The organism is Kribbella sp. NPDC051587, assembly GCF_044453945.1.
Classification (GTDB): domain Bacteria; phylum Actinomycetota; class Actinomycetes; order Propionibacteriales; family Kribbellaceae; genus Kribbella.
In genome coordinates this window covers 227,903-343,245 of sequence record NZ_JBITDE010000007.1, presented here as the reverse complement: position 1 = coordinate 343,245, position 115,343 = coordinate 227,903, and the positions used below count along the sequence as shown (strand labels likewise).

Here is a 115,343-nt window from a genome sequence, read left to right as displayed (position 1 = left end):
TGACCTGGTCGAGCGGATGCAGGGTCTGCGCGTTGTACATGCCGAGCCGGGCGGCGACCCGGGCGATCGGGCAGAGCCCGACGCGCTGCGAGAGCTGCAGGAAGTAGGTGTTGGTCGAGTAGCGGGCCGCCTCGACCATGGTCAGGTTGCCGCTGCGCGTCGAGTTCCGCGGGCGGTAGGTGGGGTCCCGGGTGAAGCCGGTACAGGTCCGGAACTTCTTGTCGCTCATGTCGATCTGCTCGGGCGAGTTGATCCGGTAGTCCAGCGGCACCCCCGCCTGGATCGCCGCCGCGACCGTGAACGCCTTCATCGTCGAGCCGTTCTGGAACCCGCCGTACCCGCCGGCGTACGACTTCTCGACGTTGTAGTTGTAGTTCGTGTGGTTGCGCCCGTTCCCGTACGGCTTGCTCTGCACCATCGCCTTCACCAGCCCGCTGCCCGGCTGGACGACGGTGATCGCCGCGACCGCGGTGTCGGTGGGCTTGGTGTGCTCGTCGATGGACGCCTGCGCGGCCGCCTGGATGCGCGGGTCCAGCGACGTCCGGATCGTCAGGCCGCCGGTCTTCAGGTAGTGCTCGCGATCCTTGACGGTCTTGCCGAGCGCCGGGTTCGCCAGCAGCTTCGCGACCGCGTAGTCGCAGTAGAACGGGTACCGCGAGCTGGCGCACCCGTTCGGCACCGGACGGATCTTGGCGCGGTCGATCACCGGGGTCTGCAGCGCCAGGTTCGCCTGGTGCACCGAGACCACCTTGAGTTCGAGCATCCGCCGGATCACCACGTCGCGGCGAGCCTTGGCCCGCTTGAGGTTGTTGGTCGGGTCGTACCCGGTCGGGTTCTTCACCAGCCCGGCGAGCAACGCGGCCTGCGGCAGCGTGAGCTTGTCCGCGGTGGTCCGGAAATAGTGCTGGGCAGCGACCTGTACGCCGTACGTCCCGTCCCCGAAGTTGACCAGGTTCAGGTACCGCTCGAGGATCTCGTTCTTGGTCAGCTGGCCCTCGAGCGCGATCGCGTAGCGCAGCTCGGTCAGCTTGCGCTCGTAGGAGACCTCGGTCGCCTTGGCCCGCTCGGCCTGCGTGCGGGCCTTCTCGATCAGGCTGAGCTTCACGTACTGCTGGGTGATACTCGAGCCGCCCTGCTGGACCTCGCCACTGCCCTGGTTCCGGATCACCGCGCGCAGCGTGCCCTTGGGATCCAGCGCGCCGTGCTCGTAGAACCGCGAGTCCTCGATCGCGATGATCGCGGTCTTCATGATCGGCGCGACCTGGTTCAGCCGGATCGGCACCCGGTTCTGCTCGAACAGGGTGGCGATCACCGAGCCGTCCGCGGCCAGCATCCGGCTGCGGACGGCAACGGGTTCGACCACCAGCTCACGCGGCAGGTCCTGGACCGTCTTCACCACTTGCTCGCTGCTGATCCCGGCGAATCCTGCCAACGGAATCGCCAGCCCAGCCGCGAGCGCACCGGACAGCACGCTGACGCCGATGAACGTGATCAACGCTCGTGCCTTGTTTGGAGCGCCTTCCCCGGTGCGCATGGCGCTCAGCTTAGACCTCTGCGGTACCACCCGACGACAGGCCGTGAGCGATTGCCTCGATGAGTCGCGGCCGCAGCTCGGCCGCGCTGATCACCGCGTCCACCGAGCCGACGTCGCGAGCCCGCTGGATGCTGTGGATCTTGTCGAAGCCGGTCGCCACCTCGGTCAGCTTCTCCGACCGTACGGCGGTTCGCACCTCCGCGAGCTCGGTCGCCAGCTCGGCCCGCTCGGCCGCACTCGCCGCGCTGACCTGCTCGGCCAGCGCCGCGACCCGCGGGTCGGCCGCCGTCCGGGCGTCGACCTCGGCGGAGAACACCACGGCCGCGGCCGGTGCCCCACCGAGCACCGAGGCGAACGAGCCCTCGACCGCGAGCACCGTCATCCGCGGGTTCAGCTGCTTGGAGAACACCACGAACGCACCGCCGTGGTACCGCGAGACCACGCAGAACACGATCGGGCCCTCGAAGTTCACGATCGCGCGGCCGATCTCGGCGCCGTACTCGAGCTGCAGGTTGCGCATCGAGTCCGGTGACCCGTCGAACCCGGACAAGTTCGCCAGTACGACGAGGGGCCGGTTGCCGCTGGCCACGTTGATCGCGCGTGCCGTCTTCTTCGACGACTTCGGGAACAGCGTGCCGGCGGTGTACGTGTCGGGTCCGTCGGCCGGCGGGAAGCCGCGCCGCGGTACCGACTTGGACTCGATCCCGACCAGGCAGACCGGGTAACCACCCAGCCGCGCGTCCTGGACCACCGACGTGTCCGCGTCGGCCATCCCGGCCCAGCGCTCCAGCACCGGGTGGTCCTGGTCGCTGACCGCCCGCATCAGCGTGCGGATGTCGAACGCCTTCTTGCGGTCCGGGTTGGTCTCGGCGGAGAAGATCTCGCCGACGGTCTTGAAGTCGCTGCCCTCGACGATATGCGGGTACGGCGTCACGTCCCGATCGATCGGGTCGGTCGTCTCCGCGCGCCGCGGCCCGGACTCCCCCGGTGCGATGTAGGTGTGGTCGTAGTGCGACATCAGGACGTCGCGCGCCGCCTTCAGGTCCGGCGCCCAGTACTGCGCCTGGCCGTTCGGGCCCATCACCCGGTCGTAACCGCCGATCCCGAAGTTGTCCTCGGCCGAGACGCTGCCGGAGAAGTCCAGGGTCTGCTTGCCGGTCAGCACCATCGCGCTATCCGGCGTCATCACCAGGATGCCCTTGGTGTGCATCAGCATCGTCGCTTCGGCGTTCCAGTACGGCTGGGCGCCGACGTTGATCCCGGCCACGACGATGTTGATCTCGCCACCGGCCTGGGTGAACTCGACGATCCGCTTCAGCGCCTTCGCGACCCAGTCCATGTTCTCGGTACCCGAGTCCATCGAGATCCGGGCCCCGGCCGACAGCGAGTACCACTCGACCGGGATCTGCATCCGCTCGGCCAGGTCGATGGCCGCGATGATCCGGGCGCACTCGGGCTCGGCGACCGCACCGAGCGCCTTGGTCGGGTCACCGCTGAGCGCGACCCGGGTGACACCCTCGGGGTAGCGGGTGGTCGGCGTGTTGACCAGACCGAGGATGATCCCGGCCTTGTTCAGGCCCTTGGGCCGCTCGACCGGTACCAGCGTGCCGGTGTCGTCCAGGTCGTGCTCGACGAACGAACCGCCCGGACCGGTGACGATGCCACTGACCTCGTACGGGTAGATCGTGTTTCGGCGCCGCGAGCGCTGCACCTTCTGCGCGTAGTCGTCGAGCGGCATCAACCGGGTGGTCGGCGGCTCCTCGATCGACGTGACGACGCCGGCGCCCGGCTGGGCGTAGAAGCGCGCCGCGACCGGGTAGGCGACACCGTCCGGAGCCTCGACCTGGCCCTGGATCAGGACCTCCTCGATCCCGGCACCGGCCGTCATCGGGGCGATCTTGCTCTTCAGCGTGGTGACCTCGTCGACCTGCGCATCGACGACCGGCCAGATGTGGATCCAGACGTGGTTCATGTCCAGCTTGGCTCCGGCCGCGCCGCGCGCGGTCCGGGCCCGGCGGATCGCCTCGAGACAGTTCGCGATCGCCCGCTCGGCGTGCGGCAGCCCGGTGACCCGGCCGTCCTCGTCGCGGACCACCGCGAACTGACGCACCTGCGCCAGCGCCACGAGCCGCTGGTCGGCCGGATTGTCCCGGGCGACGCAGTAGTACAGCAGTACGTCGTCCGGCGCCTCCAGCCGCGTGATCCGGAAGTCGCGCAGCCGCCACAGGTTCAGGCGACGGCCGACCATCGGGTGCACGCCACGGACGTTGTCGTCCTCGACGACCGACCCACCGGCCGGGCGGTAGGTGAAGTACGAGACCGGCTGGCCGTCACCCGAGGCCACGGCGACCGAGATCCGGCGGGCACGCTGAGCGATCGGCAGCTCGGCCACCATCCGCCGGTACAGATCAGAAGCATCCTGCTGTACGGCGGGCAGATCCGCGCCGTACAGGTAGAGCTCGACGACTGCCTCGTGGCCGGCCGGGCGCCCGTCCAGCTGCGCGGTCAGTGCCTGGGACAGACCACTGTCCGGGTCGGCCAGTTCGGCCGTCGTCCCGACCGTGGTGACCAGGTGCGTCGGCCGGTCGTCGATCGTGTAGTCGGCGGTCGCGAACGGCCGTCCCTCGACGGCCACCTCATGGACGTCGTGCAGCTCGTACTCGCGGTAGTGCCGGCGGATGAGCACCTCGAGCATCGGCTCGCGCTCGCTCCAGCCGCCCTCCAGCCGCTCCGCCAGGAACCGCACGATCGGCTCCGGGATCGCGGCCAGCGCGTCGATCCGGTCCTGCCGGTTCGGCGCGGCCGAGTTCGTGGCCAGGTGGGCGACCTCGTCACCGACGCCGTCGATCACCGAGGCGCGGGCCGCGTCGACGAGCGGCTGGTCGAACCAGCGGAACCGGACGCTGCGCGCCAGGTCGCCGATGATCGGGAAGCGCAGCTGCGTGGCCAGCACCAGCCGGTCCAGCAGCTCGTGCACCGCCTCGTCGAGCGGCGCCTCCGGGCGCGACTCGTCGATCCAGCGCTCCAGCACCGACGTGACCAGCAGGATGTCCGGCGTGGTCCGCTGCTGCGCGAGGAAGATCCGGAACACGGCCTCTTCGAGCTCGTTGCTGCGCTCCAGATCCGTCACGCCGTAGTGCGCGAGCACGCGGGCGAGCCGGGCCTGGAACTCGGCCGGCAGGCCGCCGCGCTCGGGGTCGAGGCTCTGCAGGTAGGTGTGGAAGTGCTCCCGCGGGCTGTGCACCCGGTTCTCGGTGCTGATCTCCTCGCCGGCCGGCCGGTTGCGGCTCAGCTCGGCGAAGTCGGCGAACACCGACATCAGGTCGATCTCGGCGACCACCGGCGGCTGCGGCAGCTGGGTCCGGGCCAGCAGGTAGCCGGCCAGCATCCCGCCTTCGTCGCGCGGGTCGATGTCGAACCCGAGCAGCATGCTGCGCAGGTCGTCCAGACCGCGCTCGACGCGCTCCTGCGGCGAGATCTCACCGGAACGACGCGGCAGCTCGAGCCGTACGCCGTTCTGCACCGGGGCGGCCGCCTCGGCGTCGGACTCGTCGGCGATCGGCTCCAGCCGGAGCAGCGGTGCGCCGGTCTCGACCTGGCTGCCGGTCGAGACCTGCAGCTCCTTCACCGTGGCCTTGAACGGCGCGTAGAGCACCGTCTCCATCTTCATGCTCTCCAGCACGAGCACCGGCGCACCGGCCTCGACCTCGGCACCGGTCTGCACCGGCGTCGCGACCACGAGAGCCGGCGCGGGCGAACGCAGTACGCCGCCTTCGTCCCGGCTGACGCGGTGCGTCACCCCGTCGACCTCGATCAGGTGCACCGGGCCGTGGGTGGCGGTGACGAGCCGGAACCGCTGCCCGCCGACCGTCAGCCGGCCGCTGTGACCGTCGAGGCGCTCGAGATCGGCGTCGACGACCTGGAAGGGATCGTTGCCGGAACCGACGCCGACCCGGAACCGCGTCCGGCCGATCCGCGTCACGGTCACCCGGTAGCTCGCGCCGCGCAGCTTCAGGTCGATCGCGCGACCGACCTCGTGCTGCACCTGCGGACGGCCACCGTGAGCGGTCTCCAGCAGGCGGCTGCGCTCGACCTTCTCGGCGTCCTGGTAGCCCTCGATCGCCGCGGCGACCAGGGCGATCCCGGAGTGCTTGTGCGAGACCAGGCGGCCCTCACCGCGGACCCGGTCGATCCAGCCGGTGTCGGCGCTGCCGTCGATCACCTCGGGCTGGTCCAGCAGTTCGAGGATGAAGCTCTTGTTGGTGGCGCCGCCCTCGATCAGGACGGTGGTCGCGGTGACCGCGCGACGCAGGCGGGCCAGCGCCTCCTCCCGGGTGCGGCCGTAGCCGATGATCTTCGCGATCATCGAGTCGAAGTCGGCCGGGATGCTGTCGCCGGCGCTCACCCCGGTGTCCACCCGGATCCCAGGCCCGGACGGCAGATCCAGTACGGCGATGCGGCCGGGTGACGGCGCGAAGTCGCGGTCCGGGTCCTCGGCGTTCAGGCGAGCCTCGACCGCGTGCCCGAGCTCGGCCGGCTTCAGGCCGTCCAGGCGACCGCCACTGGCGACGTGCAACTGGGCCTTGACCAGGTCGAACCCGGTGGTCAGCTCGGTGATCGGGTGCTCGACCTGGAGGCGGGTGTTCACCTCGAGGAAGGCGAAGGTCTTCTCCCCCGGGTGGTACAGGAACTCGACCGTGGCCGCGCCGCGGTACCCGACCGCCAGCGCCAGCCGCTCGGCCGACGCCTTGAGGTCCTCGACCTGACCGGCCGACAGCAACGGCGAGGCGGACTCCTCGATGACCTTCTGATTGCGGCGCTGGACCGAGCAGTCGCGGACGCCGAGCGCCCACGCGGTGCCCTGGCCGTCGGCGATGACCTGCACCTCGACGTGCCGGGCGCCGGTGACGAGGCGCTCCAGGAAGACGATGCCGCTGCCGAAGGCGCGGGCCGCCTCCTCGCTGGTCCGGGCATAGGCGTCCGACAGCTCATCGGCGGAGCCGACCATGCGGATACCGCGGCCACCACCACCGGCCGTTGCCTTGAGCATCAACGGGTAGCCGATCGTCTCGGCCGCGGCCAGCGCCGCCTCGAGCGACTCGACCGGTCCACGGCTCCAGGGAGCGACCGGTACGCCGACCTCCTCGGCGATCAGCTTGGAGCCGATCTTGTCGCCGAGCTTGCGCATCGCCTCGGGCGACGGGCCGATGAAGGTGACCCCGATCCGCTCGCACAGCTCGGCGAAGGCCGGGTCCTCGGCGACGAATCCCCAGCCGACCCAGGCCGCGTCCGCGCCGCTCTCGCGCAGCGCCCGCTCCAGTACGGCGAGGTCCAGGTACGGGCGCGCCGACGCGGGACCGAGCGGGTACGTCAGATCCGCCTCGCGCACGAAGGTCGCCGTACGCTCGCCGTCCGTGAACAAGGCCACCGTCTCGATCGGCTCGCCACCCTCGGCGTTGACCTCCCGGACCGCGTTGATGAGCCGCATCGCGGCCTCGCCCCGGTTCACTACTGCGATACGCTTGAACATCGACCGCCTCCCTGTCGCACCATGCGTGTAACGGCCCGGCCCTTGTGAGACACAAGATTTGGCCGGGCCGCTCGCACAGACTTTCAGGACAACGCTATTACCGTCGAGTCGGGGTCGGTTTTCAGCGTGGCGTGCCTCAGTTCGCAGGCGTCAGGACCCAGCGCTGGCACGGCCCGTTCCAGTACAGCCAGGTGATCACGTCGGCGCCGGCCTGGTCACTGCAGCCGTTCACGTCCATCGACCGCCCGGACTTGTTCTGCAGGATGCTCCAGGAACCGTCGATCGCGGGTTCGATCCGCCAGCCCTGGCATTCCACGCTGTCACTGGGTGTGATCGGCACCACCGGTGATCCCAGACCACCCGGACATCCCTGGACGTCGACGTTCTTGCGGGAGTTCGGGTCGTAGATCTGGTAGACGTCGTCACCCTTCGGCACGATCTGCCAGCGCTGGCACGGGCTGCCCGGTACCCAGTCCCACATCCGGATCTCGGTGCTCGCCGGGTTCGTGCCGCAGTCCTGGATGTCCAGCACCTTGCCGCCCCGGACCGCCGCCATCTTGTACCGCCCGGCCAGCGGCTGCCCGGTGAACACCGGCCGCAGGATCCACTGCTGGCTAGCGTCCGCCGTACAGGTCTGCTGAACCACCGGTACGGCGTTCCCCAGCGAACCGCCCTGGACCGTGGCGCACTTGCCACTGTGGGCGAACCGCAGCCGGACCACCGTGTCGTAGCTGCTCCCTTCGAGGTACTCGACCGTCATCTGCTGGTTGCTGGTTCCCGAACACGGCCACTGCAGCAACGCTGCCCCGTCGTCCTGCCGCATGTCGTCCACGTCGAAGCACCGTGGCTTGCCGTCGTTGCCGACACCGTTGCCGTGCACGGTGTGGACCTCGAACTGGTCCGTGCCGGCGATCTCGACCAGCCGGAACCGCTGCTGGATGTTGGAGTTGCACTCGTACTGATGAATCGGCGCCGCGTCGGTCTGACTCGCCCCCGGCACATCCAGACACTTGCTGCTGTGCCGGGCCACCAGCTCGTAGGCCCGGTTGTCGATGTCGAACTTCGGCCCGGTCGTCGCGCCAACGGCCGCCTCCCGCCAGCCACTCACGGGCGCGGCGAACGACGACCCGTTGGAGACCAGCGTCGACACCTCACGGCCACCGCCGTCGAGGGCATAGGTCAACGCCACATCGTCCTTGCCGTCGGCGGTGTAGTCCCCCGCGCTGAGCGCCGCCTTCGCCGGATCGAGCGCGCCGCGGTACCACTGCGCCTCGGTCAGCGCCGTCCGGCTCGAGATGAAGACCCGCAGCGCGAGATCGGTCTGGCCGTACTCGTACATCGCCACGATGTCGTCCAGCCCGTCACCGTTGACATCGGCAACGACCGGCTTGCTCTTCTCCCAGCAGTACGACGAGTTGTCCGCCAGCGTCACGGGAGTCGTGGCGAACGCCGTACCGCTGGACTTCCGGACCGTGACCTGGGTCCGGCAGTTGCCGAGGTTGGCCATGTCGACGAGATCGTCCCTGCCGTCACCGTCGATATCCGCGAGCAGCGGCGCACTCCGCGACCAGTCTCCGGAGGTCGTGACCCACTGCACCGGCGTCGCCAGGTTGCCACCGGGGAACACCAGCACCTTCCAGCTGCCGCCACCGTTGTCGAGCTGGACGGCGATGTCGTCCTTCCCGTCACCGTTGACATCACCGGACACGATCCGCGCACCGCTCAACGGCCAACCCGCCGCACCGGAGTACCAGACCGGATCCGACGGTGCGTCGTACCGGTTGCCGTCGGACTTCAGCATGTACGCCGCGATCCGGCGACCGGCCTCTTCGCGGAAGAGCACGGTGTCGACCCGGCCGTCACCGTCGAAGTCGCCCTGGACCGGCCGCGTCCGGTAGAGCGCGAACCCGCCGTTCTCGCCGGAATCCCAGGCCAGCGTGCCGGTCTGCAGGCCGCCGGACTTGGCGAACACGTTCCAGACCGTGGTCCGCCCCCACCCCTGGTCGAGGACCGCACTGATGTCGGCCCGGCCGTCTCCGTTGATGTCGCCGCGAACCCGCGGGATCGGTTGGTCATTGCTGGAGGCAACGAGATCGTAGCCACGGGTGACCCCACTCGGGTTGCCCGCGGCGTCGACCGCCCGCACGAACAGCCGGCCCTGCGGGATCCCGGTCTGCGGATCCGGCCAGACCGTCACCGGCAACCGCGCCGTACCGTCCCCGCCAGCCTTGATCCGGGACAGCACCTTATCCTGCTGGAAGCCGTACAGGTACTCCGCGACGTCGGTGTCACCGGCGGCCGGTCGCAGCGTGACGATCCCGGCCGTGCGAGCCGGCACGCCCTCCTCACCCTCCGGCGGGAAGTCCACCGACGTGAGTTGCGGCAGCGCCGGGGACTGGGCGTCCAGCACGAAGTAGCATCGCGGACTCTCGGCACCGAACTCGATCCCGTCGTCCGCGACATTGTCGTTGCTACTGGCAACGTAGTAGTACGGTACGCCGGCCGCGAGCGCACCGGCCGGCAGTTGCGGCCAGGCGAACGCCGCCCCGGAGGTCGTCGCACTCGAGGTCACCTCGTAGGCGGCCGCACCGGTGTCGGCCCGGCGGATCGACAGCTTCGTGGTGACGTTGTCGTTGTCCGGATCGCTGGCGATCGCCGAGAACGTCGGCGGGATCAGCCCGCTGACCACGGTCGGCGTCGTCGCATTCCCACAGGGCCGCGGCCGGGAGAAGTTCACCTTGTCCGGCGGCCGGGGCGCGTTGTTGTACCGCACCACGAGCGTGGCGGTCTCGGGGTGGAACTTCTTCCACTGGTACTTGTTGCCCTCGTCCGGCGCCCGCAGACCGAACGTCGCCGTCGCGCCGCGTGCGGTCGCGATCTCCTGCAGCATCGTCCGGACCTTGTCACTGGTGAAGCGCATGCCCATGTCCGGCTGATGCCCGGTCCAGGCGTTCCCGCTGGCCTGCGCCAGCTCCTCCCGCCAGTGACCGGCCGAGTTGTTCCAGGTCAGCGCCTGGTTGCCGTCGACCGCCGCGGTCTTCCACAGCGCGGCCGGCGTCGGACTGCCCGACGGCGAGTGATCGAGCACGATGTCGAACGCCGCCGACACCACCCGCGACCCCGCCAGGGGCGCCGTACCGAACTGGAAGAACGACCGGTACCGCACCGCGAGATCCCACGACAACCCGACCTTCGCGCCTTCGGCCCGGTCGTAGTTCCAATACGACTGATCCGGAGCCATCTGGTTCACATGGGTCCACAACTGGTTCCCCGCCGTCCACGACGGATCGACGTACACCGGGTACTTCGTCGATGCCGACAGCAACAACTTCCGATCCGGTACGACGCTCAGTCCGGTGCCGGTGTGTTTCGTCGGCATCGTTGCGTGCTGCGTCGCACTGTCCCAGATCACCGCGGGGTCGGCGGCGAAGACCGTCCGGCCCTTGTTGTCGACGGCAACGGTCGACCCGTCGGCCCGGGCGTTGACCCGCAGACCGGTGGTCTTCAGGCCGAAGTCCATCGTGGTCAGCCGCGCAGCCGCGGCCCGGTCCTTCACCACGAGCACCTGGGCGAAGCCGTCCGCCTCGGCCCGGATCTTCAGATCGACACCGGCGAAGACCTCCGGATAGGTCGCGGTCGCGCCGTCGAGGACCGGCTTGGGCAACGTCGCCGGCCAGGTCAGTCCCAGCCGGCTCCCGCCGTCGGCGATGGTGACCAGGTCGCGGTCACCACCGCCGGACAACGCCAGGCCGATGACTGTCGCCCCGGGCCTGACCATGCCGTCCTTGTCCTGCTTGAGAGTCGTGTCGATCGGCGCCCAGCCGGTACCGCGGCGGGCCCGGACCGGCGTGGGGTGCGCGACCAGCACGTGCGTTCCGGACGGTTCGACGTACGTCTCCGTGCTCTCGGTCCGCAGATCGGTCAGCTCGACCCGATCACCGGTGGGAGCCGCCGGGGCCGGCGGCTCCTCGGCCGCCCGGGCCACGCCGACCGCGGGGAAGGCGAGCACGAGCGCGAGGAGACCGGCCAGCACCGGCCGGGCCGGGCGGGTCACCACAAGCCCCAGTCGTGGCCCTGTTGCCAGGCCCGCCGGATCAGTTCGCCACCGAGGAAGATCTTCCAGCCCCAGCCGGACCCGGTCGCCGAGCTGAAGTCCTTGCTGTCGTAGGGCCCCTTCGTCTTCGGCGTGCCGTCGGGGTACTTGATCGGATCCCCGCCGTCGACCCGCTCCTGGGTCTCGGCCTTCCACTGCTCAGGCTTCGGGTTGCCGAGCTGCTCGTTGAGCTGCTCCTGGAACTCGTCCAGCCGCCGTTTCTGCTCGGCCGCCTGCTCCCGTTCCTGCGCGCGCCGCTGCTGGCCCTCCTGCTTGATCCGCTCGGCGGCGTTGCCCCGGTTCGGCTTGTCCGGCTTGTTGCCCGGCCGGCCAGGTCCTTCCGGCCTGGTGTTCGGTGGTTTCGGGGTCTCCGGTTTCGGCTTCGGCTTGGGCTGGTTCGGTTTCGGCTTCACCACGTCCGGTTTGCGTGGTTCCTTGCGGATCTGGTCGGCGATCCGTTTGACCGTCCACTTGATCCGCTGCACGATCCGGATCGAGACCTGCAGGATGCGTTGCTCGATCTCCTTGACCTCGGTGCGGTACCGCTCCTGGAACCGGGTGACGGCGCGGGTGATCTTCTCCCACAGCCAGCACAGGAAGTTCCAGACCTTCTCGACCACCCACTCGATCACCTGGACGATGTACTTGACGAAGATCACCAGCAGGGTGAACACCACGACGATCGCCGCGATGATCTCCGGGGTGAAGGTGATCACCGGGATCAGCACGAAGGCGAACCGGCCGTCGGAGTCCTCGAAGCTGACCGGGTTGTTGTTGGCGTAGGCGTAGGCGTTCAGCTGCGCCGGGTCCTCCGGATCGATCTCCGGGTCGACCGAGATGAACCGCCCGACGGTCGGGTCGTACTCCCGGGCGCCGAGATGGACGAACCCGGTGTCCGGATCCGTGGTTCCCTTGTGGAACCCGCGCTGCCCCGGCCAGTCGGTCGGAGCGGTACCCCGCGGATCGCCGTACGGCGCGGTCCGGCGACGCTGGACGGTCTGGCTGACGGAGTCCACGGCGATGGTCGGTGAACCGTGCAGGTCCGACAGCAGCCAGCTCAGCTTGCCGCCGGTCCGGACCGCGACCACGGAGTCCCCGAGCGTGTAGTACCGGGTGCCGTGCAACTGCCCGTCGGTACCGAGCAGGATCTCGGTCTCGCCGAGGTACAGCGTCGTACCGCTGGTGTCCCGGCGCAGGATCCGGTTGCCGTCACCGTCGTACACGAACGACGAGCCCTTGCTCGAGGCGGCCAGTTTGCCGTCGTCGGTCCAGGTCAGGTTCTCGGTGTCCGTGCCCTTGGTGCGGGACGTCAGGTTGCCGGTCTCGTCGTAGCCGAAGCCGGTGGTCGTGGTCCCGGCCGGGCCGGTCGTCGAGACGCTCTTGAGCGCGTTCGGGTGCGAGTTCGCGCCGTACGTGTAGGTGCTGGTGGTGGTCGCACCTGTCGGCGTGACCCGCTTCTCGGACAGGCGGTTGCCGGCCTGGTCGAAGGTCCAGCTCTGCCAGTACGGCGCTGGGCCGCCGAGCCCGGCCGCTGTCGGCGCAGCCGCGCAGTCACCGGCCCCAGGCGTCCAGGCCTGCGTCAGGCGGCGCAGGTAGTCGTAGTTGAAGCACTGGGTGTCGGTCGCCTCACCACTGGCCGTCGACGGGGTGTCGATGATCTTGGTGACGTTGCCGGCCGGGTCGTAGTTGTACTCGGTGTCGGAGATCCGCTTCGGCGAGAGCTCCCGGTCGGTGACCACCCGGGACAGCCGACGGCTGCCGTACTCGTACTCGTACCGCTGCTGGACGTACCGGCCGTTGACCGTCCCCAGGGTCAGGGTGTCCTTCTCCTCGAAGGGCGTGTAGGTGGTGTTGCGGACATAGGTTCCGAGGCCGCTGCGCAGTGCCGTCGGCAGGCTCTGGTCGTTGTAGTCGACCGACACCGTTTCGGCGGCCAGATCGCCCGCCGAGGGGAGTGACCGGCTCGCCACCTTCCCGTCGTCGGTGTAGGTCTGGCCCATCACGTACGTGCCGGCCAGTGCGCCTTCGGAGCCGGGCACGGTCAGCGAGGTGCCGGTCGGCCGGCCCGCGTCGTCGTACCCGGTGATCGCGGTCGTGTACGGGTTGCCGTTCAGGTAGCGGGTCGTGGACGTCGGCTGTCCCTTCGCCAGCGTGTCGTAGGTCCAGGAGATCTGCACCGGCCCGGTCACCGAGCCGCTGCGCTGAGAGGTCTTCCGACCCAGGTCGTCGTAGGTGAAGGCAGTCGTGCGACCGCGGGCATCGGTGCTCGACACGATCTGGTCGATCGCGTTGAACGTGTACGTCGTCGTACCGCGGTCCGGGTCGTTCTCCGCGATCCGGCGGCCCTGGATGTCGTACTGGTAGCTCCAGACGTTGCCTGCGGCATCGGACATGGTCTTGAGCTGCCCGAGCGGGGTGTAGGTGTACTTGGTGCTGTCGTAGGCACCGCTCCAGGTGTCGCCCTTGTACGTGCGCAGTTCGGTCAACCGGCCGCGGGCATCGGTGATACGCGCGGTCGGTGCCTCACCCTGCGGTGGGTCGATGCTCTGCCGGGTCGCGGTGACCTGGTGCGAGGTGCGGTACTTCTCCTGCCCTTCGGACAGGTAGATCTGTGCCGAGGGCCGATCCGCGCCGTCCCAGAGGCTGATCTGCTGCTTCGGCACGTTGAGATCGTTGACGTACAGGATCTCCGTCCCGGGCTGGCCGTCGTTGTAGTAGGCGCCGGAGACGATGCTCTGCCGGCCCCGGGAGTCGTAGCGGTAGTCGGTGACGAGCCGTCCACCGGCCGGAGTGCCTTCCTGCGTCTGCCGCAGTCGCTGCAGACCGTCGTACAGCTCGTAGGTGACGTCGTACTTGCCGTTGGCCAGCCGGGCCCGCGTGGTCACCGCCGAGGAGGCGTCGCCGCGCAGGAGGTACTCGTACTCCACGTCGGCCGGGCTGGTCGCCTTCGGGTGGCCGGGGTTCCAGACCTTCGCGGTCCGGCCGACCGGGTCGAGGGTCAGGTCGGTGCGCTTGCCGTCCGGACCGGTGGTGGCGATCCGCGATCCCCACGCGGGTTCGTACTCCTCCGAGGACTGCAGTCCGTTCGGCGCGGTCTGCGTCACCTTCGTGAGCGGCCCGTACGCCGGTTCGAACGAGATCCGCGAGGTCTGGTTCGCGGCGTTGCTCATCGACGTACGGCGTCCGTACTGGTCGAACGTCGCGGTGAACACGGTCTCGTACTTCGGCTCACCGTTGCTGTCGAACCCGGACAGTCGCTCACCACGGGTCGGCACACCACGGGTCGGCGCGGCGGTGACCGAGGTGTGGTCGTCGTAGTACACCCGCTCGTCGCTGACGACCTGGTCCTTCGTCCAGGGCTGGTCACAACCGACCGAGACGACCTGTTCGCGGGAGACGAGCTCCTGCAGGCCGGCATCCGGGTTCTCGAGGTACTGGTACCGCGTGCAGGTGTCGTCGGCCGTCGTACTGGCGTCGTTGGCCAACTGCTTCGACACCAACCGCCCTCGGGTGTCGTACTCGTGCCGGTTGGCGATGTCGAGCATTCCGCCGTCCACTGCCTGGTACTGCGTGACTGCCTTCTGAGCGGTCATGTACGCGTACCGCGTGCCCCACGGTCTGGTCTCGGTCGCTGTCGGCTGCGGTGAGCGCCAGTAGTCGTTGATGGTCTTGTTGACCACAGCCGCGCCGTTGTAGGTGATCTGCTCGCGCACCTGACCGGAGAACTCGTCCTGGTCGTCGACCGACGTACCGGTGGAGTCGGTGAGCTTGACCGTCCGCGGGGTGCCATCGGCCTTCTGGTCGCCGTTCATGCCGCGGTAGTACTGCGTCTCGGTGATCGACTGCGTGCCGCCCTCGGCACCCTTGTAGACGCGGACCTTCTCGTAGCCGCGCCACTGGTTCCAGGTGTGGGTGGTGGTCTCGGCCAGGCCGTCCTGCTCGTCGAAGTGCCAGGCCGGCGTACCGAGGTACTCCACCCGGCTCGTCACCGGCACCGGCGCGGCCGGCACGGACGACGTCGCGCTGCGGTCGACCTCGCTCGCCTCGCGGACGACGTACTTGTGGAACCAGTCCTGCCGCTCCCCCTGGTCCTTCGGCGTCCAGCGCTGCGGCCTGCACAGCTTGGTGTTGTTCGCCGCATCGGGCAGCGTGGTCGCGCTGCACTCCTTGTCCGAGTAGGTGACGGCGACGTCACCGCCGGTGCCGTAATGGATGGACTGGACCCGGAACCACACCATGTTCGGCAGGCTCGGGTTCTGCGGGTCCACCCGGTTGTCCAGGCCGATGCCGTCGAAGTTGGTCTCCGGCATCTGCAGGTCCCCGCCCACCTTGCCGGTCGACGACACACCCTCCAGCCACAGCGCGCGGCCGGTGCCGGCACCGTTGGTGTACTCGTGCCGCAGAGTCCACGTCTGTACGTCGGTCAGTCCGGTCGAACGCCAGACCTGCGAGGTGACCGTGCTGAGCCGCTTCTGCGTCCAGAAGGTCGGAGTGAAGTGGTTGTCGCAGTTGGTCGTGCTCGCGCAGTTCAAGTCCCAGGGCGTGTCCGGGTACGACGCCGGCTGCGCCGGTCCACAGCTCACGCCCTCACACCGCTCAGCCGTCGTGAACACCATCTTGCCGACCGGGTTCTGCGTGTAGACCTGGCCGTCGCGCTGGCCGTATTCGATCGTGTGGAGGTTGCTGCCCCGCACATACGGGCTGACCGAGGTGGCGGTCACGTTGCGGGCGTAGTTGCCGGTCTCGACGTCGTAGAACTGGCTCATCGTGTTGCCGTGCCGGTCGACGACGTAGTCCAGGTTCCACCGGTACGCCTGCTGGCACCAGGAGTCCGCGAACGCGGTCTTGTTGCACTGCTCACCGGAGTTGTTGCCGAAGACCGGCATCGTCATCGCGGACCGGGTCTCGGTCTTGCCGGCGGTCCAGCCGGGCAGGCGGTTCAGACCGAAGTAGTACTTCGTGCCGTCCTTGGTGGTAACCCGCCAGTACTCGCCCTTCTCGTTGACCGCGATCCCGTCGTCGCCGTTGGTGGCTCCCCACAGCTTCTCGACCACGGTGCCGTCGTCGCCGCGCATCCGCCAGACCTCCGACGTGGCGGACTTGGAGACCAGCAACAGGTCGCCGGACTTGCCGCCCATCGAGATGCCGGCGTTCTCGGTCGCGAAGCACAGGTCGCCGGTCAGCTTGGTGCCGTTGTTGCCGGGATCCTTCGAGCAGCTCTTCAACTTGCGCTCGATCGCGCCCCCGCCGCTGATGTCGAAGCCCTGTCCGGCGGCCGACACCTGGTTGTTCGACGCCGACGTCAGTCCGTCCAGCGACGCCGAGGAGTACTGCAGTTCGACCGCCGGTTGCGGGCCGCCCATGCCGGGTGGCGACTCGAGCGGCAGCGACCACTCGAACGCGCCGGACGGTCCGCCGATGCTCCACTTCCCGGCGCCACCGCCCATCCCCTTGCCGTAGTCGCCGCCACCGCCGCTCTCCGCGGCCGCCATCATCAGGCTCGCACCGGTCGGTACGTCGGCCTGCAGGGTGCCGTCACCTTTGTTGCTGGTGGCAAATGATTTGCCGGTCCTGGCGTCGTACAGCCGCAGCCGGTTCGCCCAGCCGCCGCCGTACGTGTCCTGGAAGGCCGCGTAGTCGAGCGTCAGTCCGACCGTTCCGGCCGCCTTGGCGCCATCGGCCCGGTGGACGTCGATCTGCAGCGCGTCGCCGCGCCGGCCACTGATCGACACCTCGACCTTGGCGGGGCCCGTGGCGACACCCTTGGTCAGCCACGACTTCCGCGCGGCGGCACCGGGACTGATCCACACCGGCAGGTTCCCGGCGCGCTGTCTGGTCTGTACCGGATCCGCCGACAGTACGGCGTTCCACCGGCTGAGCGACGTACCGTCGCCGGGTGCCGGCACGGTCGCTGTCGCGGTGGCGGCAGCGGGCCAGCTGGTCTGAAGGGGATGCGGCCGGGTCGCGTCGACCACCGCGGGATCCACTGGACGGGCTGCGGGCTTCGCAGTGACACCAGGCACCGACTTGTCCTTGCGGAGTTCGATCGCCTTGTCCGGCTTGGGTGTCGCCGCGGCCGCGGTCATGCCGTCGTGCTGGTTGCCGGCCACCAGGGCCAGCGTGACTGCAAAGGTGACACCGGCACGCAGAAACTGGCGTCCGGTGTGTCGGTGGGACGGATCCGACATGGGAAGCTCCTTGCTCGGGCGTGTGCTCAGCGTGCTGGCTGCGGAGGCGGCCCGCGACCATTTCGACCTCCCTGGAAAGCTAGGCGGGACGGTGACCTGACCGTGCGAAAGACTTCAGGTCCAAAGGGGCCCGACGATTCAGGGGGAAGGCAGTGGCAGCTGTGACCGAACTGCTCGACGCACTCAAGCAGACCGTGACCGGACCGGTACTGACCGCGAACGACGAAGAATTCGCCGCCGAACTGGCCGGATTCAAGACCAATGTCGTGCACCGGCCGGAGGTCGTCGTCGCGATCACCTCGGCCGCCGACGCCGCCGCCGTGGTTGCCACGGCCAACGAGACCGGTACGCCGGTCCGCGTGCTGGCCACCGGCCACGGCCTGCCGAAGCCGGTCACCGAAGGCATCGTCATCACGACGTCGCGCCTCAAGGGCGTGACCATCGACCCGGCCACGAAGATCGCCCACATCGAGGCCGGCTGCCGATGGGGCGACGTGATCGCCGCGGCGGCCGAGCACGGCCTGGCACCAATCGCCGGGGCCTCCGCATCGGTTGGCTGCATCGGCCTGCTGCTCGGCGGCGGGTACGGCCCGCTGGCGCGCACCTTCGGCATCGCCTCCGACTGGGCGCGTCGCTTCGAGCTCGTCACCGGCGCGGGTGAGGTGGTGACCGCGAGCGCGACCGAGCATCCCGACCTGTTCTGGGCCCTGCGCGGCGGCAAGGGCGGTTTCGGCGTCGTCACGTCGGTCGACGTCGAACTGGTGGAACTGAGCACCCTGTACGGCGGCTCGGTCTTCTTCGACGCGCCCGAGATCGACACCGTCGTCCGGACCTGGATCGACTGGACCACGACACTGCCGGAGGCCGCGACCACGTCGGCGGTGATCCTGCGGCTTCCGCCGTTGCCGTTCATCCCCGAACCGCTGCGCGGCAAGACCGTGCTCAACGTCCGGTTCGCGTACGTCAGTGACGCGGCGGAAGGCGAGCAGTTGTTCGCGCCGATCCGAGCGGCCGGAGCCGTACTGATCGACGCGCTCGGCGAGATCCCGGCCGCGAACATCGCGTCGATCCACAACGACCCGACCGATCCGGGCCCATCATTCGATCGGGGTGTCCTGCTCGACGAACTGGACGGTGACTTCGCGGACGCATTCCTCGGTGCGGTCGGCCCGGACCAGCAGGTACCGCTGATCGCAGTCGAGCTACGGCACCTCGGTGGCGCGGTACGGCGCGACGTCCCGGAGGGCAGCGCGGTCGGCGGCCGCCGCGGCGCCTACTCGTTCTTCTTCGTCGGCGTTCCCGACCCGAGCCTGTTCGAGACCGTCCTTCCCGGCGTGGCCGAGCAGGTGCTGGCCAGCGTGCAGAAGTGGACCTCGGCCGAGAGCACGGTCAACCTCGCCGACGGTTTCGCCGTACCGGGTTCGTACGAGGCCTGCTGGTCACCCGAGACCCGGGCCCGGCTGGACGAGGTGCGCTCGACCTACGACCCGGCCCAGCGCTTCCCCTACGGTCCGGTGCGTTAGCGGCGGGTTTTCTTCTCTTCCTTCAGGCGGGCGGCCTCGGCGAGGACGTCCGCCTGAATGCCCCGCTCGTGCTCGAGCCAGTCCGGGTTGTCTTCCCGGATCGCGTTGATGTCGTCGGTGGTCAGAGCGTCGGTGACGCCCGCACGGGCCAGGCCGCTGATCGACACGCCGAGCCGGGCCGCGACCACCGAGCGCGGGTGCGGCCCGCTCTTGCGGAGCTCCTGCAGCCACTCCGGCGGGTCGTTCTGCAGCGCGGTCAGCTCCTCGCGGGAGATGAACCCCTCCTGGAACTCGGCCGGAGTCGCCGGAAGGTAGATATCCAGCTTCTTCGCCGCAGTCGCGGGCTTCATGTCCTGAGAGGTCTTACGCACGGTCATTGGATCAGGGTATCCCGGCCCGACCGGTAGCCTGACCGCGTGACCTCTTCCTTCCGCCTCGGGTACGTCCCCGGCGTGACACCGGCCAAGTGGGCGCGGATCTGGGCCGAGAGGTTGCCCCGGACACCGATCGAGCTCATCCAGGTCGGCGCCGCCGACGCCGTCGGCCTCGTGCACTCCGCGGACGCGGACGCGGCCCTGGTGCGGTTGCCGATCGACCGCACCGGCCTGCACGCGATCCCCCTGTACGTCGAACAGACGGTCGTCGTGGTCCCGAAGGATCACGTCGTGACGGCGGCCGAGGAGGTCACGCTCGAGGACCTCGCCGACGAACTGATACTGCACCCGCAGGACGACGTACTGGCGTGGGAGCAGCCGTTGCCGGGCCGGGTGATCGACGACCGTCCTGCGACCACTGCGGATGCGATCGCGTTGGTTGCCATGGGCACCGGGTTGCTCGTCGTACCGATGTCGCTGGCGCGCCTGCACCATCGCAAGGACCTGACGTTTCGCCCACTGACGGACGCGCCCACGTCGCAGGTCGCGCTGACCTGGCCCGAAGACGCCGAGTCGGAGTTGATGGAGGAGTTCGTCGGCATCGTCCGCGGCCGGACCGCCAACAGCACCCGCGGCAGCCAGAAACCTCCGGAGCCGAAGAAGGCCGCGAAGAAGCAGGCCGCACCGAAGAAGCAGCAGCAGATCCGGCCGAACAAGGTCAAGGGCAAGCCCGGCCAACCGACCCCGAAGCGCAAGTACAAGCGCTGACCTGGTTCCCGGTTGAGCCTTCAACTATGATCGTCCTATGGCGATCTTCCGGCTCAACCATGCGGTGCTGTACGTGCGCGACGTGGCCACCAGCGTCGCGTTCTACCGCGATGTCCTCGGCTTCGGCTACACCGAAGGCGGCGACTCGTACCCGACCGCAGCCTTCCTGCGCGCCCCCGACTCCACCAACGACCACGACCTGGGCCTGTTCCAGCTCGGCGGTGAGGCGGGTGCCTCGGGCGCGGGCAAGACCACCGTCGGCCTCTACCACCTGGCCTGGGAGGTCGACACCCTCGGCGATCTGGCCGACCTCGCCACCAAGCTGCAGGCGGCCGGAGCCCTGGTCGGCTCGTCCAACCACGGCACCACGAAGTCCCTGTACGGCAAGGACCCGGACGGACTCGAGTTCGAGATCGTCTGGATCATCCCGGCCGATCAGCTCACCGACGCCGACCGCGAGCAGGGTGGAGTCACCCGCCTCGACCTCGACGCCGAACTGGCGAAGTACGGCCGTGACACGAAGAGCGGCGTCGGCATCTCACGCTGATCCGCGGACGATCTGGTCGCTGATCCGCAGGGAGTTGGCCAGGACGGTGAGGACCGGGTTCACTCCGCCGTTCGTCACATGGACGGAGGCGTCGGCGATCCAGACGTTGTCGTGACCCCACAGCCGTCCGTACGGGTCGGTCGCTGACCGCGTTGGGTCGTCGCCCATCCGGCAGGTGCCCGCTTGGTGCTGGCCGGTGCTCGCGCGTCCCGTCGTACCGAGTGTGTTGCGAGCGGTTCGGACCGCGCCGGCGGCTCGCAGCCACTCTTCGGCCTTCGCATTCATGAACGTCTGGGCGCGGACGTCCTCGGGGTGGATCGAGCCGCTGATCTTGGCGACCGGGTTGCCGAAGCGGTCGCGGGTCGCGGGGTCGATCCGGATGCGGGACTCGCTGGACGTGACCTCTTGGATGGGGCCGACGACCCGCAGCATGCGGCGGGCTTCGTGGCGCATCGCCTGCTTGGCGGCCAGGCCCGCGCGCGGGATCAGGCCGGCGCCGGTCAGATAGTCGTACGTCGCTGCTGGGGTCGGCACGAATTCGTTGGCCAGCATGCCGCCGCCGACGATCCCGTCGTTGCCGTGGCGGAAGTCGCAGGTCGCGATCGAGACACCGGGGCCGATCAGATCGGCCAGCTCGTCGTCGAACAGTCCGACAGCACCGGCGTACACGTGGGCCTGGAGGTAGCGGCCGACCTGGTCCTGGTTGTTGCCGAGGCCGTTCGGCTCGGCGGGGTGAGCGCTGTTGAGCAGGAGGCGCGGAGTCTCGGAGGCGCCGGCCGCGACGACGACTTCGGCGCACTCGATCGTGCGGCGCCAGAGCTGCCCGTCAACCAACGCGACCCCGACGACCCGCCCGTTGCTCACAACCAGCCGCTCGGCCGTGGTCCCGGTGACCAGCGTGCAGTTGCCGGTGGCGAGCGCGGCCGGGAGTGCCGTGTTGTGGGTACCGGCCTTTGCCTCGACCGGGCAGGCGAAGCCGACGCACTGGCCGCAGCGGACGCAGCCGGCGCGGCCTTGGTAGTCGACCGAATTGATCAGCAGCGGTACGTCGAGCGTGCCCCAACCGAGGGTTTCCGCCGCAGCCGCGAGTCGATGCGCCGGGCCGGTTCTGGGCAGTGGTGGCATCGGGAGTTCACGTGGTTCGTGCCAAGGGTCGGTTCCGCCGCCGCTGACCCCGAACCGTTGTTCGGCCAGGGTGTAGTACGGCGCCAGGTCGTCGTACGAGATCGGCCAGTCGGCCAACCCACTTCCCTCCGGTACGCCGTACGTCGTCGCCATCCGGAAGTCGCGCGGCACGAACCGCCACGCCTGGGCGCCGTACACCCGCGTGCCGCCGCCGACCGTGAACGCGTTGTTGCCCCAGTCGCCGTCGGGCGGCAGCGGGTACGACGTGACGCCGTCGACGACCGCGGTCCGGGGCCGGCCCTGCGGATCCGGATCAGTCGGTGCAGGCAGTCCCGCGACCGACCGGGGATTCCGCAGATGATCGCGAGCGAGCGACTCGGTCGGCGGATACTCCCCCGCCTCGACCACCAGCACGGTCCGGCCCGACTCGGCCAGCACCTGAGCCGCCGTACCGCCGCCGGCGCCCGACCCGATCACCACCACGTCGTACCGATCCGCCAACGCACTGCGCGGCGTGACCGTCAGCTCAGTCGTGACCGGATCCCAAGCCCCGCCAGCATCAGGTCGCCACCCGACCATCCGCCACGCGGCCTCCCCTGCGTAGTACCCCTGGGAGATCAGCCGGACCAGCCACGCCCCGTCCACATCCGTCAGCACCGCCTCCTCGGCAACCGACAGCGCGCGGACGACGCGGGGCTGCCAGTCCGGCCGGTCCACAGTCAGCACTCGCTCGATGAACGCAACCGCGCCGGCCTCCGCCGCGGACGGACTGTTGTCGGTTGGGCTGGCGTCAGCCGGTACGACGAGCTCCGCCAACCGTGTGAGCACCTGCTGCTGGGCCTCGGTCAGGACCACATCCGCCTCCGAAAGGTTTGTACTTGCCGGTCCATTTTTCCCGAGGAACGCTGGATCCATGGCACTCGACAACTATTACCTGCTCGGCCGGTCCGGCCTCCGGGTCAGCCGGCTCGCGCTCGGCACGATGAACTTCGGCACCGGCGGTTTCCACGGACCCTACGGCCGCACCGCCGACCAGGCCGGCGCGATCTTCCACACCTACATCGATGCCGGCGGCAACTTCATCGACACCGCCGACTTCTACACCGCGGGCGAGAGTGAGCAGATCCTCGGCAAGCTGATCGCAGAGAGCGCTCTCCGCGATCGCGTCGTGCTCACCAGCAAGTTCACCAACAGCGTGGACCCCGGCAACCCGAACGCCGGCGGCAACGGCCGCAAGCACATGATCCGCGCGGTCGAGGACTCGCTGCGCCGGCTGCAGACCGACTACCTCGACCTGTTCCTCCTGCACACCTGGGACCGGATCACGCCCATCGACGAGGTCCTGCGCACGTTCGACGACCTCACCCGCGCCGGAAAGATCAGGTACGCCGGACTGTCCGACGTACCGGCCTGGTATGCGGCTCGGGCGCAGAACGACGCCGTACCGATGGTCAACCTGCAACTCCCCTACTCATTGGCCGAGCGAACCATCGAGACCGAGCACGTGCCGATGGCGCAGAACCTCGGCCTCGGCATCACTGCGTGGAGCCCGCTGGCCAGTGGATTCCTCACCGGGAAGTACCGGCGCGACGAGGTCGAAGGGGTTGCCGGAGAAGGACGCCTGACCGGAGAGAGCGCTCCATCGCGTTCTTGGAGCGATCAGCACTGGGATCTGCTCAAGACTCTGCAGAGCGTCGCCGACGAGCTCGGCGTGACCATGGCTCAGGTCGCGGTGAACTGGGTCGCGACCCAGCCAGGCGTCGCCTCCGCGATCGTCGGGGCCAGCTCACCCGAGCAGCTCACCTCGACGATGGCCGCACTCGACTTCGACCTCCCCGCCCACCTTCGAGCCGACCTCGACACGGCGAGCGCCGTACCGGCTGAGTCGGTGTATCGGATGTTCACCCCGGAGTACCAGGGCTGGCTGGTCAGTGCAGGCACGAGGGTCGGCGACAAGCCTGCCGGTTATCAACCACCGGTCCTCAACTGGTCTTGACCCGCAGGTAGTCCAGACAGAGATCCAGGGCGTACTCGAGATGCTGGGCCGATCCGGACGACATCAGGATCGCGACGCCGCCCTGGATCGCCGCCATCAATGCGCCGGCCGCCCGGTGCGCATCGACGTCGGCGCGGATCTCACCGGCAGCCTGCATCTGATGGATCCCGGCCTGCAACGACTGCTGCCATTGTGCGAGCAGTTTGCCGGTCACCGCCTGCGCGGCGGGCGTGTGCCGTCCGATCTCGGTGATCAGTACGCCGAGCGGGCAGTGCACGCCTTGACGCCGATACTTCTCGACCACCGCATCGCGCCACTTCTGCCAGGCGTCCCAGCTGGTCAAGCGGCTGAGCTGGGGCTCCTGGTCCTCGATCACCCGCTCGGCCTCGCGCTCGGCGACGGCCATCAGCAGCTGCTCCTTGCCGCCGGGGAAGTAGTGGAACAGCTGACTCTTCCCGGTCCGGCTGCGCTGCCCGACGTCGTCGAGCGTCACCGCGGCGATCCCCCGCTCGCGGATCTCCCGGCCGGCCGCGGCCACGATTCGGTCCCGGGTCGCCTTCCCTTTCGCAGTCAGCACGACGTCGACTGTACCGGCTGGTCCAGAACCACGCGGGCCGCCGTACGGCGCGGGTTGTTGCGAGGGCTCGGTGATCTGACGAGACTGACCCGGTGAGACAGGCAGCCGGGCGATGGTGACGACGATCGGGGTGGTCGGGCCGTCGGACCTGGTCACCTCCACCTGCAAGATCATCGGATCCCAGCGCGGTATCGAGGTTCTGCCTCTGAAGTACCGCCGGGAGACCGATACCCCGAAGGTGATGGCCGCGGCGCCACCCAGCGTCGACGCCTGGCTGTTCACGGGTGTCGTCCCGTACCAGATCGCCGCGGCGAACGACCTGCTCGACCGCCCGGCGACCCACGTCGAGTACACGGGTGCCACGCTGCTGCGCGCGCTCGTCGAGCTGCTCGGTGACGGCCAGGACATCAAGTCGATGAGCATCGACGTACTGGACGAGGCCCAGGTGCACGAGACGCTGGCCGAGGCCGGGCTGCCGACCCGCGGCGTCAAGGTGCTGCCGTACCGGCCGGGGCTGAGCTCGGACGACGTACTGGAGTTCCACCGGGCCGCCAAGGCGACGGTCGCGATCACCTGCCTGCGGTCGGCGTACGACAAGCTTCGCACCGAGCGGCCGACCATCCGGCTCGCGCCGTCGATCCACTCCGTGCGCAGCGCGCTGAACAGCCTGCTGCTCGTCCACGACTCACTGCGCAGCGATGACGCTCAGATCGCGCTCGGCCTGGTGGAGATCGCCGCCGCCGGTGAGGTCGCGCTGCGGCGCGAGGCCGGCTCGCTCGGCGGCAGCGTCATCCCGTACGACGACAAGCGGTATCTCGTGGTGGCCACGCGCGGACCGCTTGAGCAGGCAACCGCGTCGTTCACCGAACTCGGGATGCTGAACCGGCTGAAGGAACAGTTCGGGCCGGTGCGGATCGGGTTCGGGATCGGCGGTTCCGGGATCGAGACCGAGGCGCTGGCGAAGCGTGCACTGGGACGCGCCAAGACGGCCGGGCGGACCGCGGCGGTCGTCTCGCTGCGCAACGACATCGACCTGATCCTGGTCGGCGGCGCGACGCCGCGCGCACAGCAGCGGTCGAAGCTTCAGCTCCTCGCTCAGCGCGCGGGGCTATCGAAGGCAACGCTCGAGCGGCTGCAGGAACTCGTGCACGCTGAGCCGGAGGACGGGGTGACCACGCGGTCGGTGGCCGAGCATCTGGGCATCCAGCCGCGTACGGCCCGGCGCGTACTGAACCGGCTGGAGCGGGCCGGCCTCGCGGATGCGACCGGTACCCAGATCGGGACCGGCAGCGGACGGCCGTTGGTCGTCTACCGCGTGCACCTCTGATCTAGTAGGGTCGGTGGTAATTACAGCCATGACCGTAATTACCACCAGGGGGCCCTATGCCTGAGCTGGCCGTGCACGGCGGGACCCCGGTCCGGTCGACTCCCCTCCCCTCGGTCTTCAACGCCTCCGGCCGGCGCTTCGGCGACGAAGAGGTCGCGGCGGCCGAGCGCGTGCTGCGCAGCGGCATCCTCTCCGCCACCTGGGGCTCCGAAGTGCCGGCGCTCGAGCAGGAGTTCGCGTCGTTGATGGGTGCGGGCCATGCCGTTGCCTGCAGCTCCGGTACGGCGGCCCTGCACCTGGCCGTGGCCGCGGTCAATCCGGAGCCGGGTGACGAGATCATCACCACGCCGATCAGTGACATGGGGACGGTCTTCCCGATCCTGATGCAGAACGCCGTACCGGTGTTTGCCGATGTCGATCTGGCGACGGGAAACCTGGATCCGGCCGCCGTCGAGGCTGCGATCACGCCGCGGACGAAGGCGGTGCTGGCGGTCCATCTGTTCGGCAAGCCGGCGCCGATCCGCGCGCTGCGGGCGCTGTGCGACAAGCATGGTCTGCTGCTGATCGAGGACTGCGCGCAGGCGTATCTCGCGCCAGTCGGCGACGTTTACGCCGGGCGGATCGGCGACATCGGATGCTTCAGCCTGCAGCAGAGCAAGCACATCAGCGCTGGTGACGGCGGACTCGTGGTGACCGACGATGCGGCGCTGGCGCGGCGGATGCGACTGTTCACCGACAAGGGCTGGCCGCGCGACACGGACGAGCGGACATACCTCTTCCTCGCGCTGAACTACCGGATGACCGAGCTCGCCGCCGCGGTCACGCGGGTGCAATTGACCCGACTCGCGCAGATCGTGGACGACCGTCGTACCAGCGCGGGCAAGCTGACCGCCGGCATCGGCGACCTGATCGGTCTCCTGCCGCCCCGGGACGACGACGATCACGTCTACTGGCAGTATCCGTTGATCCTGGACGGCAACATCAACCCCTGGGCGGCCGCGCTCACGGCCGAAGGCGTCCCTTGCACGCCTGGATATCTCAGGGAACCGTTGTACGCCGCTCCGGCCCTGCGCTCGAAGATCACGTACGGCGACTCCGGCTTCCCGCTCGGCGACATCGAGTACCCACCGGGCCTGTGCCCGAACGCCGAGGAGCTGATCGAGCGCCGCTTGCTCGTACTGCCCTGGAACGAGAACTACAGCGGCGCGGATGTGGACGACATCGCCACCGCGATCCGCAAGGTGCACACCGCCCTGGGAGCCTCATGACCGACGCACCACTGCTGCTCGACTGCGACATCCTGGTCGGGCATGACGTGACCACCGGCCGGTGGAGCCGTCCGGAGCGAGTTCGGGAGGTGTTCGCCGGGACCGGGATCTCCGGTGGGGTGGTGTCCTCGTTGCGGGCGGTGCATTTCGACGTACCGTCCGGAAACGACGAAGCCCGGGAGGTTGCTGAGGGCAACGGTTGGACGAACTGCCCGGTGCTCGATCTGCGCGATCCGCTGGGGGCCGAGCGGGAGCTGGAGCGGTTGCTGGCGAGCGAGCGGCCCGCCGGGATTCGGTTGGCTCCGACGGCGCAGGCGGTTGATCCGTCGTACCCGTCCTTCGGGCATGTGGCGCAGCTGGTCGTGGCGGCGGGGCTGACCCTGTTCGTCGAGGGCGACGTGCGGGTGAGCGGGCCGGCGCTGCGGGGGCTCGGGGCGCGCGTGGTGTTCCTGGACACGCATTTCTACTACCTGGGCGACTTCGTACTGCTGGCGCGCGCGGAGCCCGGGTTCCACACCTCGACCCGGATGCTGACCGGGCCGGACTCGTTGGAGATCGTCGCGGCCGAGGTCGGCGCGGACCGCCTGGTCTTCGGCACCCGGACGCCGTTCCACGAGACCTACTCCGTGCTCGGCCGCCTGCTCAGCTCGAAGCTGACCGCGGCCGAGATCGCCCAGGCGGGCAGTCAGTCCCTGACCAAGCTGCTGGAGCCGTGATGCTGATCGACGTCCACGCCCACTGGGGTCCGTGGTTCTTCTCGATGGAGGTCGGCCCGATCGAGGTCAACCTCGACCTGATGGACCGCTTCGGCATCGACCTGCAACTGGTCTCCTCGATCGAATCCATCGTGTACGACGCTCCCGCGGGCAACCGTGCGCTCGCCGAGCAGCTCCCGGCCGACGACCGCCTCCGCGGCATGCTCGTCGTCGACCCCCGCCGTCTCGACGAGGCGCGCGCCGACCTCCGCGACCTCGTCACCGGCAACGATCGCTGGGTCGGCGCCAAGATCCACACCGAGTACAGCCGCACCCCGATCACCAGCCCCGCCATGCAGGCCGCGATCGAGCTCACCACCGAGTTCGGCCTGCCCACCCTCGTCCACACCTGGGGCGACACCGTTCTCGACCTCGCCGATCTGGCGGCCCGAGTCCCCGACGCCCGCCTGATCGCCGGTCACATGGGCGCCGGCGCCTGGCGCCAGGTCCCCGAAGCCGCCCGCCGCGCCGGCAACATCTGGTTCGAGCCCTGCTGGTCCGCCCCCGACGCCGACCGCATCCGCTGGATCCTCGACCGGATCGGCCCCACCCGCCTGATGTTCGGCACCGACGCCACCCTCATCGACCCCTCGGTCGCCCTCGGCGCCCTCACCGCCGCCGCCCTCACCCCCGCCGAAGCCGAAGCCATCCACCACCAGAACGCCGAGGCCCTCTTCGCCCTGTAACCGCCCTAACGTCCGAACGCCCGCAGTACGTGGTCGGCGTGTTCTCGGACGCTAGCGACTTGGGGCGACGAAGACGATGATGTCGGTCTCCGGGCCGCGGACCTCGGGCTCGATCCAGCCGAGGCGACGGTAGAAGGCCAGGGTGTCGAAGTTCTGGTTCCACGCCAGGAGCCAGGCGCGGGGACGCTCGGCGGTGGCCGTCTCCAGGAGCTTGCGACCGAGGCCGGTACCGCGAGCGTGCGCCAGTACGCCGAGTTCGTCGATCTCGAGCGCACCGACCAGCAGTTCGTCGACCTGTTCGGGCCCCAGCCGCTTCAGCACGCTTCCGTACGACCGGTCCGTCCGGAACGGGGCAGGCGTGGTCCACCCCGTGACGAATCCGGAGATCCGCCCGTCGTCGGACCGCTCGATCCACGCCTGGAAGCCGTCGCGCAGCACGTCGCCCTCCAGCCGTTGCCGGAAGGCGGCGCGGGTCTCGGCCGGGTCCCGATGCTCGAACGGCGGTGCCGTGAACACCTCCACGTACGCCTCGGTCAGCTCGTCCGCGATCTCGAGGAGGTCCGCCTGATAGCTCTGCACCGGGACACGGTAGCCGGATCTCAGCCCGGCGTCGCGGAGATCGTCTCCAGCTCGGCCCGGAACTGCGGCAGCATCCAGCGCAGCGGCTGGTCGAGCACCCGCCCGATGGTGGACTCGTCCACCTTCAACAGGTTGGCGATCCGGGCGAGCGCGTCCGGCTCGTCGGTCGCCGCGTACAGCAGGTGCACGACCTCGTGCCGGTGCGCAAATACGGCCAGGGCCGCAGCGGCCAGGCCCGCGTCGATGGCGGGCGGCTGCGTCTGCGGCGGGTGGATCTCCGGCTGCGCGGGCGTGGTGTCGTGAACGATTTCGATTTCCCCGTTGAGTGTCACGCCCTTCTCAACCTGACGAAGCATCGATGGGTTACGACCCGGGTAGCCAGCCGACCTTCCCGATCAGGTACGTCGCCCCGACCAGCGCCACGATGTCGATCACCGTATGCGCCACGACCAGCGGCATCACCCGGCCCCACCGCCGGTACAGATAACAGAAGATCACCCCCATGATCACGTTCCCCGCGAACCCGCCGGCGCCCTGATACAGGTGGTACGACCCGCGCAGCAACGCGCTCGCCGCCGTACTGCGCCGTACCGACCACCCCAGCTGATCGAGCCGCCGGTTCAGGTACCCCAGCACGATCACTTCCTCCAGTACGGCGTTCTGCGCGGCGACCGCGATCAGAATCGGGATCCGCCACCAGTAGTCCGGCAACTGCGCCGGATCCACGCTCAAATTGGCCCCCGACGCGTAGGCCAGCAGATAGAACCCCAGCCCGGCCCCACCGATCACCGCCGCGACCGCGGTCCCCCGGCCCAGATCCCGCAGTCGCTCCCCCAGATCGAACCCGATCGTCCGCAGCGACTCCCCACCCCGCAGCAGAAAGTGCCCCACCAACGCCACCGGCACCAGCGCCGTCACCACCGCGAACACCTGCCACGCCAGATCCAGCCAAGGCCGTCCCGGTGCCCGCGACCCCACGATCACCGCCGTCTGCCCACTGATCGGCTTGGCCGACGTCAAGATCCCCGTGAACGAGATGAGCGCCGCCACCCCGGAGGCCCCGAGCGACAGCGCCAGCACCAACCAGACCTCCCGCCCCAACACCCGCCGCGAAGCCAGTTGCGCCGTACCGGCCGCTGGCTCGCCCACCGAACTCGTCATACCCCCAACTATCCCCGCCCGTTCCACCCCCTCAGAAGTCGATCCGCAGTACGGCGCGGCGACGGCCCGGGCGGCTGACCTCGGTGAAGCCGGCGTCGGCGAACATGGCGAGCGTCCCGACGGATCCGCCGTCCACGAAATCCGGGTAGCCCTCGACGGCTCGGGCGCCGCGGTCACGGGCAAAGTCCGCGGCGGCTCGGGCGAGGGCGCTGCTGATACCTCGCCGCCGATAGCCGACGCGGGTGACGAAACACGTCACCGCCCAGACGGTCGCGTCCGCCTTGTCCTCCTGACGCCCTTCCCAGGGGACGCGGTTGTCGCGCAACAACCTCGGGTGATCCGCCCGCGGCGCAACTGCACACCACGCCACCGGCTCACCGTCGAGATACGCGACCAAGCCGCTCGTCGCCGACGCCTTCCGATCACCGCAGGCCGTCTGATCGCGCAGGCGGGCAGCAAGCTCCTCCGGCCCCTCAGTCCGCCAGGTCTCCTTCGGCAACATCCGGAACCGCTGACACCAGCAGCGCGACGTGTCCCCCGTCGTACCGAAGATCGCCTGCAGGTCCTCCCACGCCGCCTCGTTGGCCGGCACGATCCTGAGCTGATCCGCCCGGACAGGCTCCCGGGACCCGCGCGGCCGGGAGCGCTCTCCCGAGGTTTCTGCGCGACCTGCGGCACCGGCTCAAACGTCAACCGAACCTCCACGGCATCACCCGCGTCCAGACCTGCAGGCTTCCGTACGGCGTCCTTCAGCGGCAGGAGGTAGCTACCGTCCTTCGGCCACAACGAGGTCTTCCAGCCGGCGCTGCCGATCCGGACTCGGACCGGCAGCATCCCCCACGCCCGATACCCCACGGCCGCGGCCCGCAGGTCGGCGCTCTCCTCGTCCGGAACCGGCACGAAGTAGTACGGCGCTGGGCCGCGCCACTCGATGACCTCGCCGCTGAACTCCAGGTCCATGAGCCGATGCTAGGGCTCGTTCCGGACATCCCACTTCCGGATTCCTAGGCGAGTTGCTGGGGAGATTCCGGTGGGAGTTGGGTGACGCGGTGGCCGGTGTCGGACTGCCAGTACAGGACCGAGCGACCGGAACGGCGTCGCTCGAGCAGACCGGCCGCTGTCAGGATCCGGAGGTGGTCGGAGATGGTTGCGAGGGACAGGCCGGTGGCGGCGACCAAGGCCGTCGTACTGATCGGGTCGATGGCGGCGGTGAGGATCCGGGCGCGGTTGCGGCCGAGGAGGTCAACCAGAGGCTCCGCCAAGGCTCGCGTTCCGGCGAAGATGCCGGTCACCGGGTAGGTCAGGGCGAACCGGTCCGGCAGTCGCCAACTGACACTGACGCGTTGGGTATGCGTGGCGATGAACATCAGCGAACGACCGCGGACGTCGGTCACCGGGTAGTCCCAGCGGTTCACCTGAATCCGCCCGTCGCCAAGCCACTGCACGTCGGGTCCCAGCCCACGCAGCACGCCGGACCAGCCCTGCTCGCTGAGGCGCGCGGTCCGCGATACGATGTCGGCCTGGAGCAGGCGGCGGCGTCGCGGCCAATCCGGCTCGACGGTGTGTGTCCAGACCCAGGTGAGGAGATCCGCGACGCTCGCAGCGAGAGCGCTCTCCGATTCCAGGATCGCGGGCAGGGGGTCACGCACGACCCGCAGATCCGCGCGGATCTCGTCGTCGGTCAGGCGTAAGAGCGCGTCGAGTTCGTCGGCCAGCTTGGCGTCGGGATCGAGCGGCAGGCTGGTCAGGAAGTCCGCGGTCCAGCTACGCCCGAAAGCGCTCTCCAGCAACGCCGCCCAGACCGGCTCGGCGGCCAGCCGCGCCTCGAACGCCGGCCGGTGCGTGTCCTTCCAGGCGCGGAACCAGGGCTCGACCGGCCGCAGCAGCAACTTGAGCGCCGACACCGTCTCGGTGAGCTCGGACGTGGCGAATCGGGCGTTCGCCAAGGTGTCGGCGTCGACGAGAAACTCGGACAAGGTTTCGCCTCCATCCGAAACTGTAGGACCCGGCAGTGTCACCACCGAAGCTTCCAACCATGACCCAGTCCCCACCGATCACCCCGTCCACCGCACCCGCCGTACCTGGTGGACCGCCTGTCGCCGCGGCTGCCGGAACGCCGACCTATCGGCAGATCTTTGCGAACGCCGAGTTCCGCAGTCTGTGGATCGGGAGCGCGCTCGGCAACGCCTCCTCGACCATGACCAGCCTGACGCTCGCCTTGCTCGTGAACGCGGCGACCGGCTCGGCCCTCCTCGCGGCGCTCGTCATGTTCGGTCCGTCGCTCGCGCAGGTACTCGGCGTCTCGACGCTGATGTCGGCGGCCGACACCGCGCGCCCGCGCCGGATCCTCGTCGTACTCGCCGTCCTCTCGACCGTGGCGGTCACCGCTCAGGCCGCCTTCCAACTTCCGGCCGCGGCCCGGCTGGGACTCGCACTCGTGGTCGCCTACGGGTTGTCGATCGGCTCCGGTGTCCGCTGGGGGCTGCTCAACGACATCGTCGCCGCGGACCAGTTCATCCTCGGCCGCTCGGCGATGAACCTGTCCGTCGGCGCCATGCAGATCGCCGGCTTCGGCATCGCGGGATTGTTGCTACAGGCAATGAGCCCGTCCACGGTCCTCTGGCTGGCGACCGCGTGCTCCGCACTCACGATCCCGGTCATCCGCTTCGGCCTCCGCGACCGCGCCCCGCGCCGCGGCGCCCGGACCAGCCTCGCCGAAACCTGGCGCGGCAACCGCCGCCTACTCAGCCAGGCGCGTACCAGGCCGCTGCTGCTCGCCCTCACCATCCCCAACGGCCTGATCGTCGGCTGCGAAGCACTTTTCGTCCCGTACGCCGGTGCGCACGCCGGCTGGCTTCTCGCAGCCGGAGCCGCCGGCATGCTGTCCGGCGACCTCGTGGTCGGACGGTTCCTCACCCGCACCCAACGTCGCCGCGCCGGTCAGTACCTCCGGTTCGTCCTGGGTGTCCCGTTCCTGGCCTTCGCCCTCGACCTCCCGCTCGTCCTCCTCGCCGCCGCCGTTGCGCTGGGCAGCTGCGGCTACGCCGCCTCGCTCGCCCAGCAAGAGGTGCTCGTCGAACTCACTCCCCCGGATCAACGCGGCCAGGTCCTCGGCATCGAGTCCGCCCTCCGGATGACGACGTTCGGCATCTGCGCCATCCTCGCCGGTACTCTCGCCGACCTCACCGCTCCGGCCCCGGCAATCGCTCTCTTCGCCGCCGCCTCGCTGGTTGCCTCGGTCGCTCTGACCGTTCCGCTCTCCCGGATCATGAACCCGACGCGGATAGGGTCTGGGCATGGAGGCTGTGCGGCTGACGAACGTCTCGAAGCGGTACGGGCGACGGGAGATCCTCAGTGAGGTCGATCTGCGGGTCGAGGCCGGTGAGCTGCTCGCGTTGGTCGGTGCGAACGGGTCGGGGAAGTCGACCGTTCTGAAGCTGATGGTCGGGTTGTCGCGACCGACCTCGGGGACGGTACGACGGTCCGCGCAGGTGGTCAGCTACGTGCCGGATGTGTTCACGTCGCACGACCGGTTGTCGGCGTCGGCGTACTTGCGGCACCTGGGCCGGATTCGCGGGCTCAGTTCGGGAACGGCGAGAGAGCGCTCTTCGGTGTTGCTCGAGCGGCTCGCGTTGACCGGTGGCGCGGATACGCCGATGCGGAAGCTGTCCAAGGGGAACGCGCAGAAGGTCGCGCTCGCGCAGGCGTTGCTGACACCGCCTGAGCTGCTCGTCCTCGACGAGCCGTGGGCCGGCCTCGACGCAACCGCTCATGCGACTCTCCGCGAGCTTCTCACCGAGACCGCTCACGCCGGCGCCGCCGTCGCGTTCACGGAGCACTCCACCGACACCGTCCGCTCCACGGCGACCAGAACCTGCGAGCTGCACGAGAGAGCGCTCCACGACGTTTCCCACCCCGGCGCACTGACGGAGATCGTGCTGGCGCCAGGTCCCGAACTCGACTGGTCCACGCGGCCCGAGGTGCTCGAGGTTCTTCACGGCGCCGCCGGTACGACGCTCGTCGTACCGACCGGGCAACACGATGCGGTACTGCTGGCGGCGCTCTCCCAAGGCTGTTCGGTGCGGAAGGTGAACGCCCGGTGAGCGCTCTCTACCGATTTCTGATGACCAGCGTGCTGCTGTCCCAGCGGTACCTGCCGCCGACCCTGATCTTCCTTGCTGCGCTCGCGGTCGGTACGACGTCGGACAACGGACCGCTCCAGTCGTCGTACGCGTTCTGTGTCCTGGCGATGCTCGTGTGCACCACCTGGCTGACCGTCTCGATCGTCAACCACGAGGACCCGACCCAACGCCGGATCACCCTCGTGATGATCGGCAGCTCGGCCAAGGTCCTCGCGATGACCGTCGCGGTGATCCTCACCTGGTGCGTCCCACTGATCGTGATCGGCCTCTGCTACCCGCTCATCACCGGCAAGCACGTCGTCACCGCCGGCATCCTCACCATCGGCGTCGTCGCCCACCTCACCGCAGCCCTGGTCGGAATCGCCATCGGCCTGCTCTGCTCCCGACTCGTCATCCCCCGCATCGGCATCGCCATGCTCACCGCAGCCGCCGCCCTCCTCGCGGTGCTACTCATCCGCTGGATCTCCCCCATCCGCGCGCTCATGAGCCTCCTCTCCAACAGCAACCGCTCCCCCGCCAACTCGGCTCTGCCGCTCACCCTGCTAGCTCTTCTGAGCGCGGCCCTCCTCGCCGCTGCCCTGCTCACCACCCGCGCCATCGCCGACCGCAGGGAATAGCTCAGCGGCTGAAGCCGGCGGTTAGGCCGCTTAGGAGCTGGCGGCGGCCTACGGCGTAGAGGATGACTATGGGGAGGGTGGTGAGGACTACGGAGGCGAGGACGGCGGGGACGTTGACGCTGTATTGGCCTTGGAAGGTCCAGAGGGCCAGGGGCAGGGTGCGTTGTTCGGGGCTTTGGGTGAGGATGAGGGGCAGCAGGAAGCCGTTCCAGACGCCGAGGCCGTTGTAGATCGCGACCGTCACCAACGCGGGCCGGGTGAGCGGTAGGGCGAGGGTGCGCAGCATGCCCCACTCGGTGGCGCCGTCGACGCGCATGGACTCGAAGAGTTCCTTGGGGACGTCGCGGATGAAGTTGGTCAGTACCAGCACGGAGAGCGGGATCGCGAACGCGATCGACGGCAGCACGATCGCGAGCAGGCTGTCGTACAGGTGCATCCGGATGATCAGCAGGTAGACCGGGATGATGGTCGCCTGCAGTGGGATCGCGAGCCCCATCAGGAACAACCCGTTGACGCCGGCGAGGAAGCGGCTGCCGGCGCCACGCACGATCGCGTACGCCGCCAGGAACGAGATCGCCACCGCCGGGATGATCGTGCCGGCCGTGACGATCACGCTGTTCACGAAGTACCGCGGGAAGTCGGACTGGATCACCAGCTGGTAGTTCGCCGTCGTCGGAGCATCCGGCAGTGCGAACGGATTCTGGCTGAAGTACGCCGACTGGTCCTTGAAACTCGTCACCACGATCCAGTACAGCGGGATCATCACGACTACCAGCCACAACCATCCGGCCGAGCCGCCGAGCCAGTTCAACCGCAGCAGTTTCCGCATCTCAGGCTCCCTCCTGCTGACTGGCCGTCGTACTGCCGCCGAGCCGGCGCAGCAGCAACGCCAGCGCGAGACCGATCAGCACCAGCAGTACGGCGATCACGCTTGCCGGGCCCATCAGGTTCGCCTGGAACCCACGCTTGTACATGTCCAACGCGAGCACCCGCGTCGCATCGCCGGGACCACCCGCGGTGAGCACGAAGATCAGGTCGAAGAAGGTCAGCGACCCGACCACCATCAGCGTCGACGACGTGATGATCGTGTACTTCAGCTGCGGCACCGTGATACTGAAGAACTGCCGGATCCGCCCGGCCCCGTCGATCTCGGCCGCCTCGTACATCGTGGTCGGGATCTGCCGGACACCGCCCTGATAGATCAGCGAGTGGAACGGGATGAACTGCCACGACACCACGAAGATCACCACCCCGACCGCGAGGCCACTGCGGCCGAGCCAGTCCTGGGTGAGGAACCCGATCTTGAGGCCGGCCCCGAGCCCGAAGTTCGGGTCCAGCAACGCCTTGTAAGTAATGGCGATCGCGGCCGAGCTCAGCAGCAACGGCACGAAGTACAGCACGGCGAGCAGCCCGCGGTACCGCTGCCGGCCGGCCAGGAAGGTTCCGATCAGCAGACTCAGCGGCGTCTGCACCGCCCAGGACAGGATCATGATCTCGAACGTCACCCAGATCGCATGCGGCAAGCCGGGATCGGACAGCACCGATCCCCAGTTCGCCAGCCCCGCTGGATGAATCGGGCCCAACCCGTCCCACTGCGCGAAGCTCAGCACCAGTACGCCGACCAGCGGCACCACCCCGAACACCACGAACATCAGCAGCGCCGGAAACACCATCCACCCGACCGCACCGGTCCCGTGCGAGGAACCAGTACGACGGGTGACCACTCGGCCCGGGCCACCCGCCGTACCAGAGCTCACTTGCCGATCACCGCGTTCATGCTGTCGGCGAACTGCTGGGGTGAGATCGACAGCTGGAAGAGTTTGGCGATGTTGTCGAGCAGCGTCTCGGCCTGGGTCGGGCTGAGCGCCTGGTCCCACGACTGCGCGAAGGTCTTCGCGTTCGCCGAGGTGTTGTAGACGAAGTTCAGCCACTCGGAGTCGCTCTTGTCGGTGATCCCGGCCAGCCGGTCCTTCGAGCTCTTCGCGACCGAGATGCTCCCCGACTTCACCCAGGCGTCGACCGACGCGTCGTCGAGCGTGTTGTTGGCCAGGAACTTCTTCGCGGTCTCCTTGTCGGCGGCACTCGCCTTCGACGAGATCGACAGGTACTGCCCGGGGTTGCCGACCGTGTCGCTCGGATCGCCCTTGCCGCCGTCGACGCCGGGGAAGTTCATGTAACCCAGGTGACCGCCGGTCACGAAGTCCCCACCAGCGGACTTCATGTTCCCGTAGGTCCACGCGCCGTGCAGCATCATCGCGGCCTTGCCGGTGAACAGCAGCGCCTGGTCGGCGTTGGAGTCCGCGGTGATCGAGGAGAAGCCCTTGATGAACCCGCCGGCCTTGATCAGCTTCTGCATCTCGTCGAGCGCCTTCAGCGCCGACGGGTCCGACCAGCCGTTCGCCTTGCCCTCGAAGATGTTCTGGAAGACCTCACTGCCGCCGATCCGGTCGAACAGGAACTCCAGCCACATCATGTTGGTCCAGCGCGACTGCCCGCCGAGCGAGAACGGCGCGATCTTGGCGGCGTTGAACTTCGGCACCAGGTCCATGATGTCGCCCCACGACTGCGGCGGCTGCGCACCGATCTTGTCGAACGCGCGCTTGTCGTAGAACAGCACGATCGGCGTCGTGGTCTCGACCGGCATCGCGTAGATCTTCCCGCCGACCGTCGCCGCCCCGAAGGCCGACGGGAAGATCGACTCCTTGAGCGCCGCATTCTGCCCGAAGAAGTCGGTCAGGTCCTCGACCTGACCCGCATCCACGTAGCTCTTCAGCCCGCCGCCACCCCAGCCCCAGATCAGCGTCGGTCCCTGCCCGGCCCCGATGGCGGTCTTGATCTTCTGCTTGAACGCGTCGTTCTGGAACTCGGTCGTCTTCAGCTGCGTGCCCGAGTTCGCGTCGTTGAACCGCTTGACCTGCGCCTCCCGGATGCCCTGCTGCGGCTGCCCGGTGAGGAACCAGTACGTCGCACCGCTTCCGGCCGCGCCGCCACCGGTGGAACCCGGCGTGGTCTTCGGGCCGGACGTGCCGCAGGCGGCCAGCATGCTGACCGCCGCCAAGCTCAGAAACGTACGACGGGCCAGACCATTCGGTTGCGGCGTCAGGGGTTCCACTGTGATCTCCGTCTCCGTGAAGGTGTTTCGTAACGTAGGTTTCGGTGATACCACTGTCAAGACGTCGGCGAATATTGCCGAATGCGTTATAGAGCTGGTCTTTCACCCGTGCGGCGACTTGCGAATCGGTTCGAAACTTTTCGATAATCGACCGTCCACGAAAAGGGGGAACACGATGCCACGACCGAAGGCCGCCGTGACGCTGGCGACCGTCGCGACCACCGCCGGTGTCTCGATCGCGACCGTCTCCAAGGTGCTCAACGGCCGCAGCGACGTCTCCTCCGCGACCCGCGCCCGGGTGCAGGAACTGCTCAACCAGCACGGGTACGTCGGCCGCCGTCCCGAGACCGTGGTCCGGGACTCGGTCGAGCTCTTCTACCAAGGGGCCTTGAACAACTACTCGGTCGAGGTCATCCAGGGCGTGGTCGAGGCCGGACAGTCCGCCGACGTCGACGTCGTACTGAATGCGCATCCGCGGCGGGAGTCCACCGTCACGGACCGCGCGAGCCGGTGGATCCGCGAGCTGATCGCCGGCGGCCGCCGGGCCGCGATCGGGATCACCAGCGAACTCACCGACGCCGACCTCGCCGCACTCTCACGAGCCCGGCTCCCCTTGGTCGTCATCGATCCCGCGAACATCCCCGAGCCGGACGTGACCAGCGTCGGGTCAACCAACTTCGCCGGCGGCATGGCCGCGACCCAGCACCTGCTCGAGCTCGGGCACCGGCAGATCGCCTACCTCGGCGGCCCGCCCACCTCAGGCTGCAACCAGGCGCGCCTGAGTGGCTTCCGCAGTGCGATGGAGGCCGCCAGCGCCTCCGTACCGCGGCACTACATCTGGCAACGCGACTTCCTGTACGACGACGGCGTGGCCGGCGGCTCCGCCCTCCTCGACCTGCCGGACCGGCCGAGCGCGATCTTCGCCGGCAGCGACGAGGTCGCCCTCGGCGTGATGGAGGCGGCCCGCTCCCGCGGCCTGCGGATCCCCGAAGACCTCAGCGTGGTCGGCTTCGACGACACCCAGGTCGCCCGCCTCGCCTCACCACCCCTGACCACGGTCAAACAGCCCCTGCGCGAAATGGGCGCCGTCGCCCTCCGCACCGCGTTACGCCTGGCGGCCGGCGACCCTGTCGACTCCCATCACGTGGAACTGGCCACCACCCTCATCATCCGCGACTCCGCCACCCAATTCACGGCGAATTGATCGCATTACTTGCGCAGTAACCCCGGGAATAGCTACCGTTGGGTGTTTGTGTCTGAAACAAAAAAAGTTGCCCTGATGGGGCAACTAAGACCAGATTATCAGACAGTCCGAGGGTTTGCAAGATCGGGGACAGCGTGACGGATCACCAGCTGGCACAGGAGATCGCCGAAGAACAAGGGCAGGTGGCGATCATGTACGAACGACTCGACGTATTGCGCGAAAGGGCACGCGGTGAACTCGGCCGCGTGCAGCTCGAGACCACCGTCGACAATCTGCAGGGCCTGAGCGAACGCGAATCATTCACCAAGCTTTTCTCCAGCCGATTCGCGCAGCTGTCGTCGGTGGAACGCGGCCTGTGTTTCGGCCGGATCGACGAGACCGACGGCGAGCGGTTCCACATCGGCCGGATCGGATTGTTCGACGAGGAGTACGACCCGCTCCTGATCGACTGGCGCACGCCGCTCGCCCAGTCCTTCTACCGCGCGACTCCGGCCGCGCCGCTCGGCGTCACCCGGCGCCGGCACATCCGGCTGCACGGGCGGACCGTGGTCGGCGTGGACGACGACGTCCTCGATCTCGACGCGCTCCAGGACAGCGACCGCAGCACGTTGATCGGCGAGGCCGCGCTGATGTCCTCGCTCGGCGCCAGCCGGACCGGCCGGATGAACGAGATCGTCGCGACCATCCAGACCGAGCAGGACGAGATCATCCGCTCCGAGCTGCCCGGCGTACTGGTGGTTCAGGGTGGTCCCGGTACCGGCAAGACGGTCGTCGCGTTGCACCGCGCGGCCTACCTGCTCTATACGCATCGCGAGCAGTTGGCGCGGACCGGCGTACTGGTGGTCGGGCCGAACACGACGTTCCTGCGCTACATCGATCAGGTACTGCCGTCGCTGGGCGAGACCGACGTCGTACTGGCGACTGTTGGCGAGCTCTATCCCGGAGTGGAGGCCACCGCTACGGAAGGAGCTGCTGCCCAGCGGGTGAAGGGCGACCTCGCGATGGTCGACGTCCTCGCCCAAGCGGTGGAGAACTTCCGGCGGGTCCCGGAGGCAGCGATGGAGTTCAAGGTCGATCAACACGAGCTGGTACTGCGGCCCGCGGCTGTCCGGAAGGCGAAGGAGAAGGCACTCGAGTCCGACGAGCCACACAACCCGGCCCGCCGGGTCTTCGTCCGACGGATTCTGAAGGTGCTCACCGATCAGGTTGTCGACAAGATCGGCCGCCAGTACGTCGGCGAGGAGGACATCGAGGACATCCACAAGGAGCTGGCCGAGGACGACCGTGTGCAAGGCGTTCTGGACCATCTCTGGCCGGAGCTCACTCCCCAACTCCTGGTCAGCGTGCTGCTCTCGTCACCCGAGCGACTGGCCGCCGCGGCGCCGCAGCTTAGCGAGGACGACCGCGCCGCGATCCTCCGGCCGATCGACGCGCCGTGGACGACGTCCGACGTACCGCTGCTCGACGAAGCCGCCGAACTGATCGGCGAACTCGACGCCGCGGTCGCAGCCCGGAGGCAACAGGCAGCTGCCGCCGAAGCCGAAGCGGCGGATGCCTGGAAGTACGCGCGCGAGGTCGTCCAGGTGCAGCTGGAGGCCGAGAACATCGTGGTGATGCCCTGGGAGATCGAGCAGTTCGAGAATCTGGTGCACAAGCGCCAGGAGCTGATCGAGAACCCGGGCACGGTTTCCGAGCGCGCGTCGTCGGACCGCAGCTGGGTCTTCGGGCATCTCATCGTCGACGAGGCGCAGGAGTTGTCGGCGATGGACTGGCGGCTGCTGATGCGCCGCTGCCCGCGCCGGTCGATGACGCTGGTCGGCGACATCGCCCAGACCGGTACGGACGCCGGGGTGAAGTCGTGGGCCGGACTGCTCGAACGCTACGCACCACGTCGCTGGCGCAGCGCCGAGCTGACCGTCAACTACCGCACGCCGACCGAGATCATGACGGTCGCGGCCGACGTACTGAAGGCCATCGATCCCACCCTCCGGCCGCCGGTCTCGGTCCGCGAGGGTGACAGCGAGCCGTGGATCCGCGCCGTACCGACCGAGGAGTTCGCCGACGCGCTCGCCACCGCGATCAAGACCGAGCGCGCGGCGATGGACGACGGCCGGCTGGTCGTGCTGGTCCCCTCACCCCGGTACGACGAACTGGCCGGCGTACTGGATGATGTTGCCCGTAGCAACGACCCTGGCGTGCTCGACGCACCGGTCGCGCTGCTCGACGTCACGCAAGCCAAAGGCCTCGAGTTCGACTCGGTCCTGATCGCCGATCCCGCCGGCATCATCGCCGAGTCCCCTCGAGGCCTCTCCGACCTGTACGTCGCCGTCACCCGCGCCACCAAACGCCTTGGTGTGCTGGCCGACGGTGACCTACCGCAGGTCTTAGCCGTACAGGGCCAGTGACTGCGTGGCCTTCGTCAGGACCGCACCCAGCAGGGTGCGGTCCTGCAGGCGACCGCCGACGGTGACCTCGGCGCTCGCGGTCTTGGCACCGTGGAAGCCGATGTAGCGCGTCGCCACCCAGCGCGTCTCCGACCCACTGCGGTAGGTGTAGACGAGTGTCGAGATCCGCAGCGGTCCCTGGTGCATCGTTGACGTGGCCGTGCCGTTCTGGAGACCGAGAATCTTCAGCCCCCGGGTGCCTTTGAGCGCCTTCTGCTTGTTCAGCGCGGCGGTCGCCGTGCCCGGGTGGCTGTCCAGATCGGCGTCGATGCGGATCATCCGCGGTACGGCGCGGTCGGCAAAACGGCCTTCACCGTTACCGAGCGCGGTATACTTCCAGGACTTCGGCAGCACCGCGGACGCATGACATCCGTACACCGGGTCGCAGTCGAAGTTCCGCTGGCCGTAGGTCAGCGCCGAGCTGTTGCTGGCAGCAACAACCTGCGCGTCGGCCTGCGCCACCCCCAGCAGCGCCACCCCGGTGGTGCCGAGGGCGGCCAGACCGATCATGAATCGCTTCATCATTTCCTCCCCAACTGTTGCTCTTGCCGATGAGACGCCGGTCACGCCCTACTGGTTGGATCACGGATTGGCAGCTTCGTTTGGTGAGCACCGCGTAAAATCCTCATCACAGCGGGTGAGATCGCGCGTCGAATGTGTTAATTCCGTGATCTCAGGCCTGCCGAAGCCCCCACACCTGCCGTACTGTGCCGGACCATGCACAGAAGTGAGCCGGCCCGCCCGAATGCCCTCCGGTCGGTGCTCCTCTTCCTCCTGGTGAGCGCGCTGTCCGGTGCGCTCGTCGCCGGTCTGGCGCTCCCGCTGGCCGGCCTGGCCGGCGTGACCACGGCGACCGCGCACAACACGGTCCAGTTCCTCCCGCAGGACCTGGAGATCCCGCCGTTGCGGCAGAAGACCGTCATCCAGGCGGCCGACGGATCGCAGATCGCCACCCTCTACCAGGAGAACCGGACCGAGGTCCCGCTGAAGGCGATCAACCCGATCATGCTGAAGGCGATCGTGGCGATCGAGGACGACCGGTTCTACGAGCACGGCGCCCTGGACGCCAAGGGCACGCTGCGCGCGCTGCTGCGCAACCAGTCGGGCAGTGGGGTGTCGCAGGGCGGCTCCAGCATCACCCAGCAGTACGTCAAGCTGAGCCTGGTCGCGAAGGCGAAGACTCCCGAGGAGCGCGCGGCCGCGACCGCGGACACCTACGAGCGCAAGTTCGCCGAGCTGCGCTACGCGATCGCGGTCGAGCAGAAGATCCCGAAGGACGAGATCCTGCACCGGTACCTGAACCTCGCCTTCTTCGGCGGCCGCTCGTACGGCGTCGAGGCCGCCGCCCGGCACTACTTCGGGATCCCCGCGTCGAAGCTCACGCTGACGCAGGCCGCGCTGCTGGCCGGCCTGGTGAAGAACCCGGTCGGCTACGACCCGACCGACAACCCCAAGAAGGCCAAGGTGCGGCGCGACACCGTGCTGGTGCGGATGCGCGACCTCGGCATGATCTCCGCCAAGCAGGCGACGGCGGCGATGAAGACCGCCGTCATCGACACCCGCAAGGTGCAGACCGTGCCGAACGGATGCGCGAACTCGAAGTACCCGTTCTACTGCGACTACGTCGTGGCCAAGCTGAAGGACAACCCGGTCTTCGGCAAGGACGAGGAGGCGCGGGAGAACTACATCGAGACCGCCGGCCTGACGATCAGGACCGCGCTCGACCCGAAGATCCAGGCCGCGGCGCAGAAGTCGATCAACCAGCACTCCAAGCCGACCGACCAGGCCGTCGCCGCGATCACCATCGTCGAGCCCGGCACCGGCCTGGTGAAGGCGATGGCACAGAGCAAGCCGTACGGGTTCAAGAAGAACCAGACGGCGTACAACTACAACGTCGAGAAGTCCTACCCCGGTGGCTTCGGCGGGTTCCAGAACGGGTCGACGATGAAGGCGTTCACCATCGCCGCCGCGATCCAGAAGGGGATCCCGCTCAACTACCGGATCAACTCGCCGCAGACCCTCGACCTGAGCGGCCGCGAGTTCAAGACCTGCAAGGGCACGGCCTCCGACCCGCACTACGTCCCGAAGAACTCGACCAAGACCGTGGCGGATCCGTCGATGATCGACGCGGCGCGGGCCTCGACCAACACCTACTTCCTGCAGCTGTCCGAGCAGGTCGGCCTGTGCCCGATCGCGACGCTCGCGGCGAAGATGGGCATGCGCGACGCCCAGAGCGAGACGCCGCTGCTGCAGGTTCCGTCGATGACGCTGGGCTCGGCGGGTCTGATCACGCCGATGATGCTGTCCAGCGCGTACGCGACGTTCGCCGCCCGGGGCACGTTCTGCAACCCGCAGGTGATCACCGCGGTCGCGAGTGTCCGCGGTAAGTCGATCGCGACCCCGGGCCGCAGCTGCAAGCCGGTGATGACGCAGCAGGTCGCGGACGGCGTCAACTACGTGCTGCACCAGGTGATGGAGCCGGGTGGTACCGGTGGCAAGCTGAAGTTCGGCCGCAGCGACCTGGCCGGCAAGACCGGAACGACCGACGAGAACCATTCGGTGTGGTTCGCCGGGTACTCCTCGAAGCTCGCGGCCGCGTCAGTCGTGGCCGACGCGACCCCGCCGTACAAGAACCTGATCCGGCAGATCTTCAACGGCAAGCAGCTGCGCGACGCCTCCGGTTCCGGTACGGCGGGTCCGATCTGGGAGACCGCGATGCGTGGCGCCCTGGCCGGGATGGCGACGACGAAGTTCGTGCAGCCGGACGAGAAGACCATCCGCGGCAATGTGAAGGATCTGCCGTCGGTCAAGGGGATGACGCCGGAGCAGGCGACCGCCGCGCTCGTGGCGCTCGGCTTCAAGGTCACGGTCGCCACCGACCTGGTCAAGTCCGACGCGGTCTCGGGCACGGTGGCCTACACCAGCCCGCGGACCGAGGACGGCGCCCTGCCCGGGGCCACGGTCACGCTCTGGTTGTCGGACGGCAGCGAGGCGCCGCCGCCCACGCCGCCGGTGACGCCCGGCATCCCGCCGCTCCCTCCGCACGGTCCGGGGATCCCGCCGCCGACGAAGCCGACCAAGCCGGCCTGCCCGCCGTGGGACCCGAAGTTCCCGAACTGCGGTCGGCGCTGACCCGTGGTATAGCTGCCTGTCAGATCCCACTAAGCTGTGCGTAACGATTGCAGCGAAGGGAAATGTCGTGGGTGGTTCAGCCTTGACGGTGGAAGAGTTGACGGCGCAGCGGGACAGCGCCCAGGCGGAGTACGACGCTCTCGCCGCGAAGGGGCTGAAGCTCGATCTGACCCGTGGTAAACCGTCGCCGCGACAGCTCGATCTCGCCGACGGAATTCTCGGGGCGGTCGAGCGTCCGGTCGGCGCGGACGGCACCGACCTGCGCAACTACGGCGGGACCAACGGGCTGCCCGAACTGCGCGCGATCTTCGCCGAGGGCCTGCAGGTCCCGGCCGACCAGCTGCTCGCCCTGGGCAACTCCAGCCTCGAGCTGATGCACGACGCGATCGTGTTCGCACTGCTCGGCCAGGTGCCGGGCGCCGAGCGCCGCTGGGCCGACGAGGACGAGATCACCTTCCTGTGCCCGGTGCCCGGCTACGACCGGCACTTCGGCATCTGCGAGCGCTACGGGATCAAGATGGTCCCGGTCGCGCTGACGGCGGACGGCCCGGACATGGACGAGGTCGAGCGGCTGGTCGCCGCCGACGCCTCGATCAAGGGCATCTGGTGCGTGCCGAAGTACAGCAACCCGACCGGCACGACGTACTCGGACGAGACGGTCCGCCGGCTCGCCACGATGACCACGGCCGCGCCGGACTTCCGGATTTTCTGGGACAACGCGTACGCCGTGCACCACCTGACCGACGAGCACGCGGAGCTGGCCGACGTACTGGCGCTGGCTGCCGAGGCCGGGAACGCCGACCGCGTCTTCGTGTTCGGGTCGAGCTCGAAGATCACCTTCGCCGGGGCCGGGGTCGCGTTCTTCGGCGCCTCGCCGGCGAACCTGAAGTGGTGGGCGAGCCACACGGTCAAGCGGAGCATCGGGCCGGACAAGGTCAACCAGCTCCGGCACGTGCGGTTCCTGCGCGACGCCGACGGTCTGGCCGAGCACATGCGCAAGCTGGCCGGGCTGATCCGGCCGAAGTTCGAGGCGGTCGACAAGATCCTCACCGCGGACCTCGGCGACACCGGGTTCGCGTCCTGGAACGCGCCGGCCGGCGGCTACTTCATCACGTTGCAGGTGCCCGACGGCTGCGCCGCGGACGTCGTCGCCAAGGCGAAGGCGGCCGGGATCGCGCTCACCCCGGCCGGCGCCACCCACCCGTACGGCGACGACCCGTCGGACAGCATCATCCGGATCGCCCCGACGTACCCGGAGCTCGACGAGCTCGAGACCGCGGTCGCCGGACTGACGGTCTGCGTCCGGCTGTCCGCGGTCGAGAAGCTACTGGCCTAGTTCGAAGATCAGGCAGGTGGACGTCGCGTGGGCCAGCAAGGTCCCGCGCTCGTCCACCAGCCTGGCTTCGGCGACGGCGGTACGACGGCCGCGGCTGATGATCTGACCGGTGCAGCGCAGCTCACCGGACTTCACCGTGACCGGCTTGATGAAGCGCGTGTTCAGATCGAGGGACGTGTAGCCGACACCGGCCGGCAGCGTCGAGTGCACCGTGCAACCCGCGGCGGTGTCGAGCAGGGTCGCGATCACGCCGCCGTGCACGGTACCGAGCGGGTTGTAGTGGAATTCCTGGGCGGGCATGATCACCGTCATCCGGCCCTCCTCGACCTCGATACCGGTCGCGCCGATCAGCTGCAGGATCGGCGGCGGCGGGATCTCCCCGTCGCGCAGCGCCTGCAGCATCTCGAGGCCGGACGTCGTCCCGACCCTGGCCGCGATCTCCGCCGGATCCGGCCAGCTGAACGTGCGGGAGCGCGGGCCGTCCTCGATCTCTGTCATGCGCCGAGCCTCACAGCTCAGAGCTGGGTCTGTCAATGAGACCTAGAGCTCTCGGGCCGAGCTCAGCCTCAGGCCCTTCAGCGCCTGACCAGCAACGGCTGGAACGCGGCTCGCACGTTCGCGTCGGAGGGCTCGACCGGCGTCGAGATCGTGCTGCCGTAGACCGGCGTGAGCCCCGAGTCGTCGGTGTAGAAGAGCGGGCAGGCCTCGCCGGTGATCGTCACCTTGCCGGTCCGCACGAGTTTGCCGGTGCGTAACGCGTAGACCTTCACCGGCACCACAACCTTGCGGAACGTGCGGTTGAAGTGAAGGCCCGGATCATCCTCGCGGGTGTAAGGGCAGGTCCGGATGGCCGGTCCGTCCTCGACCGTCTCGGTGCAGATGATCACCGACGCGTTGGTCGGCACGGCCGTCTTCCACTGCCGCGGCAGCTGATCGAGGTACTCGTCGGTCTCGCCGAGGAACAGCGCGCGGTTCACGCCGCGGCGGTAGAGCGGCGCGCCGCTGTACTTCGCCGGCTTGTCGCAGTACTCCCCCGAGGTGACCAGACCCCGGACGTCGAGCAGCTCGACCTTCACCGCCACGAGAGCCATCGCGGCGCGCGCCTTGGGCGTGATGGCAGCGTGGGGGTACTGTCCGATCAGCTCCTGGTACCGCCCCAGCGCCGCGCGCCACTTCGCCGCCTTCGCCTCGGACTGCGCACACTCGAACTGAGCGTCGGGCAGGAGGCCGTCACCGGCCGAGTTCGCCTTGTCCAGCACGTTCTGGGTCTGGTGCCGGCCACGCAGCCAGGTCGCCAACGCGACCGTCGGGCACGGACCGCCCTTCGTCACCGTGCCGAGGTACTGGTCGAGTACCTTCTCCACCGTCTTCTCCTGCCCCGGCTTCGCGAGCACCTCGCCGAGCTTCGCGAACTGCTCACCCAGGAGGTCGACATCACCCGACCAGGTCCCCTCCAACCGCAGCGCGATCTCCTGCAGTTGCTTGCAGGCCTCGACATCAACGCCGAGCCGCTCAATCCCCGGCGCGTCCGCCAGGCGATCGCCGTACCGGGCCTTCTGCTGCGCGGCCGTGACACCCATGCAGTCGCCGGCCGCGCGCGCGTCGGCGACGTCGCGCTGGATGCCGACGGCCTCGACGCGAAAGAAGACGCCGACCAAGAGGACAGGAACCGTTACACACAAGGCGATCAGCCGCTGCTCAGTCGCCGACCTCGTCCCCGGCTTACCCCCCAGGAGCCAGCCGTGGACGACGACAGCAACCCACCACACCACCAACGCGATCTCGCACCAGAGCGCCTTCTGCGCCACCACCAGCAGCATGAGCGCGACCGAGATCAACGGTGCAGCGATCGCCAGCCGCCAGCGGCACAACAGCACATAGCCGATACCCAGCAGCGAGGCGTTCCCGACAGCAGCAGCCAACCGATCGTCTTTCATGCCGCAAGTCTGGCTGCGTGTGAACCCCCGTCACCGACCGTGGCGCCAACCTGCCATCAGAGCCTGATCGATTTGTGGTTCATGAATTCCTCGATGCCGGCGGGACCGAGTTCGCGGCCGATGCCGGAGCGTTTGATGCCGCCGAACGGCAGGTCGGCCTGGGAACCTCCGGCGCGGTTGAAGTAGACCATGCCCGCGTCGATGCGATCGGCGACCCGGCGCAGCTGCTCCGGGTCGGTGCCCCAGACGCTGGCGCCGAGACCGAAGGGGGTGTCGTTGGCGATGCGGATCGCATCGTCCTCGTCGGTCGCCTTGAAGACGATGGCGACCGGGCCGAAGATCTCTTCGTAGTACGCGTCCGTGCCGGGTGTGACATCGGTCAGAACGGTCGCCTCCAGGTAGGCGCCGGGGCCGATCCGTCGCCCGCCCGCTCTGAGCGTCGCGCCCTGTTCGACCGCTCGCGCGACCTGGCCCGCGACCTCGTCCGCGGCCGCGATCGAGGCCAGCGGCGGGAGCTTGGTCTCGGGATCGGATGGGTCACCCGGCACGTAGTACTCCGCGACCCGCTTGGTCAGGCGGTCGACATACTCGTCGTACAGGTCGGCGAGCACGATGATCCGCTTCGGCGCGTTGCACGACTGGCCGCAGTTCCGCATCCGCGCCGTCGCGGTGGCGTTGACGGTCTCGTCCATGTCAGCGGTGTCGAGGATGATCAGCGGATCCGAGCCGCCGAGCTCGAGCACGGTCTTCTTCAGGTTCTTCCCGGCCTCGGCCGCGACCGAGATCCCGGCCTGCTCACTCCCGGTCAGCGAGACACCGACGATCCGGTCGTCGGCCAGGATCGCCGGGATCTGCCGGCTCGACGCGAACGTGTTCACATACACATCAGCCGGTACGCCGGCCGCGTGCAGAACCTCCTCGATCACCCGCGCCGACCCCGGGCAGATCGATGCGTGCTTGAGCAGAATCGTGTTGCCCAGCACGAGATTCGGCGCCACGAACCGCGCCACCTGGTAACACGGGAAGTTCCACGGCATGATCCCGAGCAGCGGCCCGATCGGCCCCTTCGTGATCACCGCCCGGCCGCCCTTGACCTCCAGCGGCTCGTCCTTCAGCAACGCCGGCCCGTGCTCCGCGTAGTACCGGAAGATGTCGACGACGATGCCGACCTCGCCCAGCCCCTCGTTGACCCGCTTCCCCATCTCCCGGGTCATGATCGCGGCCAGCTCCCCGGCCCGCTCCTCGAACAGCTCAGCCGCCCGCGCGACGATCGCCGCCCGCTCCTCGACGCTCCGGCTCCGCCAGCCCGGGTACGACGCATGCACCCGCCCGACCGCGTCCCGAACCTCCGCCTCGGTCGAGTTCGGCACTTCCTCCACCAGCACACCCGTCGCCGGGTCGGTGACCGTGTACATGACTCCTCCATCCGCCGCCGCCAGTGCCCGGCCAGACTAACCACTCAACGACATACTGTATACAGTCATCTCATTTGTTGTAGTCAGGGGTGTTGAGGAGGCATGCTCATGGCTGCCCGCCTGTACTTCAATGACTCCGCCCGCCCACATCGTCGATCGGATGCCCGCCCGTGTCTGAGCAACGGAAATACCGCCTTGCCCTGCGACTGGCCGCCGTACTGGCCGCTGTTTCGGTGCCGACCTTGGCGCTCGCCGCGCCGACCGCTCCCCCGGATCCTGTGAATGCCTGGCAGTACCCGCATTGGCCACAGCAACAGCCCTGGCAGGAGTCGGGGGTAGACCAGCGGGTGGCGAAGACGGCGGCCGGTGGGTTGCCGGGGGCGATCGATCCGCAGAACTGGGAGAACCCGGACCACATGACGTGGTCGGACTACAAGAAGCCGCCCGGGACCAACTGGGCCGACCCGAACGTGAAGGGATCGCAGCGGACGTTCAAGGGTGCGTTGGTGCTGCTGGACTACCCGAACCAGGACTTCGTGATCACGAAGCCGAAGGGGTCGACGGTGTTCGGCAACCCGAGTGCCGAGGCGAACGGCGTACCGCGTGATCAGGTCGCGAAGTTCTACCAGGACTTCCTGAACAAGCCAGGCACGCTGAACCGCGGTCACACGCTGCACGAGTACTGGATGGAGGACTCCGGCGGCCGGTACGGCGTCGACCTCACCGGATTCGGTCCTTATCGGCTGCCGGGGAAGTCGCACGAGTACGCGATGGAGTTCCAGAAGCCGAGCGACTGCCCGGCCGGGGACAACTGCAACCGGAACATCCGCACCGACGGCCGCGCCGCGTGGGTCGCCGACCAGGGCCCTGAGGTGCCGGCCGGGTTCGACTTCGTGTTCTTCCTCAGCGCCGGTCAGGACGAGTCGTCGACCTGGCAGGAGTTCGGGATGATGAAGTTCCCGACCAAGGAGGACGTCACCGACGACTTCGGCCCGCCGGACCCCGCGCTGCCGAACTGGTCCGACACCCGGTACGTCGACTGGACGTCGTGGGCCGCCGGGTCGTCGATCTGGCCGAACGCCGGTGGTGGTTCGTCGACGCAGGCGGAGAGCTCGGGAATGGCGGTCTTCGCCCACGAGTTCAGTCACATCCTGGGCATCGGCGACAACTACAACAACCCGTACGGCGTCCCGGCACGGCGCTCCTACACCGGCATCTGGGAGATGCTCAGCCGCGGTAGCTTCAACGGGCCCGGTGGTCCACACAGCCGGTGGATGATCCCGGCAACCGGTGGAGCCTCGATGGGGGCGCAACACATGCTGCGCAACAAGATCAAGCTCAACATGGTCGACGAGAAGAACGTCCTGCGGCTCTCGCGGGAGGCCCTCGCGACGTCCGGCGTGGTCGTCGCGGACGTCACCGCGCGCACCACGGACCCAGGCCCCAAGGGGTTGTCCGGGGTCAACATCCAGCTCGGCGGCGCGGGCGACCTCGCGCCTGCTTGTGACACGTCGAAGGATCCGTTCTGCGACGGGCGCGGCTACAACAACTACACCGTCGAGGTCGTCGACCGGCAGGGCACGGACTCGTTCACGCCGGACTCCGGCGTACTGCTGGCCAAGACCAAGAACCAGGACGCGGCGCCGTTCGAGTGGGTGGTCGACGCCAACCCGCAGGACATCAACATGACCGACTACGTGCTGCCGGACGGCACCAAGGTCCCGATCACGATCGGCGACTACCGCCAGCTCTCCGACGCGCTCTTCCACGCAGGCACCAACTCGGGCAGCGAGTACGAGTACACCGACACCGCCAACCGCCTGCACTTCTACATCACCAACGTACGGCGCGATCGCGCCGGCGTCCTCTCCTACACGGTCGCCATCCGCTCCCTCGACGGCTCCGGACCGCAGCAGCGCGGCGTCCGCGTGCTGCCGACTGTCGCCGTACCGGGTCGTGCCGGCCTGCAGACCTGCACCTTCAAACTCACCAACACCGGCAAGGCGGGCGCCGCATCACAGCACCCCGAGGACGTCTCGGCGTACCTGAAGGGTGACGTCTACCGCCTCTCCGCCAAGGTGAACGGCAAGGACTGGCAGGTCTCCCTCCCGAACGCCCTCACCACCGCCAACGCCGGCCAACAGGTCAGCGTCCCCGTCTACACCAAGGCCGGCCAAAGCCCGGTCGCCAAAGTAACGCTGACCGCCAAGTCGGAAAGCGATCCCTCCAAGACCGCCACCGCCACCTGCATAGCCATCAAGCGCTGACCTCAGTGCGGTCCCCGGCCCGCGCGGCCGGGGACCGCAGGCCGAGCCACTGCTCGGCGTTCCAGGCATGGAACCGCTCCACCTCGGTGAAGCCCAGCTTCTCCGCGAGGCGCATCGAGCCGGCGTTGGCGGTCTGGGTGTGGAGCACGACCGGCTCGCCGGGAAGGACACCGTCGAACCAGTCGAGTACAGCCGTGCACGCCTCGGCGGCGTACCCGGATCCCCACGCCCGCCGGAGGAACAGGTACCCGAGATCGATCTTCCCCACGGCGGCCGGGCGACCGTGCTCCGGCATTCTCCGGAGCAGGATCTGACCGATCATCGTCCCGTCGAGATCGACGACGAAACAGCCGGGCCCTTGCCCAGGCACCTCGGGCAGCTCGCGCTCGAGCTCGTCCCGCGCGCGGGGCCCGCCGAGGTAGGTGTGCACCTCCGGGGAGCTCAGCAGCTCGATGAACACCGCACGGTCGCGGGCCGCGGACCCCCGCAGGATCAGCCTCTCGGTCTCGATCGGGGCAGGCGGCCAGGTGACGGGTCCGAGCTCAGTCATACCGACCACCCAATCAGCAGGCTCGGCATGTGGGCTCGGCGGCTGCCCGGGTTGATCATAATGGCGCGAAACTGCGTAATGAGAACAGAAACGTTCATCTTCCATCGGTTAATCGTTCAGGTTAGGGTGCCTGCGATGCAGTGCTGGTGGTTGACACTCCATCCGCCCCACCCGTCCGACAGGAGACACGCATGCCAGACCTCAATCGCCGCAGGTTCCTGCAACTGGCCGGCGCCTCGGCCGGTTTCGCCGCGATGGCGAACAGTATCGAGCAGGCCGCCGCGATCCCGGCGCACCACCGGTACGGCGACATCAACGACGTCGAGCACATCGTCGTACTGATGCAGGAGAACCGCTCGTTCGATCACTACTTCGGGACGCTGAAGGGGGTTCGCGGCTTCGGCGATCCGCGGCCGGTGACGCAGCCGAGCGGGCGGCCCGTGTTCTATCAGCGGGACAAGAACGGCAAGGAGGTGCCGCCGTTCCATCCGGACGCCGACGATCTCGGTCTGCAGTTCCTCACCGGGCTGCCGCACAGCTGGCCGGACGGGCACGCGGCGATCAACCGCGGCAACTACGACAACTGGATCCCGGGCAAGGGCCACGTCGCCACGATGGCCTACCTGACCCGTGCGGACATGCCGTTCCACTACGCGCTCGCGGACAAGTTCACGCTCTGCGACTCGTACCACTGCTCGTTCATCGGTGCGACCGACCCGAACCGCTACTACCTGTGGAGCGGGTACGTCGGCAACGACGGCACCGGCGGCGGTCCGGTCCTGGGCAACGACGAGGCGGGCTACGGCTGGACGACGTACCCGGAGCGGCTCGAGAAGGCCGGCGTCTCCTGGAAGGTCTACCAGGACATCGGCGACGGCCTGGACGGGCCGGGCGGCTGGGGCTGGATCGACGACGCGTACCGCGGCAACTACGGCGACAACTCGTTGCTGTACTTCAACAACTACCGCAACGCGAAACCCGGGGAAGCGCTCTACGAGAAGGCCCGGACCGGCACGAACGCCAAGGCCGGCGAGGACTACTTCGGTCAGCTGCGCGCCGACGTGAAGGCCGACCGGCTCCCGAAGATCTCCTGGATCGCCGCCCCCGAGGCCTTCAGCGAGCACTCCAACTGGCCGACCAACTACGGCGCCTGGTACATCTCCCGCGTCCTGGACGCCCTCACCTCGAACCCGAAGGTGTGGAGCAAGACCGCGCTGTTCATCACCTACGACGAGAACGACGGCTTCTTCGACCACGTCGTCCCGCCGTTCCCGCCGAAGGACGCGAACCAGGGCCTGTCCACCGTTGATGTTGCCTCGGACAACTTCCCCGGTGACAGCCGGTACGCCGCCGGTCCGTACGGACTGGGTCCGCGGGTCCCGATGTTCGTGATCTCGCCCTGGAGCACCGGCGGGTACACATGTTCCGAGGTCTTCGACCACACCTCGGTGATCCGATTCATGGAGAAGCGCTTCGGCGTCCACGAGCCGAACATCTCGCCGTGGCGGCGGGCGATCTGCGGCGACCTCACCTCCGCGTTCGACTTCGACACCGCGCACAACCAGAAGATCCCGCTCCCCGACACCGCGGACTACCAGCCGCCGGACAACGAGCGGCACCCGACCTACGTGCCGGCGTCTCCCCCGCTCGGTGAGCTCCCCGCCCAGGAACGCGGCTCCCGCCGTACCAGGCCGTTGCCTTATGCATCGACCATCGACGGCGCTTCGGCCGGCGGCCGGTACACGTTGACCTTCTCGTCCGGCGCCCACGCCGGTGCGCAGTTCCTGGTCAACGCGTACAACCGCACCGACGGCCCGTGGACGTACACCACCGAAGCAGGCAAGACGATCTCGGACAGCTGGAACGCCACCGCGTACGGCGGCATCTACGACCTGACCGTCCACAGCGCGAACGGCTTCGTCCGCGCCTTCAAGGGCAAGCCCGCCACAGCCCTCGAGGTCACCGCCCGCGACACCAGCACCGGCGACGTCAAGCTCACCCTCAGCACCGACATCGCCCGCACGGTCACCATCACCAGCGCGTACGGCGGCCGCCCCAAGACGCTCAACCTCAAGCCAGGCACGACGAGCCACCTCATCACGACCACCCGCCGCTGGTACGACGTCACCGTCACCACCACGGCCGACAAGTCCTACCAACGCCGCTTCGCCGGCCACGTCGAGACCGGCCAGCCGGGCCTCAGCGACCCGGCCATCCGCACGGTCTGAATCCGGCTCAGAGGATAGGGGCTTCCGGCGCCGGGGCAGCTGCCTTGGCGTCGGCTCGCTCCTGGTCGGCGAGTTCGTCGACCGTGATGCGGTTCGTCCAGCGGTTGTCGGGGTCGGGTTGCGGGATCGAGTCGAGCAGGAGTTTGGTGTACGGGTGGGAGGGCTCGTGCATGACGGTCGAGACCGGGCCGCGTTCGACGATCTCGCCCTTGGTGATCACCATGACCTCGCCGCCGAGGTAGTAGACGGTGGACAGGTCGTGGGTGATGAAGAGGGTGGTCATGCCGTGCTCGCGTTGGAAGTCGAGCAGGATGTCCAGGAAATGCTTGCGGACCTGGGCATCCAGCATCGAGACGGGTTCGTCGGCGATGATGAACGACGGGCGCAGCATGTGCACCCGGGCCAGCATGATGCGTTGGCGCTGACCGCCGGACAGTTGGTGCGGGTAACGCCCGAGAACGTTCTCCGGCTCAAGCCGCACTGCTCTGAGCGACTCCTCGATCAGCTCCAGTCCCTTGGATCTGCTCTTGGTCAGCCCGAACTTCTTGAGCGCCTTCCACAGCACGCGATCGACCCGGTAGAACGGGTTGAAGATCGCGTACGGATCCTGGAACACGGGCTGCACATCGCGCCGGTACTCGTCGTACTCGGCGCGATTGAGCTTGAAGATGTCCTTGCCACCGTAGAGAACGCTGCCCGCGGTCGGCTTCTGCAGACCGAGTACATTGCGCGCGATCGTGCTCTTACCGCTACCACTCTGGCCGACCAGGCTGACCACCTGCGGCGGCTGAGCAGCGAGCGTGAAGCTCACGTCGTCGACGGCCGTGATGTAGCCGGAGGCGACCCCGCGGGCATGGAATCGTTGCTGTACGCCCCTAAGTTCCAGCTCGGCCAAATGCTCTCGACCAGGCTTCATGCCGGCCTCCTTCCGACGCGCGGGATCGACTCGATCAGCCGTTGGGTGTACGGATCCTGCGGATCCTTGAACACCTGCCGGACGTCGCCGACCTCGACGAGCCGGCCTTCGTACATCACCGCGACCCGGTCGACCAGCTGCGCGTGCACACCCATGTCGTGCGAGATCACCATCAGCGTGACGCCGAAGTCGGTGCGCAGATCGGCCAGCGACTGGAGGATCACCCGCTGGATCGTCACGTCGAGCGCGGTGGTCGGCTCGTCCGCGATCACCAGGTCGGGTTCGAGCGCGACCGCGATCGCCATCAGCACCCGCTGCTTCATCCCGCCGGACAGCTCGTGTGGGTACATCCGGCCGACCCGCGGCTCTAGGCCGACCTGGCTGAGCAGCCGCGGGATCAACGTGTCCAGCTCGCCTTTGCGGGCCGGCGCGTGTTCCAGGATGACGTCCTTGAACTGGTCCTGCACCCGCATCACCGGGTTCAGCGAGCTCATGGATCCCTGCGGGAGATACGAGAGAGCGCTCCATCGCAGGACCCGGAGCTCCTCGCCGTTCACCTTCAGCAGGTCGACCGGCGACCGCCCGGCCGGGTGGAACATCACCGATCCGGCGGTCACCTTGCCCGGCGGTTTGAGCAGCCGCAGCAGCGCCACGGCGAGCGTGCTCTTGCCGCTGCCCGACTCCCCCGCGATGCCCAGGATCTCGCCCCGACGGACGGCGAGATCCAGCCCCCGTACGGCCTGTACATCGCCACGGCTGGTCGAATAGGTGACGTCCAGCCCCGTGATCTCCAGCACCGTCCCGGAGTCCGTCGAGGCGCCCTTGTGCTTGGCGGATTCCTTCACCGACTCACTCACCGGCCACTCCCCTCAGCCGTGGGTTGTAGACCTCTTCGAGCCCGATGTTCACCATGTTCAGGGCGGCGAACAGCAAGGTCAGCAAGACGATCGGTACGACGAAGATCGGCCAGGCGCCGAGCGTCAGCGCGCCGGTGCTGATCGCAGTGAAGATGATCTGCCCGAGATCGATCACGCCACCCGGTCCGAGGCCGATGACCTCCAGGCCGACCAGCCCGAAGATCGCTCCCAGCGCCGACGAGGCGAACCCGACGCCGATGAACGGCAGCAGGTTCGGCAACAGCTCGGTGGCGATGATCTCGAGGTCGTGGGCCTTGGTGACCCGGGCCAGATCGACGTACGGGCGGGACCGCAGGCTGAGCACCTGCGAGCGGATCGTCTTGGCGGCGAACGGCCAGGAGAAGATCGAGATCATCACGCCGACCTGGAACAGACTCACGTTCTTCGCGTACGCCGAGAGCGCGATCAGCAGCGGGAAGGTCGGGATCACCAGCAGGATCCCGGTGAACGTCGACAGTACGGCGTCGACCCAGCCGCCCTTGTAGCCGGCGACGAAGGCGACGATCACCCCGACCACCGTCGAGATCACGCCGGCGATCGCCCCGATCTGCAGGGAGACGGCGAGAGCGCTCACCACCATCGCCAGGACGTCCCGCCCGAACTGATCGGTGCCGAGCAGATGTCCCGGTCCCGGCACCAGCCAGCGCTCGTACGCCGCCACCTCCAGCGGATCCGTCGACCCCCCGATCGCCTTCACGATCAGCGGGCTGAGCACCGCGACGAGCACCATCACGAGCAGCACCGCCAGCCCGATCGCCAACCGCCTGCTGTTCCGGATCGTTCGTAGTACAGCTGTCAGGATTCGCATCGGCGCCTACTTCCAGTACTTGACGCGTGGATCGAGCAGCGGCAGCAGGAGATCGAGCAGCAGGACGGCGGTCAGCACCGAGAAGATCGCGATGTTGGTCACCCCGAGGATCGTGTTGAAGTCGAGCTGCTGGATCGCGGTGACCAGCGTCGTTCCCAGACCTGGATAGTTGAACAACTGCTCCACCAGCACGTTGCCGTTGAAGATGAAGCCGAGCGAGATGCCGAACGCGGTGATCTGCGGCAGATAGCAGTTCCGCAGGGCGTACCGGGTCAGGATCCGCCAGCCCTTCAGGCCTTTCGCCTCGGCGTACACCAGGTAGTCCTCGCCGAGCACCGGCACCATCAGCATCCGGGTGGACAGGATCCAGCTCATCGTCCCGATGACCACGATCGACAACCCCGGCAGCAGGCCGTACTTCAGCACGCTGCCGATGAATTCAGGCGTGATCCCCGGACTGATCCGGGAGTCGTACGCCGATCTGGCCGGCAGCACGCCCATCGAGTAGGCGAAGATGTAGACCAGGATCAGCGCCACGAAGAAGTACGGGACGTGCGACAGCGCGATCGACAGGTTGGTCGCGATCCGCGATCCGAGTTTGCCGCGCCGCCAGCCGGCGATCGCGCCGATCAGGACGCCGAGGATCCACGCCAGGACGGCGGAGACACCGAGCAGACCGATTGTCCACGGCAACGACCTCAGGATGACCGTCTGCGCGGGCGTCGGGTAGTTGATCAGCGACGGCCCCATGTCGCCGTGCAGGACCAGCTTCTCCATGTACTTCAGGTACTGGGTGAAGATGTTGCCGTCCAGGCCGAACTCGTGCTGATAGCGCGCGATGATCTCGGCACTCGCCTGCTGGTTGTAGATGTAGTTCTGTTGCAGGGTCTGGATCAGCGTCTGGATCGGGTCGCCCGGGATCAGCCGGAAGAAGAAGAACGCGATGGTGAGCGCGCCCCACAGCTCGACCAGGTACAGCCCGAACCGGCGGATCGCGTACGCCGCCAGCGGGTGCCGTGACAGCCAGGCCCGCGCCCCGCTCGGGGGCGCGGTCTCCGCAGGCTTGCCGACAGCGACCACCGGCGGGGCCTCCGCCGTCACGCCGGTCCTTTCTGCCCGGTGGCCTTGATCTTGCCGAGCACCAGGATGAAATGCGGCCACCAGTTGAGCGGCACCTCGTACAGGTCGTCGTCGGTCGGCCAGCCGGTCCAGTACGTCGTGTTGAAGAACTGCGGATACCCGGTCTGGATCACCGGCAGCATCGGCAACTGCTGGAAGTAGATCTCGAGCGCCTCGTCCAGCAGCGGCTTCGCCTCCGGACTACTCGGATCGATCCCGGCGAGCTTGTTCGACACCTCGTCGAACTTCGCGTTCCGGAAGCGCATCTTGTTCTTGCCGGCGGCGTTCTTGCCGATCGGCTGGTACTTGTCACTGGTCCAGTCGGTGTACAGCTGCTCCGGGTCGATGGCGAACCCGGCCCAGCTGGAGTCGATGTCGTACTCACCCCGCTGGAACTTCTCGTCGTGCACGCTGCCGGACAAGCTGCGCAGCGTCGCGGGGACGCCGACCTTGGCGAGGTCGGCCTTGAGCACATTCGCGATCGCGTACTCCGCCTTGTCGACCAGCGCGGGCGTGATGATCTCGAGGTTGACCTCCTTGCCCTTGTACATCCGCTTGCCGGCGGCGTTCTTCGGCGCGATCTCGTCGAGCAGCTGGGCGGCCTTGTCGAGGTTGTACTCGAACTTGTACTTGTTCGCCAGCTCGTCGTTCTTCCACTTGTCGTTGGTCGGGTAGTCGGCCCACGGATAGACCGCCGGCGGCACCTTGACGTCCCACACCGACGTACCGATCTTCTCCCGGTCGAGGCAGTAGTTGATCGCCCACCGCATCTTCGGCTCCGAGATCACGCCTCGGGCCGGATCGCAGTTCAGCCACATCACCCGCGGGTTCGGGTCGTGGAACTGCGTCGTGATCATCGCCGGGTAGCCGGAGTTGCTCAGCTGCGTGGCGTGCTGGGCGTCGATCGAGCCGACGTCGAACTCCACCCGTTCGAAGGCCAGCGACGCCTGGTCGAGCTGCTTCGAGGCGCTCTGGAAGACGACGTACTGCGGTTTGACGTCGAGCTTGTCCTTGTTCCAGTAGTTCGGGTCTTTCTCCCAGACGAACATCTTCTGGTTCCGGATCGCCTGCTTCAGCTTGTACGGACCCGACCGCACCGGCGGATTGTCCTTGTACTTCGTCGGGTCCTGCGACTTCCAGATGTGCTCGGGCATCACGTTGATCGGCGCTCCCGCGATCGCGGCGATGAAGTTGTAGTGCAGTCGTGGGGTCGGCTTCAGCAGCTTGACCACCGCGGTCTGTTCATCCGGTACGTCGATGCTCTTGACGAACTCCTTGAGCTCACCGCCACCGCCGAACAGGTCGGGCCGGTCCTTCAGAAGCATCACGGTGAATTTGAAGTCGTTCGCGCCGAGCGGCTTGCCGTCGTTCCAGTGCGCCTTCGGGTCGAACTTGAGCGTCAGCTCGGTGTTGTCGTCGTTGTACTTGTACTCGGTCGCCAGCCAGGGCGTGAGTTTGCCGGTGGCGAAGCTGAGGAAGAACAACGGTTCGGTGGCCAGCTCGACGCCGGCGCCACTGGGCGAACCGTTCGGGATCATCCCGTCGAAGCTGTCGAAGACCGTGTACTCGCCCTGGCCGACGATCACCGTCTGATCCCGTGGGACCGGGATGTTGGCCTTGTTGATCTGGATCGACTTGGTCGCCGCGGGTTTGTTGTTGGCGGGTTTGTCGGAGTACGAGCCACCGCCGGAACAGGCGGCCAGCAGACCGGTCAGAGCGGTCGCGGCACCTCCCCCGACCAGGCTGCGGCGGCTGAGTTGGTAGCGGACGACCTCGGCTACGTCTTCGAACTGCGGGCGGTTTTCGTCCATGACGAAAGTCACCTCCGTTTCCGTTGCGTTGACCACGGCATAACCGACCGAGAGGTGTCACGGACTATAAGTAGCGTTGACAACGTTGGCAAGAGTTCATTGCCACGTTGCAAAACCGACGCCAAACCCGCAGATCAGTCGATATACCAACCTCTGACAACGATGTCGCTCTCAGTGATCGGTCAGCGGTTGGCGGATTCGGCCGCGTCGTAGCGCCCGCGGTTCGCGCGAATGGTCTCGTGCTGCTCGACCGACCCGAGGAAGAATGGGCCGACGTACTCAAGTGATGTCCTAGGCTCGGTCGGTAGGTGGTTGGCGACCGGCTGGAGGAGCTTGATGTACGGAGGACTCGCGCGGTTCGTGGTGCGGCCGGGCAAGCGCGACGAGTTGCTGGAGGTTGTGCTCTGGAGCGCCCGGATCGCGCGCGACGCCGAGCCCGAGACCTTGCGGCTGGATGTTTGGGAGGTGGCCGACGAGCCCGGCGTGCTGTACGTGTACGAGGCGTACACGAGCCGGGAGGCCTTCGAACTGCACATCAAGAATCCGGCCGTGCAGAGGTTCGGCGAGATCGCGGACACGCTGGTCGAGGGGTGGAGCTTCGTCATTCCGTTCACGGAAAGCCTGGGCTCCACCGCCGACTAGTCGTAGGAGGCGTCGGTCAGGAGTTCGGAGGCTCGGTCGGGCTCGTTGAGGACGGCGCGGATGACGTGGCGGCGATCCCAGCGAGAGCTGGCCCAGGCGAGGGCTTTGGCGAGGCCGTCGAAGGTGGCCGCGTGCGGTGCGCCGTCGGCGTCGACCCACCATGAGACCTCGACGCCGTCAACGGTCAACTCTTCGTGCTCCCACCAGTGTGACGGCACTTCGGGGACTAGCTCCCGCACCAGGTCCGGTACGTCGGCCGCCGTACCGACGCCGTCAATCTTGCCCTCGGCAACTTCTTGCGCGAGCGGTACGTCGAGGAGATCACTCAGCCCGTCGGCCGCAGCGCCGGAGGCGATGACGAAGCCGCCGAGATCGGAGCGCTGCAGCCACATCGGGTTGTCCGCGACGACCGCTGCCTCGGCCTCGACCACCTCGGTCCAGCCGTCCTCCCCCAGCACCCGCACGTGATCGGGTGCGTCACCGGGGAACAGCGGCAGCGTTCCGAGCTGCCGCCAGAAACGCAAGAGATCGCTCTCTGCGATCTCTTGCTCCGGGTCTGCCAGTCGCTCCAGGACCAGACTGATCCCGTCCGCGTCGAGATCGCCGACCTCGCGTACCAGCCCTACCGCGGCACGGACCTCGGGATCGAGATCGCGAGTCCACGCCGGCGCTTCGTCGAGGAAGGTGGCGAGCACCGGATCCGCGTCGGGATCGGCTCGGCCGGCGAGCGGTTCGCCGTCCTCGAGGAGAACGCGCTCTCTGATCCACCAGGCCGAGTACGACGGTACGCCGAGCGGCCGGTCGTCCGGCCCGATCACGCGAACCTGGGTGACGAGGGCGCGACGCAGGTCGGGTTCGGTACCGAGAATGCCGAGGACTCGCGGCCAGGCGTCGTCCTTGATCCAGTCGAGGTCCCGGATCGCGGTCAGCTCGCCGACCGTTGCGCCGTACCGGGAGCCGTCAGGGGCGACGTCGTACGCCCAGTCCTCGATCGCGTCGAGATCCTTGAGCGCCTCGGGCAACCGGTCCAACGCGACATCGGCGGAGGTGATGGTGCCTAGGGTCGCGAGTACGCCGACAGCCGCGAGCGCGGGCAGTCCGTAGCGTTCGAGGACTGCTGCGTCGACCGGAGCAACCTCCTCGTCGTCGAGCACCGCCTCAGCGTCGGATCCGGGAACCACGAGAGCGTTTGCTGGGACCAGTTCGCCGTCCGCATCACGCAGAACCAGGTCGGACAACCACCACAGGCCCTCGGCCTGCGCGGGGTCGGTTGCAACCAGGCTGAGTACGGCGTGCGAGACCGCTTCCGGGTCGTCTGCCTCGGCCGAGTGTTCGACCGCGGTCCGTACGGCGCTGTCTTCGAGTAGGGAGCGCGGAGAGGCCGGGATCGCGCCGAGTCGTTCGAGCGCTGGGTCGACCGCGGCCGGGTTGACGACGCGAACGCCGTACTCGCCGAACTCTTTGAGGACGTCGATAGGGAGCTCCGGGCCAGGCAGCAGCAATCCCCGTGCGCCACGGACGAGCCGGCCATCGGCGAGCGGAACCGGCAACGTGCCAAGGGATTCGCGCAGGAGTGCGTCGGTCACCATGCTCGAGAGAGATGCATAAAGAGCGCTCCACCACTCGGGACTCTCGTCGGCCGCAGCGGTCCCGAGCTGGTCCACCACCTCGGCCAGCTCCAACCGCCGTACGCCGAGCGCGTCCAACGCGAGCCGGTCCGGCCGCGCCGAACCGATCAGCCCTGGAACGATCGGCGCCAGCACCCGGTTGAACGCCTCATCGGATCCCTCGACAACCACCGCATCCCGCGGCCGAAGCAATGCACCATCCTCGACGGAACGCACGATCGGCGTCGTCGGCAGTACCGCGAGAATCGCCTCCCGCAAGGCCTGATCCAGCACCCCAGCCGCCAGCCCCGTCGGCACCAAAGCCAACACACCACCGTCCTCGGCGCGCTGGCGGAGGAGGTCGGCGTAGGCCGTGGCCGCCTCCTGCACGAGGCGGTCTGTCAGCGGGCCTTTGGCGACGTGGCGGCGGGTTGGGTCGAGCGGGAAGGTTGCCAGCAGCAACGCGGGGAGGGAGAGCGCTTCCTCGGTGGGCGTCGGTGCTTGTACGACGTTCGGGAGCGCAGTACCGGGGTCGCGCGGGAGGGCCCAGAGAACTGAGTAGAACGGGCGAGAGCGCTCTTCGACGGGGCGATCCGCGAGCAGCAACTCGCGTTCCTGGTGGTCGAAGGTGCCGGCGGTTCGGTGGATCCACCAGCGGGACTCGGCGTCTTCGAGGACGCGGGTACCGTGCTCGGTCTCGATCTCGATGCGGGAGAGCCCGGGCAGGGCGAGCAGGAGCGGGTCGCCGGCTTCGGCGAGCAGGCGAGCGACGAGGGCGGCCGCGGCGTCGTCGCGCAGCGGCAGGATCACTGCGGTGTCATAGCCGGTGGGCGGCTCGCCTTCGGCTTCAAAGGGAAGGCGCAGGACGGGGACCTTGCCGTCACGACGTCGCACCTCGGTGTCGAGCGCGGTGGTACCGAGGGCCGCGATGGCTGCGGCGGTGTCGGCCTTGGAGAACCGCACGCCGCCCGAGCGCGACAACACGACCGGCTCGTCCGAAACAGCCAGCACGGCCGAGAAGCCGACGCCGAATCGCCCGACCGCCCCCGCCTCTCCAGCTCCTGCGCCAGCTGCGGTTCCGGCCGCTCCGGCCGCTGGCCCCGACTCGACCTCGTCGCGCTTGGCGGACGCTCGCAGCGTGGCCAGGGACTCCACGCCTTCCGCGGACAACGGCGTACCGGTGTTGGCGACGACGAGCGTGTTGCCGCGGAACTCGAACAGCACGCGACCAGGGACTCCGGCCCGGAGGGCGGCGTCGGCGGCGTTCTGCGCCAGCTCGATCACCAGGCGATCGACGTATCCGCCGAGGGCGAGGTCTTCCTCCGCGTTCGCGTCCTCCCGGAACCGGACTGGTGCTGCCGACCAACCTGCCAGCACTCGTTCGCGAATCCCGGCCGTTCCGAACACATCGTCGCTCACGCGGTGCAGTATGCCGATCGGGAGGGCGAGACGGCCCGCCGGGGCCTGATGATCTGCCCCGGCGGGCGCTGGATCACTGGAACGAACAGCCCGGGTTGGCCGCGTCTTCGGACAGCGGCGCGCCCTTCGGGTTGAAGTAGTAGACCAGAAGCACGATCGGCTTGCCGGTCAGGTTGCGCCCGATGTGGACCTGGTGGTCGGGCTCGTGGAAGACGGAGCCCTTCGGGTAGTGACCGTCGGACTTGCAGTCGCTGCCGAAGTGGTCGAGAGTGCCTTCGGCCACCCGGGCGAGCAGGTTGCCGTCGTGGAAGTGCCAGCCGGTCGTCCCACCCGGCTGAATGGTGATCTTGCGGTAGACGATGTCCGTGTCGCCCACCGTCTTCTGCCACAGGATCTCGCCGGTGACGCCGGAGGGCGGCGTCGCGTCCGCGGTGGCCGGTACGACGGCGAGTGACGCCGCCGCGAGCCCGGTGAGCGAGAACGCGGTGAGCGCTCTCCGCGTGACTCCGCGCATGAGTAGTTCCCTTCAGAGAGGTGTTGGTTTCCCAGCTGGAGACCGGCGAGCTGTCTGCCTTGTGACATCGCCGTCCACACTGCGGAACTTATGGTGCCAGCTCACGGCTATGGTTGGCCGGTGATCCCACCCGGCAGCCGGTACGTCGCCCTCGGCAGTTCATTCGCAGCGGGCCCTGGTATCCGCCCGATCGTGCACAAGCAGGCGGGCCGATCGGGCAACAATTACGCGCACCTCGTCGCCGCGGAGCTCGGTCTCGAACTCACCGACGTCACGTACTCCGGCGCCACCACCGCCCATCTGCTCGACACCCGCCAGGACGACGCGCCGCCTCAGCTCGATGCCGTCGGCCCCGATACCGCACTCGTCACGATCACTGCCGGCGGCAACGATCTCGAGTACGTCGGAACGTTCATGCGCGGGAGCGCCCTGAACACGCTCGCCAAGCCGGCCACCATCCTCGGCCGCCGGGTAGCGAACCGGATCCGGGCCCGCGTCAGCTATCTGAAGGACGACGCCGATTACCAAGCCGCCGCGGATTCACTGATCACGGTCGTCGAGAACATCAGAGAGCGCTCTCCGAACGCTCGCGTGGTGCTCGTCGATTACCTGACCCTCGTCGGTCCCAGCACCCGCCCGCGACTCGACGTACCGCTGAACGAGGAACAACTGCCGAGCGTCGCGATGATGGCCGACGGGCTGGCTGCGGCGTTCGCCAAAGCAGCGGCCGCCACCGGCGCGGACCTGATCGCCGCGTCCGCGGCCAGTCGCGATCATGCCATCGGCTCCCCCGAACCCTGGACGACCGGCTTCAGCCTGCAACCGTTCCGGCTGCTCCGCGGCTTCGTCCCGTACCACCCGAACGCGGCCGGCATGCGCGCCGTCGCCGACCTGATCGTCGCCCGGCTCCGCGCCTGAAACTGTCCGAAGCCGTTGCTACGTTGCGGAGCAGGAGGAAACATGACTGAAGTGGAACTGCGAGACGTCGAGGACCACGATCTCGACGCCCTGTTCGAGATGATGCGAGACCCGGAGTCTGTCCGGATGGCCGCCTTCACCGCCAGAGACCCCAACGACCGAGCCGCCTTCGACGCCCATGTCGCGCGCCTGCGCTCGAGCTCCGACCTCACCTTTCTCGCAATCGTTCGTGATGGCGAGTTGGTCGGGACCGTCGGCAGTTGGGTGGCTGAGGGCGAGCGAGAGGTCACCTACTGGATCGACCGCCCGTTCTGGGGCCAGGGCATTGCTGGTCAGGCGCTCGCCCTGCTCATCGAACGGTTGCCCGCGGGGCCCATCCACGCACGCGCCGCCACTGATAATGCCGGCTCCCTCCGAGTCCTGGAGAAAGCCGGCTTCGTCATCATCGGCACCGACACCGGCTTCGCCAACGCGCGCGGCGCCGAGATCGAGGAGACCATCCTCCGCCGCGACTAGCGTTCGGCAACTCCCAGGGATCGACGCAGGAAGTCCAGCTCGCGGTAGAGCAGGTTGGCGATGGTGTTCTCGTCCATGAGGCGGTGGCCCTCCCCGGGGAGTGCGATCAGTTCGTGGTGCTTGCCGGCTGCGAAGAGGGCGCTGCTGAGGCGGAGGGCATGTGAACTCCAGACATTCGTGTCGGCCAGGCCCTGGATGATGAGCAGCGGCCGAGCCAGGTTGGTTGCGTAGGGCAACAGGCTGGTCCGGTCGTAGGCGTCCGGGTGGTCATCGGGATGTCCGAGGAAGCGCTCTTTCCAGTAGGTGTCGTACTGGCGCTGGTCGGTGACCGGAGCGCCGGCGATTCCGGCGTGGAAGATCTCCGGGCGATGGATCACCGCGGCCGCGGACAGGAAGCCGCTGAAACTCCAGCCGCGCATCGCGACCCGGCTCAGGTCCAGATCGCCGTACCGGTCGGCAACAGCCTGCAGAGCCTCCACCTGGTCGTCGAGCACCGGGGTCACGAAGTCGCCATGGATGGCACGCTCGTACGCCGGTCCACGGCCGGGCGTCCCGCGGCCGTCGGTGCTGATCACGACGAAACCCTGTTCGGCGAACCAGCGGGAGACGGCGTAGTACGGCGCTCCATAAGCCATCACGAGCTGGAAGCCGGGACCGGCGTACGGGTTGAGGAGGACGGGCAGGTTCGGCATGCCGGGGCGGTGCCAGGACGGGCGGAAGACAGCGGTGCGCAGTTCGTCGGGACCGGCACTCATGAACTTCACATCGAGCTCGAGGACGGGCCGCTCCGGACGTGACTGGATGACGTGGTTGTTGACCGTGATCCGGCGGCCGTGCAGTGTCCGGCAGTCCAGCGCCAAGGTGCCCTCGGCAGCGAACCCGTCGTTGACGCCGGCCGTCTCGGTGAGTTGGCGCAGCTCTCCGTCATAGAGGTACAGCTGGGTGTCGGTCGGCTCGGTCTGCGCCAGGAACGCGATCCCGGCCGAGTTGTTGGATCGGATCTCGGCCACCTGAAGACCCGGCGGCGTAACGAAGTCCGCGCCGACGAGGAGCCGGTTGGTGTCACACTCGAGGTCGCGTTCGATCCAGACCAGTTGTCCGTCGATGGTTCGTGACGGCGTACCAAGCCTTACGTCGACCCACTGCTCGTCGGTCACCTCCCGTACGACGGTCGTCTCCCCCGTCACCGGGTCAGCCTCGAGCAGGTGAACGCGGCGCTGGTCGCGAGTCTGCACCGCAAAGAGCGGTCTTTCCGTGGTCCACGCGGCCTGCACCAAGTACTCGAACTCGACGTCGTCCCACTGGACCTCGACGCGACTGCCGTCCAGTGCAATCAGGCTGAGGCTCACCTGCGCGTTGTCCGTACCGGCTCGTGGGTAGCGAATCTGCCGCGGCGGCGCATCCGGCTGGGTCGGATCCGCGAGGTAGCGCAACTCGACGCGGCTCTCGTCGACCCGGGCGACCAGAAGCTGATCGCCGCTCGGAGACCACCAGAAAGCGCTCTCTCGTTCCATCGACAACGTCGCCGCGAACTCGGGAACACCCCAGGTCACCGCGTCGCCGTCCGGCTTCGCGAGCGTACGGCGGTTGGAGCCGTCGACGCCGATCACTTCGAGCGCCCCGGATTGAGCGAACGCGATCACCGTTGCGGTGGGGTCGATTCGGGCCGCGTCCACGGCACCGACCGGGAGGTTGGTCCGCTCGCCGGTTTCGAGGTTGGTGACAGACATCCCCTCGGCGGTCGGTAGGCAGAGCCGACCGAGCGCTGTGCTGTGGCCGCCGGCCGGTCCGATGCGCTGTTCGCGGCCGTGCTCAGCATCCATGACCCAGAGCGAACCGTCGCGATTGAACGTCGCATGACGACCGGTGCTGTCGAGCGCGAGCCCGGTGACGGACCCGGCGCTGAAACGCTGGGTCCGTGCGTACTGCCGGGGCAGATCCTCCACCATTACGGCGTGTGGACGTAGGGCGTCGTGGTCGTCACGGCGAGGAAGCCGAGCCGCTGCAGGATCGGCGAACTGTCATCGGACGCGTCGACGTGGAGATATTTGTAGCCCTGGGCAACGGCTCGGGCAGCACGGACGGCGACGAGCGCCTTGTAGATTCCCTTGCCACGCCACTCGGCCAGCGTCGAACCGCCCCACAGACCGGTGAACTCGGTGTTCTCCTTGTAAACCGCCCAGGCCGCCGAGACCACCACGCCGTCAGCCTCAGCCACGTAGATATCGGTCAGGCCGGTGGCGTGCCGCCGTACCAGGTCGTCGGTCAGCCAGGACCAGTCCTCGCCCCACACCGTCGACTCCATCGCCGCGATCCGCTCGAAGTCGGCGCGGTCGGTGACGAGCCGGATCGTGACGCCGTCGACGGCATCCCGTCCGGCCAGGCGGTCGACGATGTCCGCGCTCTCCGCGATCAGCACGGTCTCCTGATCCTCCGGCTCGAACCCGGCCGCGCGCAGCCGATCCGGGAGATCCGCCGGCAGGTCATGTCCGCGCAGCTTCCACTCGACCGGCTGCCCCTTGGCCGCGAAGTAGTCCCGCTGCCGAGCGATCAGCGCGTCCACCTCAGCACCATCGAGACCCTCGAGAGAGCGGTAACTCACGAAGCCCCGCTGCGGATACTCGACCCGGATCACCGGTCCGTCGGTACTCGTCGGAACATCGGCGCTCTCACTGCCGCCGCGCAGTTGCTCGTCGTACGCCGACAGTAGTCGCGCGACCTGGCCGGCCCTCTGATCATCAGTCACGGGAGGACTCTTTCATGCCATCGGTCGCGCGCAGAAGGGTGCTGAGCAGGGTTTCGAGCTGCTCCTGGTCTGCCCCGGGGAGAGCGCGCACCAGGGACTGCTCGACGTCTTGGATGTCACCGATGCCGCGTTGCCAGATGTCGAGGCCGGCTGGGGTGAGGCGGGCCAGGACCTTGCGGCGGTCGTGGCGGTCGTGATGGCGCTCGACGTACTTGCGGCGTTCGAGAGCGTCGAGGCGGTTGGTGAGGGCGGCGGGTGACATCGAGAGATGTTTGGCGAGCTCGCCTGGGGTCGCCTGGTACGGCGTTCCGTTGCGGCGCAGGAGGTGGAGGGTCTTGAACTCCCACCACTGCATGTCGTACTTCGCGAGAACGGCGTCGCGACTGCGGTCGAGGTACTGACCGAGTGACTGCAGCCGGACCGCGATGCCCTCGACGCGGCGGTCGAAGCCCGGGATCTCGCGCTCCCACTGGTCAACGTGCCAGGTCACGAAGTCTTCGTTCACAGGTCGGATTTTTCACCGACTGAAGCTTTGTTGTCAAACATTTCGATGTCGAAGTATCTTCGCCGGACCAGTTCACGAGCGGTGAGGAGACATCGGATGGTTCAGGTCGAGGTGTCGGCGGTGGTGGCAGCGGCAGGGCAACTGGTGCTGGCTGGCCAGTGGGGCGTCGCGCGCACGCTGCTGGAGGCGGCGGAGCCGGTGGAAGCGACGGACGTCCGAGCGGTGGCCCTCGCGCTCGCCGGGGTTTCAGTGGACGAGGATTTCGCTCGGCGGACGCAGCACGGGGAGCGCTCTCTCGCGACGCTCGGGAAGGCGCTCGAACTGTTGCCAGATGCAACGGTTCGTTGGGATGCGGCGTTGCTGCAGTTGCGGTCGGACTACGCGCCGGCGTTGTTCGGCGGGCTGAGCGAGTTCGGCGATTCGCTTCACGCGCAGGCTGTGGTGTTACGCGATACCGCATCGGATGATGGTCGGGCTGGGATGGCGGCGTTCTATGCCGGCGTGATCGCCGACAACCTGCTGAGCGAGCCGGCGACGGCGTTCGCGCACTACACCGAGGCGCTGAAACGGGGAGAGAGCGCTCTCGACGATCTCCTGATCTCTCTCGCGCTCCGGCACCTTGGCGATCACGCGCACACCGCCGGCGATCTGAGGCTGGCACGAGCGCACTGGGAGCGGTCGACGGAACTACGCCAAAAGATCGGGCATCTTCTGGGAGCGCTCGCTCAGCAGGCCTTGCTGTGCGAACTGCTCAAGTCCGAAGGCGACGCCGCAGGGTCGCGGGTCTTGGCGACCGAGGTCAACCGCTGGGCCGGTCAGGCGGGAATCCCGTTCGTCGAGCAGCAGACGGCCGCAATGCTGGGTTGAGGGGCAGACCGAACTCCGCCGGTACGCCGGGACTGTGCAGCACGTGGTCGGGCGGTTCCGCCGGCTCAGGGAGCCCGACTGAAGGGAACAGACCCGGCATGTGCAGCTTGGTGACTTCTGCGGAGTGGAGTTGCCAGGTCGGATGGTAGTTCGGCAGGTACCAGGTGCGGCCGGCTCGGTGGGTGTGCAGGCCCCACCGGGCCGTGAGGAAGTCGGCCAACGGGTCGGTCGGGACGCGCGGTCCGGTCTCGACAACGATCGTGCTGCTCGCGCGCACGCCGTACCAGCGAAGGGTTGAGGTGTACGAGTGCGTGCCGCCTGTCGTGGTGTGGGTAATGTGCGCCCAGCGGTATGGGAGAGCGAAGACGGTCCGAGCGGCCGCAACCACTGCCAGCCGATTCGCGTCGAGGCTGAGGAAGATGACGCCGCGGCGGCCAGTGGTGTCGATCGAGTACAGGCGGATGTTCGTTTCGAGGAAGGTGCCGAAGTACGGGACGGACGGGCCGTGCGGGAGGCCGGTGCCGACCATGCGGAACGGGACCAGACCGATGTAGGTGCGTCCTTCGAAGACGTCCGGGCGAGTGCCGGGCGGGAACAGGTGCGCGACCGCGGCGGGATCGACTGCCCAGTGCAGGAAGGTCAGATCGAGCCATTGCTGCCGCACGATCCGGGGACGCCGGAGCGCGGGCGCGTCCGGCCAGATGGCGGCCATGCCATCGAGCGTAGCGGTCACCCCCTGGCCGGTACCGTGCCTAGGCTCGAGAACATGCGAGAGAGCGCGTTCCGGGCCGAGATCCCGGCAGCCGAGGTGGAAGAGTTGCAGCGCCGACTGGATGCGGTCCGCTGGCCCGATCAGTTGCCCGGCGTCGAGTGGTCATATGGCGTTGAGTTGGAGCGATTGCAGTCAGTGGTCGAGTACTGGCGGACGACGTACGACTGGCGTCGGTTCGAGCGGAGGCTCAACCAGGTACCGCAGTACCTGACCGAGATCGACGGGCAGCGAATCCACTTCCTGCACCGGCCGGTCGAGGGGAAGACACCACTGCTCCTCCTGCACGGCTGGCCTGGATCGGGTGCCGACTTCCTCAGCCTGATGGACCTGCTGCCGGAGTTCACCCTCGTGGTGCCGACGATGCCCGGATTCGGTTTCTCGGGACCAACCACCGCGACGGGCTGGGGTGCCGAGCGGATCGCACAGGCCTACGTCGCGTTGATGGAACAGCTCGGCTACGACCGGTACGGCGTTCATGGGTTCGACTGGGGTGCCCGGATCGGACCGGCGATCGCGCGACTGGTTCCGGAGCGGCTGATCGGACTGCATCTCGACGGGTATCTGGCCTTCCCGAAGGACGACGAGGAACTGAGTGAGAGCGAGAGAGAGCGCTTACTCGGGCTCTCTCGCTGGGAGCGCGAGCGGTCCGGATACGCCGCGATCCAGAGCACCCGCCCGCAAACACTCGCGTACGCGCTGGCCGACTCCCCCGTCGGCCAGCTGGCCTGGAACCTCGAGTGGTACGACGACTACGGTCACCGGGAAGGTGCCATCGGCAACGATCAGATCCTGGACGCGGTCACGCTGACCTGGCTGACCGGGACAGCGGGTTCGTCCGGCCGGATCTACCGCGAGGCCGCGTCGAGCTGGGGCGCAGAGAGCGCTTTCTGCCCCGTTCCCACCGGCCTCGCCGTCTTCCCCGGCGACAGCACGGTCCGTCGCCTCGTCCAGCGCGAGTTCGACGTCACCCACTACACCGAGTTCGACCGCGGCGGCCACTTCGCCGTACTGGAGGTCCCCGACCTGGTCGCCGCAGACCTCCACTCGTTCTTCACCACGCATCCCAACCCCTAACGTCCGAAGACACGCGGGCCCTGGTGTGCGGATCTTCGGACGTTAGCGGTCGCGACCGAGGCGGTTAGGAGGAGAAGGCGGCGTCGAAGGAGGCGGTGGGTGGGTCGAAGGCCAGGGTGCGCACGAACTGGAGGGCTTCGGCGGCGCCGACGAGGCGGTCCATGCCGGCGTCTTCCCACTCGACGGAGATCGGGCCGGTGTAGCCGATCGTGTTGAGCATCCGGAAGCACCCTTCCCAGGGGACGTCGCCGTGGCCGGTGGAGACGAAGTCCCAGCCGCGGCGGGGGTCACCCCAGGCGAGGTGGGAGCCCATGCGGCCGTTGCGGCCGTTGCCTACTTGGCGCTTCGCGTCCTTGCAGTCGACGTGGTAGATGCGGTCCTTGAAGTCCCACAGGAAGCCGACCGGGTCGAGGTCCTGCCAGACGAAGTGGGACGGATCCCAGTTCAGGCCGAAGGCCTCGCGGTGACCGATCGCCTCCAGAGTCGCAGTGGTCGTCCAGTAGTCGTAGGCGATCTCGGACGGGTGCACCTCGTGGGCGAAGCGCACGCCTACTGAGTCGAAGACGTCGAGGATCGGGTTCCAGCGGTCCGCGAAGTCGCGGTAGCCGGCCTCGATCATCGAGGTCGGGACCGGCGGGAACATCGCCACGGTCTTCCAGATCGACGATCCGGTGAAGCCGACCACGGTGTCGACGCCGAGGGCCCGGGCGGCGTGGGCCGTGGTCTCCATCTCCGCGGCCGCACGCTGACGGACGCCTTCGGGAGTACCGTCGCCCCAGATGTGGGCAGGCAGGATCGCCTGGTGCCGCTCGTCGATCGGGTCGTCGCAGATCGCCTGGCCGAGCAGGTGGTTCGAGATCGTCCAGACCTTCAGGTTGTGCTTCTCCAGGATGTCCAGCCGGTCGCGGACGTACGCCGCGTCCTCGGCGGCGCGGCGGACATCGAGGTGATCACCCCAGCAGGCGATCTCCAGCCCCTCGTATCCCCACGACGACGCCAGCCGGGCGACTTCCTCGAACGGCAGGTCGGCCCACTGGCCGGTGAACAGGGTGATCGGTCGTGCCATCACGAACTCCTCAAGCTGAGACTCACAACAACAGGGGTGGTGTCCCCGGCGACACCGGAGCGCGAGGTGCCGCCGGGGACGAGGACCGGGTGGTCCCCCGCCGACCGCCGGAGAGCGCTCTACCCCGTTCCCGGGTGGGGCCGAACCACCCGGGCACGGAAGCGTTCTCCGACGGCGACGTCTTGGGGTCCCGCAACGAACTGCGGGACGGTCAGCGGATCTTGCTCCTCAGGTCCTGGCCGACGGCGGTCAGGAGGGTTCGGGTCGGCACGTCCTTCACCGACTTGGCCTGCGCGAGGTACAGATCCATGGCGATCCGGGCGACCAGGGGCTGCTTGCGCTCGACCGCGCGCTGCGCCAGCCCGAGCTGCACCTTCATCACCGTGGCCTGTGCCGGCGAGAGCTTCCCGGAGACGCGGAAGCGCTCCACGAGTTTCAGCGCCTCCGGGTACGACGAGACCACCGTGAACGCCACCGTGGTCACCGACTTGTTGCCTGCGACATCGAGTGCGGTCGCGGTCAGCTTGTGCGCGCCGAGCCCGAGCACGGCACCGTCAAGCTTCCCGCCGGCCGGTACCGGCTTCCCGTCGATCGCCAGCGTCACTGTGCCCGGACCCGAACCGGCATCCGCCGCCTTGGCACTGACCGTCGCCGTCGAAGCGACCCCGAGCGAGGCCCCAGCGGCAAGACCAGTGATCGTCGCGGTCGGCGCCGTACGGTCGATCTTCACCGTTACCGACTGCGGTTCCGACACATTGCCGGCCGTGTCCGACGCCCGCACCTGCAGGGTGTGGGTGCCGTCGGCGGTGAACTTCACCGGCGCCGTGTACTCGGACCAGTTGCCGTCGCCAACCTTCTGCTCCAGATACGTCTGACCACCCTGGTCATCGGTCCCGAGAGCGGTTGCCGTGACCTCATCGGTCCACCAGCCGGCGAGGCCTGACGGAGCCGACGGGTTCAGCGAGAGCGACACTGTCGGCGCCGTCGTGTCTCGCACCAACTTGAAGTAGTCGAACTTAGCCGTCTTCGAAGCCGCCTGGTCCACACCGAACGCGTAGACCCCGAACTTCGCCCCGGTCGCCAAAGCTGTATTCGCCACCGAGGTGAGAGCCGTCCAGGTCAACCCGTCCGAGCTGTAGGACCCGGTGAAGCTCGATCCCTTCTTGGCCAACCGGAACCACCAGACACCCTGCGTCGCCCCAGCACCAGGCTGCGGCTCCTGCAGGACATCGCCCACCTCACTGCGCAGCTCCAACCCTCGAGCAACCGGAGACCCGGACGGGTTCGTGGTCAGGTAGTCGAGCTTCACGTAGTTCGCATCGTCCTTGTAGACAAGGAGACCCGCCTGCTGGAACGCCTCGTCGAAGGACGACGCATCGACCTTCGTCTCGATCGTCCAGTCACCATCCGGTGCCGGCTGCAACATCAGGTTCCGCGGGTTCGTCGCCGTCCCCTGGTAGATGTCGCCCTTGCTCGTGTCGATCTCCAGTCCGTCACCGCTCACCCGGTACGCCGTTGGGTCCGGGCGCACGATCGATGACCAGCGGCACGCGTCGAGCGTCGTACCGCTGAACTCGTCGTCCGGGGCCGGCTGCTCGGCGGTGTCGTCCGGGGTCAGCTGGAAGTAGTCGAACGACGCGGTGACCGGCAGCGCCTCGGTCCGGTTCGCCAGCCCGAAGACACCGATCCGCGGGTTGGCGATCCCGGCCAACGCCTTCGTCTCCGGCATCTCGGTGAACGTCGCGCCATCGGCGGAGTACGCCGCCTTCAGGTTCGACCCGTCGGAGGTGAACCGCACCCACACGGTGTCCGGGTAGTCCGCGCCCAGGTTGGCCGTGTTCGACCCGGCGACCTCATTCGGTACGCCGGCCTCCTCGCGAATGAACTGGAAGATCCGGTCAGCCGCCGACGGTGCACCCGTCGATCGGCCCTGGATCACCATCTTCGCGTAGTTGTCGTCGTCGCCGTACAGCAGCAATCCAGCCTGCTGATAAGCCAACCGCGCCGGCAGCGTCAGCTTGGTCGTCGCCTGCCAGGCACCCGCCGGCAACGGCTGCAGTACGAGGTTCGGTACGCCGGTGTTGCCCGTCCCGTAGATGTCAGTAGCGGTCAGCGGGAGCGACAGCTTGCCGTCAGCAACCGACAGCTCTTGGTTGCCACGGACAACCGACGACCACCGGCTGGTGTTCAGAGCCGTCCCGTCGAACCCGTCGGACCGTCCGGTCAGACAGGTCGGCAGCGACGGCGTATCCACCGTGATCACGACCTTCGCCGTACCGGCTGCTCCGCGGGAGTCCGTCACGGTCGCGACCGCGGTATGCGTCCCGGCCGTGGTGTAGGTGTGGCTGGCCGATGCTCCGGTCGCCGTTCCACCATCACCGAAGCTCCACGTGTACGACAGCGGCAGATCACCTTCCGGATCCGTCGCGGCCGCGGTGAAGTCCACCTTCAGCGGCGCCTTACCCTGCGTCGTCGAAGCCTGGATCGTCACCGCCGGGCGCTCGTTCTCCGTGACGCCCTTGCCGATGAACTTCACCCAGTTGACGTTGAGCTGCCCGGTCGTCTTCACGAAGTACAACGGACCACTCGCGAGCGACGCTCCACTCACCGGCGCGGTGAAGTCGCCGTACGTCTGCCAACCACCGGTCGGCGTCACCTGGATGGTGGCGACCACCGGCCCGTCGGTCGGCGATCCCTGACGCACCTGCACGGTCGCACCCAGGTCAGGCGATGCCGCCCGCAACTGGATCTGGCCGATGTTGGTCAGGTTGGTGGGCTTCCAGCCCCACCAGTCGCCGTCCTCGATGAAGCCGATGTTCTTCCCACCACCAGCGGTGTCACCGGTGTCCTCGACCTGTACGCCGGGAGTCGTGCCCGGGCCGCCGGTCTCGTTGAAGAACTCGGCCTCCCGCGTCTTCGGCTGCAGCTGGACGATCTTCTGGGTGGTGATCCGGCCGGTCCCCGGCGCGCCCTTGTCGGTGTAGGTCACCTTGACGATGCCGAAGATGTTCGCCCCGACGTGCCCCTGGTCACCGGGCAGCGGGAACGAGCCTTCACAACCGTGGTACTGCTCGTAGTCGTGCGCGTGCTCGTCATGGCCGAGCGCGGGCTGGGTGATGACGTCGTTGCAGTCGATCGTCCCGTCCTCGGGATCGGTGACCGTCACCTTGTAGTGGATGGTGTCCCCGAACTCGAAGAACCCGCCGTCGACCGGCGCCTCGACCGTGATCGTCGGCGCGGTGTTCCCGACCGTGATCGTCTTGTTCGACACCGCGGTCCGGCCGTCCGGATCCGTCACCGTCAAGCGGGCGGTGAAGACGCCGGCAGTGGTGTAGGTGTACGACGGTTTGGGCTCGGTACTGTCGGTTGTCCCATCGCCGTCGAAGTCCCAGGCGAGCGTGACCGGCTGACCGTCCGGATCTCGTGATCCGGTCGAGTCGAAGGCGACCGCGAGTGGTGTCGGTCCAGAGGTCTTGTCGGTCGTGAACTGGGCGATCGGCGCCCGGTTCCCTTGCACATAGTCGATCCGGTAGATCCCGGAGTCGGCGTTGTTGCCACCGAACCCACTCCCCCACTCGATGACGTAGAGGGCGCCGTCCGGTCCGAACTGCAACGCGTGCGGCCGGATGAAGTTCAGCTTCTCCAGCATCCGGGACACGTCGCTGACGCCGGTCCGGTCGTCGGTCAGCTGGACCGAGAACAGCCGGCTGTCGTTCCAGTCGGCGAACACGGCCTTGCCGTCGAAGTACGCCGGCCACTTGCGGTCCGACGTACTGGCTGCGTCGAACTTGTAGGCACCGCTGGTCATCGGTGCGCCACTGCCACCGATCTCCGGCGAACCGGTGGTCGACTTACCCATCCAGAGCGAGGCGGGGATTGCCGCAGGCAACTGGGTGATGCCGGTGTTGTTCGGCGAGTTGTTGACCGGGGCGTTGCAGTTGAACGTCGCTCCCGACGTACCGGTGGCGAAGTCGAAGTCGTTGTACGGCGTGTTCGCGCCGACGCAGTACGGCCAGCCGTAGAAGCCGGGCTTGTCCAGGATGTCCCACTCGACCCGGCCGTCCGGGCCGCGCGTCGGCGAGACCTGGCCGGCGTCGGGACCGTAGTCGGCGACGAACAGGTGGTTGGTGGTCGGGTCGATGCCGATCCGGAACGGGTTGCGGAAGCCCATCGCGTAGATCTCCGGACGGGTCTTCGCCGTACCGGGAGCGAACATGTTGCCGGAGGGGATCGTATAGGTCCCGTCCGCCTCGGGGTGGATCCGCAGGATCTTGCCGTTCAGCGCGTTGCTGTTCGCGGCGCTGCCTTGGGAGTCCCAGGCCGCGCGGCCGGCCCGCTCGTCGATCGGTGCGTAGCCGTCGGAGTCGAACGGGTTCCGGTTGTCGCCGGTGGCAACGAAGAGGTTGCCGTCGCCATCGAATTCCAGCGCACCACCCGCGTGACAGCACTGGTCGCGCTGGGTGTCGACCTGCAGAACCTTCTTCTCGCTGGCCAGGTCAAGAGTGTCACCAGTCACCTTGAACCGGGAGACCTGGTCATGCGGATCGGCCGCGGCCGGTGAGTAGTACAGGTACAGGAAGCCGTTGGTGTCGAAGGCCGGGTCGAGCGCGATCCCGAGCAGCCCGAACTCCTGACCGGTGTAGACGTCCAGGGTCCCCGCGGTCACGACGGTGCCGTCGGTCTTGACGATCTTCACCGCACCGTTGCGGTCGATGTAGAAGACCCGGCCGTCCTTCGCGATCGTCAGTTCCATCGGGTTCGACGTGTTGTCGTCGAGGGTGACCTTCTCGTAGCTGTCGCTCAGCGACGCACCACAGTCGGCAGGCTGCACACCGGCGGCGGTCTTGATACCACCGAGCAGCAGCTTCTGGAACGTCGGGTCGGCGTACGACTCGATCGTGTGGCCCATGCCCGTGTACCAGGCGCGGCCGCCGTCGTAGTCCTGACACCACGTGATCGGGTGCTCGACGCCCATGTTGCCACCGCTGTACGTCGATTCGTCCAGCGACTCGAGGACGTGCACGGTACCGCGCGGATTGGTGCGGTAGTTGTACCACTCGTCCGTGCGCTGCCACTTGGTCGGCGCCTCGGCGGTCGACGGGTGCGCGTGATCCTCGGTCTTCACCGTGGCGGTCGGCGTACCGGCCGGGTGGCTGTCGAAGTAGCTGCCGACGAGCTTGCCGTACCACGGCCAGTCGTACTCGGTGTCCGAGGCCGCGTGAATGCCGGCGTACCCGCCGCCGCCCTTGATGTAGCGCTCGAACGACGCCTGCTGGTCCGCGTTCAGTACGTCGCCGGTCGTGGACAGCCAGATCACGACCTCGTACTTGGCCAGCTCGGTGTCGTTGAACATCGAGGCGTCCTCGGTCGCGGTGACCGTGAAGTTGTTGCCGGCGGCAAGATCCTTGATCGCTTGGATTCCCGCCGGGATCGCGTCGTGCCGGAAGCCTGCGGTCTTGCTGAAGATCAGGGCGTTGAAGGTCTCGTCACCGTGCCCGGGATGGGCCCGGGCCGGTAACGGGGCCAGCAAGGCCGCCACCAGGGCGAGCACGAGGGCGGCGGCGAACGTGCCGTGCCTGCGTAGCTGGATCATGCGGAGCTCCTCATGGGTCGGATAAGGTGCGCGCTCCTGCTGTTCCCGTGCTCTGCCCTGCGCGGGATGTGTGTGTACTACGAAGGCTGGATCAGCGAACGCCGAGCAGGTGCTCCATCGCCAACTGGTCCAGCTTCTCGAACCCGAGACCGCGCTCGGCCAGCGCTTCCCGGTCGTAGGTCTGGGCACGGAGGTCGGCCAGCGACTCCCCCTCGGCCAGGGTGGGTTCGGACAGTTCTCCGACACGGGCCGCGGCAAGCGCCTCGACCACCTCGGGGTCAGCATGGAACGCGGCCACCTTGTCCCGCAGGATCAGGTAGTTGCGCATACAGCCCCGCGCGGTCTCCCAGACACCTTCCTCGTCCTCGGTGCGCGGCGGCTTGTAGTCGAAGTGCACGTAGCCGTCGTACCCGGGCTTGCCCTCACTGCCCTGCAGTACGTCGACGGTCCAGAACGCCTCGCGGAGATTCCCCGCCCCGAACCGCAGGTCCTGGTCGAACCGCGGACCGTGCTGCCCGTTGAGGTCGATGTGGTACAGCTTCCCGTGCCACAACGCCTGCGCGATCCCGTGCGCGTAGTTCAGGCCGGCCATCTGCTCGTGCCCGACCTCGGGGTTGATCCCGACCAGCTCCGGGTCCGCGAGATCGTTGATGAAGGCAATGGCATGGCCGATCGACGGCAGCAGGATGTCACCGCGCGGCTCGTTCGGCTTCGGCTCGATCGCGAACCGGATGTCGTAGCCCTGCTCGCGCACGTACGCGCACAGGATGTCCATCGACTCCTTGTACCGGTCGAGCGCGGCCCGGACGTCCTTCGAGCCGCCCGACTCCGCGCCTTCGCGACCGCCCCACAGCACGTACGTCGACGCGCCCAGCTCGGCGGCGAGGTCGAGATTGCGCAGCACCTTCGCGAGCGCGTACCGCCGGACCTGCCGGTCGTTGGCGGTCAGGCCGCCGTCCTTGAAGACCGGGTGACTGAACAGGTTCGTCGTGGCCATCTCGACCACGATGCCGGTGTCGGCCAGAGCCTTGGTGAAGCGCTCCAGGGTCTGGGTCCGGGTCTTGTCGTCCGGCACCAGGTCGTCGTCGTGGAACGAGATGGCGGCGGCGCCGAGCTCGGCGAGTTTCTCCACGGCGTGGACCGGGTCCATCGCCGGGCGGACCGCCGTACCGAAGACGTCGACGCCTTCCCAGCCCACGGTCCACAGACCGAAGGAGAACTTGTCGTCTCTACTGGGTGTATATGCGTTCATGAAGGAATCTCCTGCCATTGTCGTGACGTCGAACTGGTCTCGATCGCGGCCAGCACCCGCTGGACCCGCAGCCCGTCCGCGAACGACGGCGCCGGATCGGTGCCCTCGGCAATCGCAGTGACCAGGTCGACGACTTGGTGGGTGAATCCGTGCTCGTAGCCGAGCAGGTGACCCGGCGGCCACCAGGCCTCGACGTACGGGTGGACGGCCTCGGTCGCGAGGATGCGGCGGAAGCCGGCCGTCCGGGAGTCTTCGCTCGCGTCGTAGTAGTGCAGGACGTTCATGTCCTCGAAGTCGAAGGCGAGACTGCCCGCGTGGCCGTTGATCTCGATCCGGATCGCGTTCTTGCGGCCGGTCGCGAACCGGGTCGCCTCGAAGACGCCGAGGGCTCCGGAGGCGAACTTCGCCAGGAACACGGCCGCGTCGTCGACGGTGACCGGGCCACGCCCGGTGCCCGCCGTACCGGACAGGCCGGCATGGTCGGAAGCAACTGGGCGTTCCTTGACGAAGGTCTCGAGCTGACCACTCACCTCGGCGATGGTGTCGCCGGTGATGTACTGCGTCAGATCGATGATGTGCGCGCCGATGTCGCCGAGCGCACCGGAGCCGGCCTTCTCCTTGTCGAGGCGCCACGACAGCGGCGCCTCGGGGTCGGCGATCCAGTCCTGCAGGTACTGCGCCCGAACGTGCCGGATGGTGCCGAGCTTGCCCTCGGCAACCAGCTGCCGGGCCAGCCCGATCGCCGGCACCCGGCGGTAGGTGAACCCGACCATCGAGCGGACGCCGTTCGCCTTCGCGGCCTCGGCGGCCGCGGTCATGGCCTCGGCCTCGGCCACCGTGTTGGCCAACGGCTTCTCACACAGCACGTGCTTGCCGGCCTGCAGAGCCGCGATCGCGATCTCGGCGTGGCTGTCCCCCGGCGTACAGACGTCGATGACCTGTACGTCGTCGCGAGTGAGCAGCTTGCGCCAGTCGGTCTCGGTCTCCTGCCAGCCGAGCTTGCCCGCGGCAGCCTGTACGGCGTCGGCGTTGCGGCCGCAGAGGACGTTCATCGTGGGATTGAGCGGCAGGTCGAAGAAGCGCGGTGCGCTCCGCCAGGCCTGGGAGTGGGCCGCGCCCATGAACGCGTACCCGATCAGGCCGATACCAAGGTTGGTCATAACTGTCAGCTTTCGAAGGCGGTCGGCAGGTACTGGTCGACGTTGTCCTTGGTGACGACCGGCGCGAACAGCTGGACCTTGCGCGGGACCTCGACCTCCACCAGGTCGCCGAGGGCCTTCTTCTGCACCAGCAACCGGGCCAGCTTGACGCCGTCGGCGCCCTGCGTGGACGGGTAGACGACGGTTGCCTTGACCAACGACGTACCGGACTTGATGTCGCGCATGACGTTGGCCGAACCGGCGCCGCCGACCAGGAAGAAGTCCTTGCGGTTGGAGTTCTTGATCGCGGCCATCACGCCGACGCCCTGGTCGTCGTCGTGGTTCCAGATCGCGTCGATCTTCGGGGCCGCCTGCAACAGGTTGGCCGCCGCCTTCTCACCGGACTCGACGGTGAACTCGGCCGCGACCCGATTGTTCACCTTGAGACCACAGCCCGCGAGCGACTCCTTGAAGCCCTTGCTGCGGTCCTGGGTCAGCGGCAGCGAGTCGATGCCGGCGATCTCCGCGACGATCGCGTCCTTCTTGTCCTTGAGCTGCGAGCAGATGTAGGTGCCGGCCGAGCGGCCCATGCCGTAGTTGTCACCGAGCACGGTCGTCCGGGCCGCGGCCGGGTTGTCGAACTCGCGGTCGACGTTGACGACCGTGATCCCGGCCTCCATCGCCTTGGTCGCGACCGCGGTCAGCGCGGCGCCGTCGAAGGGCAGCAGCACGATCGCGTCGACCTTCTGGTTGATGAAGGTCTCCACCTGGCTGATCTGCAGGTTCACATCGTTGGTGCCCTCGGCAACGATCAGCTCGACGTCGGAGTACTTCTTCGCCTCGGCCTGGGTGGCCTTGGTGATCGCACCCATCCAGCCGTGGTCGGCGGCGGGCGCGGAGAAGCCGATCTTGACCTTCTTGCCGGGCTCGTCGTTCTTGCCGGCGGACACGGCCGAGGTGTTGGCCGCCTCGTTGGTGGTGTCGGCCTTCGGGGTGTTGCTGGTACAGGCGGCCAGGGCGAGCACGCCGACGCCGGCAACGATGATGGTACGGGCGGAACGGGACATCGGTGTCTCCTATGAACTGGTGGTGCGACTGGCGAGGCGTTGCTGCAGCAGGACCGCGATCACGATGATCAGGCCCTTCGCGACGGACTGGGCGGAGATGCTCAGGTTGTTGAGGGTGAAGACGTTGTTGAGCGTGGTGAAGATCAGGACGCCGAACACCGTGCCGACGATCGTGCCGCGGCCACCGGACAGCAGCGTGCCGCCGATCACCACCGCCGCGATCGCGTCGAGTTCGTACAACTGACCGTGGGTCGAGCTCCCCGTTGTCGTCCGTGCCATCAGCATCACCGCGGCGATCCCGCAGCACAGCCCGGCCAGGACATACAGCGCCACCGTGTGCCGCTGTACCTTGATGCCCGCCAGGCGGGCCGCTTCCGCGTTGCCGCCGACGGCGAACGTCCGGCGACCGAACGTGGTCCGGTTCAGGACCACCCAGCCGGCCGCGGCGACCAGCAGGAAGATCCAGACCAGCACCGGTACGCCGATCAGCGAGCCGCCGAAGAAGTCGACGAACGAGTTGTTCGCGACGATCTGGGTCCGGCGGTCCGAGATGATCTCGGCCAGGCCACGCGCCGCGGCCAGCATCGCCAGCGTCGCGATGAACGGCACGATCTTGCCGTAGGCAATCAGCAGTCCGTTCACCAGGCCACACGCGGCGCCTACCAGGAGCGCCGTACTGACCATGACGATCCAGCCGTAGCTGTCGGCCAGCTGCTGGGTGGCCAGGGTCGTGGCCCAGACCGAGGACAGCGCGAGGATCGCTCCGACCGACAAGTCGATTCCGCCGCCGGTGATCACGAACGTCATGCCGATGCTGACCACACCGACCACCGCGGCCAGCCGCAGGATCGTCAGCACGTTGGGTCCGGTCGCGAACGTGTCGCCCGCGGTCACCGCCCCCACGATGCAGAGCACGACCAGCGCCACCACCAGACCGAGGTTCCGGCCGATGCCGGTGCTGAGCAGACTCGTCGAGCGTTGTGCCGTCGGCGGGGCGACCGTTGCCTGGGTCGAAGAAGTCGTTGTCTCCAAAGGTGCCTCACTCACACCGAGCTTCCCTCCATTACCAAGTCGAGCACCTGGTGCTCGTCGATGTCTTGTGCGGGTCCCGTGTGGACGGCTTGCCCCTCCCGCAGTACGACGACCCGGTCGGCCAGACCGAGCACTTCCTCGACCTCGCTGGAGACCAGCACGATCGCGACACCGCTGGCGGCCAGCTTGCGAACCAGGGCGTAGATCTCGGAGCGGGCGCCGACGTCGACACCCCGGGTGGGTTCGTCGAGCAGCAACACCCGGCAGTCCCGCAGCAACCAACGAGCCAGCACGACCTTCTGCTGGTTACCGCCGGACAGGTTGCGGACCGGACGATCGACGCCGGGCGGGCGGACGTCGAGCGACTCGGCCAGCTTGGTGGCCGCCGCGCGCTCGGCGGTCCGGCTCAGGAAGCCGCCGCTGGCGAAGCGCTCCATCGTCGAGACCGTGATGTTCTTGAACACGGCCTCGTCCATCAGCAGTGCCTGGCTCTTGCGTTCCTCGGGAGCCAGTCCGACACCGGCCTTCACGGCGGACTGCACTCGGCCGGGCCGCAGCTCGGCGCCGTCGACCGTCACGCGGCCGGTTGCCGCTCGGCGCGCGCCGTACACGGTCTCCAGTACTTCGGAGCGACCGGAACCGACCAGGCCCGCGAAGCCGACGATCTCACCGGCGCGCACCTCGAACGAGATCTCGGCGAACTCGCCCGGCCGGCTCAGCCCCTCGACCGACAGCACCACCGGGGCGGTGCTCAGGATCTCGGCGCGCGGCGGGAAGACGTACTCGATCGAGCGGCCGGTCATCAGCCGGATGAGTTCCTGGGTCGGCGTCGCTCGCGCGTCCAGACCGGTCGCCACCGTCGTGCCGTCCTTCAGCACGGTCACCCGGTCGCCGATCTCGCGGATCTCCTCGAGCCGGTGACTGATGTAGACCACGGCCACTCCGCGAGCGGTCAGCCCCTTGATCACCCGGAACAGGTTCGCGACCTCTTCGGGATCCAGTACGGCGGAGGGCTCGTCCATCACGATCAGGTGAGCGTCCCTGGAGAGCGCTCTCGCCATGCTCACGACCTGCTGACCGGCGGCCGGCAGCGCGCCGACCTCACGCCGCACCGGGATCTCGCCGTGGCCGAGACCCTGGAGGATCTCGCGCGCCTTCGAGGCCGCTTCGTGCCGGCGGCTGAACCCGAAGCGGGACGGCTCGTGACCGAGGAAGATGTTCTCGGCCACGGACAGACCGGGGACGAGGTCGAGCTCCTGGTAGATCGCGGCGATGCCGCGGTCGATCGAGTCGGTCGGGCTGCTGAGCTGGACCTCCTCGCCGTTGATCCGGATCTCGCCGGCGTCGGGCTGGTGCGCTCCGGTCAGCACGCGGATCAGCGTCGACTTGCCGGCACCGTTCTGGCCGAGCAGGCAGTGCACCTCCCCGGCACGGACGTCGAGATCGACACCGTCGAGCGCCCGGACCCCGGGGAACTCCTTGACGATCCCGGTCATGGTGAGCAGTGCCGTCTCTGTCATAGGGGCGGTCTCACTCATTGCGCGACTCCTGATTCCGCCCGGCCGATCATGGTCGGGTCGACGAACACCTGGTCGAGCGCGATCTGCGCACCGCCGCGAACGGCGGCGGCGAAACCGAGCTCGGAGCGGACCACGCGGCAACCGCCGCCGTCCGGCGCGATCACGCGATCGCGGAGGGCTTGTTCGAGCGGCGCCTTCAGCCACGGGCCGAGGGCCGCGAAGTATCCACCGAGCACGAGCACGTCCGGGTTCAGGATGTTCACCAGGATCGCGCCGCCGATGCCCAGCCAGGCGCCGACGTCCTTGAGCGCCTGCAGGGTCCGCGCGTCGCCGTCCTCGGCGCGCTGGGTGATCCCCGCCAGCCGCTGCTCGACGTCCAGCGACGGATCCCGGACCGGGTCGTCGCTATCGGTTGCCTGATGCAACAAAGCGCTGAGTCCGACCACGGTCTCCCAGCAACCGGTCCGGCCGCAGCCGCAGATCCGGCCGGGCGGCGCGACCGGCATGTGCCCGACCTCACCGCTGTAACCGCGACCGCCGCGGAGCAGGTGCCCGTTCGACACGACACCGCCACCGACACCGACCGCGCCGGTGAGCAGCACGAGGTCCTGCACCGGTCCGTCCTTGCGGAGCTCCGAGTACGCCGCGAGCGCCGCGAGGTTCGCCTCGTTGTCGATCAGCAGGGAGTACGCCGGGTCGCCGAGCCGGGCGCGCATCTCCGCGGCGACCTCGAGCTCACCCCAACCGAGGTTCGGAGCGAGACTGAGGGCGCCGGTGTCGCCACGGACCAGACCAGGAACGGCCAGGGTGACACCAGCGAGCTGACCGGACCGCGCTTCGACGGCATCCAGGGCTTCGCGGATCAGGTCCGCGAGCCGGTCGAGCGTCGTACCGGGCTGGAGGTGGGCGACGTCGACGGGGACGCGACGCTCGATCACGGTGTCGCCGGCCAGGTCGAGGGCGGTGACGGCGAGGTAGTCGACGTTGATCTCGGCGCCGACGCCGCAGACGCCGCTGCCGTCGAGCTCGACGAGTTGACCGGGGCGGCCGAGGGCGCGGGTGGAGTCGGCGGAGCCTTCGCGGAGCAGACCGCGTTCGACGAGTTCGGCGACCAGGCTGCTGACGGTCGCCTTGTTCAGGCCGGTGTCGGCGGCGATCCGGGCGCGGGACTTCGGGCCCGATTCGCGGACGTGGCGCAGGACGACGGAGAGGTTGTTGCGGCGCAGCGAGACGTGGTCCGCCGCGACTGCGCGATCGCCGGGACGGCGGCCGTCGCTCAGCGTCATACGCTCACCCCCACCCTCTGTGCCCTGTGAGCCCGATCACAGACTTTGTCTGTTGAGCCAACAAACTAAGTTTCGAACAGTTTCGCGTCAAGGGGTTGTCACGATCGATTTCTTGCAACACTCTGTTCACAATTTGCTCTCTCCGCCTCCCAGGAGAACCGCCCATGAAGCTTTCTCGTCGTACCCTGCTCGCTTCCGCTGCCGCCGCTACTGCGGCCGGATCCCTTCCACAGCTCAGTTATGCGGCCAGTCCGCCTGGTGATGTCGTCGGCAAGGTGACCGTCGGCTACCAAGGCTGGTTCGCGGCCCCCGGCGACGGCTCCCCCATCAACGCCTGGTGGCACTGGAGCAACAACTGGGGCCAGCCGCCGGCCCCGAACAACACCGCGATCGTGAGTTGGCCAGACGTGCGCGAGTACACCTCGACGTACCAGACGGCGTACTCGAACCTCGGAAACGGACAGCCGGCCAGGCTTTTCTCGTCGTACACGCAGCAGACCGTGAACACGCACTTCCAGTGGATGCAGCAGAACGGCTGCGACACGGCCGCGCTGCAACGGTTCAACCCGACCGGCGGCGAAGGCCCGACCCGCGACGCGATGGCAGCGAAGGTGCGCCAGGCCGCGGAGCAGTACGGGCGGAAGTTCTACATCATGTACGACGCCACCGACTGGACGAACATGCAGTCGGAGATGAAGACCGACTGGACCAACAAGATGCGTGCGTACACGTCGTCCTCGGCGTACGCGTATCAGAACGGCAAGCCGGTCGTGTGCATCTGGGGGTTCGGATTCAACGAGCCCAACAAGGCCTGGCCGGCCTCGGTCTGCCTGGATGTCGTGAACTGGTTCAAGGCTCAGGGCTGCTACGTGATCGGCGGCGTACCGACGCACTGGCTGCCTGGTAACGAGGATTCACGCCCCGGCTACCTCGACGTGTACCACGCGTTCAACATGATCTCGCCCTGGATGGTCGGCCGGATCAGCGACATCGCCGGCGCGGATCACTACTACAACAACGTGAATCAGCAGGACCAGGCCGACTGCAACGCTCATGGCATCGACTACCAGCCCTGCGTGATTCCGGGCGATCTGTCGTCCGGACACCGGCGGCACGGCGACCTGATGTGGCGGCAGTTCTACAACCTGACGCGGGTCGGCGTCCAGGGGTTCTACATCTCGATGTTCGACGAGTACAACGAGGGCAACCAGATCGCGAAGACCGCGGAGAGCGCTTCCTGGGTTCCCGCCGGGTCCGGGATGCGCGCCCTCGACGAGGACGGCACGGCGTGTACGTCGGACTACTACCTGCGGTTGACCAACGACGGCGGGCGGATGCTCAAAGGCCAGATACCGTTGACGGCAACGCGTCCGACGGTGCCGTGGCCGGCCCAGGGCAGCAGCGGCGTGATCTTCTACGAGCACATCGACTACGGCGGCACCGCCGGCGCTGTCCTTGCCAAGGGCAACTACACCCGGGCGCAACTGGTGGCCGCCGGGGTGCAGGACAACTGGGCGTCATCGGTGAAGGTGCCCGCAGGCTGGACCGTGACGATCTATGCCGAGGACAACTTCACCGGCCAGACCTGGGTCCGGACCGCCGACACGCCCAACTTCGTGAACCTCTCCCCCAACGCCAACGACCAGTTGACGTCGGTCCGGATCACCTAGGGTTCGCTAGAACAGCTCCATGCTGTCGCCTGCCGCGGTGATGACAGGGTTCTCCAGGTAGAGGCGACAGGCGATCGCGTGCCCGGCGCAGGTGAACAGCGCCGGGCCCGCGGCGTCGACCACGCGGTAGGCCACCGGGTGCTCACAGCGCTCGACCGCGCCCTCGTTCTGCCGGTGGCAGCCGAGGATGTGACAGGTGACCGTCTCACCGACGTTCATCAAGGTGAGGTTGTGCTCGGGGCAAACGCCCCAGCCGACCCCACAGGTCTCGCCGTCGTTAGCAGCCAACCTGACGAGACTGCCGGCCGTCGCTTCGAGCTTGCCGGCGAGCGTGCGGAAAGTACTCGCGGCCTGGTCGAGCTCGCGACGGAACTCCCGCAGGGCAACGGATTCCGGCATTCCGCGAGTCGCCGCATCGAGGTTCTCCGACAGCGCCATCGCCGCGACCGCGATCTCGTCGACCCGGACCGGCGTACTGAACTCCCCCAGCGGAGGAACCTCCACGCGCCCGATCGGTCGCTCGGACCAGTGCTGCTCGGTGACCGGTCCGTCGGTCGTCGTACTCATAGTGCTCGCCTTGCCGTTGGATGCTGCTTCGGTCAGCTGTGCCTCCACCGGAGGACTGCTGTCCTGTTGCCTGGCTCGCGCCATCCCCGCCCCCTGATAGTGCCCCTGGATGTGTGCACCGGGGCTGATCGTCCCACGACATCGCTGGTTCAACCAGAGGTAATCACCGAGCGTCACCCACCGCTCTTCCTCCTTTGCACACCGCAACAAAAGCCGTGGCCCCAGGCCCCTGCTGATTCCCGTCCTGGGGCGTCGGCAATCACCGCCCGGTAATTCCTCAACGCTGCTTTAACATTTCCGCACGCAGAGTTATGGACACGGGTCAGTCCGGTGACGTCAGGTGCCGTTTCAGCTCGTCGGGCTCAACCGCTCGCGGAAGAATTCGACCGTCCGGGCGCGGGCGTGGAAGGCCGAGTTCGGCGGGTTCTCCTGGACCTCACGGGTCACCACGGAGTGCGCGGACTTGGCGTAGCCGTCGGGGTTGCCGGGCCCGGAGTCGAGCTCGATGACCTCGAAGGCATCACCCAGTTCGGCGCGCAGCGTCGCGAACCGGTCCGCCGGTGACGCCGCGTCCTTGCTGAAACGCAGACCGAGGACGCACAGCCCGTCCGTCCGGGTGCGCTCCTTCACCACGTCGAGCTCCTGCCGGGACAGCCCCGGGTCACGGCGCCGTTTGGCCGACACCGGCAACGGCACCGACGGCTGGCTCAGCACGGGCGCCGCCACCACGTCGTCGACCGCGGTGGCCAGGCCGAAGCCGCCGGTGAAGCACATCCCGATCACGCCGACGCCGCGGCCGGGCGTCCGCGCGGCGAGATCGGCGGCAACCGCTCTCAGGTACTGCGTGATCGGCCGCTGGGCGTTCGTGGCGAACGCGCGGAACTCCTTGGAGACACACAGCCGGGCAACGATGCCGAGAACGTAGAGAGCGCTCTCCGGCTTTCCCGGCGTACCGAACGGTGAGGGGATGACGACCGTGAAGCCCGCGCCGACGAGATGTTCGGCGTACCCGAGGACGTCCGGGGTGAGCCCGGGGATCTCCGGGACCACCACGATGCCGGGGCCCTCGCCCTTCTCGAAGCAGTCGTAGGTCAGCCCGGCCCCGGTGAACGGCGCACGTCGCCAGCCGGCCACCTCAGGACTCACTACCGCGTCCGCCATGTCCGCTCCTTGCTCTCACCTGCATCGAAAGGGTTGAGGGATGTAGAGGCGGTCCAGTCCACTGGGACGACTACTCCCGCCCTCCCCGAGGAAGTGCTCATGCTCCGTCCTCTCACCCTACTCACCGGCGTCGCGCTGACACTCACCGCAGCCACCGCCGTCGGACCGGCCCAGGCCGCGCCGGACGAACGGACCGTCAGCTACCACGGGTACCAGGTCGCCGTACCGGAGTCGTGGCAGGTCGTGGACCTGACCAAGGACCCGTCGGCCTGCGTGCGCTTCGATCGCCCAGCGGTCTACCTCGGCCGACCCGCCGCACAGCAGAACTGCCCCGCCCACCTGACCGGACGCACCGCGGGCCTGATCCTGGAACCGCTCTCCGGCTCCGCTCCCCGACCCGCCGCCGTCGCGGCCTCAGCCAGTACGGCGGCCGCCGCGGCACCGTCGTCGGACAACCAGATCCAGGTCGGGGTCGAGGATGCCGGCGTCCTGGTCACCGCGATTCACGGCGCTTCGTCGGATGAGGCCGCCGTACGGCAGATCCTCGGCCGGGCGCGCGTCACCTCGAAGGCCGCCGCAGCCCAGCTGGTGCGTCCGAAGGCGGCCGCGATGGCGCCCGCGGCGACGATTGTTGCCCCAGGCACCATGATCAACCAGCAGGCCTTCGACCAGTGCACCGCTCCGTCACTGGGTGCCATGAACGCCTGGAAAGCCTCGCCGTTCAAGGCCGTCGGCATCTACATCAGTGGCGCGTCCCGCTCCTGCACCCAGGCCAACCTGACCGCCTCCTGGGTCTCGTCGAACGCCGCCAACGGCTGGTCGTTCATCCCGATCGACGTCGGCTACCAGGCACCGTGCGGCAGCCGGAACCCTAAGATGTCCTTCGACCTCGGAACCGCGCGCAGCCAGGGCGCCAGCTCGGCAACCGCCTCCGCCAACGCGGCCGCCGCCCTCGGGATCGGCCCGGGGAGCGCTCTCTACTCCGATATCGAGGCGTACACGAGCACCGTCGCCTGCCGCGACGCGATCATGTCCTACATCTCCGGCTGGACCGAGACCCTGCACGCCCGCGGCTACCTGAGCGGCGTCTACAGCAGCGCCGGTTCCGGCGGTCGCGACCTGGCCAACTCCGCCGGCGACAGCCGCTGGCTGATGCCCGACCACCTCTGGTTCGCCTGGTGGAACAGCGCAGCCAACACCGACGGCGGTCAGTACATCCCGGCCGGTCTCTGGTCCAACCACCAGCGTCTCCACCAGTACAAGGGTGACCACAACGAGACCTGGGGCGGCGTCACGATCAACATCGACAGCAACTTCCTCGACGTCGCCGGCAACCCGCCGCCGCCGATGGAGGACGGCATCTACCGGATCAAGGCCGAGGTCGGCGGTTTCGACCTCGACGTCCAGGACTGCCAGTCCCAGAACGGCGCCAACGTCCGGATGTGGGACCGCATCCTGACCAGCCCCTGCCAGCAGTGGCACATCGTCCGCACCACCGGCAACACCTTCAAGATCCTCGACGGCAACACCGGCAAGGCCCTCGAGGTCAGCGGCTGCTCCACCGCCGACGCCACCCCCGTCGACCTCTTCGACGACCAGGGCACCGACTGCCAGACCTGGACCATCACCCCCATCATCGGCGGCGCCTACCAGATCCTCGGCACCGGCTCAGGCAAGTCCCTCGACGTAGCCGGCTGCTCCGCCGCCCGCGGCGCCGACGTCATCGTCTGGCCCTTCCACGGCGGCTCCTGCCAACGCTGGTACTTCACCGCCGTCTAGCTCAGCCCACCACCGCCCGTCGCGATCCCGGACCTCCCGGGATCGCGGCGTTCGCGCGCAGGGCCATCACCAACCCGATCGGCCCGCGCGTTACGCCTTTTGCAGGAAGGCGCACGACTTTTCCCCGGTTCGGCGGCGCTCACACGTGATTGCACGTTTTGTCATCGGAATCACAAAGCGGAGTGGACCGAAATTCTGCGATACTCCGCTCACTGTCACTCTGAGACCCTTGGGGGGGTCCCCTTGAAGTTCCGCCCTGCCCATTTACTGCGTGTGGCCGTCCCAGCGGCTCTGATCGCCGGCTCGCTGGTCGTGCTGACCAGCTCGTCCGGCCAGGCAGCCGAGCCCGGCCCGTACCGGCCGCCGTTCCCGGCCCGCCAGACCGTCAAGACCGAGTTCCAGCCGAACCAGGTCATCGTCAAGTTCAAGCCGGGCGCGACGAGCAAGGCCCGGACCGCCGCGCTGTCGCGGTTCCGTGCGTCCGGTGAGGCCTCGCTGACGCCGAACGTCGTGAGGGTGACCGGCACGGACTCGGCCACTGAACTGCTGAAGAAGGCCAAGGCGGATCCGACCGTCGAACTGGCCGCACTGAATTACATCCGGCACATCGATGCCGTCCCGAACGACCTGTACTACAACGGGGACCAGAAGGCCTACCTCAACACGATCCGGATGCCGCAGGCCTGGGACGTGTCGAAGACGACCGGTAGCCAGATCGTCGCCGTACTGGACACCGGCGTCGATGCCGGTCACCCGGACCTGGTCGGGCATCTGGTCGCCGGGGTCAACACCACGTCGCCGAACCGCGGTCCGATCGACGACAACGGCCACGGCACCATGACGCTGGGCATCATCGCCGCCGCCGCCAACAACAAGGCGGGCGTCGCCGGTATCGGCTGGAACGTCAAGGCGATGCCGGTCAAGGTGCTGCGCGCCGACGGCAGCGGTGACGACCTCGACGTCGTCGAGGGGATCGACTGGGCGGTCGCACACGGCGCCAAGGTCATCAACATGTCTTTGAGCAGCGGCGCGGACAGCACGATCATGCACGACGCGGTCAAGCGTGCGGTGGACAAGGGCGTCGTCGTCGTGGTTGCTGCTGGTAACTACGGGACCGAGGCCCCGCGGTATCCCGCGGCCTACCCCGAGGTGATCACGGTCGGCGCGACGGACCATGCCGGCGTTCTGACCGACTTCAGTTCGTACGCCGACGCGGTCGATGTCGCCGCTCCGGGGACAGACATCCTCAGCACCGGCCCACGGTCACTGACCCCCTCCGGCTACGAGCCCTACTGGTACTGCACCGGCACTTCGTGCTCGGCGCCGATCGTGTCCGGTCTCGCGGCGCTGATCAAGAACAGGTGGCCGACCTACACGCCGGCCCAGGTCGCGGCCCGGATCAAGTCCACGGCCCGCGACGCCGGTCCACGCGGCAACGACAAGTTCTACGGTGCCGGCATCCTCGACGCGTACGGCGCACTCGGCGGCCGGTGGACGACGGACTTCCCGGTCGCGGCCGCCGACAACAACGACCAGCCGGCGCGGGCGACCGCTGTCACCACGACCGCCACCGGCTCGACCGTGACCGAAGGTGACATCGACTGGTACAAGGTGAACTCGGCCGCGGCGCGGAACCTGCGCATCACCGTGACCGGGCCTAAGTTCGACGAGTCCGTGCGGTGGCAGAACTTCGCACCCAGGGTCGACGTGTACAACAGCGAACTGAAGCCGATCGGTACGGCGGAGAATCCCTTCCCGGACGTCGATGGCGACGGGAACCCGATCTGGGGACCGGTCACCGCCGGCGTCGATGTCAGCGCGCTCGAAGGCGACACCTATATCGCGGTTCGCAACTCCAACGGATCCCGCGATGCTCGGGCGTACACGGTCAGCGTCTCCACGGCCGGCACAGGCGGAGCCCCAGCCGGGGACAGGTACCCGGTCAGCAACGTCCTGCCCGCTGACCTGAGCACCAACGCACCTGTCGGCGTCAAGCCGACCGTCACGTTCCCGGTCGACATGGACACGACGCGCATCAGCGAGGGAACCCTGAAGCTTCTCAACGGCAAGACGGACGCCGTGATCGCGGCGGCGGTGTCGTACGACGCGACCACCCGGACTGCGACCCTGACGCCGGCCACACCGCTGCTCGACAACACGTCGTACAAGATCCTCGGTGAGACGCTCCGGACGGCGGACGGTTTCGACCTGCCGTGGTTCCGGACCGCGTTCTCGACCGTTGACCTGGCTCCGGCGCCGGTCGGGAGCTTCGACGCGACGGGGGCATTCCAGAAGGCGAACCTGTCGTGGAAGATCCCGGCGCTCGGGGACCTCGACCAGATCATCGTGCGGCGCTTCAACGGGACGTCGGTCCCGACGTTGACGAGCGGCACCCTGGTCTACTCCGGGACGGCATCGAGCTTCCAGAACGTCGGACTCCCCGCGGGAACGACGTTCACCTACGCCGCCTGGGCCAAGGACCGGACCGGCAACGTCAGTGCGCGGAACTCGTCGCAGCTGAAGGGGATGAAGTCGGGGATCTCGACGACGTCGACGAAGCTGAACATCGGTGGGTCGATCACACTGCGGGGCAGCACGCTGGGGATCGACGGGAAGGCGTACCCGACGTTGCCGATGAGCATCTACTCGCGGCCGGCGAACGGGACGACGTTCAAGTTGCTGACGACGCTGGGCTCTTCGTCGACGGGGACTGTGAGCTACACCTTCAAGCCGGGGTACTCGGCGGTGTACATGCTGACGTTCGCCGGGAACGGCGACCTGATGGGGACGCGGACCAACGACATCACGGTGTCGGTCACGCCGACCATCTCGTCGACGCTCGCGCCGTCGTCGGTCAAGCTGGGCTCGACCACGAAGCTCAGCGGTGTGGTGAACCCCGCGCACTCGGGCAAGTCGGTGCAGTTGCAGCGGCTGGTCGGCAAGACGTGGACGGCGGCGGCGTCGGCCAAGCTGAGCAGCACTGGTGCTTATGCCTTCGGGATCAAGCCGCCGTACAAGGGCAAGATCGCCTACCGGGTCTACTTCCCCAGCGACGGCGACCACACCCTGGCCTACAGCGCCATCCGGACCCTGACGATCACCTGATCATCAAGATCCACAGCTGATTCCGTGTGCCCCGGTCGATGACGGCCGGGGCACACGTTTGTCCATGGCAACTGATTGGATGACCCGGTGGCCGACTACGCAATCTTTCTGAATGGTGGGTATGGGGTTGGCAAGTCATCGACGCTTGATCATGTCGGGGATCTGCTGGCACAGGCCGGTACGGCGTTCAGTCTGATGGACGTGGATTGGTTTCACCGGTCGTGGCCGCCGGCTGATGGGGACAACGCGGTGGTTGAGGCTCAGAACATCGCTGCGGTGTGGGCGAACTATCGGGCGGTGGGGCCGCGGCAGTTGGTGATGTGTGGGGTGATCTCTACGGTGACGGCTCGGAAGCGGTACGAGGCTGCGGTTGGAATCCCGGTGCGGATGGTTCGGCTGACTGCCAGCAGTGAGGTCACCAGGCGGCGGTTGCGGGGGCGCTACAGCGCTAGCCAGGACACGGCTTTGGAGTGGCATTTGGAGCGGTATGACGAGGTCGCCAAGCGGCTTGCGGCAGCGGATCTCGACGAACTGGTCGTCGACACCAGTGCGCTCGGACCGCACGAGGTCGCCCAGCGCGTGCTGGGGCATTTCAACATTTAGGGGGCGTAGTGCTGGACGGCGCCGCCTTGGGAGAGGTCTACGAGGGCGTGGGCCAAGGCTTTCGCGTCGGCGAGGACGTCGGCCAGGTCGAGCTTGGTGAGTTGGCGGTTGCGGACAACTACCTCGCCGGCGACCAGGACGGTGTGGACGTCGGAGGCGCGGACCGAGTAGACGAGGGCTGCTCTCGGGTCGTGGACGGGCTGGTTATGGGGACCTGAGAGGTCGACGAGGGTGATGTCGGCTTGGCGGCCAGGCTCGAGTGCGCCAAGGGAGTCGGCGTGGCCGGCCGCGGCGGCGCTGGCTCGGGTGGCGAGGCGGAGGGTATCGGAGAGAGGCATCCATTCGGCGTTGTTCTGCTGGTGTTTCTGGGTGAGAGCCAGCAGGCGGAGCGATTCCCAGACGTCCAGGGTGTTGTGGACGGCGGCGCCGTCGGTACCGATGCCGATGGGGATGCCGAGCTCGCGGAGTTGCCTGACCGGGGTTCCGTTGCCCATGGCAAGTTTCAGGTAGACCTTGGGACACGTGGCGATCGTCGTCCGGTCGGCGTAGCGCTCGAGGATCGGGAGGTCTGAGTCGCGGATGCCGCAGCCGTGGGCGATCAGGGCGCCGGCATCGAGGACGCCAGTGCGTTCCAGGACCTGGATCGGGGTGACGCCGTATTTGTCCAGGGAGGCTTGGGTTTGCTCATCGGTTTCGGCGGCGTGCAGGTGGATGCGAAGGCCTTCGGCGCGAGCGATGTCCGCCGTACGGCGAAGGTCGTCGTCCGAGACCGTGTACGTCGCGTGGGGGCCGAGGCTGGCGGAGATGCGCGGGTGGAGCGTGGCGAGGTCGCGGGTGGTGGCGATCGCGGCATCGACGGCTTCGGGACCGGCTGAAGAGAAGTATGTGGGGGCGAGGTCGGCGCGGATACCGGATTCGATGGCGGCCTGGGCGATCTGGTCGGCGTGGAAGTAGTGGTCGACGAACGTGGTCACTCCGGCGAGCAGCATCTCGGCACAGGCCAGGCGAGCACCGACGCGGACGCGCTCGGGGGTGAGGTTGACCTCCATCGGCCAGATGCGCTGGTTGAACCAGTCGTCGATGGCCAGGTCCTCGGCCGCGCCGCGCATCATCACCATCGGACTGTGGGTGTGCGAGTTGATCAAGCCCGGTACGGCGATCAGCCCGGTGCCGTCGATCACCTCGACGGGCTCCGATGACGTGGTGCCGGTGGGGACGATCGCGGTGATGACGGAATCGGAGAGGTGGATGTCCTGCGCCTTGTCCACCCGGCACTCCCCCACCTCGGGGACGATCAGGACGTCGACGTTGCGGATCAGCGCCATACCGGAGCCTTTCACGATCAGGGGTGACGGCCGGCGAGGACGCAGAACTCGTTGCCCTCGGGATCGACGAGGACGACCCAGGTGGCATCGGCTCCCTGCCCCACGTCGGCGGCGCAGTCGATCGCCAGCTCGGTGAGCTTGCTGGCCATGTCGGGACCTCCCGGTGTGGTGGAACGGCCGAGCGGCCATCTTCGCATCGGGAGTCTCGACGCCGACGGAAGAAACCAGTGGCTGGGTGTCGGATCGGGGTGCCGGGGTTCGTTGCAGGGGTGAGAATGCCTTCACCTTCAGCCGAGAGGATCTTCCGATGCTGTATCTGGTTTCTGTGGTCGACGACAAGAACGCTCCCGGGAGCACGGACGGCCGGCCCGACGTCGGCGAGTTCAACGAGCGACTGATCTCCGCGGGCTACTGGGTGCTCGCCGGCGGGCTCGCCGACCCGGCCGCGGCCACGGTCATCGACTACCGGGGCGAGGTGCCCGTGGTGAGTGACGGGCCGTTCGTCGAGTCCAAGGAGTACCTCGGCGGCGTCTGGATCTGGGACGTGCCCGACCTGGACGTCGCACTCAAGCTCGCCGCCGAGGCGTCGAAGGTCTGTCGCCGCAAGCTCGAGGTGCGCCCCTTCCAGGAACCCGTCAGAGGCCAATGAGGAGCAGTGCGCCGGCGGCGAGTAGGCCGACTTCGACCAGCGAGACGAAGAGGCGGTCGCTGATCCGACCGACGATGCGCTTTCCCACCCATGCGCCGAGCAGGGTTGCCGGGGTGAGCGTGAGTCCGTAGAGCAGGACCTGGCGGGTGAGCAGGTCGCCGGCTCCGTAGGTGGCGATCTTGGTGAGATGCATGGTGAGCGCACTGACGGCCTCGGTACCGATGTAGGCGGCGCGGGTCAGGCCGTAGGCCAGGAAAAACGGCGCGGTCAACGGACCGACAGAGCCGAGCAGCGCTGAGCCGAGACCAGACGCGGCGCCGATCGCGGCAAATGCAGGGTCGGCGGGCTTGCGCGGATGCGGCTTGAGGCGTCGCCAGACCACCACGCCGATCAGGAACACGCCTAGCAGCCTCTTCAGGGGAGCGAGTGGTGCGTGAGCGAGCAGGAGGCCGCCTGCGACCGCACAAGGCACCGCTCCGAGGGCGAACCACCCGATCAGTGGCCAGCGGAGATCGCGCCGATTCAGCCAGGCGCGCGAGCCGTTGCTGGACAGCTGGGTCAGGGTCAGCATCGGCACCGCGACGCGCAGGCCGAAGAGGGCAGTGAACACTGGTAGCAGCAGTACGCCGCCGCCGAAGCCGGCGACCGCTGACAACATCGCGAGCCCGAACGCGGCCGCCGAGGCGACCAGCAGCGTGGGCAGGAGATCGGTCAGCATGTCTCAGGAGACCGGGGGGATCCCGACGAGGCGGCGAACGGCCGCGAGACCATCCGGCGAGCCAGGCCAGTGCCGATCGAGTGCGGCGGGTCCGGCACGGCGGGTTACCGATCTGAGGGCGAGCGCGACGATCACCGCGTCGTCGGCGTAGCCGATCACAGGGATGAAGTCAGGCACCAGGTCGAACGGCAATGCCAGGTAGGCCAGCAGAAGCCATAACCGCACCCGAACTCCACGAGGCAGCGTCCGGTCGCCGGCCAGCCGATGCAGGAGCCTTACCAGGTCGGGCAACAGTCGCAGGGTGTCCCGGATCCGCAGGTCGTCAGGCCGGACGAGCCACAGCGCGGCGATCAGGGCTGTCCACAACAGCAGAACGCCACCCGCGACGCTCGCCGCCACCGACCACCAAGACACCGTCATCCGGCTCATTATGTCCGAGGACACCGCTATCGAACCCATGGGAACAAATGTTCGAATCTCGGGTAGAGTGCGTCGCATGGGTGCTGATCTTCAGGGCTCGTTGCTGGATGCGTTCGAGGATCCGGGGTTGGGATCGCTCGACCGAATCACACGGGCGGAGCTTGGGCAGGGCGCTTGGGTCGATGTGCTGCCGGGGTGGTTGACCGGGGCGGACCAGGTGTTCGAGCGGTTGGTGCGGGACGTGCCGTGGTACGCGGAGAAGCGGCAGATGTACGACCGGGTGGTGGACGTGCCACGGTTGCTGTGCTTCTACGAGGAGAGCCATGACCTCCCGGTGCCGATTCTGGACGAGGCTCGCGACGCATTGAGCGAGCACTATCGCGAGGAGCTGGGCGAGCCGTTCCGAACGGCAGGGCTGTGCTTCTACCGCGACGGCCGGGACAGCGTGGCCTGGCACGGCGACCGGATCGGTCGCGGCAATCACGAGGACACCATGGTCGCGATCCTCTCGGTCGGCGAACCACGCATGCTCGCCCTCCGCCCGCGGCCAGGTGGGTCGAGCGGTCCGGTGGGTTCGACCATCCGGTATCCACTCGGGCACGGCGATCTGATCGTCATGGGCGGCTCCTGCCAGCGCACCTGGGAGCACGCCATCCCCAAGGCCAGCGGCCGCGTCGGCCCCCGCATCAGCATCCAGTTCCGCCCCCGCGGAGTCCGCTGAACCCTTACTGACGCGCAAGCGCGGCGGGATCCAGCCGGATCGGGAACGGCTCGTCGATCGTCGAGACCACTCCCCCGAAGGCGGTCAATGCCCGGCCGAATCTGCCGTTGCTGAGCTTGGAGACAACCAGGTGCGGACGCCCCTCCGGCTCCAGCCGCCAATAGAAGTCAATGCCGGCTTCGGCGTAGAGCTCGGGCTTGATGATCCGGTCCTGCGGATGCGTGTTGGGCGAGACGATCTCCACGACGAGCAGGACGGAGACGCCTTGATAGCGCGACGGGGCGGTAGCGGAGACCGTGCGATCGACCACGACGATGTCCGGCTCCGTCAACCGACCGCCGGGGATCTCGACGTTGACCGTCTCGAGCACCTCATAAGGCGCTTTCGCGGCCACGACGGCTGCCTCCAGCAGGTTGGCGAGCCGGCGAGAAGCGCGCTGGTGAACGGTTCCTGGCGCCGGGGTCACGGTGAGGACACCGGAGGTGAGTAGTTCGTAGCGACTGTGGTCGCCATTGTCGGGGAGCCTTTCAACATCTTCGATCGTCCAAGGCCCGACGTGACCAGCGGAGGCAATGCTCATCGCGTGGTCTCCTTTCTGCCGAACGGTCGCAGTCATCAGTGTTCCATAGCAAAAGTGAGTTAGGCGGCTTCGGCGTTGGCCTCTTGGGGTTGGTAGAGGTGCTCGGGGGTGGCTATGTAGAAGCCGAGGAGGGGGACTTGGGCGGCTCGGCAGAGGTGGGTGGCGGCGGTGGACCATTCGTGGTCGAGGGCGGGCCAGGTGGGTGGGCCGGGGCGGCCTAGGGCGAGGAGGAGGGCGGCGCCGGGTTCGGTGCGGAGGGCGGGGACGATGGGGTGCAGGGCGGTGGCGCAGAGGCCGGGAGTGTCGAGGCTGGGGTGGTCGAGACTGGTGGTCTCGGCGGCGAAGTGGGAGGGCAGGTCGATGGCGACGACGGCACGGAAGCGGGCGTCGGCGCCGCAGAGGATGGCGGTGAAGGTGCCGCGGTAGCGGTCGCCCATGCTGACCATGAGGTCGACAACGTTGGCGGCGAGGGTGGGGTCGGTGAGGGGTTCGTCGGACCAGCTGGGGGCGAGATCAAGGAAGCTCATACCAAGAAGGTGCCGTGATGTCGGGCCCGGATTTGAGTTGTCCACAGACCAATTTCCAGAATTGGCCCAGCCGACTCCAGGTGAAGTGGATCTGCTACGTGGGCCGCTGGGGCCGTAGGCTCATCTCATGATGACGAACAAGTTCTTGCCGCCGGCGGGTGCGCCGCGCGATCTGGCGATGGCGCAGCTGGCGAACGCGGTGGGCGACGGGGCGTTCGTCGTCACGTCGGCGCTGTTCTTCACCCGCGTGGTCGGGCTGTCGGAGGCCCAGGTCGGTCTCGGGCTGACGATCGCCTGGCTGGTCGGGTTCCTGGCCGGCGTACCGCTGGGCAATCTGGCCGACCGCAAGGGACCGCGGATGGTCGCCATCCTGCTGGCACTCAGTACGGCGGTCTCGGTGTCGGCGTTCCTGTTCGTCCGGAGCTTCCCGCTCTTCCTGCTGGCCGCGATCGCCTACGCCTGCAGCCAGACCGGTCTGACGGCGGCCCGCCAGGCACTCCTCGCCGGGCTGATCGCGCCGGCCGAGCGCACCAAGATCCGGGCCTTCCTGCAAGCCACAGTGAACGGTGGACTGGCAGTCGGCGCGCTGCTCGGTGGGATCGCGCTCCGCTTCGACACAGAGGCGGCGTACCTGGTGGTCTTTGCGGTGGACGCGCTGAGCTTCCTGATCGCCGCCGCGCTGATCCGACGCGTCCCCTCGATCGCGGCGACGGTCCGGGTTCAGGGTGAGCCGCGGCTCGCCGTACTGAGGGATCGCCCGTACGCCGTTCTCGCGCTGCTGAACTCGATCATGCTGCTGTTCATGCCGCTGATCAGCCTGATCGGCCCGCTGTGGATCGTCACCCGCACCGACGCCCCGAGCTGGGCGGTCGCGTCGCTGATGATCGTGAACACGCTCGGCGTGATGGTCTTCCAGGTGCGGGTGGCGCGCAAGGTCCGCGATCTGCGGACGGCGACGAAGTCGATCCGGTACGCCGGGATCGCGATGCTGGCCGCGTGTGGTGTGTTCGCCTTCACGGCGATGAAGCTGCACCCGGCGGTCGCTGCCGGAGTGCTTGTGGTGGCCGCAGCGCTCCTGACCTTGGGTGAGATGAAGCTCGCCTCGGGCGCTTGGGAAATCAGCTTCGGCCTGGCGCCGGCCGACAAGCAGGGCCAGTACCAAGGCTTCTTCGGCTCCGGCCCCGCGATCGCCAGAATGCTGGGCCCGGCGCTGCTGACCACCGTGGTCCTGGGGTGGGGTCCGATCGGCTGGATCATCGTCGGAGCGCTGTTCGTAGGGACCAGTGTGTTGACTGGTCCCGCCGTAAAATGGGCAGCGCGGACGCGGGCCGTCAGTGTGGACGGTTCGGCCGTGGTCGCCTGAGGAGCCTGATGGATATCCCCGGTCTGGTCGAGGTCACGACGTACGAGGAACTGCGCGAGATTGTGCCGCCACCGCTGGGTGCGGCGGTCGACAAGGAGCGCAAGGAGCTGCACCCGCTGGACCGGAAGTGGCTGGCCGCCTCGCCGTTCGTGCTGATGGCCACATCGGCCGCCGACGGCACCTGTGATGTCTCACCGAAGGGCGATCCGGCCGGGTTCACGCTGGTTCTGGACGACACCACGATCGCGATCCCGGACCGGGCCGGCAACCGCCGGGTCGACAGCTTCGAGAACATCATCGGCAACCCGCATGTCGGGCTGATCTACTTCCTGCCGGGCCGGACGGACACGCTGCGGATCAACGGGCGGGCCCGGATCGTGCGGGAGGCGCCGTTCTTCGACCAGATGGTCGTGAAGGGGAACCGGCCTCAGCTCGCGCTGCTGGTCGAGATCGAGGAGGTCTACCACCACTGCTCGAAGGCGTTCCTGCGCTCGAAGCTGTGGAAGCCGGAGACCTGGGACGTCGACGCGGCGCCGAGCCGGGCGGAGATCTCGCAGGCGCTGGAGCGCAAGGACGCCACGCTGGCCGAGCTGGAGAAGTACTACGGCCAGGAGTACGAGGACAAGATCTACGACGTGAAGTACTGACTACTGCAACGGACGTAGCTCCACCTACTCCGTGGCGACGATGACATCGGGCACCACGCCGCCGTACCGTTCCGTACTGTGAGCTTCGACCACTGGCCCCAGGTACGGCGGATAGCTCTGCCTCTGGTGCTGTCCGTGATCGGGGTGGTCGGGTCGATCGGTGCGTCGCGGAACGTCCATTTCGAGCATCGGGCCGCGGACTGGTTCATGGTGCTGCTGATCCTGAAGGGGACGGTGGCGCTGTACTGGCTGCGCACCCACCCGATCCCGGTGCTGTGGGCAACGGTCGCCTCGACGCTGATCTACATGCTGATGCAGTACCCGTACGGCCCGGTGATCATCCCGTTCATCATCGCGGTCTTCTCGAACATCCGGCGGGGGAACCGCCTGGTCGGGTGGTCGGCCCTGGCCGCGCTGTACATCGGGCATGTCGGCGGGCGGCTGCTGCTCGGCATCAACGAGCAGGGCATCTACCAGATCATGCTGGTCGGCTTCTTCTTCGTCTTGCTGGGCTGCATCTCGGAGCTGTTCCGAGCACACCGCGACCGGGTGACCGCGTCGGAGCGGACGCGGCGGGAGGCTGAGCTGCGGCAGGCCAGTGAGGAGCGGCTCCGGATCGCGCAGGAGCTGCATGACGTCGTGGCGCACCACATCTCGCTGATCAACGTGCAGGCATCCACTGCACTACACCTGGCGGACCGTCAGCCCGAGCAGGCCGCTCCGGCGCTTGCCGCCATCAAGGACGCCAGCAAGGAGGCTCTGGTCGAGCTGCGCTCGATCGTGGGCATCCTGCGCCAGAACGACGAGTCAGCACCACGGCAACCGGTCGCCGGACTGGACCGGCTGGAGCACCTGGTCAGTCGGACCGCCATGGCAGGTCTAGAGGTGCACACCGCGATCCATGGCGAGTCACGACCACTACCGACCGGTCTGGACCGTGCTGCGTTCCGGATCATCCAGGAGTCGCTGACAAACGTCGTACGGCATGCGAAGGCGACCGCCGCGACCGTGCGGATCCAGTACGGCGAGGAGTCGCTCGTGATCCAGGTGGACGACAACGGGCAGTCGCTGGCCGGTCCCCCGACCGAAGGCAATGGGATCGTCGGCATGCGTGAGCGAGCCACTGCGCTCGGCGGGACGCTGGCGACGACCCGCACCCCCGTTGGCGGCCTGCGGGTCGTCGCTACGTTGCCGCTAGGCGGGTAGACGCACGTGTGACGGGTTGAGTTCGGCGACGCTGGAGACGCCGAGCAGGGCCATCGTGCGCCGGACCTCCTTGGTGAGGATGTCCGCGGCGCGGGCGACGCCGCGCTGACCGCCGGCCATCAGGCCGTAGAGGTAGGCGCGGCCGACCAGGCAGGCGTCGGCGCCCAGAGCGATCGCGGCGACGATGTCGGCGCCGGACATGATGCCGGTGTCCAGGTAGATCTCAGTCTCGGTACCGATCGCCTTGCGGACCTCGGGCAGGATGCGCAGCGGGGTTGGGGCGCGGTCGAGCTGGCGACCACCGTGGTTGGAGAGCACGATCGCGTCCGCACCGGCCTCGACCACGCGACGGGCGTCCTCGACGGTCTGGATGCCCTTCACGATCAGCGGTCCGTCCCAGATCGAGCGCAGCCAGTTCAGGTCGTCGATCGTCATCGTGGGGTCGAAGAGCTTGTCCAGCAACTCGGCGACCGTACCGTCCCAGCTGGACAGCGAAGCGAAGGTCAGCGGCTGGGTGGTGAGCAGGTTGGCCCACCAGGCCGGGTGCATCGACGCGTCCAGGACAGTCTTGGCCGTCAGCGACGGCGGGATGGTGAAGCCGTTGCGTACGTCGCGCAGCCGGGCGCCCGCGACCGGTACGTCGACCGTCAGCATCAGAGCCTCGTAGCCCGCGGCGGCGGACCGCTTGACCAGGTCCTCACCGAAGTCGCGGTCCTTCCAGACGTACAGCTGGAACCACTTCCGCGCGTCGGGGGCCGCCGCGGCGACGTCCTCGATCGAGGTGGTGCCCATGGTGGACAGCGCGTACGGGATGCCGACCTGCTGCGCGACCTTGACGACCGCGCTCTCCCCCTCGTGGTTCATCATCCGGGTGAAGCCGGTCGGGGCGAACGCGAACGGGAGTTCCGAGCGGGTGCCGAGGATCGACGTACCGAGGTCGATGTCGGAGACGTTGCGCAGGATCGACGGCTGCAGCTCCATCTCGGCGAACAGCCGGCGGGCCCGGCTCAGGCTGATCTCGGCCTCGGCGGCACCGTCGGTGTAGTCGAAGACCGAGCGCGGTGTCCGGCGCTTGGCGATCGTCCGGAGATCCGCGATGGTGAGCGCTTTCTCGAGGCGGCGCTCGGTCGCGTTCACGGTGACCGGCTTCGCCCGCAGCAGGGGCTTCAGCTCGGACCATTTGGGGAGTTGTCGATCGGTCATCAGAGGGCTCCGGAGCAGGCGGACGTCATGTGGTCGGACCACAGCCTACCGTGTGGTCCGACCACACGGGTAGAGTCATCGCGTGAAGAACTACGAGCTGGTGCTGCATCGGGTCGAGGCCGACCTGGCGGCCGGGCGGCTGCGGATCGGTGGGCGCCTGCCCGGAGAGCGCGTTCTCGCGGAGCAGCTCGGGATCAGCCGGCCGTCGGTGCGGGAGGCCGTTCGGGTACTCGAGGCGATGGGCGTCGTACGGACAGCGACTGGCTCAGGGCCGGAGGCGGGCGCGGTGATCGTGGCCGAGCCGGTGTCGCCGCTGACCGCCGTACTGAGGTTGCATCTGGCAACGAATCATCTGCCGATGGGTGATGTGGTGCAGACACGCATCCTGCTCGAGTCGTGGGCGGCTCGCGAGGCGGCTGGGAGGTCGTTGGAGCTGGACTCGGTGGTTGAGCTGCTGGATCGGATGGATGCGCCGGGCTTGTCGCCGGAGGCGTTTCATCTACTCGACGCGGAGTTCCATGTAGCGCTGGCGGGGTTGGCCGGGAACGTACTCATCGCCGCAGTGATGGAGTCGTTGCGGTCGGCAATTCACGGGTATGTGCTGGCCGCCGTACCGAATCTGCCGGATTGGGAGGCGACGGCCGTGGGCTTGCGGGGTGAGCACCGAGCGATCGTCGCGTCGCTCGCGGCCGGGGATGCGGACGGCGCGGCCGGGTTGGTGGCCGCGCACATCCAGGGGTTTTATCAGGCTGCACAGTTGCCTTCGTAGCAACGGGCCTTCGCCGAGAGCGCGGTGCGGTGCAGGCCGACGATGACGATCGCGCCGACGAGCAGGTGGAACGACGCGAGGCCGAGTTTGGCGCCGACGCCGATGCCGCCGGTGAGGGGGCTGCTGAGCGACATCAGGCCGCAGATCACCGCGACGATCGTCCAGGCCTTGCGGGCGCCGATCGCGTAGTGCTCCAGGATGGCCAGGAGCGCCCAGCCGGCGAAGGCAAGCAAAGCTGTGGAGATCGCGACGGCGGGGGCACCGACGTGCTGCAGTACGCCGCCTTGGCGTGCATCGAGCGTGAGCCCGCCGACGGGGACGAGGATCGCCCACCACGCTGCGGAGGCGATCGTCGCGACACCGACGACCAGCAACCTGCTGCGATCGGTACGGCGCTTGGCCGGCTGAGCGATCGGGACGGACGAGGTGATGGTCTGCATTTCGGCCTCCGGAGAGTGGTTGATGGGATCACGGTGACTGAGAACAGGACGTGGGGGCATCGGTCCGACGGCTGCGGGGCTTCTACTTTGGTCGGTGGTGGGCAGACGCCCGGCGGCTTAGGGTTTTGGGCATGGAGCTACAGGACTGTCCGCCGACGGGGCGGCGGTGGGTCTGGGATGTATGGGTCGTGTTCGCGGTCGGAGCGCTGACGGCCTTGACGATCGTTGGGCGACTGGCGGATGCCAGTCATCCACGGTGGGTCGGGCTGGACGTGACGATCGGGATTGTCAGCACAGCACTGATGGTGCTGGTGCCGCGACGGCCGGTGCATGCCGCGGTGGCGCTCGCCGTACTGGCGGTTTTCTCGCCTGCTGCGACGCCGGCCTCGACGGCGACGACGATGGGGATCGCGCTGCGGTTGCCGCAGCGGATGGCGATCATCGTGACCGCGATCCAGATCGGGGCGCACCTGATTCAAGGGGCCTGGCGGCCGATCGGGAATCTTCCGTTCCTGTGGTTCGCGGTGCTTGATGTCGCGGTGCATGTGGCGATGCTCGGCTGGGGCCAGTGGATTCAGGCGCGGCATCAGCTGCTGGCGAACCTGCTGGAGCGAGCGCAGCGGGCGGAGGCTGAGCAGGGGCGGCGGGTTGCGGAGGCACGGACGGCCGAGCGGACGCAGATGGCGCGCGAGATGCACGACGTGCTGGCGCATCGATTGTCCTTGCTGGCAACGTATGCGGGCGCGCTCGAGTACCGGCCGGACTCGTCGCCGGAGAAGCTGGCGCAGGCCGCAGGCGTGATCCGCACCGGGGTGCATCAAGCGCTGGAGGAACTGCGTGAGGTGATCAGCGTGCTGCGCGACACCGAGATCGAGGAGGGACCGGGCGGACGGCCGCAGCCGACGTTCGGGGATGTGGAAGGGCTGGTGGCCGAGTCGCGGGCAGCCGGTACGACGGTCGCGTACGACGAACAGGTGGACGAGGCGACGTCGTTGCCACCGGCAACCGGGCGGACGGCGTACCGGGTGGTGCAGGAAGGGCTGACGAACGCGCGGAAGCACGCAGCCGGGCACCCGGTGACGGTCACCGTGACCGGCCGCCCGGGGACCGGGTTGCGGATCGCGCTGACCAATCCGGGATCGAACGGCGTACCGTTGGCTCCCGGAAGTGGGACCGGGCTGGTTGGCTTGACCGAGCGGGTGCAGCTGGCCGGCGGGACGCTTGATCATCAACGGGAGCCCGGTGGTGGGTTCCGGCTCGAGGCCTCGCTACCGTGGCCGGCATGACCTCGCCTGAACCAACCATCCGGGTGCTCGTGGTGGACGACGATGCGCTGGTGCGCGCGAGCCTGGAGATGATGCTCGACGGCGCGAACGGGATCGCGGTGGTCGGGCAGGCGGCCGATGGCGACGAGGTACCGGCGGCGGTCGACGCACACTTCCCGGATCTCGTGCTGATGGATCTGCGGATGCCGCGCGTGGACGGGATCGTCGCGACGCGGCGGGTCCGCGCCCGGCCGAATCCGCCGGAGGTCGTCGTACTGACGACGTTCGACACCGATGAGAACGTGCTGCACGCGCTGCGCGCCGGGGCGAGCGGGTTCCTGTTGAAGGACACGCCACCGGCTCAGATCGTCGAGGCGGTACGGCGGGTTGCGGCCGGTGATCCGATCCTCTCCCCCGCGATCACCCGGCGCCTGATGGACCGGGCGGCGACGCAGGCGGACGCGCATACGATCGCGCAGGAGTCGCTGAAGCGGCTGTCGCCGCGCGAGTACGACGTGATGCTGGCGGTCGCGCAGGGGAAGGCCAACGCGCAGATCGCTGGTGAGCTGTATATGAGCCTGGCGACGGTGAAGGCGCACATCTCGCACATCCTGACGAAGCTGGAGCTGGGGAATCGCACGCAGATTGCCTTGCTCGCTCATGACGCTGGGCTCGCTTAGTGTGTGCGCATGATCAGGGTGTTGCTGGCGGATGACCAGGCGTTGGTGCGGGCGGGATTCCGGGCGCTGCTGAACGCCGAGGACGACATCACCGTGATCGGTGAGGTGTCCGATGGGGCCGAGGCCGTCGCGGTGGCGCGGGCGGAGAAGCCTGATGTGGTGCTGATGGACATCCGGATGCCGGGGACCGATGGACTCACGGCGACGCGGATGATCGGTGCGGATGAGGCGCTGGCCGACGTACATGTGGTGATCCTGACGACGTTCGATCTCGACGAGTACGTGTTCGAGGCGTTGCGGGTCGGGGCCAGCGGGTTCCTGGTGAAGGACACCGAGCCGGTGGAGTTGCTGCAAGCGGTTCGCGTTGTGGCGCGCGGGGATGCGCTGCTGTCGCCTGGGGTGACTCGGCGGTTGGTGGCGGAGTTCGCCAGTCGGAGCCGGCAGCCGCATGCGAGCAAGGAGCTTGATGTACTGACCGAGCGCGAGAAGGAGATCGTCGCGCTGGTCGGTGAGGGGTTGTCGAACGACGAGATCGCCGAGCGGCTGGTGCTGAGCCCGGCGACCGCGAAGACACACGTGAGCCGCGCGATGATCAAGCTCGGCGCCCGCGATCGGGCGCAGTTGGTGGTCGTCGCCTACCAGACGGGCTTGGTCCGGCCAGGCTGGCTCGGGTGAAGGCGGACCCCAGCCACTCACCAACCTCCCGCCGCTGTCCACCGCTGAGCGTGGACTAGCTCTCCGATCCGCGTAAATCGCGACTTGGTGAGTGGGGGCGGTCCGCGCTCTCTACTCCGCGCGAGGTAGGCGGGGTCACTCCCGGTGGGCGACGCGGGCGATGGCCCTTCACCGGCAGGCTCTTGGGTATGAACGAGACAGGGGTTCCACTGGTCGAGGTGATCGGCCTGACGAAGAGGTACGGCGACACGCTCGCGGTCGACGGGGTCGACCTGACGGTTCTGCCGGGTGAGGTGTACGGGTTCCTGGGGCCGAACGGGGCGGGGAAGACCACGACACTGCGGATTCTGACCGGGTTGATCGCGCCGACGAGCGGGAAGATCAAGGTGCTCGGTGGGCGGCCCGGGAGCCCTGACATCCTTGGGAAGACGGGGTCGATGATCGAGTCGCCCGCGTTCTATCCGTACCTCTCCGGGCTCGACAACCTGCGCCTCTTGGCCGAGTACGCCGAAGTGCCGCGGCTGCGGGTCGACGAGGTGCTGGAGTTGGTCGATCTCAAGGACCGCGCCCGCGACCGGTTCTCGACGTACTCCCTGGGGATGAAGCAGCGGCTCGGCGTGGCGGCGGCGCTGCTGAAGGATCCGGAGCTGGTGATCCTGGACGAGCCGACCAACGGCCTCGACCCGGCCGGCATGCGCGACATGCGCCGGCTGATCCGCGAACTCGGGTCGGACGGGCGGACGGTTTTGCTGTCCAGTCATCTGCTGGGTGAGGTACAGCAAATCTGCGACCGGGTCGGCATCATCGACTCCGGCCGGATGGTTGCCGAGCACAACGTCGAGGACCTGCGCGGTGAGCAGGAACTGATCGTCCGCGCCGAACCACAGCAGACCGCGCACGCCGTACTGACCGCGTTGCTCGGCCCGAACACCGTCCACCGGTACGACGAAACGCTCCGGGTGCAAGTGGATCCGGGGCGCGCGGCCGAGGTGAACCGGGTGCTCGTCGAGGCCGGGGTTGCCGTGTCCGAACTGCACAGCACCGAACGCGCTCTCGAGGACCTGTTCTTCGAACTGACCACGGAGAAGGCCGATGTTGGGTAGCTATCGCGCGGAACTCCTGAAGCTCCGCAAACGCTCCGCCGTCTGGGTCCTGTTCGGCGCCGGTCTGGTCCTGAGCCTCATCTTCGGCTACCTCCTCCCCTACCTCGGGTACGTCACCGGCGACGACAATCCACAGACGACCGGCGTCCCGCGCGACGCGGTTCTGGCCGGCATGCTTCCGGCGCGAGTCATCGACAACACGATCGGCGGTTACCCGATCTTCGCCGGGGCGCTCGCGCTGGTGCTCGGTGCGATCGTGATCGGCGGCGAGTACACCTGGGGGACGCTGAAGACGATCTTGACCCAGCGCCCTGGCCGCGCGACGATTCTCGGCGCCCAGTTCCTCGGTCTGGCCACGATGATCGCCCTGTGGGTGCTCGGGATCTTCATCGCCTGTTCCCTGTGCAGCATCGGAATTGCGGCCGCCGAGAACGGAGCAACCGACTGGCCCAGCGCACTCGACCTAGTGCAGGGGCTAGCGGGAGGCTGGCTGGTGTTGATGACGTGGTGCTTGGCCGGAGCAGCACTGGCCGTTGCCTTCCGCAACGTCGCGCTGCCGATCGGACTCGGGGTCGTGTGGATCCTCGGCATCGAGACCTTGCTGGCCGGCGTCGTCAACAGCCTGCTGCCCGACCTCAAGTTCCTGTCCAACGCGCTTCCCGGCGCCAATGCCGGTTCGCTCGTGTTCGCGGTGACCGGGATGGCCACCGGCGACGCACCTCCCGGCGTACGGGATGCGGTCGGCGGCGGCCGTGCCCTGCTAACGCTCGTCGGCTACTGCCTCGTCTTCGCCGCGCTGGCTGCGTGGACGACCAGGCGGCGTGACGTCACTTGATGCCGGCGTGGACCAGGGCGAGCTCGCAGAACATCGCGTTCGCCCAGGAGAACCATTCGCGAGTGAACTGCGAAGGGTCGTCGACATCGAACCCTTCGTGCATCAGCCCGGTACCACCGGTCGTGTCGCGGAGGAGCTCCAGCAGTTGCTGGCGTTCCTCCGCAGACGTGCTCGAAATCCCCTGCACTGCAAGGGCGATGTGCCAGATGTAGCGCGGCGGCGTGTGCGGACTACCGATGCCAGAGGCAACCGAACCGCTGTAGTAGTAAGGGTTCTCCGGGCTCAGCAACAATTTCCGGGTCGCCAGGTACGTCGGGTCGTCGGGCGCGGCGAAGCCGGACAAAGGGGCGCTCAGCAACGAAGGCATGTTGGCGTCGTCCATCAGCAACGCCTCCCCCATGCCGTCCACCTCGTAGGCGTAGACGCGACCGTGGACCGGGTGATCGACCGTCCCGTGCCGAGCGATGCCGTCCTCGATCGACGACTTCAGCTCCTTGGCCCGCGCCGCCAGCGACTCGTCGCCGAGGACCTCGACCGCGATCTCCTGCAGATACCCGAGCACCACGGCCGCGAACATGTTTCCCGGCACGTTGAAGCCGAGATCCGTCGCGTCGTCACTCGGCCGGAACGCGCTCCACGACATCCCGGTCGGCTGCGTCAACCGGCCCAGCCCGTCGCGCACGAGTGAGTCCGACGGCCGGTCGTCGTGGCGCTGGAACCGGTACGGCGATCGCGCCTCGTGATCCTGCTCGACCGTCCACAGCTCGAGGATCGCCTCGGCCGCCGGCCGGAACCGCGCGTCGATCACGTCGGCCCGGCCCGTTGCCTTCCACAACTTGTAGGCGAGGTCGAGCGGGAAGCAGAGCGAGTCGATCTCGTACTTGCGTTCCCACACCCACGGCGACATCTCGGTCTCGTCGGAGGTGTGCCCGGCTCCGTTGGCCTCCTGGTTGAAGGCGTTCGCATACGGATCCAGTACGACGTACTCCAGCTGCCGGTGCAGGACGCCGATCAGCACGTCCTGCAGACCCGGGTCGTCCTGGCACAGCAGCAGGTACGGGCGGAGCTGAGCCGCGGAGTCGCGCAACCACATCGCCGGGATGTCACCGGTCAGCACGAACGTCGTACCGTCCGGCAGCCGTTCGGCCACGGCCGGAAGGTTCTCGGCCATCGACCGCCGGAACATCTCCGCGATCACGTCGTCCCCACTGGCCGCGCGGACCTTCTCGGTGGCGCGGGCCAGCACGTCGGGATCGATCATCAGACTCCACTACCTTTCGACAACGGGGCTACCTTTCAGCAACGAGTTCGCGTTCCGGCGAGAACGTGTGGTCCAGCACCAGGCTGCCGGCTCCGATCGCCCCGGCGTCCGCGCCGAGCGCCGTACCGGTGACTTGGACGCCGTGGATCGTGCGGACCGTGAAGCGGCTCTGCAGCGCGGTCCGGACACTGTCGGTCAGCAGCGGGGCGAGCTGCTCGTAGTACGGTCCGCCGAAGACCACCCGGTCCAGGTCGAGCAGGTTCGCCACGTCCTCGACCACTGTGGCGATCCGCTCGGCCAGAGCCGTGATGATCTCAGCCGCGGCACCAGGCCCGGCGGCGGCCAGCGTACACAGCCGGACGAAGGCCGCATCCACCGCCTGCCGGTCGTCGAGGTCGATGCTCTGGGCAAGCACTCCGGCGTGGATCGCCTGGTGGACGAGGTAGCGCGGCCGGCTCGACTCGCCGACGCAACCCCGGCGCCCGCAGAAGCAGACCGGTCCGTCCGGGTCGGCGATCAGGTGGCCGATCTCGCCGGCGTTGCTGGACGAGCCGCGAACGACCTCGTCACCAAGGACCAGGCCGGCGCCGACTCCGGTCCCGAGGTAGAAGAAGACGAAGTTGCCCGGTCCGCTGACCCATTTCTCGGCAGCAGCCGCCGCGGTGACGTCCTTGTCCAGCAACACCGGCAGCCCGGTTCGCTCGCGCAGTTCGTCACGCAGCGGCACCAGGTGCCAGGTGGAGAGGTTCGGCGGGTCGACGACCACGCCCCGCTCGACGTCGATCGGACCGGGCGCGGCGATTCCGACGCCGATCACTCGACTGCGGAGCGCCGCCGACTCCGCGATGACGGCCTCGACGGTGTCCGCGATCGCGTCGATCAGAATGCCCGGATCGTCGTCCAGGGGCGGGGCGAGCTGGCGCCTGGCGACCACAGCGCCGGTCAGATCGAGCAGTACGACGGTGACGACCGCCGGGTCGAGATGGACGCCAACGGCGTACTGGCCGGCGGGCTCGAGCTCCAGCAGCGTGCGGGGCTTGCCGAGGCCGGTGCTCTTCTGCCGACCAGCTTCGCGGACCAGGCCCGCGTCGAGGAGCCGGCGGATGATGTTGGAGATGGCCTGACCGGATAGGCCGGTCGCTGTCGCGAGCTCGACCCGGCTGAGCTGCTCACTCCGACGGATGGCATCGAGGACCACTGCGTCGTTGTACCCACCGACACGATCGAGATTCGTCCCGCGACGGATACTCACGACACGGGCTGCGCTTTTTCTTCTTGGGCCCCCCAGGGCTGGGACCAGTCGTAGTGGATCGTGCCTCCCCCGCTGCGCCATTCCGTCGGGGTGGTGTTAACCAACCAGTCGGTTGGTTCGATTCCACCGGCGTCACCGCCGTCGAGCGCTAGCCGGATCCCGGCGCTGAGGGCCCGATCGATGCGCTCGGTGCGGGCTGATGGATCGATAGACAAGAACAGCGCCGTACCGGATCGGGCGATCAGGTCGAGGAAGCGTTCGTTCAGCTCCCACGGCGTCTGCGGGGTACACGGCACGCAGTCCGCGTCGACGGTGAAGAACCGCCCGTGCTGCGGTAGCCGGAACGCGAGCGTGTTCACGCCCATCTTGCGCGTCCGCTCCCAGTCCCGCCCGGAGGTGTCGTCCCCGGTCCGCTGTACGTCGACCAGCCCGGCCGCGAGATGCCCGACCGTGTTGCACCCGATCAGTACGACGTCCTGCGCCGCGTCCCGGATCTCGCGGTAGAACGCGAGCACGATCTCGGCCGTCGTCCGGCTCGGATCGTGCAGCTGCCAACCACTCTCGGTCAGCCGCGATCCCATCGCCGGCCCGAAGGCGCCGAACACGTCGTACGTGCTGAAGTCGTGTTTGACCAGCTCGAACCCCCAGTCCTTGAACCGGGTCAGGTCCGCGCGGACCAGGTCGAGCACCTCCGGGTACGACGGATCGAGCGCGCGGCCCGGCTTGTCGTGCGGACCGGGTCTGGCGTGCGGGCTCGACGAGCGGACGAGGAGCGGCCGGAACCACAGTCCGGGTCGAGCGCCGAGCGCCCGGATGGAGGCCGCCGTACCGGCAAGGTCGTCGAAGACGCCAGGGATGCCTTGGTCCCAGGGACCGCCGGAGGCGATACCGCCCGGATACCAGCCGTCGTCGACCACGCTGAACGGTTTGATCGGGTGGCCGTCGGCGAGCTCGACGATGGTGGCGGCGTCGGTGAGGACGGCCTTCTCGTCGAAGTTCTCGCCGTACGCGTAGTACCAGTTGTTGGCCCCGACCACCGGCGCGGGCTCAGGTCGCGCCGGCAGTCGGGAGCTCATGGTGGCGACCGCTGCCTCGAGGGTCAGCCACGGGGTTCCTGCATCGTCGAATAGTCGGACGGTAGCTGCTCGGAGGGTCCGTCCGCCGAGATTCGTCGGGCCGCCGCCGTTGCGGAGGTCGAGCCAGAGCGTGGCGCCGTGTGTATCGACGGTCCAGGCGGCGAACGCATTCGGCTGCACCTCGACCCCGAGGCCGGTCGTGCGGCCGGTGGCAGGGTCGTGGATGAGGAAGTACCACGGGAGCAGACGCTCGGGCTGCTGGTGCCGCCACTGCAGATCGCCGTACGAGCGCTCCCAGGCGTCGCCGAGGATCAGCGCGTCGGCCGGCAGCGGATACGACCAGCGCAGGGCGACTCGGGTGACGGTGTCCGCGGTGACCTCGATCGGCCCGTCGAGCCAGCTGACGTCGACGCCGGCGGCCGACCACGTGGCGTCGCGGCGGGTGGCCGTGATCAGGTCGTCGCCGCTCTGGACGAAGACCGCGCTGGGTTCCCTCACCTGACCCCCCTCGACTTTCCCCATTGACTTTAGTTAGTGGCTTCGGCGAGCGTCAAGACACCCTCCACCAGGCGGTCGACGTCGGATTGGTCCGTGTACGGCGCGAGTCCGGCGCGGACGGCTCCGTCGGTGAGGCCGAGGTGACGGGCGGGTTCGTACGCGTAGAACGTGCCGGCTGGCGCGTTCACCCCAGCCTGCGCGAGATGTGCGGCGACCGCGCTCGGCGCGTGACCGTCGAACGTGAACAGCAGCGTCGGCGTACGTCGGGCCGCGTGACCGTAGAGCGTGATTCCCTGGATGGCCTTGAGGCGGGCCTCGAGATCGTCCCGGAGCGCGTCCTCGTGGGCCTCGACCAGGCGCAGCGACTCGTTCAGCCGCTCGCGCCGAGTCGCGCCCTCGCCACCCAATGCCGCAATGAAGGCGACAGCGGCCGTCGTACCGGCGAGCAATTCATAGGGCAGCGTGCCCAGCTCGAACCGCTCCGGTACGACGTCGGTCGCGGGGAGCAGCTTGTCCGGACGGAGCGTCTCGAGCAGCTCCGGATGCGCGGTCAGCACGCCGAGATGTGGCCCGAAGAACTTGTACGGCGAGCAGGCGTAGAAGTCGGCGTACGACGTATCGGCCGGGGCGTGCGCGGTCAGGTGCACACCGTCGACGTACAGGAGAGCGCCGACCGCGTGGACCTGCTCAGCGATCTGCTCAACGTCGGGCCGAGTTCCGAGCAGGTTGGAGGCACCGGTGACGGCGACCAGCTTCGTCCGCTCGGACAGTAGTGGCGCGAGATCGTCGAGCTCCGAGGTCTCCCGATCGAACGACAGCCAGCGGACGGTCGCGCCGACGGCCTCGGCGGCCTGCACCCACGGACGGACGTTCGCGTCGTGGTCGAGGCGGGTGACAACGATCTCATCGCCAGGCCCCCAGGACTTCGCGAGCGTGCGGGAGAAGTCGTAGGTCAGCTGGGTCATGCTGCGGCCGAACACGATGCCCTCGGGCACGGATCCGAGCAGGTCGGCCATCGCCGTACGGGCGTCCCGGACGATGCCGTCGGCCCTGCGCTCGGCCGGTGTGAGCTGACCGCGGTTCGCGAGGGCCGAGGTCATCGTGGTCGCGACAACGTCGGCCACGGCCTGTGGAGTCTGCGATCCACCGGGTCCGTCGAAATGCGCGGCCCCCTCGGCGAGTGCCGGGAACTGCTTGCGGACCGCGATGACATCGAAGGCACCCATGCCCGCCATCCTCTCCCGCCGAACCGGTTCTGAGCCAGGCCCTGCCCGCGGCCGGACAAACCTCTGCCCGGATCCAGAAATCACAGTACGAATTGTCGGCAGCGTGGTGCAGGATGTCAGGAGTGAGCACCCCTGCGACTACTGACACGATCCCGACCCGCGCGTGGCTTCCGACCATGCTGACCCTGGCCGCCATCTGGGGTTGCAGCTTCCTGTTCATCTCCGTCGGCGTGCGCGAACTGCCGCCGCTGTATCTGGCCCTGGGGCGAGTGATGGCGGGCGCGATCGTGCTGCTGCTGTTCCTCGCGTTCAAGCGTGAAGCACTCCCCCGCGACCCGCGGCTGTGGGCCCACTCGTTCGTGGTCGGCGCGGTCGGATCAGCGATCCCGTGGACCCTGTTCGGGTACGGCGAGGAGCGCATCCCCTCGCTGCTCGCCGGCATCTGGAACGGCATCACCCCGCTGGTCGTGCTGCCGATCGCCGTACTGATCTTCCGCA

91 protein-coding genes and 1 pseudogene (2 of these 92 running past the window's edge) are annotated in these 115,343 nt (G+C 68.0%); 38 read left to right on the top strand and 54 right to left on the bottom strand.

The genetic code is table 11. From position 1 onward, the window contains the following. From ACIA49_RS25740 to ACIA49_RS25725, 4 genes are all read right to left on the bottom strand, one after another. Nucleotides 1-1,534: the 5' portion of a transglycosylase domain-containing protein gene (locus ACIA49_RS25740; RefSeq protein ID WP_396379877.1), read on the bottom strand. Its footprint begins 746 nt before the window's first position; 1,534 of the gene's 2,280 nt are visible here — the first part of the coding sequence; its start codon is at nucleotides 1,532-1,534; its stop codon lies beyond the left edge, outside the window. A 10-nt stretch (nucleotides 1,535-1,544) separates the two neighbouring features. Further along, complete coding sequence (locus ACIA49_RS25735; protein ID WP_396379876.1) at nucleotides 1,545-7,064, bottom strand: carboxyl transferase domain-containing protein; 5,520 nt, start codon at nucleotides 7,062-7,064, stop codon at nucleotides 1,545-1,547. A 136-nt stretch (nucleotides 7,065-7,200) separates the two neighbouring features. Next, complete coding sequence (locus ACIA49_RS25730) at nucleotides 7,201-11,118, bottom strand: RICIN domain-containing protein (RefSeq protein ID WP_396379875.1); 3,918 nt, start codon at nucleotides 11,116-11,118, stop codon at nucleotides 7,201-7,203. Beyond that, complete coding sequence (locus tag ACIA49_RS25725) at nucleotides 11,115-17,345, bottom strand: RHS repeat-associated core domain-containing protein (protein WP_396379874.1); 6,231 nt, start codon at nucleotides 17,343-17,345, stop codon at nucleotides 11,115-11,117. The genes ACIA49_RS25730 and ACIA49_RS25725 overlap by 4 nt, the downstream gene beginning before the upstream one ends. 152 nt (nucleotides 17,346-17,497) lie before the next feature. On the opposite strand from ACIA49_RS25725, the gene ACIA49_RS25720 reads away from it, so the two are divergent. Further along, nucleotides 17,498-18,868, top strand: a complete 1,371-nt coding sequence (locus tag ACIA49_RS25720) for an FAD-binding oxidoreductase (protein WP_396379873.1) — start codon at nucleotides 17,498-17,500, stop codon at nucleotides 18,866-18,868. Here the strand turns inward: ACIA49_RS25720 and ACIA49_RS25715 are convergent. Beyond that, nucleotides 18,865-19,245, bottom strand: coding sequence for a DUF5997 family protein (locus tag ACIA49_RS25715; RefSeq protein ID WP_396379872.1), 381 nt, complete (start codon nucleotides 19,243-19,245; stop codon nucleotides 18,865-18,867). The two genes, ACIA49_RS25720 and ACIA49_RS25715, sit on opposite strands and share 4 nt — an antisense overlap. Before the next feature lie 39 nt (nucleotides 19,246-19,284). On the opposite strand from ACIA49_RS25715, the gene ACIA49_RS25710 reads away from it, so the two are divergent. Further along, the gene (locus tag ACIA49_RS25710) at nucleotides 19,285-20,010 is read left to right on the top strand and encodes a LysR substrate-binding domain-containing protein (RefSeq protein WP_396379871.1); all 726 of its coding nucleotides are present in this window, start codon (nucleotides 19,285-19,287) and stop codon (nucleotides 20,008-20,010) included. A 37-nt stretch (nucleotides 20,011-20,047) separates the two neighbouring features. Further along, the gene (locus ACIA49_RS25705; protein WP_396379870.1) at nucleotides 20,048-20,557 is read left to right on the top strand and encodes a VOC family protein; all 510 of its coding nucleotides are present in this window, start codon (nucleotides 20,048-20,050) and stop codon (nucleotides 20,555-20,557) included. Here the strand turns inward: ACIA49_RS25705 and ACIA49_RS25700 are convergent. Then, a complete protein-coding gene (locus ACIA49_RS25700; protein WP_396379869.1) occupies nucleotides 20,549-22,537 on the bottom strand; it encodes a GMC oxidoreductase in 1,989 nt (662 codons plus the stop codon). The genes ACIA49_RS25705 and ACIA49_RS25700 overlap by 9 nt on opposite strands. Nucleotides 22,538-22,595: 58 nt before the next feature. Between ACIA49_RS25700 and ACIA49_RS25695 the strand changes: the two genes are divergently transcribed. Next, nucleotides 22,596-23,678, top strand: coding sequence for an aldo/keto reductase (locus ACIA49_RS25695; RefSeq protein WP_396379868.1), 1,083 nt, complete (start codon nucleotides 22,596-22,598; stop codon nucleotides 23,676-23,678). Here the strand turns inward: ACIA49_RS25695 and ACIA49_RS25690 are convergent. Further along, nucleotides 23,665-24,255, bottom strand: a complete 591-nt coding sequence (locus tag ACIA49_RS25690) for a TetR/AcrR family transcriptional regulator (RefSeq protein WP_396379867.1) — start codon at nucleotides 24,253-24,255, stop codon at nucleotides 23,665-23,667. The two genes, ACIA49_RS25695 and ACIA49_RS25690, sit on opposite strands and share 14 nt — an antisense overlap. A 112-nt stretch (nucleotides 24,256-24,367) precedes the next feature. Here ACIA49_RS25690 and ACIA49_RS25685 point away from each other — a divergent pair, with 112 nt between their 5' ends. The 4 genes from ACIA49_RS25685 to ACIA49_RS25670 are packed head-to-tail and all read left to right on the top strand — an operon-like array spanning nucleotide 24,368 to nucleotide 28,291. Next, nucleotides 24,368-25,582, top strand: a complete 1,215-nt coding sequence (locus tag ACIA49_RS25685) for a helix-turn-helix domain-containing protein (protein WP_396379866.1) — start codon at nucleotides 24,368-24,370, stop codon at nucleotides 25,580-25,582. A gap of 56 nt (nucleotides 25,583-25,638) precedes the next feature. Continuing rightward, nucleotides 25,639-26,850 carry a DegT/DnrJ/EryC1/StrS family aminotransferase gene (locus ACIA49_RS25680; RefSeq protein WP_396379865.1) on the top strand — a complete coding sequence of 404 codons (1,212 nt, stop codon included), beginning with the start codon at nucleotides 25,639-25,641 and terminating at the stop codon, nucleotides 26,848-26,850. Then, nucleotides 26,847-27,566: a hypothetical protein gene (locus ACIA49_RS25675; protein ID WP_396379864.1), complete on the top strand. Its 720-nt coding sequence runs from the start codon at nucleotides 26,847-26,849 to the stop codon at nucleotides 27,564-27,566. Before ACIA49_RS25680 ends, ACIA49_RS25675 begins: the two co-directional genes overlap by 4 nt. After that, nucleotides 27,566-28,291, top strand: a complete 726-nt coding sequence (locus ACIA49_RS25670; RefSeq protein ID WP_396379863.1) for an amidohydrolase family protein — start codon at nucleotides 27,566-27,568, stop codon at nucleotides 28,289-28,291. The genes ACIA49_RS25675 and ACIA49_RS25670 overlap by 1 nt, the downstream gene beginning before the upstream one ends. A 51-nt stretch (nucleotides 28,292-28,342) precedes the next feature. Here ACIA49_RS25670 and ACIA49_RS25665 read toward each other — a convergent pair whose 3' ends face one another. The 6 genes and pseudogenes from ACIA49_RS25665 to ACIA49_RS25640 all read right to left on the bottom strand — a co-directional run bounded on the left by ACIA49_RS25665 (nucleotide 28,343) and on the right by ACIA49_RS25640 (nucleotide 32,007). Continuing rightward, nucleotides 28,343-28,870 (bottom strand): GNAT family N-acetyltransferase, encoded by a 528-nt coding sequence (locus ACIA49_RS25665; protein WP_396379862.1) that lies wholly within the window; start codon nucleotides 28,868-28,870, stop codon nucleotides 28,343-28,345. Between the two features lie 20 nt (nucleotides 28,871-28,890). Beyond that, nucleotides 28,891-29,226 carry a hypothetical protein gene (locus tag ACIA49_RS25660; RefSeq protein WP_396379861.1) on the bottom strand — a complete coding sequence of 112 codons (336 nt, stop codon included), beginning with the start codon at nucleotides 29,224-29,226 and terminating at the stop codon, nucleotides 28,891-28,893. Between the two features lie 7 nt (nucleotides 29,227-29,233). Next, nucleotides 29,234-30,031 (bottom strand): CPBP family intramembrane glutamic endopeptidase, encoded by a 798-nt coding sequence (locus ACIA49_RS25655; RefSeq protein WP_396379860.1) that lies wholly within the window; start codon nucleotides 30,029-30,031, stop codon nucleotides 29,234-29,236. A gap of 31 nt (nucleotides 30,032-30,062) precedes the next feature. Beyond that, complete coding sequence (locus ACIA49_RS25650; protein ID WP_396379859.1) at nucleotides 30,063-30,623, bottom strand: GNAT family N-acetyltransferase; 561 nt, start codon at nucleotides 30,621-30,623, stop codon at nucleotides 30,063-30,065. 110 nt (nucleotides 30,624-30,733) lie between these two features. Next, nucleotides 30,734-30,991 (bottom strand): annotated as a pseudogene (locus tag ACIA49_RS25645) (DUF1905 domain-containing protein); the annotation flags it as partial. 44 nt (nucleotides 30,992-31,035) lie between these two features. Further along, nucleotides 31,036-32,007: a helix-turn-helix domain-containing protein gene (locus ACIA49_RS25640; protein ID WP_396379858.1), complete on the bottom strand. Its 972-nt coding sequence runs from the start codon at nucleotides 32,005-32,007 to the stop codon at nucleotides 31,036-31,038. Nucleotides 32,008-32,066: 59 nt separating this feature from the next. On the opposite strand from ACIA49_RS25640, the gene ACIA49_RS25635 reads away from it, so the two are divergent. The 3 genes from ACIA49_RS25635 to ACIA49_RS25625 are packed head-to-tail and all read left to right on the top strand — an operon-like array spanning nucleotide 32,067 to nucleotide 34,790. Then, entirely contained in the window at nucleotides 32,067-33,389 is a 1,323-nt protein-coding gene (locus ACIA49_RS25635; RefSeq protein WP_396379857.1) for a hypothetical protein, read from the top strand. After that, entirely contained in the window at nucleotides 33,328-34,134 is an 807-nt protein-coding gene (locus tag ACIA49_RS25630; protein ID WP_396379856.1) for an ABC transporter ATP-binding protein, read from the top strand. Before ACIA49_RS25635 ends, ACIA49_RS25630 begins: the two co-directional genes overlap by 62 nt. Continuing rightward, nucleotides 34,131-34,790, top strand: a complete 660-nt coding sequence (locus ACIA49_RS25625; RefSeq protein WP_396379855.1) for a hypothetical protein — start codon at nucleotides 34,131-34,133, stop codon at nucleotides 34,788-34,790. The genes ACIA49_RS25630 and ACIA49_RS25625 overlap by 4 nt, the downstream gene beginning before the upstream one ends. A gap of 1 nt (nucleotide 34,791) precedes the next feature. On the opposite strand, the gene ACIA49_RS25620 is transcribed toward ACIA49_RS25625, so the two are convergent. The 3 genes from ACIA49_RS25620 to ACIA49_RS25610 are packed head-to-tail and all read right to left on the bottom strand — an operon-like array spanning nucleotide 34,792 to nucleotide 37,902. Further along, nucleotides 34,792-35,619: a carbohydrate ABC transporter permease gene (locus ACIA49_RS25620; RefSeq protein WP_396379854.1), complete on the bottom strand. Its 828-nt coding sequence runs from the start codon at nucleotides 35,617-35,619 to the stop codon at nucleotides 34,792-34,794. Nucleotide 35,620: 1 nt separating this feature from the next. Continuing rightward, nucleotides 35,621-36,547, bottom strand: coding sequence for a carbohydrate ABC transporter permease (locus ACIA49_RS25615; RefSeq protein ID WP_396379853.1), 927 nt, complete (start codon nucleotides 36,545-36,547; stop codon nucleotides 35,621-35,623). Continuing rightward, nucleotides 36,544-37,902 (bottom strand): extracellular solute-binding protein, encoded by a 1,359-nt coding sequence (locus ACIA49_RS25610; RefSeq protein ID WP_396379852.1) that lies wholly within the window; start codon nucleotides 37,900-37,902, stop codon nucleotides 36,544-36,546. Before ACIA49_RS25610 ends, ACIA49_RS25615 begins: the two co-directional genes overlap by 4 nt. 175 nt (nucleotides 37,903-38,077) lie before the next feature. Between ACIA49_RS25610 and ACIA49_RS25605 the strand changes: the two genes are divergently transcribed. Next, nucleotides 38,078-39,106 carry a LacI family DNA-binding transcriptional regulator gene (locus tag ACIA49_RS25605; RefSeq protein ID WP_396379851.1) on the top strand — a complete coding sequence of 343 codons (1,029 nt, stop codon included), beginning with the start codon at nucleotides 38,078-38,080 and terminating at the stop codon, nucleotides 39,104-39,106. A gap of 134 nt (nucleotides 39,107-39,240) precedes the next feature. Continuing rightward, a complete protein-coding gene (locus tag ACIA49_RS25600) occupies nucleotides 39,241-41,511 on the top strand; it encodes a HelD family protein (protein WP_396379850.1) in 2,271 nt (756 codons plus the stop codon). Here ACIA49_RS25600 and ACIA49_RS25595 read toward each other — a convergent pair. Continuing rightward, entirely contained in the window at nucleotides 41,491-42,072 is a 582-nt protein-coding gene (locus ACIA49_RS25595) for a hypothetical protein (RefSeq protein ID WP_396379849.1), read from the bottom strand. The genes ACIA49_RS25600 and ACIA49_RS25595 overlap by 21 nt on opposite strands. A gap of 195 nt (nucleotides 42,073-42,267) precedes the next feature. Here ACIA49_RS25595 and ACIA49_RS25590 point away from each other — a divergent pair, with 195 nt between their 5' ends. Together ACIA49_RS25590 and ACIA49_RS25585 are read left to right on the top strand one after the other, a co-directional pair. Then, nucleotides 42,268-44,682: a penicillin-binding protein gene (locus tag ACIA49_RS25590; RefSeq protein ID WP_396379848.1), complete on the top strand. Its 2,415-nt coding sequence runs from the start codon at nucleotides 42,268-42,270 to the stop codon at nucleotides 44,680-44,682. A gap of 67 nt (nucleotides 44,683-44,749) precedes the next feature. Further along, entirely contained in the window at nucleotides 44,750-46,018 is a 1,269-nt protein-coding gene (locus tag ACIA49_RS25585; RefSeq protein ID WP_396379847.1) for an aminotransferase class I/II-fold pyridoxal phosphate-dependent enzyme, read from the top strand. Here ACIA49_RS25585 and ACIA49_RS25580 read toward each other — a convergent pair. From ACIA49_RS25580 to ACIA49_RS25570, 3 genes are all read right to left on the bottom strand, one after another. Then, nucleotides 46,007-46,516 carry a PaaI family thioesterase gene (locus ACIA49_RS25580; protein ID WP_396379846.1) on the bottom strand — a complete coding sequence of 170 codons (510 nt, stop codon included), beginning with the start codon at nucleotides 46,514-46,516 and terminating at the stop codon, nucleotides 46,007-46,009. The two genes, ACIA49_RS25585 and ACIA49_RS25580, sit on opposite strands and share 12 nt — an antisense overlap. 77 nt (nucleotides 46,517-46,593) lie before the next feature. Next, nucleotides 46,594-47,955: a hypothetical protein gene (locus ACIA49_RS25575; RefSeq protein ID WP_396379845.1), complete on the bottom strand. Its 1,362-nt coding sequence runs from the start codon at nucleotides 47,953-47,955 to the stop codon at nucleotides 46,594-46,596. A 56-nt stretch (nucleotides 47,956-48,011) separates the two neighbouring features. Next, complete coding sequence (locus ACIA49_RS25570) at nucleotides 48,012-49,370, bottom strand: NAD-dependent succinate-semialdehyde dehydrogenase (RefSeq protein WP_396379844.1); 1,359 nt, start codon at nucleotides 49,368-49,370, stop codon at nucleotides 48,012-48,014. Between the two features lie 170 nt (nucleotides 49,371-49,540). Between ACIA49_RS25570 and ACIA49_RS25565 the strand changes: the two genes are divergently transcribed. Beyond that, entirely contained in the window at nucleotides 49,541-51,637 is a 2,097-nt protein-coding gene (locus ACIA49_RS25565; RefSeq protein WP_396379843.1) for a M6 family metalloprotease domain-containing protein, read from the top strand. Here the strand turns inward: ACIA49_RS25565 and ACIA49_RS25560 are convergent. Next, the gene (locus tag ACIA49_RS25560; RefSeq protein WP_396379842.1) at nucleotides 51,627-52,187 is read right to left on the bottom strand and encodes a GNAT family N-acetyltransferase; all 561 of its coding nucleotides are present in this window, start codon (nucleotides 52,185-52,187) and stop codon (nucleotides 51,627-51,629) included. The genes ACIA49_RS25565 and ACIA49_RS25560 overlap by 11 nt on opposite strands. Before the next feature lie 191 nt (nucleotides 52,188-52,378). On the opposite strand from ACIA49_RS25560, the gene ACIA49_RS25555 reads away from it, so the two are divergent. Further along, nucleotides 52,379-54,415 (top strand): phosphocholine-specific phospholipase C, encoded by a 2,037-nt coding sequence (locus ACIA49_RS25555; protein ID WP_396379841.1) that lies wholly within the window; start codon nucleotides 52,379-52,381, stop codon nucleotides 54,413-54,415. A 7-nt stretch (nucleotides 54,416-54,422) separates the two neighbouring features. Here the strand turns inward: ACIA49_RS25555 and ACIA49_RS25550 are convergent, their stop codons facing one another. From ACIA49_RS25550 to ACIA49_RS25530, 5 genes are read right to left on the bottom strand one after another with little or no spacing between them, the layout of a single operon-like run. Further along, nucleotides 54,423-55,331, bottom strand: a complete 909-nt coding sequence (locus tag ACIA49_RS25550) for an ABC transporter ATP-binding protein (RefSeq protein WP_396379840.1) — start codon at nucleotides 55,329-55,331, stop codon at nucleotides 54,423-54,425. Then, nucleotides 55,328-56,188, bottom strand: a complete 861-nt coding sequence (locus ACIA49_RS25545; protein WP_396379839.1) for an ABC transporter ATP-binding protein — start codon at nucleotides 56,186-56,188, stop codon at nucleotides 55,328-55,330. Before ACIA49_RS25545 ends, ACIA49_RS25550 begins: the two co-directional genes overlap by 4 nt. Beyond that, nucleotides 56,181-57,056 (bottom strand): ABC transporter permease, encoded by an 876-nt coding sequence (locus ACIA49_RS25540; protein ID WP_396379838.1) that lies wholly within the window; start codon nucleotides 57,054-57,056, stop codon nucleotides 56,181-56,183. The genes ACIA49_RS25545 and ACIA49_RS25540 overlap by 8 nt, the downstream gene beginning before the upstream one ends. A gap of 6 nt (nucleotides 57,057-57,062) precedes the next feature. After that, a complete protein-coding gene (locus ACIA49_RS25535; RefSeq protein WP_396379837.1) occupies nucleotides 57,063-58,157 on the bottom strand; it encodes an ABC transporter permease in 1,095 nt (364 codons plus the stop codon). Beyond that, nucleotides 58,154-59,986 (bottom strand): ABC transporter substrate-binding protein, encoded by a 1,833-nt coding sequence (locus tag ACIA49_RS25530; RefSeq protein ID WP_396379836.1) that lies wholly within the window; start codon nucleotides 59,984-59,986, stop codon nucleotides 58,154-58,156. The genes ACIA49_RS25535 and ACIA49_RS25530 overlap by 4 nt, the downstream gene beginning before the upstream one ends. A 336-nt stretch (nucleotides 59,987-60,322) precedes the next feature. Between ACIA49_RS25530 and ACIA49_RS25525 the strand changes: the two genes are divergently transcribed. Then, nucleotides 60,323-60,628 carry a putative quinol monooxygenase gene (locus tag ACIA49_RS25525; protein ID WP_396379835.1) on the top strand — a complete coding sequence of 102 codons (306 nt, stop codon included), beginning with the start codon at nucleotides 60,323-60,325 and terminating at the stop codon, nucleotides 60,626-60,628. On the opposite strand, the gene ACIA49_RS25520 is transcribed toward ACIA49_RS25525, so the two are convergent. Then, nucleotides 60,625-63,654 carry a hypothetical protein gene (locus tag ACIA49_RS25520; protein WP_396379834.1) on the bottom strand — a complete coding sequence of 1,010 codons (3,030 nt, stop codon included), beginning with the start codon at nucleotides 63,652-63,654 and terminating at the stop codon, nucleotides 60,625-60,627. The genes ACIA49_RS25525 and ACIA49_RS25520 overlap by 4 nt on opposite strands. A gap of 73 nt (nucleotides 63,655-63,727) precedes the next feature. Then, complete coding sequence (locus tag ACIA49_RS25515) at nucleotides 63,728-64,168, bottom strand: cupin domain-containing protein (protein WP_396379833.1); 441 nt, start codon at nucleotides 64,166-64,168, stop codon at nucleotides 63,728-63,730. 120 nt (nucleotides 64,169-64,288) lie between these two features. On the opposite strand from ACIA49_RS25515, the gene ACIA49_RS25510 reads away from it, so the two are divergent. Next, the gene (locus ACIA49_RS25510) at nucleotides 64,289-65,086 is read left to right on the top strand and encodes an SGNH/GDSL hydrolase family protein (RefSeq protein WP_396379832.1); all 798 of its coding nucleotides are present in this window, start codon (nucleotides 64,289-64,291) and stop codon (nucleotides 65,084-65,086) included. 42 nt (nucleotides 65,087-65,128) lie between these two features. After that, nucleotides 65,129-65,602: a GNAT family N-acetyltransferase gene (locus ACIA49_RS25505; protein WP_396379831.1), complete on the top strand. Its 474-nt coding sequence runs from the start codon at nucleotides 65,129-65,131 to the stop codon at nucleotides 65,600-65,602. Here the strand turns inward: ACIA49_RS25505 and ACIA49_RS25500 are convergent. From ACIA49_RS25500 to ACIA49_RS25490, 3 genes are read right to left on the bottom strand one after another with little or no spacing between them, the layout of a single operon-like run. Further along, entirely contained in the window at nucleotides 65,599-67,548 is a 1,950-nt protein-coding gene (locus ACIA49_RS25500; RefSeq protein ID WP_396379830.1) for a prolyl oligopeptidase family serine peptidase, read from the bottom strand. The two genes, ACIA49_RS25505 and ACIA49_RS25500, sit on opposite strands and share 4 nt — an antisense overlap. 2 nt (nucleotides 67,549-67,550) lie before the next feature. Then, complete coding sequence (locus ACIA49_RS25495) at nucleotides 67,551-68,348, bottom strand: GNAT family N-acetyltransferase (RefSeq protein WP_396379829.1); 798 nt, start codon at nucleotides 68,346-68,348, stop codon at nucleotides 67,551-67,553. Further along, entirely contained in the window at nucleotides 68,341-68,853 is a 513-nt protein-coding gene (locus tag ACIA49_RS25490) for a MarR family winged helix-turn-helix transcriptional regulator (RefSeq protein ID WP_396379828.1), read from the bottom strand. Before ACIA49_RS25490 ends, ACIA49_RS25495 begins: the two co-directional genes overlap by 8 nt. Before the next feature lie 96 nt (nucleotides 68,854-68,949). On the opposite strand from ACIA49_RS25490, the gene ACIA49_RS25485 reads away from it, so the two are divergent. After that, complete coding sequence (locus tag ACIA49_RS25485; RefSeq protein WP_396379827.1) at nucleotides 68,950-69,720, top strand: hypothetical protein; 771 nt, start codon at nucleotides 68,950-68,952, stop codon at nucleotides 69,718-69,720. Here ACIA49_RS25485 and ACIA49_RS25480 read toward each other — a convergent pair. Then, the gene (locus ACIA49_RS25480; protein ID WP_396379826.1) at nucleotides 69,653-70,432 is read right to left on the bottom strand and encodes a YqjF family protein; all 780 of its coding nucleotides are present in this window, start codon (nucleotides 70,430-70,432) and stop codon (nucleotides 69,653-69,655) included. The genes ACIA49_RS25485 and ACIA49_RS25480 overlap by 68 nt on opposite strands. A 54-nt stretch (nucleotides 70,433-70,486) precedes the next feature. Between ACIA49_RS25480 and ACIA49_RS25475 the strand changes: the two genes are divergently transcribed. Further along, complete coding sequence (locus ACIA49_RS25475) at nucleotides 70,487-71,566, top strand: epoxide hydrolase family protein (RefSeq protein ID WP_396379825.1); 1,080 nt, start codon at nucleotides 70,487-70,489, stop codon at nucleotides 71,564-71,566. A 64-nt stretch (nucleotides 71,567-71,630) separates the two neighbouring features. On the opposite strand, the gene ACIA49_RS25470 is transcribed toward ACIA49_RS25475, so the two are convergent. The 8 genes from ACIA49_RS25470 to ACIA49_RS25435 all read right to left on the bottom strand — a co-directional run bounded on the left by ACIA49_RS25470 (nucleotide 71,631) and on the right by ACIA49_RS25435 (nucleotide 85,521). Then, on the bottom strand, nucleotides 71,631-72,632 hold the full coding sequence (locus ACIA49_RS25470) for a sugar phosphate isomerase/epimerase family protein (RefSeq protein ID WP_396379824.1): 1,002 nt from the start codon (nucleotides 72,630-72,632) through the stop codon (nucleotides 71,631-71,633). Nucleotides 72,633-72,843: 211 nt separating this feature from the next. After that, a complete protein-coding gene (locus ACIA49_RS25465) occupies nucleotides 72,844-78,225 on the bottom strand; it encodes a ThuA domain-containing protein (protein ID WP_396379823.1) in 5,382 nt (1,793 codons plus the stop codon). A gap of 91 nt (nucleotides 78,226-78,316) precedes the next feature. Continuing rightward, on the bottom strand, nucleotides 78,317-79,477 hold the full coding sequence (gene xylA / locus ACIA49_RS25460; protein ID WP_396379822.1) for a xylose isomerase: 1,161 nt from the start codon (nucleotides 79,475-79,477) through the stop codon (nucleotides 78,317-78,319). After that, nucleotides 79,474-80,637: a Gfo/Idh/MocA family protein gene (locus ACIA49_RS25455; RefSeq protein WP_396379821.1), complete on the bottom strand. Its 1,164-nt coding sequence runs from the start codon at nucleotides 80,635-80,637 to the stop codon at nucleotides 79,474-79,476. Before ACIA49_RS25455 ends, xylA begins: the two co-directional genes overlap by 4 nt. Before the next feature lie 5 nt (nucleotides 80,638-80,642). Then, entirely contained in the window at nucleotides 80,643-81,683 is a 1,041-nt protein-coding gene (locus ACIA49_RS25450; RefSeq protein WP_396379820.1) for a substrate-binding domain-containing protein, read from the bottom strand. Nucleotides 81,684-81,692: 9 nt separating this feature from the next. Then, a complete protein-coding gene (locus tag ACIA49_RS25445) occupies nucleotides 81,693-82,730 on the bottom strand; it encodes an ABC transporter permease (protein ID WP_391545161.1) in 1,038 nt (345 codons plus the stop codon). After that, the gene (locus ACIA49_RS25440; protein ID WP_396379819.1) at nucleotides 82,727-84,235 is read right to left on the bottom strand and encodes a sugar ABC transporter ATP-binding protein; all 1,509 of its coding nucleotides are present in this window, start codon (nucleotides 84,233-84,235) and stop codon (nucleotides 82,727-82,729) included. Before ACIA49_RS25440 ends, ACIA49_RS25445 begins: the two co-directional genes overlap by 4 nt. A gap of 14 nt (nucleotides 84,236-84,249) precedes the next feature. Beyond that, a complete protein-coding gene (locus ACIA49_RS25435) occupies nucleotides 84,250-85,521 on the bottom strand; it encodes an ROK family protein (RefSeq protein WP_396379818.1) in 1,272 nt (423 codons plus the stop codon). A gap of 164 nt (nucleotides 85,522-85,685) precedes the next feature. Here ACIA49_RS25435 and ACIA49_RS25430 point away from each other — a divergent pair, with 164 nt between their 5' ends. Further along, the gene (locus ACIA49_RS25430) at nucleotides 85,686-87,191 is read left to right on the top strand and encodes a lectin (protein ID WP_396379817.1); all 1,506 of its coding nucleotides are present in this window, start codon (nucleotides 85,686-85,688) and stop codon (nucleotides 87,189-87,191) included. Between the two features lie 6 nt (nucleotides 87,192-87,197). Here ACIA49_RS25430 and ACIA49_RS25425 read toward each other — a convergent pair whose 3' ends face one another. Beyond that, nucleotides 87,198-87,806 (bottom strand): hypothetical protein, encoded by a 609-nt coding sequence (locus ACIA49_RS25425; protein WP_396379816.1) that lies wholly within the window; start codon nucleotides 87,804-87,806, stop codon nucleotides 87,198-87,200. A gap of 300 nt (nucleotides 87,807-88,106) precedes the next feature. After that, complete coding sequence (locus tag ACIA49_RS25420) at nucleotides 88,107-88,919, bottom strand: dienelactone hydrolase family protein (RefSeq protein ID WP_396379815.1); 813 nt, start codon at nucleotides 88,917-88,919, stop codon at nucleotides 88,107-88,109. 99 nt (nucleotides 88,920-89,018) lie between these two features. On the opposite strand from ACIA49_RS25420, the gene ACIA49_RS25415 reads away from it, so the two are divergent. The 3 genes from ACIA49_RS25415 (at nucleotide 89,019) to ACIA49_RS25405 (ending at nucleotide 94,406) form a co-directional block, all read left to right on the top strand. After that, on the top strand, nucleotides 89,019-90,698 hold the full coding sequence (locus tag ACIA49_RS25415) for a glycoside hydrolase domain-containing protein (RefSeq protein WP_396379814.1): 1,680 nt from the start codon (nucleotides 89,019-89,021) through the stop codon (nucleotides 90,696-90,698). A 273-nt stretch (nucleotides 90,699-90,971) separates the two neighbouring features. Then, the gene (locus ACIA49_RS25410; RefSeq protein WP_396379813.1) at nucleotides 90,972-93,803 is read left to right on the top strand and encodes a S8 family serine peptidase; all 2,832 of its coding nucleotides are present in this window, start codon (nucleotides 90,972-90,974) and stop codon (nucleotides 93,801-93,803) included. Between the two features lie 87 nt (nucleotides 93,804-93,890). Next, complete coding sequence (locus ACIA49_RS25405) at nucleotides 93,891-94,406, top strand: hypothetical protein (protein WP_396379812.1); 516 nt, start codon at nucleotides 93,891-93,893, stop codon at nucleotides 94,404-94,406. On the opposite strand, the gene ACIA49_RS25400 is transcribed toward ACIA49_RS25405, so the two are convergent. Further along, on the bottom strand, nucleotides 94,403-95,731 hold the full coding sequence (locus ACIA49_RS25400) for an amidohydrolase (RefSeq protein WP_396379811.1): 1,329 nt from the start codon (nucleotides 95,729-95,731) through the stop codon (nucleotides 94,403-94,405). The genes ACIA49_RS25405 and ACIA49_RS25400 overlap by 4 nt on opposite strands. A gap of 17 nt (nucleotides 95,732-95,748) precedes the next feature. Next, nucleotides 95,749-95,880 carry a VOC family protein gene (locus ACIA49_RS25395; RefSeq protein WP_396379810.1) on the bottom strand — a complete coding sequence of 44 codons (132 nt, stop codon included), beginning with the start codon at nucleotides 95,878-95,880 and terminating at the stop codon, nucleotides 95,749-95,751. A gap of 158 nt (nucleotides 95,881-96,038) precedes the next feature. Here ACIA49_RS25395 and ACIA49_RS25390 point away from each other — a divergent pair, with 158 nt between their 5' ends. After that, nucleotides 96,039-96,380, top strand: coding sequence for a YciI family protein (locus tag ACIA49_RS25390; protein WP_396379809.1), 342 nt, complete (start codon nucleotides 96,039-96,041; stop codon nucleotides 96,378-96,380). Here the strand turns inward: ACIA49_RS25390 and ACIA49_RS25385 are convergent. Together ACIA49_RS25385 and ACIA49_RS25380 are read right to left on the bottom strand one after the other, a co-directional pair. Then, nucleotides 96,367-97,098, bottom strand: a complete 732-nt coding sequence (locus ACIA49_RS25385; RefSeq protein ID WP_396379808.1) for a sulfite exporter TauE/SafE family protein — start codon at nucleotides 97,096-97,098, stop codon at nucleotides 96,367-96,369. The genes ACIA49_RS25390 and ACIA49_RS25385 overlap by 14 nt on opposite strands. A 3-nt stretch (nucleotides 97,099-97,101) precedes the next feature. Continuing rightward, on the bottom strand, nucleotides 97,102-97,518 hold the full coding sequence (locus tag ACIA49_RS25380; protein ID WP_396379807.1) for a YkvA family protein: 417 nt from the start codon (nucleotides 97,516-97,518) through the stop codon (nucleotides 97,102-97,104). A gap of 76 nt (nucleotides 97,519-97,594) precedes the next feature. Here ACIA49_RS25380 and ACIA49_RS25375 point away from each other — a divergent pair, with 76 nt between their 5' ends. Beyond that, nucleotides 97,595-98,239: an alpha-ketoglutarate-dependent dioxygenase AlkB gene (locus ACIA49_RS25375; RefSeq protein WP_396379806.1), complete on the top strand. Its 645-nt coding sequence runs from the start codon at nucleotides 97,595-97,597 to the stop codon at nucleotides 98,237-98,239. Between the two features lie 4 nt (nucleotides 98,240-98,243). Here ACIA49_RS25375 and ACIA49_RS25370 read toward each other — a convergent pair whose 3' ends face one another. Further along, nucleotides 98,244-98,819 (bottom strand): Uma2 family endonuclease, encoded by a 576-nt coding sequence (locus ACIA49_RS25370; protein WP_396379805.1) that lies wholly within the window; start codon nucleotides 98,817-98,819, stop codon nucleotides 98,244-98,246. Nucleotides 98,820-98,878: 59 nt separating this feature from the next. Further along, complete coding sequence (locus ACIA49_RS25365) at nucleotides 98,879-99,346, bottom strand: hypothetical protein (RefSeq protein ID WP_396379804.1); 468 nt, start codon at nucleotides 99,344-99,346, stop codon at nucleotides 98,879-98,881. Nucleotides 99,347-99,473: 127 nt separating this feature from the next. Between ACIA49_RS25365 and ACIA49_RS25360 the strand changes: the two genes are divergently transcribed. From ACIA49_RS25360 to ACIA49_RS25350, 3 genes are all read left to right on the top strand, one after another. After that, nucleotides 99,474-100,709, top strand: coding sequence for an MFS transporter (locus tag ACIA49_RS25360; protein ID WP_396379803.1), 1,236 nt, complete (start codon nucleotides 99,474-99,476; stop codon nucleotides 100,707-100,709). 8 nt (nucleotides 100,710-100,717) lie between these two features. Beyond that, nucleotides 100,718-101,356 carry a pyridoxamine 5'-phosphate oxidase family protein gene (locus tag ACIA49_RS25355; RefSeq protein WP_396379802.1) on the top strand — a complete coding sequence of 213 codons (639 nt, stop codon included), beginning with the start codon at nucleotides 100,718-100,720 and terminating at the stop codon, nucleotides 101,354-101,356. 78 nt (nucleotides 101,357-101,434) lie between these two features. After that, a complete protein-coding gene (locus tag ACIA49_RS25350) occupies nucleotides 101,435-102,562 on the top strand; it encodes a sensor histidine kinase (RefSeq protein WP_396379801.1) in 1,128 nt (375 codons plus the stop codon). On the opposite strand, the gene ACIA49_RS25345 is transcribed toward ACIA49_RS25350, so the two are convergent. Next, nucleotides 102,551-103,765, bottom strand: a complete 1,215-nt coding sequence (locus tag ACIA49_RS25345) for an alpha-hydroxy-acid oxidizing protein (RefSeq protein WP_396379800.1) — start codon at nucleotides 103,763-103,765, stop codon at nucleotides 102,551-102,553. The two genes, ACIA49_RS25350 and ACIA49_RS25345, sit on opposite strands and share 12 nt — an antisense overlap. An 82-nt stretch (nucleotides 103,766-103,847) precedes the next feature. On the opposite strand from ACIA49_RS25345, the gene ACIA49_RS25340 reads away from it, so the two are divergent. After that, nucleotides 103,848-104,534 carry a FadR/GntR family transcriptional regulator gene (locus tag ACIA49_RS25340; protein WP_396379799.1) on the top strand — a complete coding sequence of 229 codons (687 nt, stop codon included), beginning with the start codon at nucleotides 103,848-103,850 and terminating at the stop codon, nucleotides 104,532-104,534. Here the strand turns inward: ACIA49_RS25340 and ACIA49_RS25335 are convergent. After that, complete coding sequence (locus ACIA49_RS25335) at nucleotides 104,510-104,974, bottom strand: DUF6069 family protein (protein WP_396379798.1); 465 nt, start codon at nucleotides 104,972-104,974, stop codon at nucleotides 104,510-104,512. The two genes, ACIA49_RS25340 and ACIA49_RS25335, sit on opposite strands and share 25 nt — an antisense overlap. Before the next feature lie 131 nt (nucleotides 104,975-105,105). Between ACIA49_RS25335 and ACIA49_RS25330 the strand changes: the two genes are divergently transcribed. The 5 genes from ACIA49_RS25330 to ACIA49_RS25310 all read left to right on the top strand — a co-directional run bounded on the left by ACIA49_RS25330 (nucleotide 105,106) and on the right by ACIA49_RS25310 (nucleotide 109,532). After that, on the top strand, nucleotides 105,106-106,260 hold the full coding sequence (locus ACIA49_RS25330; protein WP_396379797.1) for a sensor histidine kinase: 1,155 nt from the start codon (nucleotides 105,106-105,108) through the stop codon (nucleotides 106,258-106,260). Then, the gene (locus ACIA49_RS25325) at nucleotides 106,257-106,919 is read left to right on the top strand and encodes a response regulator (RefSeq protein WP_396379796.1); all 663 of its coding nucleotides are present in this window, start codon (nucleotides 106,257-106,259) and stop codon (nucleotides 106,917-106,919) included. Before ACIA49_RS25330 ends, ACIA49_RS25325 begins: the two co-directional genes overlap by 4 nt. Before the next feature lie 9 nt (nucleotides 106,920-106,928). After that, entirely contained in the window at nucleotides 106,929-107,594 is a 666-nt protein-coding gene (locus tag ACIA49_RS25320; RefSeq protein ID WP_396379795.1) for a response regulator, read from the top strand. 188 nt (nucleotides 107,595-107,782) lie between these two features. Beyond that, nucleotides 107,783-108,697, top strand: a complete 915-nt coding sequence (locus ACIA49_RS25315) for an ABC transporter ATP-binding protein (protein ID WP_396379794.1) — start codon at nucleotides 107,783-107,785, stop codon at nucleotides 108,695-108,697. Further along, nucleotides 108,687-109,532: an ABC transporter permease subunit gene (locus ACIA49_RS25310; RefSeq protein ID WP_396379793.1), complete on the top strand. Its 846-nt coding sequence runs from the start codon at nucleotides 108,687-108,689 to the stop codon at nucleotides 109,530-109,532. Before ACIA49_RS25315 ends, ACIA49_RS25310 begins: the two co-directional genes overlap by 11 nt. Here ACIA49_RS25310 and ACIA49_RS25305 read toward each other — a convergent pair. From ACIA49_RS25305 to ACIA49_RS25290, 4 genes are read right to left on the bottom strand one after another with little or no spacing between them, the layout of a single operon-like run. Beyond that, nucleotides 109,525-110,793, bottom strand: a complete 1,269-nt coding sequence (locus ACIA49_RS25305; RefSeq protein WP_396379792.1) for a glycoside hydrolase family 125 protein — start codon at nucleotides 110,791-110,793, stop codon at nucleotides 109,525-109,527. The two genes, ACIA49_RS25310 and ACIA49_RS25305, sit on opposite strands and share 8 nt — an antisense overlap. A 28-nt stretch (nucleotides 110,794-110,821) precedes the next feature. After that, a complete protein-coding gene (locus ACIA49_RS25300) occupies nucleotides 110,822-112,045 on the bottom strand; it encodes an ROK family protein (protein WP_396379791.1) in 1,224 nt (407 codons plus the stop codon). Further along, nucleotides 112,042-113,619, bottom strand: a complete 1,578-nt coding sequence (locus ACIA49_RS25295; RefSeq protein WP_396379790.1) for a hypothetical protein — start codon at nucleotides 113,617-113,619, stop codon at nucleotides 112,042-112,044. Before ACIA49_RS25295 ends, ACIA49_RS25300 begins: the two co-directional genes overlap by 4 nt. A 29-nt stretch (nucleotides 113,620-113,648) precedes the next feature. Then, nucleotides 113,649-114,845 (bottom strand): cysteine desulfurase-like protein, encoded by a 1,197-nt coding sequence (locus ACIA49_RS25290; protein ID WP_396379789.1) that lies wholly within the window; start codon nucleotides 114,843-114,845, stop codon nucleotides 113,649-113,651. Nucleotides 114,846-114,967: 122 nt separating this feature from the next. Between ACIA49_RS25290 and ACIA49_RS25285 the strand changes: the two genes are divergently transcribed. Continuing rightward, nucleotides 114,968-115,343: the 5' end (the start) of a DMT family transporter gene (locus ACIA49_RS25285; RefSeq protein WP_396379788.1), read on the top strand. The gene runs 581 nt beyond the window's last position; the window shows 376 of its 957 coding nt (coding positions 1-376); the start codon lies at nucleotides 114,968-114,970; the stop codon falls past the right edge of the window.

Excerpts from the sequence above, each read along its gene's own strand:
- ACIA49_RS25530 (WP_396379836.1), bottom strand. The coding sequence starts at position 59,986 with ATGGACGAAAACCGCCCGCAGTTCGAAGACGTAGCCGAGGTCGTCCGC.
- xylA (WP_396379822.1), bottom strand. The coding sequence starts at position 79,477 with ATGAACGCATATACACCCAGTAGAGACGACAAGTTCTCCTTCGGTCTG.
- ACIA49_RS25415 (WP_396379814.1), top strand. The coding sequence starts at position 89,019 with ATGCTCCGTCCTCTCACCCTACTCACCGGCGTCGCGCTGACACTCACC.
- ACIA49_RS25570 (WP_396379844.1), bottom strand. The coding sequence starts at position 49,370 with ATGTACACGGTCACCGACCCGGCGACGGGTGTGCTGGTGGAGGAAGTG.
- ACIA49_RS25485 (WP_396379827.1), top strand. The coding sequence starts at position 68,950 with ATGGTTCAGGTCGAGGTGTCGGCGGTGGTGGCAGCGGCAGGGCAACTG.
- ACIA49_RS25360 (WP_396379803.1), top strand. The coding sequence starts at position 99,474 with ATGATGACGAACAAGTTCTTGCCGCCGGCGGGTGCGCCGCGCGATCTG.
- ACIA49_RS25475 (WP_396379825.1), top strand. The coding sequence starts at position 70,487 with ATGCGAGAGAGCGCGTTCCGGGCCGAGATCCCGGCAGCCGAGGTGGAA.
- ACIA49_RS25620 (WP_396379854.1), bottom strand. The coding sequence starts at position 35,619 with ATGCGGAAACTGCTGCGGTTGAACTGGCTCGGCGGCTCGGCCGGATGG.
- ACIA49_RS25575 (WP_396379845.1), bottom strand. The coding sequence starts at position 47,955 with ATGAAAGACGATCGGTTGGCTGCTGCTGTCGGGAACGCCTCGCTGCTG.
- ACIA49_RS25315 (WP_396379794.1), top strand. The coding sequence starts at position 107,783 with ATGAACGAGACAGGGGTTCCACTGGTCGAGGTGATCGGCCTGACGAAG.
- ACIA49_RS25390 (WP_396379809.1), top strand. The coding sequence starts at position 96,039 with ATGCTGTATCTGGTTTCTGTGGTCGACGACAAGAACGCTCCCGGGAGC.
- ACIA49_RS25375 (WP_396379806.1), top strand. The coding sequence starts at position 97,595 with ATGGGTGCTGATCTTCAGGGCTCGTTGCTGGATGCGTTCGAGGATCCG.
- ACIA49_RS25715 (WP_396379872.1), bottom strand. The coding sequence starts at position 19,245 with ATGACCGTGCGTAAGACCTCTCAGGACATGAAGCCCGCGACTGCGGCG.
- ACIA49_RS25550 (WP_396379840.1), bottom strand. The coding sequence starts at position 55,331 with ATGAAGCCTGGTCGAGAGCATTTGGCCGAGCTGGAACTTAGGGGCGTA.
- ACIA49_RS25580 (WP_396379846.1), bottom strand. The coding sequence starts at position 46,516 with ATGACAGAGATCGAGGACGGCCCGCGCTCCCGCACGTTCAGCTGGCCG.
- ACIA49_RS25555 (WP_396379841.1), top strand. The coding sequence starts at position 52,379 with ATGCCAGACCTCAATCGCCGCAGGTTCCTGCAACTGGCCGGCGCCTCG.
- ACIA49_RS25365 (WP_396379804.1), bottom strand. The coding sequence starts at position 99,346 with ATGAGCTTCCTTGATCTCGCCCCCAGCTGGTCCGACGAACCCCTCACC.
- ACIA49_RS25605 (WP_396379851.1), top strand. The coding sequence starts at position 38,078 with ATGCCACGACCGAAGGCCGCCGTGACGCTGGCGACCGTCGCGACCACC.
- ACIA49_RS25385 (WP_396379808.1), bottom strand. The coding sequence starts at position 97,098 with ATGCTGACCGATCTCCTGCCCACGCTGCTGGTCGCCTCGGCGGCCGCG.
- ACIA49_RS25595 (WP_396379849.1), bottom strand. The coding sequence starts at position 42,072 with ATGAAGCGATTCATGATCGGTCTGGCCGCCCTCGGCACCACCGGGGTG.
- ACIA49_RS25370 (WP_396379805.1), bottom strand. The coding sequence starts at position 98,819 with ATGAGCATTGCCTCCGCTGGTCACGTCGGGCCTTGGACGATCGAAGAT.
- ACIA49_RS25660 (WP_396379861.1), bottom strand. The coding sequence starts at position 29,226 with ATGCTTCGTCAGGTTGAGAAGGGCGTGACACTCAACGGGGAAATCGAA.
- ACIA49_RS25335 (WP_396379798.1), bottom strand. The coding sequence starts at position 104,974 with ATGCAGACCATCACCTCGTCCGTCCCGATCGCTCAGCCGGCCAAGCGC.
- ACIA49_RS25380 (WP_396379807.1), bottom strand. The coding sequence starts at position 97,518 with ATGACGGTGTCTTGGTGGTCGGTGGCGGCGAGCGTCGCGGGTGGCGTT.
- ACIA49_RS25685 (WP_396379866.1), top strand. The coding sequence starts at position 24,368 with ATGGTGACGACGATCGGGGTGGTCGGGCCGTCGGACCTGGTCACCTCC.
- ACIA49_RS25540 (WP_396379838.1), bottom strand. The coding sequence starts at position 57,056 with ATGCGAATCCTGACAGCTGTACTACGAACGATCCGGAACAGCAGGCGG.
- ACIA49_RS25590 (WP_396379848.1), top strand. The coding sequence starts at position 42,268 with ATGCACAGAAGTGAGCCGGCCCGCCCGAATGCCCTCCGGTCGGTGCTC.
- ACIA49_RS25630 (WP_396379856.1), top strand. The coding sequence starts at position 33,328 with ATGGAGGCTGTGCGGCTGACGAACGTCTCGAAGCGGTACGGGCGACGG.
- ACIA49_RS25430 (WP_396379817.1), top strand. The coding sequence starts at position 85,686 with ATGAAGCTTTCTCGTCGTACCCTGCTCGCTTCCGCTGCCGCCGCTACT.
- ACIA49_RS25435 (WP_396379818.1), bottom strand. The coding sequence starts at position 85,521 with ATGACGCTGAGCGACGGCCGCCGTCCCGGCGATCGCGCAGTCGCGGCG.
- ACIA49_RS25525 (WP_396379835.1), top strand. The coding sequence starts at position 60,323 with ATGTACGGAGGACTCGCGCGGTTCGTGGTGCGGCCGGGCAAGCGCGAC.
- ACIA49_RS25705 (WP_396379870.1), top strand. The coding sequence starts at position 20,048 with ATGGCGATCTTCCGGCTCAACCATGCGGTGCTGTACGTGCGCGACGTG.
- ACIA49_RS25345 (WP_396379800.1), bottom strand. The coding sequence starts at position 103,765 with ATGACCGATCGACAACTCCCCAAATGGTCCGAGCTGAAGCCCCTGCTG.
- ACIA49_RS25675 (WP_396379864.1), top strand. The coding sequence starts at position 26,847 with ATGACCGACGCACCACTGCTGCTCGACTGCGACATCCTGGTCGGGCAT.
- ACIA49_RS25395 (WP_396379810.1), bottom strand. The coding sequence starts at position 95,880 with ATGGCCAGCAAGCTCACCGAGCTGGCGATCGACTGCGCCGCCGACGTG.
- ACIA49_RS25305 (WP_396379792.1), bottom strand. The coding sequence starts at position 110,793 with ATGATCGATCCCGACGTGCTGGCCCGCGCCACCGAGAAGGTCCGCGCG.
- ACIA49_RS25465 (WP_396379823.1), bottom strand. The coding sequence starts at position 78,225 with ATGATCCAGCTACGCAGGCACGGCACGTTCGCCGCCGCCCTCGTGCTC.
- ACIA49_RS25450 (WP_396379820.1), bottom strand. The coding sequence starts at position 81,683 with ATGTCCCGTTCCGCCCGTACCATCATCGTTGCCGGCGTCGGCGTGCTC.
- ACIA49_RS25455 (WP_396379821.1), bottom strand. The coding sequence starts at position 80,637 with ATGACCAACCTTGGTATCGGCCTGATCGGGTACGCGTTCATGGGCGCG.
- ACIA49_RS25505 (WP_396379831.1), top strand. The coding sequence starts at position 65,129 with ATGACTGAAGTGGAACTGCGAGACGTCGAGGACCACGATCTCGACGCC.
- ACIA49_RS25290 (WP_396379789.1), bottom strand. The coding sequence starts at position 114,845 with ATGGGTGCCTTCGATGTCATCGCGGTCCGCAAGCAGTTCCCGGCACTC.
- ACIA49_RS25470 (WP_396379824.1), bottom strand. The coding sequence starts at position 72,632 with ATGGCACGACCGATCACCCTGTTCACCGGCCAGTGGGCCGACCTGCCG.
- ACIA49_RS25320 (WP_396379795.1), top strand. The coding sequence starts at position 106,929 with ATGATCAGGGTGTTGCTGGCGGATGACCAGGCGTTGGTGCGGGCGGGA.
- ACIA49_RS25420 (WP_396379815.1), bottom strand. The coding sequence starts at position 88,919 with ATGGCGGACGCGGTAGTGAGTCCTGAGGTGGCCGGCTGGCGACGTGCG.
- ACIA49_RS25695 (WP_396379868.1), top strand. The coding sequence starts at position 22,596 with ATGGCACTCGACAACTATTACCTGCTCGGCCGGTCCGGCCTCCGGGTC.
- ACIA49_RS25325 (WP_396379796.1), top strand. The coding sequence starts at position 106,257 with ATGACCTCGCCTGAACCAACCATCCGGGTGCTCGTGGTGGACGACGAT.
- ACIA49_RS25515 (WP_396379833.1), bottom strand. The coding sequence starts at position 64,168 with ATGCGCGGAGTCACGCGGAGAGCGCTCACCGCGTTCTCGCTCACCGGG.
- ACIA49_RS25440 (WP_396379819.1), bottom strand. The coding sequence starts at position 84,235 with ATGACAGAGACGGCACTGCTCACCATGACCGGGATCGTCAAGGAGTTC.
- ACIA49_RS25560 (WP_396379842.1), bottom strand. The coding sequence starts at position 52,187 with ATGACTGAGCTCGGACCCGTCACCTGGCCGCCTGCCCCGATCGAGACC.
- ACIA49_RS25735 (WP_396379876.1), bottom strand. The coding sequence starts at position 7,064 with ATGTTCAAGCGTATCGCAGTAGTGAACCGGGGCGAGGCCGCGATGCGG.
- ACIA49_RS25330 (WP_396379797.1), top strand. The coding sequence starts at position 105,106 with ATGGAGCTACAGGACTGTCCGCCGACGGGGCGGCGGTGGGTCTGGGAT.
- ACIA49_RS25355 (WP_396379802.1), top strand. The coding sequence starts at position 100,718 with ATGGATATCCCCGGTCTGGTCGAGGTCACGACGTACGAGGAACTGCGC.
- ACIA49_RS25680 (WP_396379865.1), top strand. The coding sequence starts at position 25,639 with ATGCCTGAGCTGGCCGTGCACGGCGGGACCCCGGTCCGGTCGACTCCC.
- ACIA49_RS25725 (WP_396379874.1), bottom strand. The coding sequence starts at position 17,345 with ATGTCGGATCCGTCCCACCGACACACCGGACGCCAGTTTCTGCGTGCC.
- ACIA49_RS25480 (WP_396379826.1), bottom strand. The coding sequence starts at position 70,432 with ATGGCCGCCATCTGGCCGGACGCGCCCGCGCTCCGGCGTCCCCGGATC.
- ACIA49_RS25670 (WP_396379863.1), top strand. The coding sequence starts at position 27,566 with ATGCTGATCGACGTCCACGCCCACTGGGGTCCGTGGTTCTTCTCGATG.
- ACIA49_RS25655 (WP_396379860.1), bottom strand. The coding sequence starts at position 30,031 with ATGACGAGTTCGGTGGGCGAGCCAGCGGCCGGTACGGCGCAACTGGCT.
- ACIA49_RS25400 (WP_396379811.1), bottom strand. The coding sequence starts at position 95,731 with ATGGCGCTGATCCGCAACGTCGACGTCCTGATCGTCCCCGAGGTGGGG.
- ACIA49_RS25310 (WP_396379793.1), top strand. The coding sequence starts at position 108,687 with ATGTTGGGTAGCTATCGCGCGGAACTCCTGAAGCTCCGCAAACGCTCC.
- ACIA49_RS25635 (WP_396379857.1), top strand. The coding sequence starts at position 32,067 with ATGACCCAGTCCCCACCGATCACCCCGTCCACCGCACCCGCCGTACCT.